General features: G+C 36.0%; 97 protein-coding genes, 1 rRNA gene and 1 pseudogene. 28 read left to right on the top strand and 71 right to left on the bottom strand.

Going from position 1 to position 88,627, the window contains the following annotated elements; genetic code table 11:
• Nucleotides 1–296: 296 nt before the first annotated feature.
• The 4 genes from H9D55_RS04035 to rlmD (H9D55_RS04025) form a co-directional block, all read right to left on the bottom strand.
• Nucleotides 297–677, bottom strand: a complete 381-nt coding sequence (locus H9D55_RS04035; RefSeq protein ID WP_186077084.1) for a hypothetical protein — start codon at nucleotides 675–677, stop codon at nucleotides 297–299.
• A 210-nt stretch (nucleotides 678–887) separates the two neighbouring features.
• Nucleotides 888–1,385, bottom strand: coding sequence for an HNH endonuclease (locus H9D55_RS08120; protein ID WP_208454725.1), 498 nt, complete (start codon nucleotides 1,383–1,385; stop codon nucleotides 888–890).
• A 69-nt stretch (nucleotides 1,386–1,454) separates the two neighbouring features.
• Nucleotides 1,455–1,757, bottom strand: coding sequence for a hypothetical protein (locus tag H9D55_RS08115; RefSeq protein WP_208454724.1), 303 nt, complete (start codon nucleotides 1,755–1,757; stop codon nucleotides 1,455–1,457).
• A 408-nt stretch (nucleotides 1,758–2,165) separates the two neighbouring features.
• The gene (gene rlmD, locus H9D55_RS04025) at nucleotides 2,166–3,560 is read right to left on the bottom strand and encodes a 23S rRNA (uracil(1939)-C(5))-methyltransferase RlmD (RefSeq protein WP_186077082.1); all 1,395 of its coding nucleotides are present in this window, start codon (nucleotides 3,558–3,560) and stop codon (nucleotides 2,166–2,168) included.
• Between the two features lie 133 nt (nucleotides 3,561–3,693).
• On the opposite strand from rlmD (H9D55_RS04025), the gene H9D55_RS04020 reads away from it, so the two are divergent.
• On the top strand, nucleotides 3,694–4,635 hold the full coding sequence (locus H9D55_RS04020) for a threonine ammonia-lyase (RefSeq protein ID WP_186077080.1): 942 nt from the start codon (nucleotides 3,694–3,696) through the stop codon (nucleotides 4,633–4,635).
• A gap of 54 nt (nucleotides 4,636–4,689) precedes the next feature.
• On the opposite strand, the gene H9D55_RS04015 is transcribed toward H9D55_RS04020, so the two are convergent.
• Together H9D55_RS04015 and rlmD (H9D55_RS04010) are read right to left on the bottom strand one after the other, a co-directional pair.
• On the bottom strand, nucleotides 4,690–5,640 hold the full coding sequence (locus tag H9D55_RS04015) for an LLM class oxidoreductase (RefSeq protein ID WP_186077078.1): 951 nt from the start codon (nucleotides 5,638–5,640) through the stop codon (nucleotides 4,690–4,692).
• On the bottom strand, nucleotides 5,637–6,974 hold the full coding sequence (gene rlmD, locus H9D55_RS04010; protein WP_186077076.1) for a 23S rRNA (uracil(1939)-C(5))-methyltransferase RlmD: 1,338 nt from the start codon (nucleotides 6,972–6,974) through the stop codon (nucleotides 5,637–5,639). Before rlmD (H9D55_RS04010) ends, H9D55_RS04015 begins: the two co-directional genes overlap by 4 nt.
• Before the next feature lie 84 nt (nucleotides 6,975–7,058).
• On the opposite strand from rlmD (H9D55_RS04010), the gene H9D55_RS04005 reads away from it, so the two are divergent.
• Entirely contained in the window at nucleotides 7,059–7,295 is a 237-nt protein-coding gene (locus tag H9D55_RS04005; RefSeq protein WP_186077074.1) for a hypothetical protein, read from the top strand.
• Here H9D55_RS04005 and H9D55_RS04000 read toward each other — a convergent pair.
• Together H9D55_RS04000 and H9D55_RS03995 are read right to left on the bottom strand one after the other, a co-directional pair.
• A complete protein-coding gene (locus H9D55_RS04000) occupies nucleotides 7,292–8,185 on the bottom strand; it encodes a diacylglycerol kinase (RefSeq protein ID WP_186077072.1) in 894 nt (297 codons plus the stop codon). The genes H9D55_RS04005 and H9D55_RS04000 overlap by 4 nt on opposite strands.
• Nucleotides 8,182–8,691 (bottom strand): GrpB family protein, encoded by a 510-nt coding sequence (locus H9D55_RS03995; protein WP_186077070.1) that lies wholly within the window; start codon nucleotides 8,689–8,691, stop codon nucleotides 8,182–8,184. The genes H9D55_RS04000 and H9D55_RS03995 overlap by 4 nt, the downstream gene beginning before the upstream one ends.
• A 102-nt stretch (nucleotides 8,692–8,793) precedes the next feature.
• On the opposite strand from H9D55_RS03995, the gene H9D55_RS03990 reads away from it, so the two are divergent.
• Nucleotides 8,794–9,519, top strand: coding sequence for a hypothetical protein (locus H9D55_RS03990; protein ID WP_186077068.1), 726 nt, complete (start codon nucleotides 8,794–8,796; stop codon nucleotides 9,517–9,519).
• 95 nt (nucleotides 9,520–9,614) lie between these two features.
• Here H9D55_RS03990 and gatB read toward each other — a convergent pair whose 3' ends face one another.
• From gatB to H9D55_RS03930, 12 genes are all read right to left on the bottom strand, one after another.
• Nucleotides 9,615–11,045, bottom strand: coding sequence for an Asp-tRNA(Asn)/Glu-tRNA(Gln) amidotransferase subunit GatB (gatB, locus tag H9D55_RS03985; protein ID WP_186077066.1), 1,431 nt, complete (start codon nucleotides 11,043–11,045; stop codon nucleotides 9,615–9,617).
• Nucleotides 11,046–12,524, bottom strand: a complete 1,479-nt coding sequence (gene gatA / locus H9D55_RS03980; protein ID WP_186077098.1) for an Asp-tRNA(Asn)/Glu-tRNA(Gln) amidotransferase subunit GatA — start codon at nucleotides 12,522–12,524, stop codon at nucleotides 11,046–11,048.
• A 20-nt stretch (nucleotides 12,525–12,544) separates the two neighbouring features.
• The gene (gatC, locus tag H9D55_RS03975; protein ID WP_186077064.1) at nucleotides 12,545–12,838 is read right to left on the bottom strand and encodes an Asp-tRNA(Asn)/Glu-tRNA(Gln) amidotransferase subunit GatC; all 294 of its coding nucleotides are present in this window, start codon (nucleotides 12,836–12,838) and stop codon (nucleotides 12,545–12,547) included.
• Between the two features lie 55 nt (nucleotides 12,839–12,893).
• Nucleotides 12,894–14,093 (bottom strand): CamS family sex pheromone protein, encoded by a 1,200-nt coding sequence (locus tag H9D55_RS03970; protein ID WP_186077063.1) that lies wholly within the window; start codon nucleotides 14,091–14,093, stop codon nucleotides 12,894–12,896.
• A 1-nt stretch (nucleotide 14,094) separates the two neighbouring features.
• On the bottom strand, nucleotides 14,095–16,065 hold the full coding sequence (gene ligA / locus H9D55_RS03965; RefSeq protein WP_186077061.1) for an NAD-dependent DNA ligase LigA: 1,971 nt from the start codon (nucleotides 16,063–16,065) through the stop codon (nucleotides 14,095–14,097).
• Between the two features lie 8 nt (nucleotides 16,066–16,073).
• The gene (gene pcrA / locus H9D55_RS03960) at nucleotides 16,074–18,224 is read right to left on the bottom strand and encodes a DNA helicase PcrA (protein WP_186077059.1); all 2,151 of its coding nucleotides are present in this window, start codon (nucleotides 18,222–18,224) and stop codon (nucleotides 16,074–16,076) included.
• Nucleotides 18,224–18,898: a heptaprenylglyceryl phosphate synthase gene (gene pcrB, locus H9D55_RS03955; protein WP_186077057.1), complete on the bottom strand. Its 675-nt coding sequence runs from the start codon at nucleotides 18,896–18,898 to the stop codon at nucleotides 18,224–18,226. Before pcrB ends, pcrA begins: the two co-directional genes overlap by 1 nt.
• Nucleotides 18,899–19,042: 144 nt before the next feature.
• A complete protein-coding gene (gene purB / locus H9D55_RS03950) occupies nucleotides 19,043–20,338 on the bottom strand; it encodes an adenylosuccinate lyase (protein WP_186077055.1) in 1,296 nt (431 codons plus the stop codon).
• 18 nt (nucleotides 20,339–20,356) lie between these two features.
• Entirely contained in the window at nucleotides 20,357–20,554 is a 198-nt protein-coding gene (locus H9D55_RS03945; RefSeq protein WP_186077053.1) for an NETI motif-containing protein, read from the bottom strand.
• The gene (locus tag H9D55_RS03940; RefSeq protein ID WP_186077051.1) at nucleotides 20,544–21,164 is read right to left on the bottom strand and encodes a DUF2179 domain-containing protein; all 621 of its coding nucleotides are present in this window, start codon (nucleotides 21,162–21,164) and stop codon (nucleotides 20,544–20,546) included. The genes H9D55_RS03945 and H9D55_RS03940 overlap by 11 nt, the downstream gene beginning before the upstream one ends.
• 4 nt (nucleotides 21,165–21,168) lie before the next feature.
• Nucleotides 21,169–22,002 carry an ammonia-dependent NAD(+) synthetase gene (gene nadE, locus H9D55_RS03935; RefSeq protein WP_186077049.1) on the bottom strand — a complete coding sequence of 278 codons (834 nt, stop codon included), beginning with the start codon at nucleotides 22,000–22,002 and terminating at the stop codon, nucleotides 21,169–21,171.
• Nucleotides 22,002–23,447, bottom strand: coding sequence for a nicotinate phosphoribosyltransferase (locus H9D55_RS03930; RefSeq protein WP_186077048.1), 1,446 nt, complete (start codon nucleotides 23,445–23,447; stop codon nucleotides 22,002–22,004). Before H9D55_RS03930 ends, nadE begins: the two co-directional genes overlap by 1 nt.
• Before the next feature lie 75 nt (nucleotides 23,448–23,522).
• On the opposite strand from H9D55_RS03930, the gene H9D55_RS03925 reads away from it, so the two are divergent.
• Nucleotides 23,523–24,707 (top strand): MFS transporter, encoded by a 1,185-nt coding sequence (locus H9D55_RS03925; RefSeq protein WP_186077046.1) that lies wholly within the window; start codon nucleotides 23,523–23,525, stop codon nucleotides 24,705–24,707.
• Nucleotides 24,708–24,753: 46 nt separating this feature from the next.
• A complete protein-coding gene (locus H9D55_RS03920; RefSeq protein WP_186077044.1) occupies nucleotides 24,754–25,686 on the top strand; it encodes a manganese-dependent inorganic pyrophosphatase in 933 nt (310 codons plus the stop codon).
• 42 nt (nucleotides 25,687–25,728) lie between these two features.
• Here the strand turns inward: H9D55_RS03920 and H9D55_RS03915 are convergent, their stop codons facing one another.
• On the bottom strand, nucleotides 25,729–26,013 hold the full coding sequence (locus H9D55_RS03915) for an alpha-amylase (RefSeq protein ID WP_186077042.1): 285 nt from the start codon (nucleotides 26,011–26,013) through the stop codon (nucleotides 25,729–25,731).
• A 100-nt stretch (nucleotides 26,014–26,113) separates the two neighbouring features.
• On the opposite strand from H9D55_RS03915, the gene H9D55_RS03910 reads away from it, so the two are divergent.
• The gene (locus tag H9D55_RS03910) at nucleotides 26,114–26,491 is read left to right on the top strand and encodes a YolD-like family protein (protein ID WP_186077040.1); all 378 of its coding nucleotides are present in this window, start codon (nucleotides 26,114–26,116) and stop codon (nucleotides 26,489–26,491) included.
• On the opposite strand, the gene H9D55_RS03905 is transcribed toward H9D55_RS03910, so the two are convergent.
• Together H9D55_RS03905 and rpmG are read right to left on the bottom strand one after the other, a co-directional pair.
• The gene (locus tag H9D55_RS03905; RefSeq protein ID WP_186077038.1) at nucleotides 26,492–27,370 is read right to left on the bottom strand and encodes a bifunctional 5,10-methylenetetrahydrofolate dehydrogenase/5,10-methenyltetrahydrofolate cyclohydrolase; all 879 of its coding nucleotides are present in this window, start codon (nucleotides 27,368–27,370) and stop codon (nucleotides 26,492–26,494) included.
• A gap of 117 nt (nucleotides 27,371–27,487) precedes the next feature.
• Complete coding sequence (gene rpmG / locus H9D55_RS03900; RefSeq protein WP_186077036.1) at nucleotides 27,488–27,637, bottom strand: 50S ribosomal protein L33; 150 nt, start codon at nucleotides 27,635–27,637, stop codon at nucleotides 27,488–27,490.
• A gap of 209 nt (nucleotides 27,638–27,846) precedes the next feature.
• On the opposite strand from rpmG, the gene H9D55_RS03895 reads away from it, so the two are divergent.
• Entirely contained in the window at nucleotides 27,847–28,806 is a 960-nt protein-coding gene (locus H9D55_RS03895) for a metal ABC transporter solute-binding protein, Zn/Mn family (RefSeq protein WP_186077034.1), read from the top strand.
• Nucleotides 28,807–28,988: 182 nt separating this feature from the next.
• On the opposite strand, the gene H9D55_RS03890 is transcribed toward H9D55_RS03895, so the two are convergent.
• From H9D55_RS03890 to H9D55_RS03875, 4 genes are read right to left on the bottom strand one after another with little or no spacing between them, the layout of a single operon-like run.
• On the bottom strand, nucleotides 28,989–29,162 hold the full coding sequence (locus tag H9D55_RS03890) for a hypothetical protein (RefSeq protein WP_186077032.1): 174 nt from the start codon (nucleotides 29,160–29,162) through the stop codon (nucleotides 28,989–28,991).
• A complete protein-coding gene (locus H9D55_RS03885) occupies nucleotides 29,149–29,556 on the bottom strand; it encodes a (deoxy)nucleoside triphosphate pyrophosphohydrolase (protein WP_186077030.1) in 408 nt (135 codons plus the stop codon). The genes H9D55_RS03890 and H9D55_RS03885 overlap by 14 nt, the downstream gene beginning before the upstream one ends.
• A gap of 3 nt (nucleotides 29,557–29,559) precedes the next feature.
• Entirely contained in the window at nucleotides 29,560–30,663 is a 1,104-nt protein-coding gene (locus tag H9D55_RS03880; RefSeq protein ID WP_186077028.1) for an iron-containing alcohol dehydrogenase, read from the bottom strand.
• A gap of 10 nt (nucleotides 30,664–30,673) precedes the next feature.
• Nucleotides 30,674–31,018 carry a TIGR04104 family putative zinc finger protein gene (locus tag H9D55_RS03875; RefSeq protein ID WP_235963103.1) on the bottom strand — a complete coding sequence of 115 codons (345 nt, stop codon included), beginning with the start codon at nucleotides 31,016–31,018 and terminating at the stop codon, nucleotides 30,674–30,676.
• A gap of 57 nt (nucleotides 31,019–31,075) precedes the next feature.
• Here H9D55_RS03875 and H9D55_RS03870 point away from each other — a divergent pair, with 57 nt between their 5' ends.
• A complete protein-coding gene (locus tag H9D55_RS03870; RefSeq protein WP_186077026.1) occupies nucleotides 31,076–31,255 on the top strand; it encodes a hypothetical protein in 180 nt (59 codons plus the stop codon).
• Here the strand turns inward: H9D55_RS03870 and H9D55_RS03865 are convergent, their stop codons facing one another.
• From H9D55_RS03865 to H9D55_RS03850, 4 genes are all read right to left on the bottom strand, one after another.
• Nucleotides 31,256–32,323: a CapA family protein gene (locus H9D55_RS03865; protein WP_186077024.1), complete on the bottom strand. Its 1,068-nt coding sequence runs from the start codon at nucleotides 32,321–32,323 to the stop codon at nucleotides 31,256–31,258.
• A 23-nt stretch (nucleotides 32,324–32,346) separates the two neighbouring features.
• On the bottom strand, nucleotides 32,347–33,207 hold the full coding sequence (locus H9D55_RS03860; RefSeq protein WP_186077022.1) for a M23 family metallopeptidase: 861 nt from the start codon (nucleotides 33,205–33,207) through the stop codon (nucleotides 32,347–32,349).
• 67 nt (nucleotides 33,208–33,274) lie between these two features.
• Entirely contained in the window at nucleotides 33,275–34,192 is a 918-nt protein-coding gene (locus H9D55_RS03855) for an ABC transporter substrate-binding protein (protein ID WP_186077020.1), read from the bottom strand.
• Nucleotides 34,189–34,743 (bottom strand): VanZ family protein, encoded by a 555-nt coding sequence (locus H9D55_RS03850; protein WP_186077018.1) that lies wholly within the window; start codon nucleotides 34,741–34,743, stop codon nucleotides 34,189–34,191. Before H9D55_RS03850 ends, H9D55_RS03855 begins: the two co-directional genes overlap by 4 nt.
• Nucleotides 34,744–34,828: 85 nt before the next feature.
• Here H9D55_RS03850 and H9D55_RS03845 point away from each other — a divergent pair, with 85 nt between their 5' ends.
• Together H9D55_RS03845 and H9D55_RS03840 are read left to right on the top strand one after the other, a co-directional pair.
• The gene (locus H9D55_RS03845; RefSeq protein WP_186077016.1) at nucleotides 34,829–35,722 is read left to right on the top strand and encodes an ABC transporter ATP-binding protein; all 894 of its coding nucleotides are present in this window, start codon (nucleotides 34,829–34,831) and stop codon (nucleotides 35,720–35,722) included.
• Nucleotides 35,722–36,915: an ABC transporter permease gene (locus tag H9D55_RS03840; protein ID WP_186077014.1), complete on the top strand. Its 1,194-nt coding sequence runs from the start codon at nucleotides 35,722–35,724 to the stop codon at nucleotides 36,913–36,915. Before H9D55_RS03845 ends, H9D55_RS03840 begins: the two co-directional genes overlap by 1 nt.
• Before the next feature lie 163 nt (nucleotides 36,916–37,078).
• Here H9D55_RS03840 and H9D55_RS03835 read toward each other — a convergent pair whose 3' ends face one another.
• From H9D55_RS03835 to H9D55_RS03795, 9 genes are all read right to left on the bottom strand, one after another.
• Nucleotides 37,079–38,818 carry an ABC transporter ATP-binding protein gene (locus H9D55_RS03835; protein ID WP_186077012.1) on the bottom strand — a complete coding sequence of 580 codons (1,740 nt, stop codon included), beginning with the start codon at nucleotides 38,816–38,818 and terminating at the stop codon, nucleotides 37,079–37,081.
• Nucleotides 38,805–40,547: an ABC transporter ATP-binding protein gene (locus tag H9D55_RS03830; RefSeq protein ID WP_186077010.1), complete on the bottom strand. Its 1,743-nt coding sequence runs from the start codon at nucleotides 40,545–40,547 to the stop codon at nucleotides 38,805–38,807. The genes H9D55_RS03835 and H9D55_RS03830 overlap by 14 nt, the downstream gene beginning before the upstream one ends.
• A gap of 347 nt (nucleotides 40,548–40,894) precedes the next feature.
• On the bottom strand, nucleotides 40,895–41,623 hold the full coding sequence (gene nagB, locus H9D55_RS03825; RefSeq protein WP_186077008.1) for a glucosamine-6-phosphate deaminase: 729 nt from the start codon (nucleotides 41,621–41,623) through the stop codon (nucleotides 40,895–40,897).
• Nucleotides 41,624–41,642: 19 nt separating this feature from the next.
• On the bottom strand, nucleotides 41,643–42,242 hold the full coding sequence (locus tag H9D55_RS03820) for a pyroglutamyl-peptidase I family protein (protein WP_245202405.1): 600 nt from the start codon (nucleotides 42,240–42,242) through the stop codon (nucleotides 41,643–41,645).
• Nucleotides 42,243–42,313: 71 nt separating this feature from the next.
• Nucleotides 42,314–43,528: an NRAMP family divalent metal transporter gene (locus H9D55_RS03815; protein WP_186077006.1), complete on the bottom strand. Its 1,215-nt coding sequence runs from the start codon at nucleotides 43,526–43,528 to the stop codon at nucleotides 42,314–42,316.
• Nucleotide 43,529: 1 nt separating this feature from the next.
• A complete protein-coding gene (locus H9D55_RS03810) occupies nucleotides 43,530–44,291 on the bottom strand; it encodes a 5-oxoprolinase subunit PxpA (RefSeq protein WP_186077004.1) in 762 nt (253 codons plus the stop codon).
• 49 nt (nucleotides 44,292–44,340) lie between these two features.
• Nucleotides 44,341–45,252, bottom strand: a complete 912-nt coding sequence (locus tag H9D55_RS03805) for a 5-oxoprolinase subunit C family protein (RefSeq protein WP_186077002.1) — start codon at nucleotides 45,250–45,252, stop codon at nucleotides 44,341–44,343.
• Nucleotides 45,236–45,904, bottom strand: coding sequence for a 5-oxoprolinase subunit B family protein (locus tag H9D55_RS03800; RefSeq protein ID WP_208454722.1), 669 nt, complete (start codon nucleotides 45,902–45,904; stop codon nucleotides 45,236–45,238). Before H9D55_RS03800 ends, H9D55_RS03805 begins: the two co-directional genes overlap by 17 nt.
• A 57-nt stretch (nucleotides 45,905–45,961) precedes the next feature.
• Nucleotides 45,962–46,789: a YitT family protein gene (locus H9D55_RS03795; RefSeq protein ID WP_235963104.1), complete on the bottom strand. Its 828-nt coding sequence runs from the start codon at nucleotides 46,787–46,789 to the stop codon at nucleotides 45,962–45,964.
• Nucleotides 46,790–46,977: 188 nt separating this feature from the next.
• On the opposite strand from H9D55_RS03795, the gene H9D55_RS03790 reads away from it, so the two are divergent.
• On the top strand, nucleotides 46,978–47,370 hold the full coding sequence (locus H9D55_RS03790; protein ID WP_186076998.1) for a VOC family protein: 393 nt from the start codon (nucleotides 46,978–46,980) through the stop codon (nucleotides 47,368–47,370).
• A gap of 75 nt (nucleotides 47,371–47,445) precedes the next feature.
• On the opposite strand, the gene H9D55_RS08205 is transcribed toward H9D55_RS03790, so the two are convergent.
• Nucleotides 47,446–47,580: a hypothetical protein gene (locus tag H9D55_RS08205; RefSeq protein ID WP_268884000.1), complete on the bottom strand. Its 135-nt coding sequence runs from the start codon at nucleotides 47,578–47,580 to the stop codon at nucleotides 47,446–47,448.
• A 385-nt stretch (nucleotides 47,581–47,965) separates the two neighbouring features.
• Nucleotides 47,966–48,757 (bottom strand): class I SAM-dependent methyltransferase, encoded by a 792-nt coding sequence (locus H9D55_RS03785; RefSeq protein WP_186076996.1) that lies wholly within the window; start codon nucleotides 48,755–48,757, stop codon nucleotides 47,966–47,968.
• Nucleotides 48,758–48,869: 112 nt separating this feature from the next.
• Between H9D55_RS03785 and H9D55_RS03780 the strand changes: the two genes are divergently transcribed.
• On the top strand, nucleotides 48,870–49,046 hold the full coding sequence (locus H9D55_RS03780) for a hypothetical protein (protein WP_186076994.1): 177 nt from the start codon (nucleotides 48,870–48,872) through the stop codon (nucleotides 49,044–49,046).
• Between the two features lie 51 nt (nucleotides 49,047–49,097).
• Nucleotides 49,098–50,579 carry an MDR family MFS transporter gene (locus H9D55_RS03775; protein ID WP_186076992.1) on the top strand — a complete coding sequence of 494 codons (1,482 nt, stop codon included), beginning with the start codon at nucleotides 49,098–49,100 and terminating at the stop codon, nucleotides 50,577–50,579.
• Nucleotides 50,580–50,730: 151 nt separating this feature from the next.
• On the opposite strand, the gene pepT is transcribed toward H9D55_RS03775, so the two are convergent.
• Both pepT and H9D55_RS03765 read right to left on the bottom strand, forming a co-directional pair.
• Nucleotides 50,731–51,957 (bottom strand): peptidase T, encoded by a 1,227-nt coding sequence (gene pepT, locus H9D55_RS03770; protein WP_186076990.1) that lies wholly within the window; start codon nucleotides 51,955–51,957, stop codon nucleotides 50,731–50,733.
• 96 nt (nucleotides 51,958–52,053) lie between these two features.
• The gene (locus H9D55_RS03765) at nucleotides 52,054–53,115 is read right to left on the bottom strand and encodes a D-alanine--D-alanine ligase family protein (protein WP_186076988.1); all 1,062 of its coding nucleotides are present in this window, start codon (nucleotides 53,113–53,115) and stop codon (nucleotides 52,054–52,056) included.
• 119 nt (nucleotides 53,116–53,234) lie between these two features.
• Here H9D55_RS03765 and H9D55_RS03760 point away from each other — a divergent pair, with 119 nt between their 5' ends.
• The 3 genes from H9D55_RS03760 to H9D55_RS03750 all read left to right on the top strand — a co-directional run bounded on the left by H9D55_RS03760 (nucleotide 53,235) and on the right by H9D55_RS03750 (nucleotide 56,083).
• Nucleotides 53,235–54,968 carry an ABC transporter ATP-binding protein gene (locus H9D55_RS03760; RefSeq protein WP_235963102.1) on the top strand — a complete coding sequence of 578 codons (1,734 nt, stop codon included), beginning with the start codon at nucleotides 53,235–53,237 and terminating at the stop codon, nucleotides 54,966–54,968.
• A gap of 13 nt (nucleotides 54,969–54,981) precedes the next feature.
• Nucleotides 54,982–55,812 (top strand): prephenate dehydratase, encoded by an 831-nt coding sequence (locus tag H9D55_RS03755; protein ID WP_186076984.1) that lies wholly within the window; start codon nucleotides 54,982–54,984, stop codon nucleotides 55,810–55,812.
• Nucleotides 55,813–55,891: 79 nt separating this feature from the next.
• Nucleotides 55,892–56,083: a hypothetical protein gene (locus H9D55_RS03750; RefSeq protein WP_186076983.1), complete on the top strand. Its 192-nt coding sequence runs from the start codon at nucleotides 55,892–55,894 to the stop codon at nucleotides 56,081–56,083.
• Between the two features lie 62 nt (nucleotides 56,084–56,145).
• Here the strand turns inward: H9D55_RS03750 and H9D55_RS03745 are convergent, their stop codons facing one another.
• Together H9D55_RS03745 and H9D55_RS03740 are read right to left on the bottom strand one after the other, a co-directional pair.
• A complete protein-coding gene (locus tag H9D55_RS03745; protein ID WP_186076981.1) occupies nucleotides 56,146–56,316 on the bottom strand; it encodes a hypothetical protein in 171 nt (56 codons plus the stop codon).
• Entirely contained in the window at nucleotides 56,307–56,882 is a 576-nt protein-coding gene (locus H9D55_RS03740) for a nitroreductase family protein (RefSeq protein WP_186076979.1), read from the bottom strand. The genes H9D55_RS03745 and H9D55_RS03740 overlap by 10 nt, the downstream gene beginning before the upstream one ends.
• Before the next feature lie 73 nt (nucleotides 56,883–56,955).
• Between H9D55_RS03740 and H9D55_RS03735 the strand changes: the two genes are divergently transcribed.
• The 3 genes from H9D55_RS03735 to H9D55_RS03725 all read left to right on the top strand — a co-directional run bounded on the left by H9D55_RS03735 (nucleotide 56,956) and on the right by H9D55_RS03725 (nucleotide 59,479).
• Complete coding sequence (locus H9D55_RS03735) at nucleotides 56,956–57,231, top strand: hypothetical protein (RefSeq protein WP_186076978.1); 276 nt, start codon at nucleotides 56,956–56,958, stop codon at nucleotides 57,229–57,231.
• Nucleotides 57,232–57,554: 323 nt separating this feature from the next.
• A complete protein-coding gene (locus H9D55_RS03730) occupies nucleotides 57,555–58,136 on the top strand; it encodes a xanthine phosphoribosyltransferase (RefSeq protein ID WP_186076977.1) in 582 nt (193 codons plus the stop codon).
• Complete coding sequence (locus H9D55_RS03725; RefSeq protein ID WP_186076976.1) at nucleotides 58,133–59,479, top strand: nucleobase:cation symporter-2 family protein; 1,347 nt, start codon at nucleotides 58,133–58,135, stop codon at nucleotides 59,477–59,479. The genes H9D55_RS03730 and H9D55_RS03725 overlap by 4 nt, the downstream gene beginning before the upstream one ends.
• A 43-nt stretch (nucleotides 59,480–59,522) precedes the next feature.
• Here H9D55_RS03725 and H9D55_RS03720 read toward each other — a convergent pair whose 3' ends face one another.
• Together H9D55_RS03720 and H9D55_RS03715 are read right to left on the bottom strand one after the other, a co-directional pair.
• Complete coding sequence (locus tag H9D55_RS03720; RefSeq protein ID WP_186076975.1) at nucleotides 59,523–59,999, bottom strand: nucleoside deaminase; 477 nt, start codon at nucleotides 59,997–59,999, stop codon at nucleotides 59,523–59,525.
• 18 nt (nucleotides 60,000–60,017) lie between these two features.
• Complete coding sequence (locus H9D55_RS03715) at nucleotides 60,018–60,974, bottom strand: ABC transporter ATP-binding protein (protein ID WP_186076974.1); 957 nt, start codon at nucleotides 60,972–60,974, stop codon at nucleotides 60,018–60,020.
• A 96-nt stretch (nucleotides 60,975–61,070) separates the two neighbouring features.
• Between H9D55_RS03715 and H9D55_RS03710 the strand changes: the two genes are divergently transcribed.
• From H9D55_RS03710 to H9D55_RS03695, 4 genes are all read left to right on the top strand, one after another.
• On the top strand, nucleotides 61,071–61,538 hold the full coding sequence (locus tag H9D55_RS03710) for an S-ribosylhomocysteine lyase (RefSeq protein WP_186076973.1): 468 nt from the start codon (nucleotides 61,071–61,073) through the stop codon (nucleotides 61,536–61,538).
• 125 nt (nucleotides 61,539–61,663) lie between these two features.
• Nucleotides 61,664–62,548 (top strand): fructose bisphosphate aldolase, encoded by an 885-nt coding sequence (locus tag H9D55_RS03705; RefSeq protein WP_186076972.1) that lies wholly within the window; start codon nucleotides 61,664–61,666, stop codon nucleotides 62,546–62,548.
• A 61-nt stretch (nucleotides 62,549–62,609) separates the two neighbouring features.
• Nucleotides 62,610–63,302, top strand: coding sequence for an RluA family pseudouridine synthase (locus tag H9D55_RS03700; RefSeq protein WP_186076971.1), 693 nt, complete (start codon nucleotides 62,610–62,612; stop codon nucleotides 63,300–63,302).
• On the top strand, nucleotides 63,289–64,053 hold the full coding sequence (locus H9D55_RS03695; RefSeq protein ID WP_186076970.1) for an NRDE family protein: 765 nt from the start codon (nucleotides 63,289–63,291) through the stop codon (nucleotides 64,051–64,053). The genes H9D55_RS03700 and H9D55_RS03695 overlap by 14 nt, the downstream gene beginning before the upstream one ends.
• A 47-nt stretch (nucleotides 64,054–64,100) precedes the next feature.
• On the opposite strand, the gene H9D55_RS03690 is transcribed toward H9D55_RS03695, so the two are convergent.
• The 3 genes from H9D55_RS03690 to H9D55_RS03680 form a co-directional block, all read right to left on the bottom strand.
• Nucleotides 64,101–64,772, bottom strand: coding sequence for an ABC transporter ATP-binding protein (locus H9D55_RS03690; protein ID WP_186076968.1), 672 nt, complete (start codon nucleotides 64,770–64,772; stop codon nucleotides 64,101–64,103).
• Nucleotides 64,773–64,775: 3 nt separating this feature from the next.
• Complete coding sequence (locus tag H9D55_RS03685) at nucleotides 64,776–65,843, bottom strand: ABC transporter permease (protein WP_186076966.1); 1,068 nt, start codon at nucleotides 65,841–65,843, stop codon at nucleotides 64,776–64,778.
• A gap of 131 nt (nucleotides 65,844–65,974) precedes the next feature.
• Complete coding sequence (locus H9D55_RS03680; protein WP_186076965.1) at nucleotides 65,975–66,907, bottom strand: NADP-dependent oxidoreductase; 933 nt, start codon at nucleotides 66,905–66,907, stop codon at nucleotides 65,975–65,977.
• 323 nt (nucleotides 66,908–67,230) lie between these two features.
• On the opposite strand from H9D55_RS03680, the gene H9D55_RS03675 reads away from it, so the two are divergent.
• Nucleotides 67,231–67,461: a DUF378 domain-containing protein gene (locus H9D55_RS03675; protein ID WP_186076963.1), complete on the top strand. Its 231-nt coding sequence runs from the start codon at nucleotides 67,231–67,233 to the stop codon at nucleotides 67,459–67,461.
• A 408-nt stretch (nucleotides 67,462–67,869) separates the two neighbouring features.
• The gene (locus tag H9D55_RS03670) at nucleotides 67,870–68,070 is read left to right on the top strand and encodes a hypothetical protein (RefSeq protein WP_186076961.1); all 201 of its coding nucleotides are present in this window, start codon (nucleotides 67,870–67,872) and stop codon (nucleotides 68,068–68,070) included.
• A gap of 49 nt (nucleotides 68,071–68,119) precedes the next feature.
• Here H9D55_RS03670 and H9D55_RS03665 read toward each other — a convergent pair whose 3' ends face one another.
• From H9D55_RS03665 to groES, 3 genes are all read right to left on the bottom strand, one after another.
• The gene (locus H9D55_RS03665; RefSeq protein ID WP_186076960.1) at nucleotides 68,120–68,497 is read right to left on the bottom strand and encodes a TIGR02328 family protein; all 378 of its coding nucleotides are present in this window, start codon (nucleotides 68,495–68,497) and stop codon (nucleotides 68,120–68,122) included.
• A gap of 99 nt (nucleotides 68,498–68,596) precedes the next feature.
• Nucleotides 68,597–70,219 carry a chaperonin GroEL gene (gene groL, locus H9D55_RS03660; RefSeq protein WP_186076959.1) on the bottom strand — a complete coding sequence of 541 codons (1,623 nt, stop codon included), beginning with the start codon at nucleotides 70,217–70,219 and terminating at the stop codon, nucleotides 68,597–68,599.
• A gap of 17 nt (nucleotides 70,220–70,236) precedes the next feature.
• Nucleotides 70,237–70,521 (bottom strand): co-chaperone GroES, encoded by a 285-nt coding sequence (gene groES, locus H9D55_RS03655; RefSeq protein WP_186076958.1) that lies wholly within the window; start codon nucleotides 70,519–70,521, stop codon nucleotides 70,237–70,239.
• Between the two features lie 160 nt (nucleotides 70,522–70,681).
• On the opposite strand from groES, the gene H9D55_RS03650 reads away from it, so the two are divergent.
• A complete protein-coding gene (locus H9D55_RS03650; protein ID WP_186076957.1) occupies nucleotides 70,682–71,437 on the top strand; it encodes a CPBP family intramembrane glutamic endopeptidase in 756 nt (251 codons plus the stop codon).
• Between the two features lie 190 nt (nucleotides 71,438–71,627).
• On the opposite strand, the gene H9D55_RS03645 is transcribed toward H9D55_RS03650, so the two are convergent.
• The 6 genes and pseudogenes from H9D55_RS03645 to H9D55_RS03620 form a co-directional block, all read right to left on the bottom strand.
• The gene (locus tag H9D55_RS03645; RefSeq protein ID WP_186076956.1) at nucleotides 71,628–72,212 is read right to left on the bottom strand and encodes a DUF7010 family protein; all 585 of its coding nucleotides are present in this window, start codon (nucleotides 72,210–72,212) and stop codon (nucleotides 71,628–71,630) included.
• A gap of 355 nt (nucleotides 72,213–72,567) precedes the next feature.
• On the bottom strand, nucleotides 72,568–73,101 hold the full coding sequence (locus H9D55_RS03640) for an RDD family protein (protein ID WP_186076955.1): 534 nt from the start codon (nucleotides 73,099–73,101) through the stop codon (nucleotides 72,568–72,570).
• A gap of 153 nt (nucleotides 73,102–73,254) precedes the next feature.
• Nucleotides 73,255–74,001, bottom strand: a pseudogene (locus tag H9D55_RS03635) (IS1595 family transposase); the annotation flags it as partial.
• A gap of 61 nt (nucleotides 74,002–74,062) precedes the next feature.
• A complete protein-coding gene (locus H9D55_RS03630) occupies nucleotides 74,063–75,193 on the bottom strand; it encodes a globin domain-containing protein (RefSeq protein WP_186076954.1) in 1,131 nt (376 codons plus the stop codon).
• Between the two features lie 126 nt (nucleotides 75,194–75,319).
• Nucleotides 75,320–76,129: a TPM domain-containing protein gene (locus tag H9D55_RS08200; protein WP_186076953.1), complete on the bottom strand. Its 810-nt coding sequence runs from the start codon at nucleotides 76,127–76,129 to the stop codon at nucleotides 75,320–75,322.
• Nucleotides 76,129–76,725 carry a LemA family protein gene (locus H9D55_RS03620; protein WP_186076952.1) on the bottom strand — a complete coding sequence of 199 codons (597 nt, stop codon included), beginning with the start codon at nucleotides 76,723–76,725 and terminating at the stop codon, nucleotides 76,129–76,131. The genes H9D55_RS08200 and H9D55_RS03620 overlap by 1 nt, the downstream gene beginning before the upstream one ends.
• Nucleotides 76,726–76,852: 127 nt before the next feature.
• Between H9D55_RS03620 and H9D55_RS03615 the strand changes: the two genes are divergently transcribed.
• Nucleotides 76,853–78,553, top strand: coding sequence for a M3 family oligoendopeptidase (locus tag H9D55_RS03615; RefSeq protein WP_186076951.1), 1,701 nt, complete (start codon nucleotides 76,853–76,855; stop codon nucleotides 78,551–78,553).
• Between the two features lie 58 nt (nucleotides 78,554–78,611).
• Here the strand turns inward: H9D55_RS03615 and H9D55_RS03610 are convergent, their stop codons facing one another.
• From H9D55_RS03610 to H9D55_RS03585, 6 genes are all read right to left on the bottom strand, one after another.
• Nucleotides 78,612–79,388: a prolipoprotein diacylglyceryl transferase gene (locus tag H9D55_RS03610; protein WP_186076949.1), complete on the bottom strand. Its 777-nt coding sequence runs from the start codon at nucleotides 79,386–79,388 to the stop codon at nucleotides 78,612–78,614.
• Between the two features lie 116 nt (nucleotides 79,389–79,504).
• Nucleotides 79,505–80,335 carry a MurR/RpiR family transcriptional regulator gene (locus H9D55_RS03605; RefSeq protein WP_186076947.1) on the bottom strand — a complete coding sequence of 277 codons (831 nt, stop codon included), beginning with the start codon at nucleotides 80,333–80,335 and terminating at the stop codon, nucleotides 79,505–79,507.
• A gap of 45 nt (nucleotides 80,336–80,380) precedes the next feature.
• The gene (locus H9D55_RS03600) at nucleotides 80,381–81,865 is read right to left on the bottom strand and encodes a glycoside hydrolase family 32 protein (RefSeq protein WP_186076945.1); all 1,485 of its coding nucleotides are present in this window, start codon (nucleotides 81,863–81,865) and stop codon (nucleotides 80,381–80,383) included.
• On the bottom strand, nucleotides 81,865–82,623 hold the full coding sequence (tatC, locus tag H9D55_RS03595) for a twin-arginine translocase subunit TatC (protein ID WP_186076943.1): 759 nt from the start codon (nucleotides 82,621–82,623) through the stop codon (nucleotides 81,865–81,867). Before tatC ends, H9D55_RS03600 begins: the two co-directional genes overlap by 1 nt.
• A 53-nt stretch (nucleotides 82,624–82,676) precedes the next feature.
• Nucleotides 82,677–82,916, bottom strand: coding sequence for a twin-arginine translocase TatA/TatE family subunit (gene tatA, locus H9D55_RS03590; protein WP_235963101.1), 240 nt, complete (start codon nucleotides 82,914–82,916; stop codon nucleotides 82,677–82,679).
• A gap of 15 nt (nucleotides 82,917–82,931) precedes the next feature.
• Nucleotides 82,932–83,564: a redox-sensing transcriptional repressor Rex gene (locus H9D55_RS03585; protein WP_186076941.1), complete on the bottom strand. Its 633-nt coding sequence runs from the start codon at nucleotides 83,562–83,564 to the stop codon at nucleotides 82,932–82,934.
• Nucleotides 83,565–83,690: 126 nt separating this feature from the next.
• Between H9D55_RS03585 and H9D55_RS03580 the strand changes: the two genes are divergently transcribed.
• Nucleotides 83,691–85,619, top strand: coding sequence for an ABC-F family ATP-binding cassette domain-containing protein (locus H9D55_RS03580; RefSeq protein ID WP_186077090.1), 1,929 nt, complete (start codon nucleotides 83,691–83,693; stop codon nucleotides 85,617–85,619).
• A gap of 311 nt (nucleotides 85,620–85,930) precedes the next feature.
• On the opposite strand, the gene tsaD is transcribed toward H9D55_RS03580, so the two are convergent.
• The 5 genes from tsaD to rrf form a co-directional block, all read right to left on the bottom strand.
• Entirely contained in the window at nucleotides 85,931–86,950 is a 1,020-nt protein-coding gene (gene tsaD / locus H9D55_RS03575) for a tRNA (adenosine(37)-N6)-threonylcarbamoyltransferase complex transferase subunit TsaD (protein WP_186076940.1), read from the bottom strand.
• Complete coding sequence (rimI, locus tag H9D55_RS03570) at nucleotides 86,937–87,392, bottom strand: ribosomal protein S18-alanine N-acetyltransferase (protein WP_235963099.1); 456 nt, start codon at nucleotides 87,390–87,392, stop codon at nucleotides 86,937–86,939. The genes tsaD and rimI overlap by 14 nt, the downstream gene beginning before the upstream one ends.
• A complete protein-coding gene (tsaB, locus tag H9D55_RS03565) occupies nucleotides 87,365–88,009 on the bottom strand; it encodes a tRNA (adenosine(37)-N6)-threonylcarbamoyltransferase complex dimerization subunit type 1 TsaB (protein WP_186076939.1) in 645 nt (214 codons plus the stop codon). The genes rimI and tsaB overlap by 28 nt, the downstream gene beginning before the upstream one ends.
• Nucleotides 87,990–88,436, bottom strand: a complete 447-nt coding sequence (tsaE, locus tag H9D55_RS03560) for a tRNA (adenosine(37)-N6)-threonylcarbamoyltransferase complex ATPase subunit type 1 TsaE (protein ID WP_186077088.1) — start codon at nucleotides 88,434–88,436, stop codon at nucleotides 87,990–87,992. Before tsaE ends, tsaB begins: the two co-directional genes overlap by 20 nt.
• A 94-nt stretch (nucleotides 88,437–88,530) precedes the next feature.
• Nucleotides 88,531–88,627: ribosomal RNA gene (gene rrf / locus H9D55_RS03555) — 5S ribosomal RNA — on the bottom strand; the annotation flags it as partial.

The following is an 88,627-nucleotide window of genomic DNA, read 5'->3' as shown; positions in this document are numbered from 1 at the left end:
TTTTTAAGTTGCATCTTACCCCCCCTTTTATTGAATATTTTATAGTATGTTCAATCAGTATAAAAAAACTGGAATATAAATTATTAGATATTAAAAAGATAACCCTTTCATTATTTGAGTGGGGTTTTTTTACGAAGAAAATTTAATGTTAAATGATTAAGTTAATATCTAGACACTCCCTGTTTTGTTTTCTAAAATTTCATTTTTAAAAAATCATGAAATGGAGATTTTTTGTTTTTTTCTGAATTTACAGGAGAGATCTGTTTATGCCGAGAAAAAGGAATTTGGAATAAAAGCTATAGCGAAGCTGAAAAATTAACTAATAAACGAAGTAGTTCTTTTTGATTTTCTCCTACTCCGTTAAACATAGTATTAATTCTACAAGACAATACTAAATAAACTTTAGCTATTGGGTTTTTTAAGATATTCCACCATTTACGCTTGTTTTTTTTTTGTTTTCTTTTTGTTCTTTTAGTTGTTTTTTCTTCAATAATATCATCTAATTCTTCTACTAATAATAAGTATGTATCGTGATTATATTGTAATGGCTCTGTCGTATATTCTCTTGTATCTTCATTGATTGCTTTTATTTCCAGTTCATCAATTTTCTTTTTAAGTTTATTTCTTGAATATCCTAGTTTTTCACTTAACGCTTTCATGCTATAAATTTGTGCCATTTTTATAACACATTTACTGATATCTTTGTAGCTCTTTGACGCTTTATTAAAGTTATTTTCTTCAAAAAATCAGAAAACTCCTCTTTTTTTATATTGTACTTTGAATATAAGATTATGTGTCAATAAGTATGAAAAATGTAACAAACATTTAACTTGTTACATCAACTATAATTTAGTCATTGAAAATTAAAAATCGGATAAAATCTTCTGTTATAAGATTTTATCCGCTTTTTTTCTATTACATTTCCAACAAAGCGTTTGTAAATTTTCTTTTTCCGAAAGCCCACCTTTAGAAATAGGAATAATATGGTCAATTTCTAATAAAATTAATGGGTGGTCATCCGTTGATGCACTACACATTTGACAAGTATAAGCATCTCTTTCTTTGATGAACATTCTTAACTTATTAGTCATTAATGACCTTTGTCTTTTTGCACTCTTATTATATTTTATTTTTTCCGCAATATATGCAGCAGTAACTTCAACAGTTTCTCCGTTAAAATCAATAATTGTACGTTGAGAACTATGACCTCCTGCACTTACATATTCAAAGATGTATTGGCTGTATGAAATATCAATTTCAGGAATATCCATTCCAATTTTTTCCATCAATTCATCATAGTAATATTTCAAAATAAACTTAGGTGGATTAAAATCTTCTGTTATTTGTTGTTGTCTTAATTCTAAGTTCTTAATCGTATTTTCCATTCTAGAAATATTTTCGCCGATCTCTTCTAATTGCTTTAGATTTTCTTCCGTAGGTTTGATATTAAAGTACTAACACATGTATTTTATAGGTTCTTCTGAGGCTCTTCTAACAACCTGTAAAGAAGCTTGATGAACATTCTCAGTTTTTAAAGTTTTTTCATTCTTATCTCTCTGATAATTATAGTTACTTGTATTTTCAAATTTTGCTAAGTGAGAATGTTCTCCCGCTATTTCTGTCGGAACAAAAATATTATTGTTTGGAATGCTATTAACATAATTTGAAATCTCATTATATTCTTTTATTGTCGATTCAATTTCTTTTTTATGATTTAAAAATTCTTCACTTTTAAAATATCTGTATTTCCTAATCATTAAGGAAAGCTAACAAATAAAAATGGGTAAAATAATTGCTAATCCAATAACTGTACCAATCAATACAAAAGAGGGAAAAATAAAACCTAAAAATATAACGATACCTGCAATGGATAGTAATCAATCTAAATTATTTCCATTTTTTTCACTTACTTTCAATTTGGAAAGCACCTCTCATTTTTTATTTTATTCAAAAGTGAAACGTTCAAAAAATATCAATAATTATCCCAAATTCCTTTTGATGTAAGCCTTACGGTATGAACTTTTTAACTATTTCTAAACTGTGCAATGAGATCATTTAGATTTTTATCATCAGTTTCAATTCTGTTCATAAAATAAAAGGTTTTCCAACTTGGACATTCTCCAAAGTCACTGAAAAACCTTATTCTATCAATATTTAAACCCTTCTTATTCTTCCATCCTAGACATCAATGCTACCAACTCCACATGCACTGTATGTGGAAATAAGTCGACGGGTTGTACGCGTTTTAATTCATATCCAAATTCTCTCAGCCATACGATGTCTTCGGCAAATGTTTCTGGGTTACACGATACGTACACTACTTTGTCTGTTTGCAATCTACCGATTCTTCGCATCACTTTGCCCCCTGCTCCGCTTCTTGGTGGGTCTAGTAAAACCAAGTCTGGTGTACCCCATTCTTCTAGCACCTTATCCATACCGCGTCTCGCATCTTGTGCTAAGAAATACGTATTATCAATATCATTATCCCTCGCATTTCTCTTTGCTGATTCTATAGAGGATTCTACAATCTCTATCCCTGCTAATTCTTTCACACGATTTGCAAATGGTAATGAGAATGTTCCTACGCCACAGAATAAATCGATCATTTTCATCTCTTTATTTGCTTCTGCCATCTCTATTGCAAGCTCAACTAGTTTCTGTGCTTGAACCGGATTTGTTTGAAAGAACGTATCAAACCACACGCGATATTTATAGCCACTCATCTCATCATAGATAAAATCTCTGCCATATAATATCGTCGTATCTTCTGATTGTGTACGATCGGCAATATCTGTATTTTTCATCCACATAATACTTTCAATTTGCGGAAGTTGTTCTGTTAATTTCTCAACCAACTCATTTAATATATTACTATGATTCTCTGGATTATCCGTCGTAAATAATGCAACCATCATCTCTCCAGTTATCTGAGATTCACGAATCATTAAATGTCTCATTAAGCCTACTTTTGTATCTTTATTATATCCTGGTAATTCGTGTTTTTTAGCCCAGTCAGATACGATAAGCATTGCAGCCGTCATATTTTTCCCAGCAATTAAACATGTGTCTAAATCAATCACATTCCTAAAATTTCCAAGCTCATGTAGACCGAGTTCTCCATTCTTACCGAATGTAAACTCCATCTTATTTCTATAGTGCCACGGATCTTCATTCATACCGATTACGGGCTGCACAACACTTGGGTCAAAATCTTTATCTTTTAAAAAGTTTACGATATTTTTGTGTTTTTCTTTTAATTGACCTTCATAACTCCAATGTTGCCATACACACCCTCCACATAATTCGAAGTGTGGACATTCTGGTCCGACTCTTTCTGGATGTCGTTTAAGTATTTCATCTGGCAATATATTTGCACGTCTACGACCTAATGCATTTGGGACAGTGACTCTAACTTCTTCACCTACTAAAGTCTCAGGTACGCTCACTTTTAAATTCTTATTTCTACCTGTAATCTCTTCACGACGAATCGTTGCAGTACCTGATCCTTTTTTGTCGAGACCTTTTATTGTAACATCGTATGTACGTGTAACCTCTGTCATACTATTCCTCCATTCAAATACGTCCTATTAATGATATATAGATTTCAGTTTAAGTTCAAGATATTTTGTACTTGGTCTAGAGGTAATTGTTGTATCATATAATCAATGAATATATTAAAAAGGGAGTGGCTGTATGACACTAACATTAAAAGATTTTCAAGACGCAAAAGAACGCATCAAAAAACACGTTATTCAAACACCAATGTTGCGTCTTCATGCATTAGATGACATTTTAGGGACGAACGTGTTTGTTAAGTTAGAAAATCTTCAAGTTACGAATTCATTTAAGATGAGAGGTGCTATGAATAAGATTCTCAGTTTATCTGAAGCAGAACTGAAGAGAGGTATCATTTGTTCTTCTAGTGGAAACCATGGTCAAGCCGTTGCTTATGCTGCGAAACAACTCGGCATTCCTGCAGTTGTCGTGACACCACGTACTGGCTCTAAATTTAAGCGTGATAAAATTGAAGAGAATGGTGCAGAGATTGTTCTTTGTGATGTAGACGATCGTTTCAAAATCACAAAAGAGCTATCTGAAAGACGTGGAATGACAATTGTCTCTCCATTTGATGATGAAATGATTATGGCAGGTCAAGGAACGATAGCTTTAGAAATATTAGACACTGGCGTTGACCTAGACTATCTACTTATCCCAACTAGCGGTGGAGGTATGCTTGGGGGAATCGCTACTGCGATTAGTGAATCAGATAGTGAGATTAAAATATACGGCGCAGAACCATCAAACCTCCCACGACAATCTAAGAGTTTAAAAGAAGGAAAACGTATTAAGGTTGAATCGAAACCAACAATTGCAGACGCACTTGTTGTAAATCAACCTGGAGAGATCACTTTTCCATACATTCAAAAGTATGTTGAAGACGTTCTTACTGTTTCAGACGAAAAAATGATTGAAGCACAAAAATTACTCCTTGAAAAAGGGAAAATATTAGCAGAAGTCTCATCATGTATTGGCATTGGTGCAATTCTTGAAGGTAAATTCAAGCCTAATAAAGATGAAGCGGTTTGCTTTTTAATATCAGGTGGTAATTTAAGTTTAGATCAACTAAATTTATAAACAAAGCGCTTCGATTTCAAGTTGAAATCGAAGCGCTTTGTTTATTATAAGACTCTATTCTTCAATTGTTTTAAAATGTGGAAGAACGAATTCAGCTATTTCTTCCAACATTGCGTCTATTGGACGATCCCCTAATTTTAAGCTTAAATATACATGATTCACACCAGATTCTTTCAAGATGTTTAGTTGTTCGATGAGTGCATTACGACCTGTTTTAATGCCCATCATAATTGGTTCACTAGGTGCATCAGGGTCATTTAATAATTTAATATTCAAGATTTGTGCATATGGCTTAAATCTACCTGCACGTTTACGATATTCATCTGTAAATCTTTTTTGTTGTTCAGGAGAATGTGAATATCCAAACCATCCATCACTATGTTCTGCTATCCATTCTAGCGTCTGTCCAGAAAAACTTGTTACTAAGATTGGAATATCGTTTACTGAAGGCTTTGGTAACAGATCTGTTGAACCAGTCATATTCACTCTTTCTGTTTTAATTGTTGGAAATTCCTTCTTCCAAATTTCTTTCATTACATAAAAAGCTTCACGGTAATACTCAGACCGGTTATTTTCATCCACTTGAAACGCTTCAAACTCAACATCACGATCTCCAGTCGCTAATCCAAAAACTAGACGTCCCTCTGAAATCTTATCCAGAGATGCTGCAGATTTTGCCAGATTTAGTGGATGTTGAAACGAAGTAATCACACTTGCCGTAACGAGTGCGATATTCTTTGTATGTGCTGCAAGAAATCCGAGATATACCCATGGATCATACATTTGACCTACATCTCTAAAAGATGGATCATGTAAGGGTATATCACGTACCATAAGTGCAGCAAAATTTAAATCATCCGCAAGTTTAGCAAGCCTTATTTGTTCTTCCATATCCATGACTGGAACAACGCTTTCGTATGTCTCAAGTGGAATAGATAACCCGATTGTTAAATGATCTTCTTTAAACATTCGAGTGAACCCTGCATGATTTTTGAATCTATTCATAGATCTCTCTTCCTCATTGAACATACTACTTCTACATGATATGTCTTTCCAAACATATTAAAAGGCGTGACATCTTCTATTTCATACTGTTCATTTAATATGCTTAGATCTCTTCCAAGTGTTGCTGGGTTACATGATATATACACAATACGGTCTGGGCCTACTTCAAGTACCGCATCTAAGAATGCTTTGTCAGTTCCTACTCTTGGTGGGTCGATAAACACTACATCTGGTTGTACATTGTTCTTAACTAATTGTTTGATAATATCTTCTGCTTTGCCCACATGGTATTCCGCGTTAGTGACCTCATTTAAGAGTGCATTCTCTTCGGCATCTCTAATGGCTTCCTCTACTACCTCGATACCAATGACTTTTCTAACATGCGGACTTGCGATTTGTCCAATCGTCCCTACTCCACAATATGCATCAATGACAATGTCGTCTTCGGTGAGTTTCGCCTGGTCAATTGCTTCTTTATATAGAAGTTGTGTTACTTCGTGATTCACTTGATAAAAGGACTGGTGGCGTAGTTTGAAAGTTTTGCCTAGCATGTCATCTGCAATACACTCATTACCATAAATCAATCTCGATACACTTCCAGTAACAAGGTTCGTACGTCTCGTATTAATGTTTTGAATCACACTCGTAATGTTTTGATGTGCCTGTACAAGATCCTCTACAAACATTTTGTTCAGTTCAGAATCTGAGTTCGTCACGAATACAACTTGAACTTCACTGTTGTCACTATTTGATCTGACAATCACATTTCTCAAGTAACCTCGTCCTGTGCGCTCATTATATGCTGAAACCTTATATGTCTCTACGAGATTTCTAACCGTGTTAACAATTTCATTAGAAATCGGCTTCTGAATCATGCAATATTTAACATCTACGATGTCTCTCGACTTCTCTTTATAGAAACCAATATGCACCTCACCTGCAATTTCTCTTACGTGGAATACAGATTTATTACGATAGTCATACAAATTATGAGATACACAATTATTCACTTTAATATCTTTGATATGTCTGCTTAACGTATTTCGAACACTCTCTGTTTTAAATTCGAGTTCAAGTACATCATCCATATGCTGAGTCTGACAGCCACCACACTTTGAATAATATGGGCATGGTGCCACTACTCTATTCTCATTCTCTTTTAGAATTCGAACGAGTTCACCTTCTGCGAAACGTTTCTTCTCATTCGTAATTTTGAATTCAATTTGCTCTTCTGGTAAGCTATTTTGAATAAAAACAGGATAATGCCCAACCTTTACGACACCTTTACTTTCATGTGTTAAATTTAGAACTTTACCTTCTAGAATGTCATTCATTGGACATCTCTCCTTTAATTACTTTAAAAATTCTCTTTTTTTCTTTATAATAATAATATTGAACATATAAAGGTGGTGCGATTAATGAAGTCATCAAAATTATTACTCTGGATTATGTTTGCTTATTGTTTTATTACTATCTTTGAAATTGGATTGCCAGCAGTAATCATTTCCGGAATCGCGTTGTTCATGGTTTTAAATTATACATTAGTGCGACAAACCCACTTGGAAGAATTCAATGAATCTCAAAACAACGAAGCACTTTCTGATGGAGTTCATAATGATACAGAAACATTACATAAAGAAGAGGCCGATTTTTAATCAGCCTCTTTTTTCATACGAATTTCTAGTGCTTGCTTTAAGTTTTTAAATTGAGCAGGAAGCCTACCACCATACTCACCATCTAAGTTCAGTTGGACCGTTTCATAACTAGATACATTTACGCTACTCGCACTAATAAACTTTACTTTACTGTGTTTTAAGTGTTCGCCACGCATCGCGAGTGTGAGTACATGAGCTAACTCAGCCAGATTAACCTCTTCTAATATTAAAATCGAAAACTTTCCATCATCAAGCTTAGCATCCGGTACTAGCTTTTCGAAACCGCCGATAGAATTGGTTAAACCAATTAAAAACAACATCACTTTACCTGTATATACTTCATCATCATATTCAATTCTAATCGGAAATGCTGAAATTTGTGGTATTAGCTCTATTCCTTTTACGTAATATGCAAGAGAGCCGATTACTGTTTTTAGACGGCTTGGTGCTTCATAGCTTACCTCCGTAATTTTTCCTGCCCCAGCAATATTCATAAAGTACTTTCCATTCATATGACCGATGTCGATATTTCCATTCTCACCATTTATAATGACATCTAAAGCTTCAAATATATTACTCGGGATTCCTAATGCACGGGTAAAATCATTTACTGTCCCCATAGGAATGACTCCAAGTGTAGGTCTTTGTTCAAATTGAAATAGTCCATTAATCACTTCATTTACTGTTCCATCCCCACCAACAGCAATAACTAAATCAAACTTAAGTTTGCAAGCTTGTTTAGCCGCGACAGTGGCATCTCCTTTTTCGGTAGTACGATGGGCACTTGTTATGTAACCCGCATCTTCTAGACGTGACAAAATTTCTGGTAACTCCGCTTGAAATGTTTCTTTACCAGCCGTAGGATTGTAAATAATTCTCGCAGTTTTCATATAACAGTACCTTTCAGCATAATGTCCTTGACATCGCTATAGAATTTAAATTTTCGATCAATGTAATCTGATGCACATTCAAGTTTTAAACGCTTTAGTTCATCTTGAAGTACTTTAGATTTTTTCATGACATTGGATAAATCCAAGATTTCTTTAACACGCACATCATTCTCGCTAATAAAAATAAACTGTGTTAAAATTTGATCAATTTCTTTAGATAAGATCAATACATTACGAAAAAATGGCGATTTATCTTTACTTGGAGTATAGCCATCTGCAATCAATATTTCTTGATAATCATAGATGTCTGCATTTTTTTTGCATATAAATAAAATATCAAGTGTATTAAAATCATCGCTAAATGCAGAAGATCCGATATGATGGACTTCTACAACAACTTTCCTCAATGTGTTTAGTAGTGGATATGTAGCTTTTAAATATATCCCTTCAATTTGTTCCATTATATTCATTTTTATCATTTCTATCATTCCATCTTCATACTTCATAATGATTAAATCAATAGAAAGTGTTATTATTTATATGTGATAAGTATAACATATAGAGGCGAAATATAGGATTTTTAAACCACGTGAGAAGGAGTCATTTACATGAAAAAAATTATCGTCGGTATTCTTGCTATTATATTTCTCGGGTTGCTGTTTTTAAACTTTGGGCTTGAAAATAAGAGTAGGATTTCGAATGATGCGCACCCCATACCTGAAGAAGAAACTGAATTAAATAAAGGCGAAGATATAAGTGCCCATCTAACTTCAGAAAAACAAGACGCTTACATATTAAGTGATGAAGATCTAAATGCGACATATCAAGAATTAAAAGAACTAAACGAGCCGCTTATAGTTTCAGTATTACTTCCAGGCTACTATAGCGATGATTTTATTAAACGCTTAGAAGAGACTTTTAATACAGATACAATCACCTTTAAACGTGTTGATATTGAGGGTAATACAACGAACTTAGACACACTTTCTTACTTTGATAACTCTGATGTCGTTATTATTAGCGCATTACAAATCCAAGATTATAATGACGAGGTATTGCCACAGCACAACTTAAATACAGTACTCAAGTACTATATGGACTTTTACAACAAAGGCATGACAGCAATTATTTTATCTGAACCTAACGCACATAATCACAATAATTTAGAAAACGTCCTTCTTACTGATCAAGACTACATGACAAATAATGACTTTTACTTTATAAGCAACGTGGATGTGGAATCAGAAATGATGTTTGGTGAAGACGAAATAACTCTTTCAGAACAAGTAGAAAGACAAATCCAAGAAAATATTAAAAAGTTTTTAGTCAAATAATTAAAAACCTCGAAATCTATAAGTGATTTCGAGGTTTTTTGTATAAATTTATATAGAAACTTTATCATCTTTCTTTGGTGAGTAGTGTCTTGGGTCTATCTCTTATTAATTTCTTCAAGTAGGATTTTGTTCACCATTTGCGGATTAGCTTGTCCTCTTGATTTCTTCATAATCTGTCCTACTAAGAATCCGATTGCACGGTCTTTTCCTTCTTTATAGTCTGTGATTGATTGTTCATTTTCATCTAATACTTCTGTTACCATCTTAGTCAGTGTTTCTGGGTCTGATATTTGTTCCATACCAAGGTCTTTTGCTGTTTGTTTCGCACTTCCACCTTTAGTAATGAGTTCAGTAAATAAGCGCTTCGCTTGTTTACCAGAAATCGTACCGTCTTCAATCAGTTTAATCATTTCAGATAAGTTCTCTGGAGTGATTTTTGTATCTTTAAGCTCTACTTGGTTCTTGTTCAAATACTCTGTCACACTTGTCATAATCCAGTTTGACGCAAGTTTTGGATCTGTTCCAAATTCTTCTACCATTTTATTGAAGAAATCAGATGTCTCAACTGCTAATGTTAAGATGTTTGCATCATATTCGGGTAATTTATATTCCTCAATATAACGTTTCTTCAGTGTGTCAGGTAATTCTGGGATACTTGCTCTTACACGTTCTTTCCACTCTTCAGAAATAGTTACAGGACCAAGGTCTGGTTCTGGGAAGTAACGATAGTCATCTGCATGTTCTTTAACACGCATTAGAATTGTCTCACCTGTTTTTTCATCAAAACGACGTGTTTCTTGTCTAATTTCTCCACCAGCAAGTAGTTCTGCTGCTTGACGTTTTTCTTCATACTCTAGTCCACGGCGTACATAGTTAAATGAGTTTAAGTTCTTTAACTCTGTTTTTGTACCAAATTCATCTTGACCATAAGGACGAATTGAAATATTTGCATCCGCTCTTAATGAACCTTCTTCCATCTTTACGTCAGACACACCAGTGTACTGGATAATAGAACGTAATTTTTCAAGATAAAGGTAAGCTTCCTCAGGTGTTCTAAGATCTGGCTCAGAAACAATTTCCACTAACGCAGATCCATGTCTGTTTAAGTCAACAAGTGAGTGACCTTCTTTATGAATAGATTTACCCGCGTCTGCTTCTAGGTGAAGACGCGTAATACCAATACGTTTCTTTTCGCCATTTACTTCGATTTCAATCCAACCATTTTGCCCGATTGGTTCTTTATCTTGGGTAATTTGGTAAGCACTTGGGTTATCTGGGTAGAAGTAATGCTTTCTGTCAAACCGTGTGACTTCTGGAACTTCCATGTTTAATGCAAGTGCTGCTTTCATAGCATACTCGATAGCGCCTTTGTTTATAACCGGTAGTGCGCCAGGATAACCGAGTTCAAGTACAGATAGATTTGTATTTGGCTCTGCTCCAAAGTGTGATGGTGCACCAGAGAATGCTTTAGATTTTGTGTTAAGTTCTACGTGAACTTCAAGTCCTATGACTGTTTCAAAGTGCATTTATTTAACCTCCATTTTGAGATTATTTAATTCATCATGAAGATTATATCTCTCTTCAAATTTGTAAGCTGCGTTATAGATTACCGCCTCGTTATAATGGTCCGAAAGGATTTGTAACCCTATTGGAAGTCCGTCTTCAGACATACCACATGGAATGCTGATTGCTGGAATTCCTGTCATATTTGCCGGGATTGTTAAAACGTCGTTTAATAATGCCTCAACATCATCGACTTCATTGTGCTGTGCTCCGCCTTTAAGTTTTGGAGCAACGCCTGTAGTCGTTGGTCCAATAATAAGATCATACGTCTCAAATAACTTTTTGAAGTCCTCAATAAATGCACGGCGCATTCTTTGTGCTTGTACAAAGTATTTGTCGTAATGCCCAGAGCCAAGTACGTATGTACCGAGTAAAATTCTACGTTTTACCTCTTCACCAAAACCTTCACTTCTTGTTTTCATATATAACTCATCAAGATTTTTAGGATTTTCTGCACGATAACCATAACGAATACCGTCAAAACGCGCGAGGTTAGAGCTTGCTTCACTTGATGCTAGTAAGTAGTATGCACTTACACCATATTTGATATTTGGTAAGCTAACTTCCTCTACAGTGGCACCTAATGATTCAAACACTTTAACTGCTTCTTTTACTGCTTTTTTAACGTCTTCACCGGTACGTTCATCTAAAAATTCTTTAGGTAATGCAATTTTCTTACCAGATAGATTTTGGTCAATCGAACTTAAGAAATTTGCTTCTTTGTCAGCACTCGTTGAGTCTCTCTCATCAAGTCCTGCCATTTGTTCTAAAACAAGCGCGTTATCTTTTACCGTTTTAGTAATTGGTCCGATTGTATCGAATGAAGAACCAAATGCAACTACACCAAATCGTGATACACGGCCATATGTAGGCTTCATACCTACTACACCACAATAGCTTGCTGGTTGTCGGATTGAACCACCAGTATCTGTTCCAAGAGCAAATGGGACAAAGCCTGCTGCGACAGCTGCTGCTGATCCACCTGAAGATCCTCCAGGTACGTGATTTAAATTCCATGGGTTTGTCGTTACTTTATAGTATGAGCTCTCAGTTGTAGAACCCATCGCAAATTCGTCCATATTTAACTTACCTAAAGATAAGGCGTTTGCATCTTCTAAATTTTTAACAGAAGTTGCTGTATACACTGGGTAGAAGTTTTCTAGCATTTGGCTTGCACAAGTTGTTAAGACATCCCTAGTGTTAAAGTTGTCTTTAATACCAAACGGAATACCAAACAATGCACCGTCCATCTTGTTCTCAGCTTGAAGCGCATCTAGATCTTTAGCTCGTTCCAATGCTTCATCTTTTGTAATCGTGATGAATGCATTAACTGCTTCTTCATCTTTTTCAATTTTTTCATAATAGGCGTTAACAACTTCAGAGGGTTTTAACGCTTTATCTTTAATTTTGTTAACAAGTTCCTCAACTGTTAATTCGTGTATGTTAGTCACATTAAATCCTCCTAAGATAGCATATTTGGGACTTTAAATTGTCCTTCTTCTATTGACTGTGAGTTTTTGAGAGCGTCTTCCTGTGAAACTGCACCGTCAACTACGTCTTCACGTGTCACATCAAATAGTTCGATTGGATGAGTCAGTGGTTCAAAATGAGACAGATCAAGTGCTGCAAGGTCTCTAGAGTGAACAATCACTTCTTCAACTTTTTCAGCAAGAATGTCTAATTCTTTTTCATCTTTAATTTCTATACGTGCTAGGTTTGCAATATGTTGCAATCCATCTTTGTCAATTTCAGGCATTGTAATCCTCCATTTCACTGCTTCGTAATTATAAATTTTATCAAAAAACGTGCTTTTATTCCATAATGTACATAGATGTTTTGTCGTCTTTGTCCGATGTGATGATCGAGTAGACGTTGTTTTTATCTTGTACTTTTACTTCAACCTTAGTGTTTTTAAAGTATTTGTCCACGAGTGATTGCGCATATTGAGATAAACCAATCATCTCTCCGCGTGATTCGTACTCGATGGGAATTTCAATTTCCAAACGATCGAGCTTGCCATCTTTAATGTGGCCACGACCGACTGACGTAGTATAGGACTTGAAGTAACTGCTTAAATCTCTATTGAATGCATTGTAGTTCGAACGTAACTCTTCTGGTATTTCCTCATTGTTTGATGGAAGCAAAATGTTTTGCTCATCAATATCAATGAATTTAGAAATCTCGTTCTCTCCTGGCTTCACAATAGCGTATGAAAGGAATTGCCCGGGTACGATATCCGTACTCTTAGACTGTGAGTATATTGCGAACACAACTGCTTTGTCGACATACTCCTTATTGGCACGAAGCCTATCTAATAGTTCTCTTGCCATCTCTTCCCCTTCTATTTTAGCATCCTCAACATTAATTGATTCACGGTATGTTGTACCGTACTGTTCTTTTTGGTAGAGATGTTCACTATTCATAGCAAGGCCAAATGTAATACCTTCAAATTTAGTATTACCTTCCTCATCTACTGTCAGATAGTTTTGTTCTAAGATATGAGACAGATATAATGGCGTATTCTTTGCGATCACTTCGGGGTCTTCTTCACCTTGTTTTGAAGGGTTTAAGCCTAAGTTACTAAACGCCCCACTCTTCACAAGCTCTTCCTCATTCATTGCGTCAATTTCTTCCTTGGTAAATTGACGTCTAAGATATGCCCGCGTCATATCTTCCGATAATATTTGACCCTCTTGGAAGATATAATCTTCTGGTGAGTACACTTCTTTAGAGATTTCAAAGAGTCCTTCCTCGAAATCCTCCATGTTGTATGAAGATACCATGTTAGTACTTGTCAGTCCTCTAGATTTTGAAAGCTTATAAGGGATGACGGAGCGGTAAAATTCATCTCCACCAACGTCTGTAACTGTATCAGCGACGTTTTCTTGTCTCTGTTTTGAGATGTTTTGATCAGCATTCTTTTTACCTGCGTTCTCAACATCTACGGATGTATTTGAACAAGCTGTTAAAAACAAGGCACTGGCAATGAGTAGACCTGTCATTTTTTTCATTTTACTCACCTAGCCTTTCTAGGAGTTTTTGTTCACTCCATACCTCTATTCCTAATTCAATAGCTCTTTCTAGCTTAGAACCCGCATCACTACCTGCTACAACAACTGTTGTACTCTTCGAAACACTTCCTGTGACTTTTCCACCGTTGTCTTCGATTCGTGACTTCGCTACATTGCGCGTGAGTGTTTCGAGCTTACCTGTTAATACAAATGTCATGTCGTTAAACGCTGTACTTTCTTGCACAAATGCTTCTTGCTTCATTTCTAAGCCATTTTGTTTTAATTTCTCGATTAAGTACACGAAGTCCTCATTGTTCGTATAAGTGACAACTGATTGTGCGATGACTTCCCCAATTTCTGGTATATCAACAAGCCGATCTACTGTTGCTTCCATGACTTTATCAATGGATAAGAACTCTTCTGCAAGAAGTCTCGATGCTTTTTGGCCGAGGAAGCGAATGCCTAGGCCAAAAAGTACTTTCTCAAGTGGTTGTTTTTTTGAAACTTCAATTGCATTTAAAAGGTTTGTTGCTTTTTTATCTCCAACACGATCGAGCTCAATTAAGTCCTCATATTTCAATGTGTAAAGATCTGCGACGTCGTGAATTAACTCCGCTTCATAAAGCTGTAGTACAAATTTTTCACCTAGTCCATCAATATTCATAGCACCACGTGACACGAAATGAATAATATCTTCAACGATTTGTGCAGGACATGTTGGGTTAATACATCTAATCGCTACTTCGTCTTCTAGTTTCACCGTTTCATGAGCACATGATGGGCATTTTGTCGGTGCTTCGTAGACCTCTTGGTCGGTGCGCTTCTCCATCACAACACGTACAACTTCCGGAATGATGTCCCCTGCTTTATGAATAATCACAATATCATTAATACGAATATCTCTTGCTTCGATGAGCTCATGGTTGTGAAGACTCGCTCTTGAAACTGTCGTCCCTGCCACTCTTACTGGTTCTAGAATTGCTGTAGGTGTGATTACACCTGTACGACCAACAGTCAGTTCAATATCAAGGATTTTTGTTTCAACCTCTTCTGCCGGGAATTTATATGCGATTGCCCACTTTGGTGAACGGACCGTATATCCAATTTCTTCTTGAGCTGATAAATTGTTGACTTTGATTACAATCCCATCAATTTCATAAGGTAAATCCATCCGTTTCTCTTGCCAATATTCAATGTATTTAATAACCTCATCAATATTTTTAGCTACCTTACGTTCTTTATTCGTCTTAAATCCGAGCTCGTCTAACATTTCTAAAGATTTGCTCTGAGTGTCGATATCAAACATCTCTTGATGCGTTAATCCGTATAAGAAAATAGATAAATTACGCTTAGCAGTTAATGATGTGTCCAACTGACGTAAACTACCCGCTGCGGCGTTTCTCGGATTTTGAAATACTTGTTGACCGTTTGCTTCTCGCGCTGCATTCAACTTTTCAAATGATGATTTTGGCATGTATGCTTCACCACGAACTTCAAAGTTGCTTGTCGCATCAATGCGAAGTGGAATCGCACGTATCGTCTTCAAGTTTTCAGTGATGTTTTCTCCAACTGTCCCATCTCCTCGAGTAGCTCCAACAGTAAATCTACCATTGTCATAGGACAAACTCACTGCTAGACCGTCAATCTTGAGTTCACACATGTATTCGACTTCATTAACTACTTTACGAATTCGATTATCAAACGCACGTAGGTCCTCTGTGTTAAATGCATTCCCTAAAGAAAGCATCGGAGTCGAGTGTTCAACTTTTTCGAACTTATCTAAGATCTGTCCACCTACACGCACTGTTGGGGAATCCTCTGTTTTATATTCAGGATATTCTTTCTCAAGATCAAATAATTCTCGCAAAAGCCGATCATATACAGCATCTGGAACTGTTGGCGTATCAAGCACATGATACTCATAGTTATACTGTGTTAATTCCTCTTGTAACATTCTGATTTTTTCTTTCATTCAATCATTCAGTCCTTCTTTTTGATTGGAGCAAAATTCGCGAGTAATCGCTTGGGTCCAACAGCTTGGAATATGATATCTAGTTCCTCACTGTCGCCTGAACCTTTCACTTGAGTGATGAGTCCATCACCAAATTTTGGGTGCGTTACTTTGTCACCGACCTTGAATGACACACCTTCATTGTTTGTGTACGTACGAGTCGCACGTCGTTTTGACCCAGACTTCATTTCACGCTTAAATGGTGAATTGTATTCAAGAAGCTCTTCTGGAATCTCTTTTAGGAATGTGCTTTCTTGTGTATAGTTTGTTCGTCCATATATCGTTCTCAATTTTGCACGTGATAAAATCAACCTATCTTCTGCACGTGTCAACGCAACATACATCAGACGTCTCTCTTCTTCCATCTCTTCGTCAGTATCCATAGAACGACTCGATGGAAATAATCCATCTTCAAGACCTACTAAGAAAACAACCTTGAATTCGAGTCCTTTTGACGCATGAATTGTCATAAGTGTCACACGGTCTTCGCTATCGATATTGTCTTGATCTGAAACTAGTGCCATGTCACTTAAGAAATCAAAGAGCAAGTCATCAGAAATCTCATTCGCTTCGTCAAACTCTTTCGTCACTGTCTTGAATTCTTCAAGGTTTTCAATGCGTGACGTACTCTCTAGTGTATTTTCTCTAATAAGCATTTCTAGGTATCCCGTATCATGTAGAATTTCGTCTACAAGTTCAGTCACAGACATGTATTTTGCTTTATCTTTTAACTTATCGATTGTAGATAAAAGAACGGCTAACTTATTAGCAGTCCCTTTTGGAATTCCGATGAAGTCTGCTTCTTTCATTGCGTCATAAATACTTGTGCCAAGTGTAACCGCATGATTCTCTAGGGTTTCAATGGTTTTAACACCTATACCTCGTTTGGGTGTGTTTATAATTCGTACCATTGCGATGTCATCAAATGGATTTAAAACAACTTTCATGTAACTCATGAGATCTTTAATTTCAGCACGCTGATAGAACTTCATGCCACCTACCATGTTGTAAGGCATGCTCGATTTTACGAGAGCATCCTCAATTGCACGTGACTGAGAGTTTGCACGATATAACACTGCCATATCACGATATTTGAAGCCTTCCTGGTTTAGCTTCTGCATCTGACTGACGATTTCTGTACCCTCTTCACGTTCGTTGTCTGCGTTAATCATCATGATCTTTTCACCACGACCACGGCTTGTTCTTAAGATTTTAGGCTTACGTTCTGTATTATTCTCAATCACTTTATTTGCTGCATCTAAAATAATTTCTCTAGAACGATAGTTTTCTTCAAGCATCACAACTTTTGCATCCTTATAGTCCTCTTCAAAGTTTAAGATGTTAGAAATATCTGCGCCCCGAAATTTATAAATTGACTGGTCACTATCTCCTACAACACAGATGTTTCTAAACTGCTCTGCTAGCATCTTTACGAGCTTATATTGCGCATGGTTCGTATCTTGGTACTCATCCACGTGAATATATTGGAACTTATTTTGATAGTAAGACAATACATCTTTATGTTTTTCAAATAACTCAATAGTTAGCATGATAAGGTCATCAAAATCGAGCGCACTATTTTTGAACAACATTTCTTGGTAATCGTGATAGACATTCGCCATGAGTTCATCGATGTACGTAGTCGTGAGATCACGCGCCTCTTTCACTGTAATCAATTCGTTCTTGTTATTGGAGATGTAGTTTAAGAACTGGCGTGGTGGATAACGTTTGACGTCAATGTTTCTCTTTTTTAGTACGTCACGAACAACACTGAGCTGGTCTGTTGTATCTAAAATTGAAAAGCTTCTGTCATATCCAATCTTATCGATATCGCGACGCAAGATTCTTACACACATTGCGTGGAATGTTGAAATCCACATGTGAGACGTATCTTCTTTAATGAGCATGTCTACACGTTCACGCATTTCTTTTGCTGCTTTGTTTGTAAAAGTGATTGCAAGTATATTGTAAGAAGGAATATCTTTTTCTTCTAATAGATAAGCGATACGGTGCGTTAACACACGCGTCTTACCACTTCCCGCACCTGCCATGACAATTAAAGGACCTTCAGTTGTCACGATCGCTTCTTTTTGTTCTTTATTCATCATAGATAAATCCATTATTTAGACCTCGCTACTGTTTTTAATGCTTGTTTTAAATCGTCATAAATGGCATTACCTACTACAACGATATCTGCAACTTCGCTGTACTCTCCTGCTTCTTCCGCATTACGAATACCACCGCCATAGATCATTTTTGAATTCTCTAATGTGTTACTAATCTCTTTGACCTTATCAATGCTCCCTAGTTTCCCGCTATATTCAATGTAAATGTATGGAAATTTGTAGAGCTTATCCATCATATGAAGGATGGATGTCAGTCTTTTTTCATCCGGAAGATATGCGTTACTCTTTTTAAATGCTTTTGAATCTTCATTTAAAATAATATATGGGAATAAACTAATTTCCTCAAAATCAATAACAGGAAAATGACTTTCCAGTGCCTGAGCGAGTATTCCGTCACGATAATTTATATCATCCGTATTGAATACACTTGGCACAAAGTAATGATCAAAACCTGCCGTTACTGAATCTACATTCGTCACTTCTAGTGCAAGTGGTACACTATATCTACGCACACGTGCGAGTAAATCGAGCACATTATCTTCAGTGACTCCATCTGTGCCACCTACCAAGATTAAATCTGTGCCACTCTCACACACCCTTTGTAAGTTTTCATCAGAAATTTCTTTATTTGGATCTAGTTTAAATATGTGTTTTACGTTACTCAGCATGACAATCCTCCGTACAAAATCAATAGTCTAATTATATCATCTTTCAGGTGCGAACACTAAACCCGCCATGAGAGTTTTCCGTTATTCTAAGAACTTTTTAATTTAAAAAAACCGAAAGCACAAAAGCTTTCGGTTGATAATATATTATTCAAGTCCAGTACGTTTGAAGATTGCATCTACACGCTGCAAATGATAGGTGTCGTCAAATGTTGCCTCTATCTCTTCATCAGTAAGTACTCCAGCGATTTTTCCTTCTTTTTTAATAAGGTCTTTTAAAGGCTTTTGGTCTTCCCAAGCTTCCATTGCATTTGGTTGAACCGTATCGTATGCCTCTTCTCTTGACCATCCTTTATTTATTAATGCAAGCATCACGCGTTGTGAGTTTACTAAACCAAATGAACGGTCGATGTTTTTCTTCATATTTTCTTCAAATACTACTAAGTTATTAATTAAGTTTGAGAAACGATTTAACATGTAATCTAATGCAATCGTCACATCTGGTAGCATGATTCTCTCAGCACTCGAGTGCGAGATGTCACGCTCATGCCAAAGTGTCACGTTTTCGTAGGCAGTCGTGATGTATCCGCGAATTACACGAGCGATTCCTGACACGTTTTCAGAACCAATTGGATTTCTCTTGTGTGGCATTGCACTAGATCCTTTTTGTCCTTTTCTGAATGCTTCCTCAACTTCACGCACCTCTGTTCGTTGCAAGTGCCTCACTTCAACTGCAAACTTCTCTATCGAAGTAGCAATTAATGCTAGAACCGCGATATAGTGAGCATGACGGTCACGTTGCAATGTTTGAGTAGAAACTCTCGCATAATCGAGACCTAAGTTTTTACATACATACTCTTCTACTTCTGGTGGAATGTTTGAGAAGGTACCAACAGCACCACTCATCTTGCCAACTTCAACTTCTTGTCTTACTTGTTCAAAGCGTACTAAGTTACGCTTCATTTCTTCATACCAAAGTGCCATCTTAATACCGAATGATGTTGGCTCTGCGTGAATTCCATGCGTACGCCCCATCATTAATGTATGTTTATGTTCAATTGCTTTCTCTTTTAAAACTTCAATAAAGTGCTCTAAGTCTTTTTGAATGACATCGTTCGCTTGTTTAATTAAGTAACCTTGCGCAGTATCTACAACGTCTGTTGAGGTCAGACCGTAGTGTACCCATTTCTTCTCCTCACCAAGTGTTTCAGAAATCTGTCTTGTGAACGCAACAACATCGTGACGCGTCTCCTGCTCGATCTCCTTAATGCGTTCCACATCAATGCGCGCATTTGGACGAATATTTTTAACTTCATCCATCGGGATTTCTCCAAGTTCTGCCCAAGCTTCAGCTGCTAAAATCTCAACTTCTAACCACGCTTTAAACCTGTTTTCTTCTGTCCAAATTTGTGCCATTTCTTCTCTTGTATAACGAGAAATCATTCTGATACACTCCTAATTTTATTCTTCTATTAATTTGCCTTCAAAAATAATTTCTTGATGGCTCACTTCAATCTTTTTGCTACGTTCAATAAAGACAGGCTTCTCAAATCTTGCGACTGGCGTATAGCCCTCTACTCTCATTGTCTCTAACACATCGCTTATCGTTTGACCTTCTTCAACTCTAAACTTCTTTTTCTTCGCTTTTTTATTTGACATTTGAGGTACCTTCAGCTGAAATTTCATCTAACACTTCTTCAACATGATCCACGTCATACTGTTCAACTTTTCGGCTTCGTACGCCTCTCGTCCAGAATCCTCCATGAATCGTACGTGGTTCGTAACTAATAATAAATGCTTTTGGATCGAGTTCTTTGATTGTTGCGATGAGTTTTTTCTCATAACGACGTGGCGTTAATATTTGCATTGTTGTACGCTCACCATCTCGTCCATATTGTTGACCGTGCGTCACGCCATAACCAAGATCACGTAACATCATTGGCATGTCTTTATCCTTTTCAGCTGTAATAACATTTACAACTAGATAACCGAGGGCAAGTTTCTCCTCGATCTTAATTCCGAGTAAGATACCGATACCAAATCCAAATGCATATGCAGCAATATTTTGTGGCTTATCTAAGTTATCCAGTACGAGTCCTAGACCCATAATATAGATGAATGTCTCACATACACTCAATGATGCTGCAACGTAGCGATATCCTTTTAATGTTGAAATTGTACGCATCGTAAGGAACGATACATACGCGATATTAATAACAAATATCGTAAGTAGCATGAGCCACTGGTTTTCTGAGATTGCTTGTAGCATTTACTCAGTCCTCCAATTCTTTTGGTAATAAATATCTATTGTATGGTAACACACGCTTATGTGCAGAACGCTTGTAATGATTGACTATCGTGTCATATTCATTTTTAGAAACTTCTTTTCCTTCTAGAAAATCATCAATCGCTTCATACGACACATTGAGTGCGTCTTCGTCTGATTGCAATGGCTTATCGGATTCGAGATCTGCAGTTGGCACTTTTAAATATAAATGCTCAGGCGCTTCTAAATATTCTAGAATCTGTCTGCCTTGACGTTTGTTCAGCCCAGTGAGCGGCGTGATATCGGCTGCACCATCTCCGAACTTTGTGAAAAATCCAGTGAGCGATTCAGCAGCGTGATCTGATCCTAGTACAATCCCACTTGTATGAGCAGCGATTGAATACTGAACTTTCATACGTTCACGTGCTTTCTCATTTCCTTTTACGAAATCATTGATTGGTACTCCTGCTTCATACAGTCCTTGAACACTTGCATCTACAGCTTTTTTAACGTTGACTTCCACTGTGCGACTCGGCTTGATGAACTCTACTGCATCCAATACATCTTTTCGGTCGAGTTGTTCGCCATAGGGTAATAAGACACCAATAAATTCATAAGATGCGTTTTCTTCACTATTTAACTCATCAACCGCCATTTGCGCTAACTTCCCTAGAAGTGTGGAATCTTGTCCACCACTAATACCGAGTACAAGTGTTTTGATAAATGAGAATGCTCTTGTATATGATTTTATAAAGTCTATAATTTCGCGGGTATCGACTGCGGGCTCAAAGTGGCTCTTTACGTGCAGTGATTCAATGATATGTTGTTGCTCTAGTTTCATTAGATTTCCCTTTCTGAGAGATCCTCGATAAGTTTCTGACGGTCTGTCCATAGCTTAAGTGATAAGTCGACAGGATAAATTTGTGGTTTGACTAAACGTCTGTTTTCTTCCCAAAGCTCTTCTAAACGGTCGATTCTCACTTGTTTTATTTCTGCAATTGTACGCTTTCTGTAAACGAGTTCACCATCAACAAAAATATCATTTAACTTTTTCACTGGTGTAAAATTTTTAACGTACTTTCTCTTAACTGTGTGCACTGGATCAAACATAAAGAGTTCTTTAGACGTATCGATTTCTTCACCAAATCGTGTAATATAGTCCCCTTCAGATTTACCAGTTTCGTTGTTAATGATTCTGTATACTTCTTTTTTACCTGGTGTTGTCAGTTTCTCTACGTTACCTGAAATTTTCATACGATCTACAAGCTCACCATCCACTTCTATTGCAGAGAGTTTATATACAGCACCAAGAGCGGGTTGATCATATGCAGTAATTAACTTTGTACCTATACCCCAACCATCGACTTTTGCACCTTGTGATTTTAGAGATAGGATTGTCATTTCATCTAAATCATTCGATACAATAACTTTAGCATTAGGATATCCTGCTTCGTCTAACATCTTACGCGCAACTTTCGATAGATACGCAATATCTCCTGAGTCTAAACGAATACCGATAAAGTTGATTTTATCTCCCATTTCGTCTGCCACTTTAATTGCGTTAGGAATACCCGATTTGATGGTATCAAACGTATCGACTAAAAACACACATTCTTTATGTGTTTCAGCGTATGCTTTAAACGCTCTGTAATCATCGCCAAACGCTTGTACCATCGCATGTGCATGTGTTCCTGAAGGTGTTATTCCGAATTTTTTCGCAGCGCGAACATTTGATGTTCCATCGAATCCACCGATGATAGCAGCACGCGCACCCCAAATGGCCGCATCAAATTCATGTGCACGTCTTGTACCGAATTCCATGAGCTGGTCATTTGGTACAAGTTCTCTAAGTCTACTCGCTTTTGTTGCTATTAGAGTTTGATAGTTAATAATATTAAGTATTGCTGTTTCCATTAATTGTGCTTCTGCTAATGTTGTATCTACTTGAACGAGCGGTTCGTTGTTAAATACCACTTCGCCTTCGTGCATCGCACGAATCGTTCCTGTGAATTTAAAGCCTTTTAGATAAGAAAGAAACGCTTCTTCATATCCTAATGTTTTTAAATACTCAAGATCTGATTCTGTGAATCGTAAATCTTTTACATAATCGATAATACGTTCGAGTCCAGCAAAAATTGCGTAGCCGTTCGTAAATGGCATATTTCTGAAGTACGCTTCAAACACTGCACGTGTGTTATGCATATTTTTCATATAATATGTTTTAATCATATTGATTTGATATAAATCTGTGTGTAACATAAAACTGTTGTCTTCAAACTTTTTCATATGGCACCCCTATTTAATGTGTTTTCGTACATATCTTATTACCTAAAATTATATATGATTTGGAGGGACAAATAAATGCAATTAGGGAGTTTCAAAGCAAGATTCATTATTTTATCGATTATTGTTTGCATTAGTGGGTTTTCACAAGGTCTACTGTTACCATTGATTTCATTCATTTTTGAAGACCGTGGGATCAGTGCGTCACTCAGCGGTTTACATACGACTGGCCTATATATCGGCGTGTTTTTATCATCATTAATTATTGAAGGCCCGATGCGTAAATATGGATATCGTTTTTTAATCATTGTGGGTGGCATTACAGTAAGCTTGGCAATTTTGACGTTTCCAATTCTAGATACTGTATTAATCTGGTTCATTTTACGACTTATTATTGGTATTGCAGATAACGTGCTTCATATCTCTACTCAAACATGGCTGACACAAACCACTCCTATTGAAAAGATTGGTCGTGTTATTGCGGTTTATGGTCTCTTCTTCTCATTCGGCTTTATGGTTGGACCCAAGGTGAGTGAGCTTGTCGTTATCTGGGAGCCTTTACCTTTCGTCGTATCAGGTGTACTTACGATGTTGGCTTGGCCGTTAATTCTCTTGATCAAGGATGCTAAAGATGCGAAGCCAGATCCAACAGACGCTCCGATGACGTTTTTTACTACTCTAAAAAACTTTAAAGCAGTGTTCATCACCTCATGGGCAACATTTATGTTCCCCATGTTGTATGGCTTTTTCGAAGCATCTATTAACTCGAACTTTCCAGTATTCGCTTTAAGAAACGGACTAGAAATTTCAGCGGTCACATGGATTTTGCCTATGTTTAACCTTGGGGGAATCTTATTACAATTACCGATTGGTGCACTTGGTGATCGAATTGGTCGAGATAAATTACTAACCGGCTTGCTAGTATTTGGTATCATCTCCTTTACATTGATGGAGGTCTTTAATCAATCATTTATCGGATTGATATTACTCTTTACAGTTTCCGGTATGGCAACAGGATCTGTATTCTCGCTTGGACTCGGATACATGGCTGACGTTACTCCAAGAGAAAACTTGCCTGCTGGGAACGTGATGGCTAATATTATGTTCTCTATCGGAAGTATCGTTGGACCAATCATTGGTGGTTTTGTAATTTCAGTCACTGATGGTGCCTTTTACTTCACATTCTTTGTTTTTATCATGACGATTATTTTGGTCTTAAACCTCGTTTATATGTCTAAAAGAAGAAATAGAATGACGCAGTAAAACATGTTAAACTATATCTACTAACACTTTTTGAGGAGAGTTTTTTATGTCAATCAAAATTTTTGGGCATCAAAACCCAGATACTGATTCAATCACATCAGCAATTGTCCTTGCTGAACTTGAATCTAAACTCGGAAATGATGCAACAGCGTATCGTTTAGGAGAAATCAATCCGGAGACGGCCTACGCTTTAAACTACTTTAATATCGATGCTCCTGAATTATTAGATTCTGTCATCGAAGAAGATACAGTGATGCTCGTTGACCATAACGAGTTTCAACAATCTGCGCCTGGTATTGAAAGTGCTACAATTTTAGCAGTTATCGATCACCATAGAGTTGCAAACTTTGAAACCAACGTACCACTCTACTTTAGAGCTGAACCTGTTGGATGTACAGCAACTGTTCTTTATAAAATTTTTAGTGAAAATAATATTGAAGTTTCAAGGGAATGTGCTGGCTTAATGATGTCAGCAATAATTTCAGATACTTTATTATTAAAATCCCCTACAACTACAGAGCAAGATGAAAAAACACTATATTTATTAAGTGAAATTGCTGATGTTAATCTCGAAGTATACGGGCTAGAAATGCTAAAAGCAGGTGCATCTACCAAAGATAAAACTGCAGAAGCACTTATTAACGGAGATGCTAAAACGTTTGAAATGGACAACCGTAGTGTACGTATCGCACAAGTAAACGTTGTAGACGTTGATGAACTGTTTGAAAGAAAAGACGAACTAATCGAAGCAATCAATAAAGAAATCGATGCGAATGAATATGACCTATTTACTCTTGTAGTAACAAACATTTTAGAATCAGATTCTAAAGTACTTGCACTCGGAGAACATCATGGCGTAATCGAAAAAGCTTTCGACGTATCCTTAGAAGATAACATGGCTTTACTAGAAGGCGTTGTATCACGTAAAAAACAAGTTGTACCAAATATTGAAAAAGCTTTCGCTTCACTATACGAATAAAAAATAAAGCATACGATTTGAAAAATCAGATCGCATGCTTTTTTATTTAAGTACCCTTTTGATGATACTCGTTTTTTTATTGCTTAACAGTTCTTGTGAGCAGGTATTTGTCACTTTATAATTGTATTTATCTTTTGCGAGTTTATAGGATACTTCGTCAATCCAATTCGTCTTTTCTGCCTGTTCAAAGCAATCTGGGTGAATAATCTCACTGGTTGAATGGTCGACAACAACTCTCGTACCACTACTCGTTTCATCTACAATCGGTAAAAATAATAATCCAATTATAATCACGATTAAAACACTCATATATATCCACTTATTCATATTCGTTCCTCCATCATTAATATAACACATTTTTTAAATTCTACATATTGAAAAATAGAACATATGTTCGTATAATTAGAGTTAAGAAAGCGGGGATATTATGGATTATAGACAAATGAAAAAAGAAGAACTCAATTCAAATATCCCCATGGGAAGAGGGATGATTAAGTGGGCTCCTTTCGCTACAATGCCTGAACAATTTGAGAGCGTGCAAAATATTATACATTCGCAAGATAAAATTAAACGCCCAATTTTAACCGACGACCGTGTCGATTTAATGAGTCGCAAGATGAGCTACGCACTACATCACAAGCTCCCCGTCAAAATCGAGTATTACTATGATGGTTTTCGCTACTCAGTCGACGTAGAGATAATAAAAATCGACCAATGGAGCGAAGTGCTCATTGGCCGATATATAGATTCATTAGACTCTTTTTTTATCCCATTTATAGATATATTAGAAATTTCTTTATTATAATTAATGTTTATCGGGTACAAATAATACAGCTTCTTTTTGGTACTCAACAGCTTTCATTAAGTGCTGAGCAAGTACAGTTGTCGTGATTGCTCCAATTCCACCCGGTACTGGAGTAATCATGCCTGCTTTCTTTACCACGTTCTCAAAGTCAACGTCCCCTACAAGCTTACCTTCATCGTTGAAATTAATACCAACGTCAACAACAATCGCACCTGGTTTAACGTGCTCCTCTTGAATTAAGTTAATTGCTCCTGCACAACTCACAATAACATCAGCATTTTTACAGCGTTCTACGAGATCTTTCGTATGCAAGTTACAAGTTGTAACAGTCGCATTCTTGTTCAACATAAGCAGTGAAAGTGGTTTACCTACTACAGCACTTGCACCGACTACTGTAACGTTTTTCCCTTCAAGATCAACACCGTAATAATCAAGCATTTCCATAACAGCCGCCGGCGTACAAGGCTCTAAACGATCTGTTGCATTCGTGAGCACCTTACCTAAATTCATAACTGTTAACCCATCGATGTCTTTATGTGAACGCATCACGCGTGATGCTTTTGTGATATCAATATGTTTCGGAAGTGGCTGAAGTAGAAGAATACCATGCACAGAAACGTCCCAGTTCACTTCTTTAAACTTATCCAAGAACTCATTTTCAGAGATATCTTCACCAAAATGAAGTTGCATTGTTTCAATACCGAGCTTTTCAAAACGCTTCATAGCCGCGTTCTCATATGAAATGGAGTCCTCTAAATCTCCCACGCGTACGAAACAAACCTTTGGTGAAATACCAATTTTTTTGGATTCTTGAACTGCTTCTTTAATCTGTTCCGAAAGATGCGCAGCTACTTTTTTTCCATCTAGTAATTCTGCCATTATACACACTCCTACAAGTAATATTCTTGATTCAAGTATATCACAGCGTAATTGCTTACTTATCCAAAAATAAAAAAATACCATATCAAATATGATATGGTACATGAAAACTTTTAATTATTTAGTTTCACGGTGTAAAGTAACTTTGTTTAATCTTGGGCTGTATTTTTTAAATTCGATACGCTCAGGATTATTACGTTTGTTCTTTGTAGTAATGTAGTTACGGTCACCTGTTTCAGTGCACTCTAAAATAACGTTTACGCGCATGGTTTTCCCTCCTAATAACATGTCTCGTGATTATGCTTTTCAACTGGCCAGTTGATCATCAAAGGATGAACTGTGTGCCATAGGCACATTAAATCACTTTGTCTATAATACAGGTTTTTACTAATTTTTTCAAGTTTTTATAAAAAATAATTGCTTAATCGTAATCATTACGATATAATTTAAAACCGTAAGTACAAGGAGGACAACTTATGAAATTTAAAACATTTTTACTTTTATCTTTTACTTTAATTCTCGCAGCATGTGGATCTGTGGATAAAGACAACTCAAAATCAGATGAAGACACGTTACATATATACACTACAGTGTTTCCACTCTATAGCATAACGAAAGAAATCGGCGGAGATACAGTAGAAGTAAAATCTGTTTACCCTAAAAATGTGAACATTCACTCATACGAACCGTCACAAAAAGATATACTAAGCTATGCTGAGGGAGATTTATTCATCTTTACAAATGAAGAACTTGACCCCCTCGCTAAAAAAATTAACAACACGATCGGTTCACATACAAAATCACTTGCCACTTTTTCCTCTGAAGATAAAATGATTGAAGAAAATCATGAACACGAAGGTGAAGCTGAAAAAGACCACATAGAGCATGAAGAAGATGACCACGAAGCACATGCTCATGGCTCACACGACCCTCACGTATGGTTAGACCCTAACTTTGCATTAGAAATGGCTGAATCAATAGCAAAAACATTATCAGAAATGCAACCACAATATAAAGGTTTATACGAAGAAAACTTTGAATCCCTAAAAGAAGACCTTATGCAGATGGATGCCGAATTAAAGACAGCAACAAATAATGCTGAGGGTAAAACAGTGTACATCTCACACGAATCTATTGGCTATCTTGCTGAGAGATACCATTTTAAGCAAATTGGTATCAGTGGTTTAAATAATGAAGAACCGTCGCAAAAAGCACTTACTGAAATTGTCACGCACATAAAAAAAGAAAAAATTCCATACATTCTTTACGAGCAAAACGTTTCATCACGCGTGACAGATATGATTGGGAGAGAAACTAGTACCGAATTCCTACCCTTCCATAACCTAGAAACAATGACAGATAAAGACCCCAAAAACGCAACTTATCAGAGCATGATGAACAAAAACATTGAAAGTTTAAGTAAAGTGTTGAAGTAATATAAATACTTTATTCTACATTGCTAATTCTTGTTCTTGATATGTATATAGAAGCTAGAATATTATACTCTTGAAGTCAATACTTTAGAATTGTCAATGCTAAGTACTCTTATAAATATTTATATTAAAAACTCGCAACATTCTTCTAACTAGAATGTTGCGAGTTTTAGTTTGTAAGGATTTTAAACTCCTTGCTCTGTTTCCATTTCTTCACGGATACGTGCTGTAAATTCTTGAATTTCGCGAATATCTTTTTTAACCACGAAATAAACAATTGCTCCAACTGCTGCACCTATTAGTGACAGCACAAACAATACTTTAAATACGAGTCCGAATACACTTTTAATGAATTCCATATTTTTTCTCCTCCATGATGCGTTCAATTGCAGGTATATCTGCAGGTGCAAATTCTAAATTCCCTAATTCCCGAACTTTTAACCATTTTTTATCAATATGTTCTAATAATTTTATGTTACCATCGATAATTTTTGAATAAAACGTTGTAAGCTCTACTGTCCCGAAGTCATATTGGTATTCAGTAGTAGTAATTTTATCTAGAACTTCAATCTCACAATCCATTTCTTCCAATAATTCTCTTTTTAATGCAATACGTGGATCTTCCCCACACTCAACTTTCCCACCTGGAAATTCCCACATCAAAGGCAAAGTCTTATCCTCTGGTCGCTGTGCACATAAAATCTCACCATTTTCATTGACGATTACTGCACCAACTACAACAATTTTCTTCATAAGTTACTTCCTATTCAATAATTCGATCAGTTCTGATTCGTTAAGTTGAACAATATTATTCTTCATGTTTGCTTGTAACATCGCGTCCTCAGCAATTGCATCTAAATATTTCTTGTCGATACCAAGTTCACCAAGCGTTGTTCTTAAACCAATCGCTTTTTTCAGTTCATTAAATGTATGGAGCATTTCATCGACAGATGAAAACCCAAGAGATGTTGTGATTGTTTCTAGTCTCGAATCTTCTTCGCTATTTATTTTAAACCATAAATCGACTGTTAAAGCGCAAGCCTCACCATGTGGCACACCAAATTCAGAAGTCAAATAATAACTCACTGCGTGAGATCCACTTGTGCCCGTTTGACTGAATGCCTGACCAACGAGCATCGTGGCGACGGATAAAGCATGACGCCCCTCTCTAGTTTCTTCACCATCATACACAGGTTTAAGATGCCTGAATGCAAGACGTAAAGCCTCTATTGCAAGTGCATCAGAATAAGGATTGTGATTCACGTTTCCAATCGCATCAAACGCGTGACACATGATATCTATACCTGAGATTGCCGTGACAGACTTTGGACATGTGTATGTGAGTTCAGGATCGATGATTGCGAGATCCGCAAATAGTTCTGGTCCATTCGTAGGAAGTTTTTTACCTAAGCTATGGTCACTGATTACAGCTGAATTCGTCACTTCACTACTTGAACCACTTGTCGTTGGAATTAAGATAAGTGGTATGCGCGTTCTATTCTTCTGGACCAAAACGTCACTTGCATCTAAGCCCATTGCAGCACCTATGGATGCCACCTTAGTTGCGTCCATAACGGACCCTCCACCAATACCAATGAGCGCATCAGCCTTTGTGTCACTTACTAAATCAATGATGCTATCCACATTTTCAATAGTAGGATTCTCTTCAATACCCACAATCATTCCACTCACACGTCCCTCAAGTTGAGACTCAATCACACTGAGAATTCCATTATTCTTCGCAGAATTACCAGCAACAATCACAAAATTCGTAGCTTCATAACGCTCTAATAATGTCTCCAGATCACCAATCAGACCCTCACCGAATTTAATATTTACTGGATGAAATAATTTAAACAAGAAGTATCACTCATTTCTTTTTCACATTATAAACTTGTTTCTCGAACCTCACACTGAATGGTATGAAGATAAAGATTAATGGTAATAACAGTGCTGCACTCAAAAGCACCTTCGTCCAGTGTAGCCACGGTGCTTGTGGGATTATAAATATCACAAATATCAACACGAGAGTGATTGCCAGATATTCGTATACCATCGTCATAGTTGACGGTTCTAGATATTCTCCACACTTTGGACATTTCGTTCTAGATCTTGGCTTAATTACATAACCAAGCAAACGCTCTTTATATGTCCATTCATGCTTACAATATGGACACACGCCAATCTTATTTTTATTGCGAGTCGTGTTGGTCATAATGACTTCCTTTCAATCTATGCTAAAATATATTTAAAAGACAAAACAGGTGATCCTATGAAAATAGAACTACAAAAATCATTTAACGTCCTACTCATTATCATCGCACTCGGTGCAATATATTATTTTCTAGCGCCACATTTTGCCGGTCTATTAAAAGTTGTTATTATATTACTATTTATTCTCATCGGACTATACTCTCTTTCAACTATTTTCAAAAGAGAATACGATGAGTAGCTATTTTAAATAAGGTACTACTTCTATTTTATCAGTATAAGACTTCATATGTGATTCTACGTCTTTATATACGTCTGGCATATCTACATCTTTTAAAGGCATGAGGTAGAAATTTGTGTACTCATTACTCCTTACATAAGTAGGCATGAACCTTACTTTTGGTACCATTAATGTGGTGCCAATTTTTTTGACTTCAAATTCAAAAATTCCACCGATTTTGGTATTCAAACTTTGTTGTGCACTAAAGAAATTTGACATTGAATAGGCAATCGGCACTTCTCTACCATCTGATGTCGTGTAAATATCAACCGGTTGTAATGTATGTGGATGTGATGCAATAATTAAATCAATACCCGCTTCAGCAATCTGCTCATACATACTGCGGTCTATTTCTTCAGGGAAATCTGCATACTCCACACCTCTATGCATACTGATAATTTGTACATCAGAAACTTCTTTCAGCTTTTCAATATCTTCTAAAATTAAATCAAAATAATCATAATTCACCAGATAACCTTGTCCAGGAGGCGTTTCAATGCCGTTCGTACCATATGTATAACCGTTCATCCCAACTTTAATACCATTCACGTTAAACACACGTTGACGATTCCTATCTCCTTCTGAGATATTTGCTCCGATATAATCAATACCACGTTCCTGTAGTCGTTCTATGGTCTTTAAAACACCTTCAGTACTTCTATCCAAAATATGATTATTAGCTAGGTTTACAACATCCGCCTGTAAATATTCCAGAAGATCGGCCACTTCAGTGGGTGCGTTAAACGTTGGATATCCACTTAACCCGAGCTCTTCCCCACCTATTGGTGTTTCTTGGTTTATATACACAAAATCAGCATCTTTAAGATATGGCTCTATCGACTCAACTCTGGATTTAAATTCATAGCTACCATCTTCTTGCTGCACATCTTCATATAAATAATCGTGTACTAAAATGTCTCCTGTCGCTCTAAAATTAAATGATTTTATCGGAGACCAATCAATTAAGTTATTTGCACCAATGCTTGATAATCCTGTGCTTGCAGCTGTAATCGTACTGACGAAAAGCACAGACAAAATAGATTTTAATATGGTTATACACCCCTAACAGTTTCTGCTTGAACGGGGTCTTCTTTGTAATCCTCAAATCTAATTCGTAATGATTTTGATTCAATTAAATCTCTACCATCTGTAACTTGGAAGTGGAGATGAGGTTCATTTGATGCACCACTATTCCCGGCTTGTCCGAGTAAGTCACCTTGTTCAACTATGTCCCCTACCCTAACTATAATGCTGCCTGCTTGTAAGTGTGCAACCATGCTGTACTCATCATGTTCATGTTTAATGACAACTGCATTCCCCATCGGTTGATCCATATTCGGTATCCCAATAAAATTATCTGGCTGGTGTAAATACACGTCTACGACTTCACCTTTTAACGGTGCAACTACGTCTTTACCGTAAGTAAAATAGCTTGATATCTTCGTCTCAAGACCGTTGTGCGCATGTCCAGAGATCGACTGAATTAAATCATATGCGTAGCGTTGATTTTTAAACGGGTAATGATAGTTTAAAAATGCATTCGTTCCACCCCATAATACGAACCAGTCGTCATTGATTGGAAACTTAAATTTATTTTTAGTATAGTCATTATCCGTTTCAAACTGTTCATGTAAATCAAATTGAATGCCACCAATTTCACCATTTTGATTAAACACAGCAGTAATCATATGATGGCCTTTATCATCTATAAAACAATATCTGTCTATCTTATAGTGAATTGAGTTATGAAATTTCAGCTCAAAATCCCCACTATTATTCTTAAAATCATTCGCATAAGTAACGAACTCTTCTTCACTCATGAGTGCCTTGTAATCACTTGTTAATGCTAGATATAATATATTAAAATTTCTTTTATTAAAAAGCTTTGCAAAATCTTCTGGTAATACTTTCATTGTTTCACCTCATTTACTAAAGTGTACAAAAAAAAGACTTTAAAATCACGTTTTAAAGTCTTTTGAGTTATTTAATTATTTCAATTATATCTTTTGTTTGACCTTCTATAGAAATTAAATCGTTTGTTCTATAATCATCAAGATTCAATATTATAATATGTGATTCATCAATTCCTGTTTCATTCTTCACTTGTTCACTTAACTGGGTTTGATCTTTGTTAGAACTTAGAAACACATAGTCCGTTTCAAAATCTTTTAAAGAATCTAATGAATCAATCGTTGTCGCATTGTTTTCCATGAGACGCTTCGCTTCTTTATTTAGATTAAACTCAAGCACATCATAGACTGCTTCAGTACCGAAACTACCAAACTTCGGAACAATCTGGTATCCACCATCTATCTCAGTTAATACAACCGCGTCAAATTCTTTCGCGTCAAATGGTAATTCACGTTTTAACTCAGACATTTTCATGAACCAATCATCAATTTTCTCTTTCGCTTCTTCCTCTTTATTTAACATAACACCCAGATGATAGAAGTGCGTCAAATAAACGCGCTTTTTATATGGACTTAAGAAGCTCGAGTTGTAAATCATTTCAATCGTTGGTGCGATATCCACATAATCTTTTGAATAATCGTCTGGTGCATAAGTGATGATTAAGTCTGGATCTATCGTTTCTATTTTTTCTATATCACCTGGTTTAATGAATTCCACATCACTCAGATTATCTTGTATATATTTATTATTTATTAGAATTTCATTGATACCCGCAGGCTCTACACCAAGCAAGTGTGCGTTCAGTGGATCTGTTGCGCGAAATAACAGCGCGCGTTCAACATCTAGCGGTATTTCTAGTTCTCCTGCCTGTTCTACTGTTATTGTTCTTTTATTTTCTTCTTCATTAACACTCACTTCTTGATATGTGCTACATGCACTAAGTCCCAGCGTTACCGTGAGCATACTCATCATAATTAATTTTTTCATTCGCTCTTCCTACCAAAATATAAGTCATATATTTGTTCTATTTTTAAAAATATTACTCCTATGATTATACCAATAATCGTACCGATTACATTTAAAATAACATCATCTATGTTAGATGTGCGCCCAATAGGAAAAATAAACTGCAAAGTTTCTACTAGAACTGACAAACTCATACCAATTAAGGATACAAGTAATTCTCTCCTTAATGCCAAATACATGAAGAAACCAAATGGCATGAACAAAACAATGTTCATGATAATGTTGTTAAATATCGCTTCTCTAGTCGCAAAGTTTAATAAATCTTGTATGGTTGAGAATGGTTTTAAGTTCAAGGAATTATTCTCTATTGATGTTGGCATCATTGTTACTAAGAATATCCCAACAATCGTCATGATAAGACCAAAATACGTGACGAACAACAAGATGCGTTTAAAATTATTGAGTCTATAGCCTATTTTGTAGTTGATGAACATTAAAACAAACAAAAATACCATCAAGGTAATGATAAATATTGGGATAATTGGTTTAAATGCTTCTAACAATATTTGCACGTTTTTTCTCCAATCTATATTTCTAAAACTATATCATATATTTTTATATTATGATATTCTCAAAATAACTTAAAGGAGTGAACACATGGGACTTTCTATTAAAAACCTCACGATGAGATTTAATGAGCACACTGCTGTTGATGATCTCTCTCTACATGTTGAACAAGGTGAAATGTACGGATTTCTAGGTGGTAACGGCGCTGGGAAAACAACAACTTTTCGAATGATATTAAACTTACTTAAACCGACATCTGGCTCAATTACTTGGAATGACAAACATATTAACTATGACGTAACAGATATGATTGGTTATCTGCCTGAAGACCGTGGATTGCATCCAAAACTTACGGTAGAAGAGCAAGTCACTTATCTCGGTCGTCTTAAAGGTATGAGTCAAAAAGACTCTAAAGACGCATTAAAATACTGGTTAAAAAGATTTGATGTTTCTGAGAACTTTTCAAAGAAGATCGGGAGTTTATCTAAAGGAAATCAACAAAAAATTCAATTGATTGCTTCAATTATCCATAATCCGAAACTTATCATATTAGACGAACCTTTTTCGGGGCTCGATCCTGTAAACGTAGAATTACTTAAAGAAGCTGTAAAAGAACTGAATAAAAATGGAGCGACAATTATCTTTAGCTCCCATAGAATGGAACATGTAGAAGAACTATGCGAATCTATTTGTATTTTAAACAAAGGCAAACAAGTGCTGAGTGGAAAAATTTCAGATATTAAACGATCCTATAAAGAAAAGCGTATGACGATTGTAGGAAACTATGATCTCGCATTTTTAGAAAATGCACCAGGTGTACTTGAATACACTAAAATGAATGAAACAGTCATTTTAAAAATTGCTGAAGAATCGTATGCAAAAGATATTTACGAGACAATCTCTTCGCTCGGATATTTCAAAAAAATTAGCGTGGAAGATCCTACACTTAACGAAATATTCATAGAGAAAGTTGGTAAAAATTAATGAATAAATTTTTAATGATTTTAGTAAGCGCATACATGCAGAAAGTAAAAGCAAAAGCATATATTTTCACTACCTTAATCTCAGTCGCACTTATCTTTTTAGGATTTAACTTTAATATCATTATTGATATGTTTAATAAATCCGAAGAAATTAATACGATTACGGTTCAAGCTGAACCGAAATTAAAGGTAGGTTTCGAAACCTTATTACCTAATAACTCAGAGACAATCAAAATAACAGAAGATTCATCCAATACACTAATCATTGAGCGGGATCAACACACACTACACTCTGAAGTCAACACAGAGGCTGAATTGTCTAGTGACGATAAAAACGCGATTCAAAACACCCTTGATCAACTTCATCAGACGTTAGTGATGCAGGAAAATAATATCACTCCTGAAGCAATTGCAGAATTGAACACTAAAACCGATTTAATTGTTAAAACTACGAGTGAAGAAGCATCTCAGGATGGACTCGGTGATATTAATCCAGCAAACATGGTGATCATGTATGTCACTCTCATGCTTATGTTTTTTATTATTATCGGATACGCTGGTCAAGTTGCAAATGATATTGCACAAGAAAAATCATCACGCGTTATTGAAATGATTGTATCTAGCGTGTCTCCAACAACTCACCTTGTTGCGAAAGTCTCTGCAATAATTTTAAGTGCATTGACGCAAATTTTAATATTTTTAATCAGCGGATATATTGCATTTAAGACAAGTAATATTAATGAAGCGGTTAAGGCGTTTGACCTAAAGTTTAGTAGTGACACAATTCCGATAATTATAATTTGTATCATTTATCTTCTTCTTGGACTTCTACTGTATTTATCACTCGCTGCAATGCTTGGTAGCTTTGTTTCTAGAATGGAAGATTTACAACAAAGTATTATGCCACTGAGTTTCTTAAGTATTGGCGGATTCTACATCGCAATGTTCAGCATTGCGACACCAGGCACACTACTGGTAAAATCGGCGAGCTATTTCCCATTCTTTACACCTTACGTGATGCCACTTAGAATGATTGACCCAGATACAACGATGTCTGAACAATATATTGGCATTGTCATAATGACTATTTCAATCGTTTTGATTATCTGGCTCACAACATATATTTATAAGCGTAGCATCTTGCTCACTGAAGGTAGCATGGTAAAATCAATTAAAAAAATATTTAATAAATAAAGACAAAGACAGTCATACATCTATATGACTGTCTTTTTTTACGCTATTCATTAATTATAATAACCAAATCCAAGTACACCAAACTATGATACAAGAGACTGCGTAACAGCCAGTTCGATCAGGTCTTTTGTGCCAATTTTAAGATTCTCATGAAAGGTAATATTCACTGTGTCTTCTCTTTAGTCACTTGCTTTAAGTACATTGAAGCATATTTTTTATTTTCTTGCATGAGAGAGATGTGATTACCCTCTTCTATAATTCGACCTTTTTCAAGTACGATGATATGATCTGCTTTCTGAATTGTAGATAATCGGTGTGCAATAATAAATGTCGTCCGATTTTTTGCAACAACTGCCATTGCATTTTGAATCATCATCTCTGTCTCACTATCAATGTTTGATGTGGCTTCATCTAATATTAAAACCGTCGGGTTGAACGCGAGTGCTCTCGCAAATGAGATCAACTGTCTTTCACCTAATGATAACGTTGCACCACGCTCAGAGAGTTCTGAATGAATGCCGTTATCAAGTTTATCAAGAATGTTTGCTCCCCCAACTTTAATGAGGGCATCTATCGCTTCATGTTCAGTGATTTCCATATTATTCATACGAATATTGTACAGAAGTGATCCTGAATAAATAAATGGATCTTGAAGTACGATGGACATGTGTTGACGCATGGATTGCTTATTCAGAGTAAGTATGTTTTTATCGTCGAATAAAATACGACCCGATGTCGGATCATAGAATCTCATTAAAAGGTTAATAATTGAACTTTTTCCAGACCCCGTGTGACCCACAAGCCCCAGTGTTTCGTTTGGATTCACTTTAAATGATATGTTGTTTAACACGTTTGTCTTACCATCGTAACTAAAGTTTACGTTATCGAATTCAATCGTTCCAGCGAATGTATTCAGCACACCGTCTTGGTTATCTTCAACTTGCTTATCAAGTAATTCATACACTTTATTCGTCGATACACGTGCTTGTTCAATGATGTCGAGCATCCCTACAATATTGTATAGTGGATCCATAAATTTCGTTGAATAGTCAATTATTAAATACATTGAGCCGACCGTCAGTGCAGTTCCTGTATCTAAGAAAATACTCGAAAATACAACCACTAATATCATAAGTAGAATACTTCTCAAAGTCTCAATTAAGTTATGGTTTGTCAATGCGTTGATTTTCGCTATCTTCATTGAGCTGTCGTAGAATTCTTCATTTATTTTTCTGAAATCATCGAGCACAGTGTCTTCTCTGTTGAACGCTTGAATGATTTGCATACCATTAATTGATTCGTTGATCATCGCGTTGATATCACTGTTTCTTTCACGTTTGATGTTATTGTGCTTCGTCGATGCTTTTCTGTATAAGTAAACCCAGATTATGATAATAGGTATTATTACAACCATTGCGAGACCTGCGTAGAAGCTGACAAAGAAACTCGCTCCGATGATACCAACAATTGTAAATCCACTGATGAGGATGACTGGTACTGCTGAGGTGAATAGCGCTAAAATCGCTTCTGTATCATTCGTGATTCTCGCCACGACCTTCCCTGCAGGCAAGTTATCGAAATATCGTATAGGTAAATTTTGTACGTGATCAAATACTTTTAGTCTCAATTTTTGAATTACACGACTCGACGATGTCTGAATGACCACTTGAGAGAAGTATGAGACAACTGAGTTAACGATTTGAATTCCGAGGTAAATTAGTACAAGAGTTACAATACCTTTTGCAACCACATTACCTTCTTGCATATAATTATCAATGATGAATTTCAAAATTAACGGACCAAGAAGAGTGAGTATTACTCCAACCGCACTTAAGAAAATACCGAATATTAGTGTTTTTCTCTCACCTATCGTGTAACTATATAATCGTTTAAAATTCTTCATCGTCATCACCCCCAGATAGATAATACTCATGTTGTTTCTGGTACCATCCACCACTATTTGATAATTCTTTGTGCGTACCACGCTCTACAATTTCTCCCTTGTCTAAAACAAGAATTTGATCTGCATGTTGCACGGCAGAAAGTCTATGAGTGATGATGATTGTCGTCTTACCCTGACGTGTTGCTTTAATATTTTCAATAATGCGCGACTCTGTCATCGCGTCTACTGCAGATAATGCATCATCTAAAATGAGAATATCCGGATTTTTAATAAAGCTTCTCGCGATCGATACACGTTGCTTTTGTCCACCCGAAAGGGCAATCCCCTTCTCACCAACAAGAGTATCGAGCCCGTTCGGCATATTTTCGATGTCTTGGTCAAGTGCACTCATTTTAATTGCCTCTATAAGCGCTTCATCTGACGCATTTTTTTTACCGAATAATATATTTTCTCTTACTGTTTTTGAGAACAGTATATTTTCTTGTGATACATAACCGATTTTTTCTCTAAAGTCCGCACGACTGATGTCAGAAATCGGTATGCCATCAATGATGAGTTTCCCTTCACCATATGGATAATACATAAGTAATTGCTTGATAAGTGTTGTCTTGCCAGAGCCGGTACGTCCTACAATACCAAGTGTGTGTCCACTCTTTAAATCTATTGTAATATCTTTTAAATTAACGTGATTACTACTTGGATACGTAAATCTATAAGATTCAAATCCAATATCCGTCTTGTGGTCACGATTCATCCCAAAAATAACGTCGTCTTCCGCATTAAATACATGGTTAATTCTAGTGTAGGAAGCATTCCCACGCTGCATTAGGTCAATTGTGATACCTGTCGCAAACATCGGCCAAATCATCATATTCAAGTAAATATTGAATGTAATGAACTCACCTAAAGTTATATCTCCTTGGTTAATGAAGCAAGCTCCAAAACCAAAAGAGAGTATAAATGTTATAGACACAACAATTGTTGTGAGTGGATTGAATAAACTGTCAAGTTTAACTACTTTCATAAATTTTTGTAGATAGCTTTCTGTCATATCGTAGAATCTCGCGTATTCTTCTTTTTCTTGTAAATAACTGCGCGTTAATCTCACACCTTCAACAACCTCTAACACTGAGTTGTTCATATCACCAAATGCTTTCTGTGCCCTCTCATGTGCCAGATGAATTTTTTTACCAATGAACACTTCTACAAAAATGAGTATCGGCAAAGGAATGATTGCTAATAATGTAAGCTTCCAAGAAACAGTAACCATCATCGTAATGAGTATCGTCAGCATGTATGCGCTTGAGTCTAATAGTGTAAAAATTCCGATACCTACGCCATTTGCGACACTCTTTAAATCGTTCGTGACCTTCGCCATGAGATCTCCTGTTTTATTCTTTTCAAAGAAAGAAGGACTCATCGCAAGAAACTTTCTCATAAGACGATGTCTCACGATTGTCTCAACCTTGTATGCACCGCCCCAAATGAGATATGAGTAGCAAAAACTCAGTACATAACTCATCACTATAATGATTGAGAATATCAATACAATGTTCATTAATAACTCTTGTGTCATCGACCCCTCTGTAATAAAGTCGATTGACTTACCAATTATGTACGGTGGAAAGACATCCATAATATTTAATAAAATTACTGTAATTAAAAGTAAAATATATGTTTTCTTATGTGTGGCAAAGAACCACTTGAGCTGCTTTAAAAAGTTTATCATATGCGTTCCTTTCATCTTCCATGTCCTAATTTGTACAAAAAATGCGCACTGATCCCAGTGCGCATAAAAAAATACACATAGAATTAGAGTTATCCTCCATTCTAAGTGCTCTTAAATATAACTATCCTATTTTACATCTAATACGGAGGAATGGCTTAAGTTTTTAAATATGTTTAAATCAAGTCTGTTGTTCATGTTACTTTCCTCCATTTCTTCAATAGTTGCCTCAATTATATTTCGAATTCTGAAACAATGCAACAATTTTTAATAATGTTCAAAATATTTGTTAATTGAGTATGTATTTTATAAAAAAAATACACTCCCTTTAGGAAGTGTATTATTTAAAATTATTCTCCACGTGCTTCCGAATCTGTTAACAGAATCACATTTGGATGATTGTGTAAGATTGAGACTGGTAAATCTTCTGATACTTCCCCACTTACAAATAAATTTCTTGCTTCTTGTTTGTTAGATCCTGAAATTAGTAAAATAATTTTTTTAGCTTTCATGATTGTTGCGAGCCCCATAGATAATGCTTCTGTTGGTACATCTTCTTTCTTTTCGAAGAAGCGCGCGTTGTCTTCAATTGTTTCATCTGTTAATTTTACGCGTTGTGTTAATGACTCGAATGAAGTTCCTGGTTCGTTGAACGCGATGTGTCCATTACGACCAATACCAAGTACTTGAATATCAATACCTTTTTCATCGATTAAAGCCTCGTATTCTTTAACTTCTTCATCAATGTCATCTGCAACACCATTTAAGATATGAATGTTTTCTTTAGGTACATCAATTTTTGAGAATAAGTTTTTCTCCATGAAGTAGTGGTAACTTTGATCATTATCTTCATCAAGACCAACATACTCGTCTAGATTAAACGTAGTGACTTCACTTAAATCTAAATCCACATCGTTAATCATATTTGATAATGCATCGTACATACCTTCTGGTGTTGAACCAGTTGCAAGACCTAGTACCGTATCTTTTTTTGATTTTAGATCGTTGAAGATAATTTTTGCAGCTTCTCTGCTCATTTCCTCGTAAGTGCTTGCTTTAATTTCTGTAAACTTTGTCATTAAAATTCCTCCAGTGAATTTATAAATTCTCTATTATTTTTGTAACGGCAACGTTAATGTAATTTTGAGGCCAGCCTGGAATTTTATTCGCTATCGAAATTTCCATATTGGCTGGCACATGGACGAAACCGCTCGGTATATTTAAATTTTTTTCTTTTAAATAATACAACGAACAATACATCAGGTTGTTACATAAATACGTTCCTGCCGAGTTTGAAATAGTCACTGGTATATTATTCTCTAAAAGTACTTTTTCTAAACGTTTTAATGGGAGTGATGAAAATATAGCATCCGGTCCATCTTCACTGATTTTTTCACCATTTGGATGAAAACCTTCGTTATCTGGACGACCATCAATGCAGTTGATTGCGATACGTTCTAGATGTACGCTATGAATGTTTCCAGCAAGTCCGAGATGTACAATCGCATCTGGCTTTACTTCATCAATATCTTTCTTTATTAAACACGCGATGCTTTTAAACGACACAGGATAAACCCTAGATACGATTTTGTATTCACCAATTGAAGTGCCATTTAAGCTTTTTACTGCACTTTCAGTCGGGTTCGTTTCAAACTTTAAAAACGGCTCGTAGCCGGTTAGTAATAATGTTTTCAACATGTTCACTCCTAAAGTATTGATTAAGTATAATACAGCGTCGTCTCGATGTAAATTAATTTCTAATCTAACTTTTAAAATAATACACGTAGTTCATAAATCATATAGAACGCTGAAATGAATGTGAATATTAAGGCAACGACCCCAAATGCTGACATCCATAATGGATGCTTGTAATTGCCTACTATATCTTTACGCCTTGTTGCGTGCAAAATTCCACCTAAAATTACTGGAATTAAAATTCCATTTAATGCGAATGAGAACAATACTAAAATTGTCGGCTCTGCTACTATTAAATTAATGAGCCAAGCCGTTAGAATGTACATAACAAGCACGATATTTAGGTGTTTTTTAAGCGCGATATTATAGCTCTTGATCATTGTTCCAGCTGTATAAGTCGTTGCTGAAATGGATGTGATTGCCGCAATAATATATAGAATTCCAAGTGCTAAATTTCCAAAACTCCCGTAGATCTCCATGAATGAGTTCTCTAACACACTATCCGTGAACAAAATCGTATTCGATGCAATTAAACCAATTACAATTAAAAAGATAAACACACGCACTAAACTCGTTAGTATCACACTTAAGTTCGATGCACTCGTGACCACATGACGATACTTCGCACCAGTAATCTTACCGTCAATAAGTCGGTGTGCACCTGAGAGTGAGATGTACCCACCAATCGTTCCTGCCAAAACCATTGCTATAGGAACGATTGTTGAGCCTAAGTCTGCTGGCATAATTGTGCGTACAAATATCTCATCATATGGCACCTTATTAAATACAAAAAAATATGTAAATGCAGTAATAAAAATAATTACAACACCTAGTATTGGAGCTATTAAGTCAAGGTTATCACGCCCTGCTTTAAATATGAATATCAAAATAGCAAGTAACACACCAATCGTTGCTCCAAGTTTAACGTCTAAACCAAACGCTAAATTAAACCCAACACCCATACCGATGATCGCAATGATATTAAACGCTAAACCTCCAAGAATTACCAAAAATGAAATAACCTGTCCAAGCCGAGGGACGATAGTGTTTATTAAATAATGGATTGGTTTTCCACTCACTGAAACGACCCGCCACAAGTTCATCTGGAACCCAAGTTCAATGATTAGCGTCACAAGGATTACAAACGCAAATGTTGTTTTTAATTCATTTGTTAAGTCAGCTGTAGTAATTAAAAATGCAGGTGTAATCGATGCAGTCATCATAATGAAAATTGCACCAATAAGCTTTCTCTTCTGTTTACTATCTAGTAAATTAAACTCTTTAAACATCTCAACTCACCGCACTTTGAAATTGATAATTTTTATTCTTTAACTCATTAAATATATCCTTTAAAAATTGAACTGCACCATCTGTGTCTCCGTGAACGCAAATGCTGTCGACTTGAATCGGGATTTTCTTACCAGTGATTGTTTTGACAACTCCTGCTTCAATCATCTCTATAATACGCTCCGATGCAACCATAGGGTCCGTGATCATCGCACCTTCGATACTTCTAGAGACTAACGTTCTATTATCGTTGTACGCACGGTCTAAGAATACTTCATTGATGACCTGTAAGCCTTTTTCAGCTGCACAACCCACGAGTTTCCCCATCGACATACCCATGACGTAAAGAGACGCGTTATAGTCGTATATACTATCTATAATCGCTCGTCTCGTTTCTTCACAGACTTCTGATTTATTATACAGTGCGCCGTGTGGCTTCACGTACTTCATCTTTACACCTACGCTTTTAGATAGTCCATCTACAGCTGCGAGTTGGTATTTTACGAGTGAATACACCTCTTTATAGGATAAAGACATGTCACGCCTACCAAAGCCTTCTAAATCTCTATACCCTGGATGTGCACCTAGTGCTACATTATTCTGTTTTACTAAGTCAATTGTATGTATCAAAGTTTCAGGATCAGAGGCATGAAATCCACACGCGACATTCGCGCTTGTGACGAGCGGTAATAACTTCTCGTCATTGCCTATAGTGTAGGCACCAAAACTTTCACCTAAATCTGCATTAATATCAATAGTTTTCATACTATTTCCTCCACTTAAACATAGTTATAGCTTATCAAAACTAGGGCCCCTACGGTAAATAATACGACCCCTCAATACGCTCCATCTCTTCCATAAAGAGACTTCTTGCTTCTTCAATTGTGACTTCCTCGAAATAAACATTACCCTCTAGTCGCTGGTCAACGAGTACGGGTAAATCAATTTTTGCGACAGTCCCTAATCTTAAATAACCACCAGTTGTTTGACGATCATTCATGAGTATCATTGGGTTACCATCTTTTGTTACTTGTATGAGTCCAAGTCTCGTAGCGTCGCTAACAATATCGTAGTTATCCGCTTGAATACTTTTGCCCATCAGTTTTATTGCCATACGATTGGAATCTGATTTTATTGTATACGGCTCTTTAAAAAATACATTTAGATTGTGTATATGATCTGTATCTTCACCTAGTATCACTCGTATCACTGGCTTTCCTTTATAGGTTTTAACAGTTGGATACTTAGACATTTTCTTTTTTGCTAAGCGTGGTTCATTGACTATGTCCACTTCAATAATGTCTCCGGCCTTCAAAGCTTTAATACTACTTAACTGACTATGTGTCGACTGACTACCAAATGCTTCATCTGATATTATCTTCCCGCGAAAAGCCATATACCCTCTCGCATCGAGCAACCTTCCAACTTTCACATGATCTCCTTTAGAAAGTTTGATATAAGACTTTGTCGTAATAACCGAACCATTTAGTGTTATTTTCTCTGTCCCAAACACCGCGATAGTAATATTATCAAGTACTTCAAATTCTGGTCCTACAACTGTCATTTCAATCACAGGATTGTTCAGAGGGTTATCAAGCATCTTATTCGATAGCATCATTGCACGATAATTCATTGCTCCAGATTCGCTCTGCCCGTATCTCTCTGTACCACTCCGACCCGAATCTTGAATAGATGAATACATTCCCGGCTTAATTATCCTTATCATTATATAGCCTCCAATACTCATCTTTTGAAATAGAGTAAAATTTCACATAATCTCCAGGATTTACGATAGGAATACCCTCTTTTACCATTTCTAATGGTGTCTTACCTATGATATTCCACCCACCTGGTGCGATTTGCGGATAGACACCTGTCTGTCCACCGGCAATGCCAACGCTCCCCTTATCAATTTTTTTACGTGGAATCACAAGTCTTTTCATATGCAATTTTTCATCTAGACCACCGAGATACATGAAGCCTGGTAGGAAACCAATCATATACACACGATATTCTGGTTCCGTATGACGATTAATGAGTTCTTCTAATGAGACGGCAAATTTATCTTGATCAATTCCAAATTCCGGATCATAACAGACGGGTATTTCAATGATATTTTTCTTCGTAACTTTAATGTCTAGGTCCTCTAAGCTTTCGCATATAGTAAGAAGATTTTTCTTTACCGTTTCAACATCTACCTTAAAGATATCCCATTGTACCGTCACGCTGTTATAAGAAACGTTTACATTCAATAATGGTAGTTTGCTATCCTCAATTTTATACATCAAAGATATCAGCACTTCATGTTGTCTATCAGTATATGTGTGTTTATCTTGAAAAATCACTAGTCTATCTTCTGAAATTTCTTTTATAATCATACCTACTTCGTCCTTTATGTAAAAAAAGATGAGATTTAATAATCTCATCTTTAGTAGTTATATTAAGAAGTTACCTAAGACATCGTTCACGTCGTGGACAATTACAAACGCTTCTTCGTCATTGTTCTTAATCAGTCGTTTTAAACGAGATAGTTGGTTCTTATTGATCACAACATAAAGCACTTCTTTATTTTCTTGTGTGTAATATCCTTTACCCTTTAATATCGTCACACCGCGTTCAATATCAACGGTTATCAGCTTCGCTAGTACTTCTGGGCGTTTTGATATGATTGTGACCGCCTTCTTCGGATTCATGCCCTCAATAATGAAGTCCATCACTTTAGTCGCGATGTATAAAGCAATTACTGTTAATAGAATTCGTTCTAAATCCATTACAGTTAAACCGATTGTAATAACGATCAGATCAAAGAATAACAATGCGTATGAAACGTTTACGTCTAAGTATTTGTTCGCAATACGGGCTAAGATAGTTGTTCCTGCTGTTGTTGACCCTACTCTAAAGATTAAACCAATACCTAGCCCAATTAACAGACCACCGAATACCATATTGATGATGATTTGATCTGTCTTAAATATCCACGTTTCAGTGAGCCAGATCATGAGAGAGTTCATTGGAACTGTGAACAGTGTATAAATCATTGCTCGCTTCGATAAGAACTTAAATCCGACAGCGAGCAATAACATGTTAATAAGGAAGTTCGTAAGTGCTGGAGAGTAACCAAATGCATAATACATGATGATTGATAGACCAATAACCCCACCTTCAGCAAGGCCTCCACCAATCATGAATGTATTTACGCCGATGGCAAACAGAAATGACCCGATAGTGATTACAACTAAGTTTATGAGAGTCTGCACCGTCATCTTGCGTGAAATAGGAAGTTTCTTCTTTTCAAACTCCCTAAATTTCTTTTTCTTCTTTTCGTCCATCTCTCTCTCTCCTTTCGCACAATAATTTAATTTTATAAGAAATGTTGCGATTATTCAATATTCAAGATTTGTTTAAGCGTCTGATATACTAGGACTACATAATTAATATGGAGGTTAAATTTATGAAATCAATCACACCCTTTCTCATGTTCGAAGGACGTGCTGAGGAAGCAATTATGTTCTATCAGTCTGTATTCGATGATGTAGAAGTTATTTTCTTAAATAAATTTGGTCCAGAATCGAAGGGTTGGGAAGGTAAGATCATGCAAGGCTTAATCAGAATCGGAGAACAAAATATCATGATATCTGATTCTTCTATCTCTCACAACTTTTCATTCACACCATCTACAAGTCTCTTTGTTGAATGTGAATCGACAGATGATCTAACTAGATACTATAACAAGATTAAATCTAAAGGTGCCATTTTGATGCCACTAGATGATTATGGTTTTAGTAAACAGTTTGCATGGGTTAGCGATCCTTTTGGATTCTCATGGCAGCTCAATTTAAATTAAAAAAAGACGCCCTTCCTACTTTAAGGAATGGACGTCTTTATCTTTTTCACACTTAAAAACTCATAAAAATACGGATTAGCCGACTAATTTAGAGATGAATGAACGATTCTTACGACTATCTTTGTTCTCTTTTAGTCTAGTGTTGTTCATCGCTACCTCTTTGAATTCTTTGATGCGTTGTTCTACTGGAATAATTGATGTAGTATACAACTTTTTTCCCCCTATAAATAAATTTTTATTTCATTATTCGTATATACCCATGCGGCTCTTAACACTTATTATAATACCTTATATATCAACGTTTTTCAATGTTTTTGATTGCTTTTTCTCAAAGTTCATCTCTTTAAAAAATTCAGTTATTTTAATAATATATAAAAATTAATAAAATATAATTACGAAAATATTTTAAACAATCCTTTACATGCATAAAAGTGTATAATAATTCTTAAGATAACGTTTTCTTTGAGTTTTTATGATTTTTCTGATAAGAATTAGAACCTTACGTGTAAAAATACTATGAAATTTCACCTTAAATGTAATCGTTATCTTAAAAGTTGCATAAAAAAATAAGCGCAAATGTCTTTGCGCTTACGTGTTATTTTTCTTTATTTTTGTTCTTTAGAATCATTGTAGAAAGTACATGTGGCACTTTGTGTTTTTTGTCTTTATCAATGTCTTTAAGCATTTCTGTAAGATGCTCAACTACCTCTTGTTTGCGTTTATCACTATGTCGTGACAACCAAGATGATGTTTCGATACGCTTTGTCCATGCTTCGTCTGTAAACTTAAGTCTGTAATCTTTCTTAAACAACTCTCTTAAGTCGAATTTCTCAAACTTAAGTTCGCTGAACCACTCTACGGGGAAACCATTGATCATTTGAATAGAATACTTTTTTGAACCAGCTGGATCTAATTTTTCACCTTTAGCTGATTCCTTAATAATTTTCATTGTTTCTTTCATCATCTTATTGTTTACTCTAAATCCGATGTCAGAAATAACGAGAAAACCATTTGGTTTTAATAGACGTACAACTTCTTTTATCGCTTTTCCGCTATCGAAGTATTGCCATGCTCGAAGTGCGATCACTATATCATACTTCTTTTCTTTTAAAGGAATTGTTTCTGCAACACCTTGAATGAACGTTACATTTTTACCTTCTGTATATTCTTCTCCCAGTTTAATAAATGTTTCTGAAGGTTCGACTGCATCGACAATTGCCCCTTCGTCAGCCATCATTGCACTTAAAAATCCCGGTCCTGCACCTAAATCAAGAACCTTCTTGCCTTTTAAATCAACGCCTCTAATCTTTAACTCCTCTAAAAACTCGTCCGGTATATCATTTCTGTTTTCATAGAATTCATATTCAAATTTATGTAAATTATCCATAGTAACCCTCTTTCATAATTATATTTCGGTTATCGAACTTATTTATTGTTTTCTACCCTTAATACGGTGTATCATACTATATGTTGTTAATTTGAGTAAAGGGGGAGACAGAATGACAAAATTGCTTACTGTATTTATATCAATCGCTGTAATGATTTTAATTTCACATTTTATACTTGATTTAGTTATTCCATCACTCGGTTCAAGAAATATTTCGCTTGCTATTGTGATTGGAGCTGTTGCCGGCTTTTATATCTATACCCTAATTGACAATAAATATTTAGATTAACTGTTCATATTAATGTTCAATATATTATCATTTTGAATTGGAGGCGTCTTTTTGTCAAAAACTACAACTAACAAACCAGATTATCGATTGATAGCGATATTAATCACTGGTGCTTTTATTGCTTTTCTTTCTAATACTTTCTTAAATGTCGCGTTGCCTGCCATTAAAAATGAATTTGGTGTATCTACTGGTACTGTGCAATGGGTATCTACATCATACATGCTTGTGGCTGGAATTGTAATCCCAACGACAGCATATCTAATGAATAAATTTAGCGCTAGGCAAATATTCTTATCTGCAATGAGCTTATTCTTATTAGGTGCTACAATTGCAGGTTTTTCACTTAATTTCCCTATGCTGATTATCGGTCGTATGACACAAGCAGCTGGGTCAAGTATACTTATGCCACTACTTATGAATACAATGATACGTAGCTTCCCACCTGAGAAACGTGGTACAGCAATGGGGCTGTTCAGTCTAGTGATGTTCTTCGCGCCAGCAATTGGTCCAACACTTTCAGGTTTCATTGTTCAATCATATTCATGGCATATGCTATTTATAATGATGTTACCAATCATATCTATCATTCTTGTCGTTGGATATAAATTACTACCTGAGATAAAACACACGCGCAACGCGGTACTGGATATTCAATCCGTGATTCTTTCGACACTCGGATTCGGATTGTTACTATACGGATTAGTTTCTGCAGGTGATCATAAATTACTTTCAGTAGTTACACTTGCACCAATCATTATTGGTCTAATCTTAGTTTACCTATATATAATGAGACAAATGAAGCTACAAATGCCGATGTTGAACTTCCGAGTGTATAAACACAAGATGTATACACTTGGTGCGATTATCAGTTCTGCTTCAAACATGGGACTATTTGCTGGTATGATTCTCGTACCAGTATTCTTACAGGAGATTCAAGGTAGAAGTCCGCTTGAGACTGGACTATTATTGTTACCAGGTGCTTTAATCATGGGATTCCTATCTCCAGTATCTGGTAAATTATTCGACAAGATAGGACCTAAATGGCTTGCGATCAGTGGGTTGCTCCTTGCAACTGTCACAACGTATATGTTCAGTAGACTGACATTTGACACAAGTTTTAGTTACCTACTCACGCTGTATATGATTCGTGCACTTGGGATGACGATGGTGAACACACCAGTCATGACAAACGGTATGAATGACTTACCAAGAGAATTGACGCCAGATGGATCATCTTTAAATAGTATGATGAACCAAGTATCAGGAGCAGTTGGTATTGCAGTTTTAATCTCAGTAATGCAAGGCTATATGAACTTTAGACTAAGAGGAGTTGCGAACCCTACAATATTAGAAACAAATCAAGCGATGCTTGACGGTATTAACTTAAGTTTCTTTATAGGATCCATATTTATGGCAATTGGACTAATCACATCACTCTTTTTAAAACCAGCATACTCGTCTGAGAAGATGGATGAGGGGCTTACAGCCGTTAGACCTATCGGTGAATCACATAAAATTAAACGAAAAGAATAATATTTATAAAGAGATGTAGCAACCAGTTGCATGTTTTCTGTTAGAATGAATTGAGAAGAAAATAAATTTTATTTAAAACTTAAAAAACACGCTATTCCTCTATGAATAGCGTGTTTTTTTATGGGTTATACTTTATAGTCACTCTATATATTTAGCTATCTTCACCTACTCGTTTTATGATTTCGATAATTGTTTTCACTGATTTTTCCATGTCGTCTATTGATGCGAATTCGTATTTACCATGGAAGTTTTCTCCTCCTGTAAATATGTTTGGCGTCGGAAGTCCCATATATGAAAGTTGTGATCCGTCTGTACCTCCTCTAATTGGCTCAATGATCGGAGCAATATCTAATGACTCCATTGCTTTTTTAGCATATTCAATGATTTCCATATGTGGTTCGATCTTGTCTTTCATGTTGTAGTACTGGTCTTCCATTTCGAGCTCAATTTTAGCTTTCGTGTGTTTATCTTGTAATGCTTTAACAGCATCCACCATCTGTTGCTTACGTACTTTAAATTTTTCTTTGTCATGGTCTCTGATAATGTATTCTAAAACTGTCTTTTCTGTCGTACCGTTGATTTCTAATAAGTGGAAGAACCCTTCATATCCTTTCGTATGCTCAGGTGTGTCTTTCTCATCAAACTGTAAGATAAACTCAGCAGCAATACGTCCTGAATTCACCATAACGTCTTTTGCAGTACCTGGGTGAACGTTCGTTCCATGAACAGTGACTTTTACCCCTGCAGCGTTAAAGCTTTCATATTGAAGCTCTCCGACTGGGCCCCCGTCTACAGTATATGCAAAGTCTGCTCCAAATTTTTCAACATCAAAATTATGCGGTCCACGCCCAATTTCTTCGTCTGGTGTGAAAGCAATTCTTACGTCTCCTATATTGTCAGCTGGATTATTCTTTAAGTGTTCAACAGCTGTGATAATTTCTGCGATACCTGCTTTGTTGTCCGCACCAAGAAGAGTGGTACCGTCTGTTGTCATAAGAGTATGTCCAACGTAATTTTTTAAAGCTGGGAATTGTGATTCTGTAATAGAGACACCTAGTGCTTTATTTAAAAGAATATCTCCACCTCGGTATTCAACAACTTGTGGTTTTACATTTGTACCTGTGAAGTCAGTAGCTGTGTCAACGTGTGCTAGGAATCCAACTGTTTTCGCATCTTTATTTTGACCTCTTAAAGTTGCGAACAGGTAACCATTGTCGTCTAAAATAATGTCTTCTAAACCAATCTTTTGGAGCTCTTCTTTTAAAACATTTAGAAGATCAAACTGTTTCTGTGTTGAAGGTACAGACGTACTAGATGCATCAGATTGAGTATCAATCGTTGTATATCTTGTGAGTCTTTCAATAAGTTTTTCTTTCATAACTTAACTATCCCCTTTTTTATAATTAACTTTATTTTACCATAAGAAAAACACCTGTATATTGAAGTGTGTATTTTCAATGTACAGGTGTGATTGTTAAAATAATGGATTGTTTGTCATAAGTGCAACTTCTTTTTCATGACGATTTAAAGCGAGGTGGATTAGTTCATCTAATAGTTCACGATATGAGATTCCAGAAACTTCGATAAGTTTAGGATACATAGAAATTGAAGTGAATCCCGGTAATGTATTAATTTCGTTTACAAGTACTTGACCCGTTTCTGTTAAGAATACGTCAACACGTGAGAACCCTTCGCAGTCGAGTGTCTTAAACGTGCGGTATGCAACGTCTTGAATTTTTATCTTTTCATCCTCAGTAATTTCTGCTGGAATCATAAGTGTCGCACCATCGTCTGTTAGATATTTTGATTCATAGTCATAAAAATCAACGTTAGATACGATTTCTCCAGGAACAGAAATAAATAACTCTTCATTTCCTAAAACAGATACTTCGATTTCACGACCTACGATTGCTTCTTCAATTAAGACTTTAGTATCGAATTTGAATGCTTCGCTTAAGGCATGATTGTATTCTTTTTCATCGACTACTTTAAATACACCAACAGAAGATCCTTGGTTTGCTGGCTTAATGAACATTGGTGTACCTAATTTTTCACTCGCATCTGTAAATGAGCATGTATCACACTCATAATCATTTAATACAATGCCTCTTGCAACATCAATCCCTGCGAGTGTGAGTAATCGCTTAGTGATATCTTTATCCATCGCAATTGCACTTGAACGCGTATTACAACCAACAAATGCAACTCCTGCGCTGTTAAATGCACCTTGAACGTTTCCATCTTCACCATAAGTTCCGTGTAACACAGGTAGCATCACGTCAATTGAAACAGGACCCTTATCAGTTTTAAATTGGTTCCCAGGAACGATGTAAAGTGTTTCAGCATCTGAATTTTCTAAGTCAATTTCACTTAATTCAGTCGTTGTTCTCCAAGTACCGTCTTTAAGTACGTGAATTAAACGAATGTTGTATTTGTCTTTATCGATCTCATCTAATACGCTTTTCGCACTGCGTAAAGATACCTCGTATTCAGTGGATTTTCCACCATATATTAAACCTACTGTTATTTTACTCATTTATATTTCCCTCATTAATTATAAAGTTAGTTATATATTATCACATCGATATCACTGTTATCCATCGTTCGTATGAATATAACCTCTTAGTACTGTGGTATAATTTTACATAACTTTATTTGAAGGGATGGTTACTTTTGAAACAGTTTTTCTCTTATTATCGTCCATATAAACTGCTATTCACGATTGACTTTGCATCAGCAGTATTTGTTGGATTATTAGAGCTTCTATTCCCCGTAATCGTCAGTTATTTTATTGATGGTTTACTCCCTACAGGAAATTGGAAATGGATCATTCTGGCAAGTCTAGGCTTACTTTTTGTATATATATTAAATACATTTATGCAGTTTGTTGTGACTTATTGGGGGCACATGCTTGGTACAAATATTGAAAGAGATATTAGAAATGATCTCTTTAGTCATATACAGAAACTATCTTATAGTTACTTTGACAACACTAAGACAGGTAAACTCCTAACACGGCTTACAAACGACCTTATGAATATCGGTGAAATGGCCCACCACGGACCAGAAGATTTATTCATTGCTATTATGACGCTCTTAGGTGCATTCGGAATCATGTTCTGGATCAATCCACAGCTTGCAATTATTTCATTCATAATCGTTCCACTTATCTTAGTTATTGCAATTTATTTCAACAAGAAGATGACCGTAACTTTTAGAGAGTTATTCAGTCGCGTATCTGACTTTAATCATTTAATCGAAGATAAAATAGGTGGAATTCGATTAGTACAAGCATTCGCGAATGAAGACAAAGAAATTGATGCTTTTAAAAAGCTAAACGATGCGTTTAGACGTACGAAATTAAAAGCATATAAAATCATGTCTTTCAACGTTTCAAGTACATACATGCTCATGAGATTCGTTACTGTGTTTATCCTAATTGCTGGTGCCTACTTCGTTATGAACGGTAAAATCACATACGGTGAGTTTGCCGCATTCATTTTAATGTCGAACATTCTTTTTAAACCTTTAGAAAAAATCAACGCAGTAATAGAGCTTTACCCGAATGGTATTGCTGGTTTTAACCACTTTAGAGAAATCATGAAAATCGAACCAGATATTCAGGAAAAAGAAAACCCCATTGTTTTAGAAAATATCAAAGGTGAGATTGAATACAGAAATGTTTCATTCGGATACGACCGTTCTATAGTGCTAAACAATATTTCATTAAAGATAAAACCAGGTGAAACAGTTGCATTCGTTGGACCATCAGGTGCAGGTAAAACAACACTATCTGCCCTACTTCCTAGATTTTATGATGTTCAAAAAGGGCAGATTACAATTGACGGGATTGACATTCGTGATTTACAACTTAAATCATTAAGAGAGCATATCGGAACTGTTCAACAAGATGTATTCTTATTTACAGGTACTTTGAGAGATAATGTTGCTTACGGTAAGCTCGATGCTACGGATGAAGAAATCTATGATGCATTAGAAAAAGCACAACTTAAAGAACTCGTAGACACTTATCCAGATGGGCTCGACACGGTGGTCGGTGAACGTGGAGTAAAACTCTCTGGTGGACAAAAACAACGTATTTCTATTGCTCGTATGTTCTTAAAGAACCCACCAATACTTATTTTAGATGAAGCGACGAGTGCTCTAGACTCTGAAACAGAACTTCATATTCAAAATGCATTAAACAGATTATCTGTAGGACGTACTACATTAATAATAGCGCACAGACTAGCTACGATTAAAAATGCGGACAAAATTATGGTTGTTACTAAAAACGGAATCGCAGAAACAGGTACACATGAAGCATTACTTAAAAACTCAGAAGGTATATACCGTGCACTACATGATGCACAATTCAATACATTGTAAAGAAGGTCGTTTAATGAAAATAGGTTATCAAGGGGTGCCAGGGAGCTATAGTTCTCTGGCATCTGCAAAATTCTTTGGAGAAAAATCATTCGAATCATTTGGCTACACAACGTTCAAAGAACTCGTTGAAGCATTAATGATTGAAGATGTAGACTACATTGCTTTACCCGTTGAAAACTCAACTTCTGGCCCTATCACAAGAACAATCGATCTTATGAAATATCTAGAAGTTAGTGTTGTAAGTGAAATCTATGTGAAAATTGATCATGCATTAATCACAAAAAAAGAAACAAACTTTGAAGATATTCAAGTTGTATATTCTCATCCCGAAGCTCTTGAACAGTGCATCACATATCTTAATGAAATTGAGAAACTTAAAATCAAAGAATATCATGATACTGCTGGTGCAGTTGAGATGGTGAAAAATAGCAATCTTACATATATCGCAGCAGTAGCTGGTACACATGCCGCAGAACTTTATGACATGAAAGTTCAAAAAGAGAATATCAGTGATAACCCTTTAAACACGACGCGCTTCTTAATCTTTAAAAAAGGACATGAGCCAAACGTATCTCATAAAGAGAAGACAAGTATATATTTAGAAACTGAACACTCGACGGGATCGTTAAACGAGATCCTAAACATCTTTAGTAAGCATCACATCAACCTACTCTACTTGACGTCTAGACCAATTCAGAAAAAAGCATTTTCTTATGGATTCTTCATTGATGTGGAACGCAGTGAAAAAGGTAATTTAACTGCAAGTTTAAATGAGATTAAAGAGAAATCTATGTACTTAAATATCCTTGGAACTTACGCACCAGGTGAACTCGTGACGTCTTAAAAACAAGAAATACGAAAAGTCACCTTGATATTAAATTCATGTATAATTAATCTATCTAACTTATGGGGGATCTTAGTGAATGTTTAAAAAACTATATTATGTATCTGTAGTAATCTTGCTAATTGCCTTGGCAATAAACGTTGCAAGTCTTTTCACAACAGCGGTGCATCCGCTCCTTGGCGTAGGTTCAGCGTTTTTATCAGTAATATTTTTCTACTACACTAGACATAGAGCAAGAGAAGAAATAGAAGAAGAAAATAAGCATATGTAAATTAAAACACCCAACGCATTAAAAAATGTGTTGGGTATCTTTATTTATAAGAAGGCTTTTGACTATAGTTCACTCCTCAAGCTAGTAACGATCGCACCTAATTCAATTACGTTAACGCCTAGATATGCTAAGAAGTTATACTCTTTGGGAATGACAACAATAGATAAAAACTGACGAACATCGTAAGTGTGTATAGCAGGAGTGTCGGTATCTTCATATTCGCTTAAATCCAAATAGTCTTGTCTTCAGCATCCGTACGAATTCTCTTAGGTATCTTACCAAGTGCTGCTTTACCAAGGAAGATTACACCGATAACTTCTTCATCTCCTTCCAGTTTAAAAACCTCTCTCACAGGCGCGCTATTATATACCCCACCTGTTTTCCAGATCGACTGAATATCTTTTGCTGTTGCTTCGAGTAACATATTTTGAATCGCTGCACCAATTGAAAGTATGTCTTCTTTATAATCGCCACGTGGATTCTCTTTATTCTCAGAATAAATTACCGCAATTGCAGTTGGTGCAAACAGTGCTTTAGAGATCATTTTTTCTCGTCTCTTTTCGATCTCATCAGAAGCTACATTTTTATATTTGTCTTCCACAAATGAAAGACACGCGTTGTAGAAAGGCATTCTAGAATCGCCTTCCATGACAATAAATCGCCATGCTTCTGTAAAATGATGTGTGGGTGCATGTGTTGCCGCTTCAATAATGTCTTCTACATCTGTATGACTAATTGGTTCGATATCCTTAAATAGTTTCGTGCTGCGACGTAATCTAATCGCTTCTTGTACGTTCATTCAAATCAACCATCCTTTAATTATTAATTTAATGATACTATAAGTATAAGAATATTTTAACTTTGGAGGTAAAATGGAAAAGTTCCTTAAATTTACATCGTCATTTTTACTTGGTGCCTTGGGTGGCTTCGGATTATTGTGGCTCATGCTTAAAATCGATCTGAACGAACAAACGATACTGGGAAGTATCATTCTAATAGTTGCTGGTACATTATTCTTTGGACTTGCACAACTCTTTATAAAAAAAGTAATCATATCAAAAAATGATCCTTATCCAGGAGTCTATTATGCGATATTTGTTACACCATTCTTTTTAATATTTTTCGGCTCGTTATTTCTATATTTTTAATGTTTAAGTACGGTTCTATTTTGGCTTTATCGGTTTTTAAAACGATTTAACGAAAGTCCAATTCCTGCCTATTTAGAAAGTTTTTAACTCAGATTGAAGGATTATTTTCGTTTAGATTACTATCCATAATAGACTTTATTTATATCATGGCTATAATCGGAGTACATCCAGTCGCAAATATTGGCTTGTTATCTATTCTAGTCGGAATGTTCATATAATACTTTGTATAAAAATATAAATCTATATATATAGTCCAACGAATCATTGTTGCAAACATTTTAATCTGGTATTATTGTTAAATAAATATACGATTGGAGATTATTATGAAACTTTTAAAAGACCGTATTATAAATGATGGCAACGCATTAAGTGAGAATGTTCTCAAAGTAGATTCGTTCTTAAATCACCAAATTGACCCTGTCTTAATGAAAGCAGTCGGCGAAGCATTTATCGAACGATTTAAAGACACTGAAATCACAAAAGTACTTACACTTGAATCTTCAGGTATTGCACCCTCTGTTATGGTTGGATTGAAGTTAGATATACCTGTCGTATTCGGAAGAAAGAGACAATCATTGACACTTAATGACGATCTCTACACTTCGCAAGTATTTTCATATACTAAACAAGAAACAAACACGATTGCAGTTGCACGTCAATTTTTATCTCCAGAAGATAAAGTACTAATCATAGATGACTTTTTAGCAAACGGCGAGGCTGCAAATGCACTTATGGATGTTGTGAACCAGTCTGGTGCTGAAATTGTCGGATTCGGTATTGTCATTGAAAAAGCTTTCCAAAGCGGTGGTAAGATATTACGAGACAAGGGATATAGAGTGGAATCCCTGGCTAAAATTGAATCGATGTATGAAGGTAATATTAAATTTGTGGGTGACACTGAATGAGAGAAGCAAACATGTTTAAAGACATGTCACTCGGACTTCAGCACGTACTAGCGATGTACGCTGGTGCTGTAGTCGTTCCTCTGATTGTCGGTTTTTCTATTGGTCTGACTACTGCACAATTGACATATTTGATTTCCATTGACATCATGATGTGTGGCGTCGCAACAATTTTACAAGTATGGAAAAATAAATTTATGGGTATCGGCCTTCCAGTTGTCTTAGGGTGTACGTTCACTGCTGTTGGACCAATTATCAACATTGCAAATACATATAGTATTGGTTCAGTGTATGGAGCGATACTTGTCGCTGGTTTATTCGTTGTTCTAATTGCAAAATATTTTAGTAAACTCATCAAGTTTTTCCCACCTGTAGTTACAGGTTCTGTAGTTACAATCATTGGTGTGACACTCATCCCTGTGGCGCTAAATAACTTTGCTGGTGGACAGGGTGCAGATGATTTTGCATCGCTAGAAAATATTGGGCTTGGATTTTTAACACTTTTGATTATCCTACTTGTGTTGAAATTTGCTAAAGGTTTTTTTGCATCGATCGCTATTTTAATTGGTATAGTTGTAGGAACGATTATCGCAGCATTCTTTGGCCTGGTAGACTTATCAGCCGTTAAAGAAGCGTCATGGTTGCATTTACCTGTAGTATTCTATTTTGGTACACCAGAGTTTCATCTTGTACCAATTTTAACGATGATACTAGTCGCTATGGTAAGCCTTGTTGAATCCACTGGTGTTTATTTTGCTCTAGGAGATATCACTAATAAAGATATACGTGAAGCGGATTTAAAGCGTGGATATCGTGCGGAGGGTGTGGCAATATTATTCGGTGGTCTGTTTAACTCATTACCTTATACGACATTTAGCCAAAATGTTGGCTTGATTCAATTGTCCGGTGTACGTCGCCTTCGCATCATCTACATTGCTGGTGTCATGCTGATTTTACTTGGTTTAATGCCAAAAATTGGTGCGGCGACACTCGCAATACCGGAGTCTGTGCTCGGCGGTGCGATGATTGCGATGTTCGGTATGGTTATTTCTTATGGCATTAAGATGCTATCTACGGTTGATTTTGAAAACCAAAACAACTTAATGGTCGTCGCAATTTCAATTGCATTTGGACTCGGTGTTACTGCAGTTCCTGACGTTTTCAAATCACTGCCTTCAAGTATTTCTGTCATTACTGAAAGTGGAATTGTGATGGGAAGTCTCACTGCGATTATTTTAAACTTAGTTTTAAACTTTAATTTAGAACCAAATGATGATGTTAAAGATCAGTTGTTTGAAGTCATGCCTGATGAGGACACTGAATCTCTCACTGAAGATTATAAATAAAAAACAGCCGTCTGAGCCGATAACGACTCAGACGGCTGTTTTTTTATTTACTATAATACTGTCTCTGAAGCTCTTTTACTCTATCTTCAAATTCTTTAACTGGACCTACTACCTCAATACCTGCGACGATATCTTCTATAGATAATGATTTAATATTACCTTTATCCACACCAAATTCGTCTTGCCAAGATCTGAACTGATCACTGCTTGTTGCATAGACAATCTTTCCTAGACCATTGATGCCGTGTGCAGTTGCACACATTGGACAGTGCTCACCTGATGTGTACACTACTGATTTTTTTCTTTCTTCAGCGGTCATATTTTGACTCGCCCATCTCGCAATTTCAAACTCTGGGTGCCTTGTATTATCTCCGGTAGAAATATGGTTATTGTCTTTAAATAAAATTTCTCCTTTGTCACTTACGAGTACGGAACCGAATGGTTGATTGCCTTCCTTCAACGCTTGTTCCGCTTGCTGTACTGCAATCTCTAAGTACCCTAGCTCTTTTTCTGTAAGCATCGTTACCACTCCATCTTTTTAAAATATCGCAATCTTGGATTCCTCTAAAATGATATGAATTGTTTGACCTACTTCTAGGTCCATCCGCGTAGTCAAGAGTATAAAAGGATGTGCATCGTATTCAAAATGTATCCAGTTTTCTTTCCCTAAATAATCGATGGACTTTATTACTACTGGTTCGCCACTATCTATGTCAGATATTTTTATGTGTTGTGGACGAACTCCAAACAGTTTCCCTGTTTCATCTTTGAAGAGATTCATCTTAGGTGTCCCAAAAAATCTCCCAACAAATGGTGTTTTTGGTTCTAAATAGATCTCACGTGGCGTACCAATTTGTTCGATAATCCCATTATTGATTATCATTATACGATCAGCAATAGTCATCGCCTCGGTTTGATCATGGGTCACAAAAATAAGTGTTGTATTGTTTTCTTTATGAAACTCTTTTAACTCCTCATGTAGTTTAAAACGAAGATCTGTGTCTAAACTCGACAATGGTTCATCCATTAAAATAATTTCTGCTTCAGTAGCCAGTGCACGTGCTAGTGCAACGCGTTGTTTTTGTCCGCCTGACAACTCGTTCGGATATCGGTTTGACAATTTCTCAATTTGTAACTTATGCGAGATAGATTCCACACGTGCTCTAATATCCGTTTTATTCATTCGTTTTGACTTTAATGCAAATGCGATATTATTATACACCGTCATGTGGGGATATAGAGCAAAATCCTGAAAGACAAACGACACATTTCGATTTTTTGAATTCTCATGTGTAATCTCTCTCCCACCCATAAAAACCTCACCAAAGTCTGGTTTTACCAACCCAGCAATTAAATTTAAGATAGTGCTCTTACCTGATCCCGATGGCCCAACTATAACGAACGCTTCACCTGACTTAACACTAAAATTAATATCATTCAGTATTTGATTGTCTAGATATGATTTAAATATACCTTTTAATTCGATTTTCTTCATAATTTCATTATACCAATTTAACGTGCGAAATTCTTGAGCATGCGTGGTTTGTTCGTTAGTATTAAGATAGGAACCATTAAAGTGAGGAGTAGTTTTATGAAAAAGTATAATGTAGAGAGTTTTAATTTAGATCATACAAAAGTAGAGGCTCCATTTATTCGATTAGCGGGTACAGTTGATGGTGCGATTGGTGATACAGTTCATAAATATGACTTAAGATTTAAACAACCTAATAAAGCTTTCTTAAAAATGCCAGTAATGCATACACTCGAGCATTTAATGGCAGAAAATATGAGAAACCATTATCCAAATGTGATTGACTTAAGCCCTATGGGATGTCAGACAGGTTTCTATCTCACGGTATTTAATGATAAAAACCCAGAAAACATTGCCGAAGCACTCGAAAAAGCGTTGCTGGACTGCCTAGCTGCAACAGAAATACCGGCCCAAAATGAGGTGCAATGCGGATTCGCAAAGAGTCACGATTTAGAAGGAGCTAAAAACGCTGTAAAAGAGATGCTAGATGGCAAAAATACTTGGCACAAAGTATTTGCTGATGAATAAGTTTTCTAAAAAAGTTAACAACATTGATATGACTTTTGTCAATAAAATAATTGCACTTTAGTGAAAAGTTTAGCATACTATAGTTGAAACGTTTTTATAAAATTATAGGGAGTGTCGATTTTAATATGTCACAGCTAGAAAAAGTTAAAAATGGCAAAGGGTTTATCGCTGCATTAGACCAAAGTGGTGGTTCAACACCAAAAGCACTTAAATTATATGGTGTAAATGAAGACCAGTATAATAATGAAGATGAGATGTTTGATCTTGTTCACGAGATGAGAACACGTATCGTTACTGCTCCATACTTTACAGGTGAACACATTTTAGGGGCTATTTTATTCGAACAAACGATGGACCGAGAGGTTGACGGTAAATACACTGCTGACTATTTAATCGAAAAAGATGTTGTTCCATTCTTAAAAGTAGACAAAGGTCTTGCTGATGAAGAAAACGGGGTTCAACTCATGAAGGATATGCCTGAACTCGATGCACTACTTGATCGTGCAAATGAAAGAAACATTTTTGGAACTAAGATGCGTTCTGTAATCAATAGCTTCAATGAAGCAGGCATCAAAGCAGTTGTTGACCAACAGTTTGAATTTGGTAAAAAAATCTTAGCAAAAGGTTTAGTGCCAATCATTGAACCTGAAGTGAATATTAATTCAACTGATAAAGAAGAAATTGAAACATTCTTAAACAAAGAAATGTTATCTCATTTAGATGCACTTTCTGAAGGCGAAGATGTGATGCTTAAATTAACAATCCCAACTGAAGCAAATCTTTACGAAGATCTTGTAAATCATCCACGAGTGATTCGTGTTGTTGCTTTATCAGGGGGTTACACGAGAGACGAAGCAAATGCATTACTTAAGAAAAACAACGGTATTTTAGCAAGCTTCTCACGTGCACTAACTGAAGGTTTATCTGCAAATCAATCAGATGATGAGTTCAATGCCGATTTAAAGAAATCAATTGAATCTATCTACGATGCATCGGTAAATAAAAATTAAGATTTAGAATTAATTCGAACGTAGTGCTACAATATAAGCACTACGTTTTTTTGAGGTTATTATGAAATTAAATATACTATATGAAGACAATCATACGATTGTTGTTGAAAAACCAGTCAATATCCCCGTTCAAGAAGATTCATCTCAGGACAAGGATTTACTCAATTTAGTTAAAGAATACATCAAAAATAAATACAATAAACCAGGCAACGTGTATTTAGGACTCGTTCATAGACTGGACCGCCCTACTGGTGGTCTCGTGGTATTTGCAAAAACATCTAAAGCAGCAAGCCGGTTATCAAACGCGCTACGTCTGAAACAAATAGAACGAGGATACTTAGCAGTTGTTCACGGAAATCTAAAAAATAATGGTACTCTAACAGACTACTTATTTAAAGACCAAAATACAAATACATCTTCTGTGGTACATAGAAATAAAACAGGTGCAAAAAAAGCCGTCTTACATTATCAGGTAATAAAGAACGCAGACGATTTTTCTCTTGTATCAGTTAAACTAGAAACAGGACGCTCCCATCAAATACGCGTACAATTCGCACATCTCGGTCACCCTCTTTATGGTGATCAACGCTATGGGCAAGGTGTGAATAAGGTTGGAGATCAGCTAGCACTTTTTGCGAATGAACTCAATTATAAACACCCAACGCAAGATAGAATCATCCATAACTCTGCAAATCCCCCAAAGATTCATCCTTGGAATTTATTTAATATGGAGATTAAAAATGTGCGTCATTAATTTTAAAATAAATAACGATCCAAATTATATATTAGCTATCGCAGCGAACAGAGATGAGTCTTATAACAGACCAGCATATCCTGCAAGAATACATGGCAATATTCTTCATGGTACGGATGCACATCGTGGGGGGACTTGGCTTGGAATAACTAAAACGGGGCGCATCGCTATGATCACAAACATTAGAAATGTTGAGGAAATGACGAAGAAATCTCCCTTATCCCGTGGGGATATCGTTCTTGATTTTTTACGCTCTGAAAGTGATGCTAAATCGTTTTTAGCACAGTTAAGAACAGAAAGTTCTAAATATGGAGGTTTTAATGTCATTCTTGGTGATTTAGACAGCCTCTACTATATGAATAATTACGACAATCAGATTGAAATATTATCTGAAAATACGCACGGTGTATCTAATGCTTTCCTAAATACACCATGGGCGAAAGTACAGCATGGTAAACATACGCTTGATCGCCTTTCAGGAGACATAGAAGAAGACAAAGCCACATTACTTCGTCTATTATCATCAAGTAAAAAGACACATAGCCATCGTCAAAATACAGGTATAGATAAAGCGCTAGAATATGCTTTATCCAGTCAATTTATAGAGCTTCAAGATATGGAATATGGAACACGATGTAGCACTGTCATATTGATTACGCACGACGGTTTCGCTCACTTCTTAGAGCGTACATATACACGTGGTACTTTTGATTTTGATACAGAATTTAAATTTAAAATAGGTGAAGCATAAAAAAAGAGTACACGTTTACAATGTGTACTCTTTTTTAATACTTCTTTTTATGACTCTAGTCGTAATTCTCCATCATTCATCTTAAAAACACGATCGCAATATCCGATTAGTCTTGTGTCATGTGTTACAACGATTGTCGTTGTATTTTTATTTTTCGTTTCATTTCTCAGGAGTGCCATTACTTCAAATGCGCGATCTGAATCAAGAGATGCGGTTGGTTCATCTGCGAGTATGAGCGAAGGATTACTATAAAGCGCTTTTGCTATCGCAACTCTTTGTTTTTCTCCCCCTGACAGGTCACTCGGGTATTTATTTTTTAAATCCTCAATACCTAAGTCTTCATAGAGCACCTTCAATTCTTCCGGTGTCATATTATTTTTCTTAACTTTATCAAGTAATTTAAATTGCTTTTCGACAGTGAGGAAAGGTATTAAATTAGATGCTTGTAAAACAAATCCGATTTCATTTAAACGTACTTTAGAGCGTTTTTTCTCACTTAAGTCAGTAAGTGATGAGCCGTTTATGATGACGTTCCCTTCACTTGGAGACAGTAGTCCGCCTACGATAGTCAAAAAGGTACTTTTACCAGAACCAGAAGGCCCAATAATTGCAATGACTTCTCCCTTTTCAGCTGTAAAACTTGTGCTTTTTAAAGCTTCTACTTTTTTGTGACCTTTACCGAACGTTTTATTAACATTTTTTAACTCTAGAACAGACATCAATTATCCCCCTATCGCTTTCAATGGATCAATCTTAAATATTGTAAGGACTGAGAATACAGCCCCGAGAATTGCAACAACAATTAGAACGATACCATATAAAAGCATCGTAACAATATCAAATGACACAGGCACTGCTGCGGGTAAAAATTGGCCAGTTAATAGTGTTAAGATAAATCCAACAGCTACACCTAAGAATGCCAAAATAAATGTCTGAGCAATCACAGATTTTGCAAGATACAAGTTAGATATCCCTTGTGCTTTCATGAGACCAAACATGCTAATTTTTTGTACCGTTAACACGTATAGGAAAATCGCCACAATTACTGACGAGATAATAAACAAGAAATAGATCATAAACGTTAACGTCAAGTTCTGTTCAGTGTATCCGGGTAGATTTTCTATAAATGTTTCAATTTCAATGACTTCTAGATCCTTATCAGAAACACTATTTTTAATGTTACCACGTACAACGATTGCATTAATTTGTTCTTCCATGTTTGAATTTTGTCCCTTACCAAACTTAATTTCTTGGAACGTTTCTAAATTCGCATACAAAACAGGCGCCGCATTAAAACGAGCATTGTTTGTAAACCCAACAATCTTAAGCTTTTCTTCAGATGAAGATAACTCAAGCGTATCGCCCAGCTTAAACCCTTCTTCTTTTAGAGCGTCACTTGCTACGACTTCTTTCTCTTTACTAAACGCTTTTCCCTCAACCACATTTGGCATTAAAAATTCATTTTTACGAATACCAAAAAGTGCGATGTTTGCTTTCTTATCGCCTTCCCTAGCGATTGCACTGATTTGTCCAAGAACAGCACTTTCATCTGCATTTACTTCCTTCACTTGATCTAGATTCATTGAAGACTGTAGGAGGCTCTTATCTGACTCCTCAGTTAGGATGATTCCATCCGCTTGCCACTTATCAACAGATTCTCTATTTAAATCCTTTAAACCTGTTGCAAGACCAGATAAAAAGAATACGAGATAAGAAACAAGCATTAACACTCCAATAATTAAAATGAATCGGAGTTTGTTTTTCTTAATTTCATTCCATGCTAAAAACATAGATCGACTACCTTTCTTATAATATCTTATCTATTAATATATATCATAGATAAGATAAAATATATGGGTTCATGCAAAGTAAACACCTTATTCCTAAAGAGAATAAATACAGTTAACCCTCATATATTTAATTATTTTACTTTAATTACAATTTTTCCTTTAGCATGGTGCGTGGCACTTAATGCATGTGCCTCTCTCAGTCCTTCTTCAGTTAATGAGAATGTATGACCGATATGTGTTTTAACCTCACCTGATTCCAATAGCGCACCGAGTTCAGCTAGTTGTTTACCATTAGGCTTTAGCCATAGAGACTCTGCAGTAATTCCGTTCGCTCTTGCTGCTTCTTGATTAGGCTGACCAGCAATAGATACAAGCTTTCCACCTTTTTTAACAACGCTAAGACTTTTCTCTAGAATTTCTCCACCCATAGTATCCACTACTAAATCAACATCTTTAGCAACATCTGTAAAATCTGTCGTTTCATAATTAATGAACGTATCTACGCCAAGTGATTTTAAAAATGCTTCATTTTTGCCACTAGCAGTAGACAGCACATGTGCACCTAAACTTTTTGCAATCTGAATACCAAGGCTACCCACACCTCCAGAACCTGCGTGAATTAAAACTGTATCTCCTTCTTTTACTGAACCGAAATCCACTAGGCATTGCCATGCAGTGAGTCCTGCTAAAGGTACTGAAGCGGCTTCTTCAAAGCTAATATTTGTTGGCTTTAAAGCAACTAAGTTTTCATCCACTGCGACATACTCTGCATACGTGCCATTCTCAGTTGCTGGACGTGCAAATACCTCATCTCCAACTTTAAAATTAGTTACCTTTGTACCTACTTCTACAACAACTCCCGCTGCATCCCATCCTAATATAAGTGGGAATTCGACCGGCATATAGTCTTTCATATAACCGGCACGAATTTTCCAATCAATTGGGTTGATTGAAGTGGCATGCATTTCTATTAATACTTGGTTTTCTTTTATTACTGGTTCAGGAAACTCTTTTTCAATAAGCTGATCTACATCACCATATTGTTCTATAACGATAGCTTTCATAAACTAACACTCCTAAAATTTGTCCTTCCTTAATAATATAATGGATTTTTAAGGCTATTTCACAAAACGTGATTGTAAAGAACATTTCAACAATAACCTTAATATCTTTACAATCAAAATTACAATCAAAATTTCTTAGCACACTTTTAATTTTGGTAAAACTTCTAATGTTTGTGTATTTTTAACATCTGCAATTGAATTATGGTTTGCATGTTTTGATTGAGTACCACCTTTACCATTCTCGCGTTTATTCATTAATGTTTGAGTATTGAGGTATTGGGGAATTAAGTAATAACAAATAAATTAGTCTTAGGAGATATATTATGAAAATTTTAGATAGTACTGCATTAATACTTTTAGTAGTTGGTGGCTTAAATTGGCTACTCGTAGGTTTATTCGAATTTGATCTTGTCGCAACAATTTTCGGTGGTCAAGATTCTATCCTTGCTAAAATCGTTTATGTTTTAGTAGGTGTATCAGCTCTCTATTGCCTCAAACTTTTTGGTTATATTGGTAATCGCCCACACGTAAACAATACAAAAAGAGATTTATAATTGAAATAACGGTTTTTATTCCAAAGTTCCTTTTGGTGTGAACCAACTGCAACCCTAAAAACCCTAACGCAGCCGATAGACAGATACCGTGAGGTATATGCTTACCGGCTGCGTTTCTGTTTACAGACTTTATATATACTAAGAATATTGATGGAGACCAAGGACTTCAAAAGGAAAGCTAATCGAGAATTCGTATAAATTCTACAAAGGTGCTAGGACTAGCTAAGTGAGGTGTTTTCACAATGATTAGGATATAACTGAAAATGGCTTAGGTAAAAATAAAGACACATAATGTTTTGCTTAAGCATAAATAGGGTATTTTGTTATTGAATAGACTATACCTTCTACTAAAGATGTTCTGAGTATTCGTTCCGTTATTAGATATCCAATGAATTCGGAGGGATTTCTATGGATAAAAATAAAAAGCAAGCGTTTGTGATTGATAAAACAAATGAACCTAGAAAAGATGCTATTTCAAACATGATTGATGAAGGTGGCTTGGGTGCTGAGAAGTACTATGTAATTAAGAAGAATCATAAAAGCCGCAATGACCATGCTTCTAATATTCTTTCTAACAAAGATCCAAATATAGAAACAGAACATCTATAAACACCTAACAAAAACACCCACTCCGTCATGCAAACGGGGTGGGTGTTTTTTAAGACTCATTCACATTAATAATAATTTGTTTCTCTTTAAGATTATCTAAACACTCTTTTAAATATGCAGTGTTATGTTCTTTATAAATGGGATTATCCGTCTCTACTACTTCAAGCGAATCATAAGGTGCCATTTGCTTACCTCGATAATTCTTATCCCACCATTCTTCAGAAACATTATAGCCTCTTACTTTCATTTCATTCATTACTAAATAGTGATACTGATATAGTAGATAAGGAGAGTACTCAAATACATAGTTCACAGTTGCATGTGGTTTTTTCCAACCTTTACCACGTAGCGCACAGCACTCTCTATGCTGACCAAGCAACTGATTTCTTGGAAGTAATGGAATTAACTCTTCGTGCCATAGTCTCAATATACGCCCTCCTTAATGGATATATAAATTACCTATATAGTATCACTAAATATTTAAAACCTTACACCATACTTATGGTGTAAGGTTTTATTTATGATTTTACATCATTCCTGGCATGCCGCCCATACCCATATCCATATTGCTTTCTGGTTCTGGAATATCTGCAACTACCGCTTCAGTTGTCAGGAACATCGATGCAACGGATCCTGCGTTTTGTAATGCGGATCTTGTTACTTTTGTAGGATCAACAATTCCCGCTTCAATCATATCTACCCACTCATTTGTTGCTGCATTAAAACCAAATCCTGATTCTTGTTCTTTAAGTTTCGCAACAACTACTGATCCTTCTAGTCCAGCGTTTTCAGCAATTTGACGAATTGGTGCTTCTAATGCTTTAAGTACAATATTGACACCTGTTTGCTCGTCACCTTCTGCATCTATTTGTGACACTGTGTTATACACTTGAACGAGTGCTGTACCGCCACCTGCAACAATGCCTTCTTCGACTGCTGCACGTGTTGAGTTTAATGCGTCCTCAATACGGAGTTTACGTTCTTTCATTTCTGTTTCTGTTGCTGCTCCGACTTTAATGACAGCTACCCCACCTGCTAATTTTGCTAAGCGTTCTTCTAATTTTTCTCTGTCGAAATTTGAATCTGTTTGTTCAAGTTGTGACTTAATTTGAGTAATACGTCCTTCTAGTGCTGTTTCATCACCGGCACCTTCAACGATTGTCGTATCTTCTTTAGTTACTTGTACGCGTGATGCACGTCCAAGCATATCTAAAGTTGTATCTTTTAATTCTAATCCAAGTTCTTCCGTGATGACTTGTCCACCTGTTAAAATTGCGATATCTTGAAGCATTTCTTTACGACGGTCTCCGAATCCTGGTGCTTTTACTGCAATCGCAGTGAATGTGCCTCTCAATTTATTGAGTACAAGGTTTGCAAGTGCATCTCCTTCTACATCATCAGCAATAATTAAGATTGGTCTACCTTGCTGTACAATCTGCTCTAAGATAGGAAGTAAGTCTTGTTGGAAGTTTGAAATCTTTTTATCCGTAATTAAGATATACGGATTATCTAAGTCCGCAACCATTTTTTCTGAGTCAGTGACCATATAAGGTGATGAGTACCCACGGTCAAACTGCATACCTTCTACGACTTCAAGCTCTGTTTTTAAACCACGTGATTCTTCAATCGTGATTACACCGTCTTTTCCAACTTTTTCCATTGCTTCAGAAATAAATATGCCCACTTCTTCGTCGTTTGCAGAAATAGCACCTACTTGTGCAATAGATTCTTTGTCTTGAACTGATCTAGAAATTTCTTTTAATTCTTCTACAGCAACTTCCACTGCTTTTTGAATGCCTCGGCGAATTCCGACTGGGTTCGCTCCTGCTGTAACGTTTTTAAGTCCTTCTTCAATCATGGAATGAGCAAGTACTGTTGCAGTTGTCGTACCGTCTCCTGCTATTTCATTTGTTTTTGTAGCAACTTCAGCAACAAGTTTTGCTCCCATATTTTCAAAACGATCTTCTAATTCAATTTCTTTTGCAATTGTTACACCATCATTTGTGATAAGTGGTGTTGTATATGATTTATCTAAAACGACGTTACGTCCTTTTGGTCCAAGTGTTACACGAACAGCTTTCGCAAGCTTTTCTACTCCATTTAACATGGATTGACGTGCGTCTTCTGAAAATTTAAGTTCTTTAGCCATTATTTAAACTCCTCCAATTATTCAATTACTGCTAGAATTTCATTATCTGTTAAAATTAAATAATCTTTTCCATCATGCTCAACTTCTACTCCTGCATATTTAGAGTAAATGACAGTTTCTCCTACTTCAACATCAAGTGGTGTAACTGTTCCATTTTCAAATACGTTACCTGGTCCAACAGCAACAACTCTACCTTGAACAGGCTTTTCCTTTGATGCATCCGTTAGGATGATTCCACTTTTAGTTGTTTCTTCTTTTTCACTAATATCTACAATAACTCTATTACCTAAAGGTCTTAGCATATGTTGTCCCTCCAAAATAATGTCTTAGCACTCTAAACAATGTATTGCTAACATTATTTATAATACATCAAAATTGGTCAAGAATCAATCGAAAAGATTTATCTTTAGTGTGACTATAATTTAATGTAAACTAACATTATGACTTCACTAGGAGGACGTTATGAGAAAAGCATTTAGTTTATTTATAATATTGACATTCATCATTGTACAATTGGCTGTTATACCCGTAGGAGTGGTCCTTGGTTTCATCTACCAAGATCTTACACAAGCTGAGTTAATTGAAAAAATAATGCCTTATCAGTTTGGTGCATTTGTGTTCGGTGCGATTGCAGTAATTATATTAGGTAATACACATAAAGATAAAAATATTTTCGAACGTAGTGAAAATAAATCGCCTTTATATGTAACCGTTCTTTGGATAATCGGCGGTACATTTCTTGCGTACACTTCTCAAATCGTAGCGGGTCTCATAAACGTCTATTTACTTGGGAATCCAATCGAGAGTGAAAATACAGAAAGTATTATAGATATGGTTTTAGGCGCACCTTATATGGTTATACTTGTTGTTGTACTCGGTCCGATTATAGAGGAATATGTATTTAGAAGAGCAATTTTTGCAGAGCTATATGAAGTTCTGGCACGTATAAATAAAGGTGTAGCATTCTTACTTGCAGGACTAATCAGCGGAATAATTTTTGCTTTAGCGCATTGGGACTTTACACACATACTCATCTATCTTGCGATGAGTTATACGTTTAGTTTTGTATATTTGATGACAAAACGATTAATTGTGCCTATCATGGTACATATGATCATGAACGGTATCGTTGTACTGTTACAAGTCGCTCTAAAAGATCAAATCGACGCATTAGAAAAATTACAATCTGCAACTCAATTTATCATTCAACTATTTTAAGTTTAATATAGGCTCTGTTAAATAATATTGTTGATAAAAGACTAATAAAGAAAAAAGGACCTATTATGGTCCTTTTATTAGCTAATATTCTTCTAATATCCACTTTTAATGATGAGTATTACTCAACAATCGCACCCGATTGCGAAACAACCTACTTAGCATAATATAGTTTGATTTTCACTAAATATCCTTATTCTTTGATGGAAAAATCATATCCTGTTAAGGGTTTTTGGGTAGAAGAATGGATAATTACTCCTGTTACCAAAGAAATAAATCCCCAGATTAATGCCAGAAAATGGACTTGTGGTTCCGGTATAGTATTAATGAAAAGAAATCCAAGTGATACACCTAGCATAACAAGTATGAAATATAGGTAATCTAAATGAACCCAGCAAAGAATAACCAAATGAGCCGCATTTATGATGCACAAAACAGCTAGCAACATATATGGATCTAATTCTTTAACAAGTAATAAAACTGGAATACAAACAGCGGTGATAGAAGAAGCAAATCCTACTAATGATGAATACTGATTAGGTTCTGCCGACATCCGCATAACTTTAAAAAGTAGCCAACCAAACAATGGAATGAGCAATCCACCCCACAGATAAAATTCCCCGATTACCGTGTCAGGCAATACATAAGTTAAGATAAATGCCATTAACCAAAATGCTGACCCTGCCATTAGCATAAATCCTCCGCCTCGATATTCTTTGATAAAGTCATAACGATCTTGATTGATTTCAATGTCTTTAGGTACAAAAGGTATTCTCATAGTTAACTCCCTTTCATTCTTCTTCCGTTAAATTATCCTGTTTGTTGAATATCACATTAGTTACACATTACCATAATACATCAACGCAACAACTAATCATTCATAGGGAGTAAGGGAGTAAGAAACCAAAGGCAACTTGCCTTGCTTTAGATGGATTTAAAGGGAAGTTATTTGTTTAGAGCCATATTTAAGCAAATAGTTCCCTGCATTTTACCCTGCCGAAGTGGATTTTTGACTAAATAAAAGGAAATAAAGAGACAAGGAAAAGGAGCTAAATTTTGAGGGATTTAGCTCCTTTTTAGTTAATACAACTTTTTCCACAATCGCACCCAATAGTGGAAGTGCCACTATTTTATTAAAGGCTACTCGACTTATGCCAATGAACCACTTCCGTACCTGCAACCCAATCATAAACATTTTTCTTTTTTTTATTTGTGAAGGGAATTATTAGATATGTTAATATTGCAAGATTGACAACGTTTAGGATTATATAAACGGTAATTTCAGAAAGGCTAGAAGGAAGCATTAATCGCCATACACCAAAGTGAGCAATCTCCCAAGGCAGAAACTTGACCGCAGTTCGCAAAGCTGAACGGCCAATACTAATACGGTAGCCGAAATCGTCAACAACGCGGATGCCCATTTTCCTCTTTCCTAATGTCCCTTGCCATTCAGAACATTCACAGAAAATGAAGTAGAGCGAAACAGGCAATGTTATCATAAAAAAACCTGTAAGTTCAGCTGTTACTGGCGAACTAGAAAATAGTGGTTCAATATATGGACGGAATACAAACGAAATGGTACCTACAACAAATATTCCATATACAGCGATAACAAGATAATCTAAAAGGAACGCATATATACGTTTTTTAAATGGCGCATAAGACACAGAAATTGCCTCCTCTATCACTAACTTTTAATTAAATAATCTGGCCCGTTTGTTGAACATTGAGCCTAAACTAACTTGACCAATAGTATATCAGAATTATTAGAAAAGTGCGTTCGAATATTAGATTTCCTTCTTACTAAATGACTCGAAAAGCTAATACTCATACGTTCTTAATGACTGATAGGTTTCGTTAATTGGAAATAAACAGCTTTCCACTATCATTTTACTTATCGAACCACTATCGCTTCTGTGCTTTACAATATCTAAGAATTGAAACCAGCTCAAATAATGGTCGAGGTATTTTGTCGCCACGCCATTAAATCGTTGTATCCAGCCTTTTAACCGACTGTGATAGTTATTCACATTTTGGATATGGTAAATGCCCCTAACTCGCTCAACTCCGTCTGATTTGAAACGATAATGCTCTTCGATACCTTTACTTTTAGCGTAGGTTGAAAAAGCTCTCCAAGCATCGGTACATAGCTTGTTATCTGGCGATATCTTTGAACCTATCGCTTCTTCTAACTGAGACTTAACTGGACGACCACGTCCTAGTACACCTGAAAAGGTCGATTTTTGTCGGTCTCTTGCAATCAGGACACATATCTGCTCACGACTAATCCCACGAAAACGTGAAGAACCACCACGCTTTCGTGGTTTACGGTCTTTGATATTTCGTTTACCTTTTTCGGAGTAAAGGAAGTAAGTTTCATCCATTTCTACGATGCCTGAAAATTTATCAAAGTCCATTTGGTTTAGAGCAGCTAATATTTTATGTCTCCAATAGAACAAAGTGACATAATGAATTCCTCCAATGAGTTCTGCCGATTTACGAAGGGAATAACCTTCCAACATACACTTAATGAACTCTATCCATTTATCAGGCTTATGGGTACGATAAAAAAAAATGGCTTGAAAATCTTAGCAATCAGATTTTCAAGCCAATTGATTATAAAAATAATTAGATGGATATACTCATTTTAGGACCAAATGGTTCGTAGTTGATTTGATCCATTTCGAATCCTTCATCTTGTAAGAAGTGGATCATTGATTGCATGAAATCCATAGAACCACAGAGATATACTGAATGTTCAATATAATCTCTGAAGTCTTTACCTGATAAACGACCTTGCTCATGTGTTAAACGAACTTCTACATCGATTTTTTCTTTTAATGCCTCTAACTCTTCTTTAAATGGAAGTTCAGATTCATTTCTAACGCTATAAATTAATTTTATAGATTTATTATTGCCAAGAGCCTCTTCAATCATAGACATAATTGGAGTGATACCAACTCCACCTGCGATAAACAGTAAGTGGTCGTCTGATGGATCAAGTAGGAAGTCTCCTGCTGGTGCTGAAATTTCTACAGTGTCACCGATGTTTAATTCGTTAAACATGTGATGTGAAACAACACCTTTCTCATCGCCTTTACCTTCGCGTCTTACAGCAAACTGTAATCCATTTGAAGTATCTATACTTGAGATTGAGTAGTGTCTTAATGCATCATATTCTGAATTCTCAGGTTTTACTTTAACAGTAATGTATTGACCTGCTCGTACAGCAAAATTAAGCACATCATTTTTAACAGTAAATCTAACAATATCGTCTGAAAGAAGTTCTTTATTTATAACTTCAAAAGGTTGGAAACCATCCCAGTCTGCTTCTTTATACATATTTTTTTCAACATCAATAAATACTTGTGCAATTTGACCATAATATTTTTCCCAAGCGATAAGAATATCTTCTGTTGCATTTGGACCAAGTACATGTTTAATTGCCTCCAACAGATATTTACCGACAATTGGGTAGTGTTCAGGCTTTACGTTTAACGCACGGTGCTTGTGACCAATTCCAATTACTACTGGAAGGATCGCTTCAAGGTTGTCGATATGACGCGCTGCTGCAAGTACAGTCTTAGCTAGAGCTTCTGGCTGATCTCCCACCTTTTGATTTGTTTGGTTAAACATATTTAATAGTTCTGGATGAGCTTCAAACATTTTTCTATAGAAAGTTTTCGTAATTCCTGTACCATACTCTTCTAAAACAGGTACAGTGCCTTTAATTATATCTTTCTCCTGTTCTGTTAACACAGTAACACTCCTTTAATGTTATTACTTATGACAGTATATATGAAAAATCTTTTATATAAATTGACTCACATCATTTTTTAAACGTTTTCATAAAAAAGACAGTACATGATTCATGTACTGTCTATATTAGAATCCACGACCTGCGCCGCCACCGCCACCAGAACCGCCACCGAAGCCGCCACCGCCAAAGCCGCCACTACCAAAGCCGCCACCAAAGTGACCACCTGAGTTACCGCTCGTAAATATTGGTGGATAAAGACCACGTCTTCTGCGACCACCTGAAGGTGGACCCCCTTTACCACTTTTGTAGAGTAGCCATATCAAAATCATTATAAAAATAATCGAGATGATAACTTCAGCGAATGAAGGTACTTCCTCATTTTTAGGCCGATCATTCGTAAATTGTTGTGATTCAGGATCCCAACCATAAGCGTCTAGACTTTCGTCATAGAGTGCTTTGTATAAGTTTTTCAAACCTGCGGAAAAGTCTCCGCGTCTTAAATCATCAAGTGCTACCGTATCAATAATACGACCAATTTTTGCATCGTTTAAATATCCTTCAATTTCATAACCAACTTGTACATCAATTCCACGGTTATTAAACTCATTGCCATTATCAAGATTTAGGAAAATAACTATTCCATTATCTCGGTCTTTTTTACCTACACCATAGTCTCTAAGCGCTCTAAGCGCAAAGTCCTGACGGTGTTCTTGTCCGACACTCTCCATTGTGAGCAGAAGCAGCTCGACTCCTGTCCCTTTTTCAAGGTGTTCACCGAGCGTGTTAATCTCAGCAATTTCCGCTTCGGATAATACATGCGCATTATCTTGTACATATAAATGTGATGTATTTAGTTCAGGTAAGTCCACGCGTGCACTAGCGCTAGAACTTATGAATAAAGAGAAAATCGCAATGAGTGCAATGATGCGTTTCATTAGTCTTCACCAGAGTTATCCTCTTGGTTAGTATTAAAATCAACTTCCGGTGTATTTTTTACGTTTGCATCTGCTTCGAAATATGGTTTTTTATCGAAGTTGAAAATTGTTGCAATAATGTTATTAGGAAAAGTTCTTGTTTGTCTATTGAACTCCTGTACTGCAGTGTTATAATCATTTCTCGCTACTGCGATACGATTTTCTGTACCTGCTAATTCATCTCTTAAGCCAGTGAACTGTTCACTCGCTTTAAGTTCAGGATAGTTTTCAGCAATTGCAAGTAAACGAGATAATGCAGATGTCATTTCATCGTTTGCTGCACTCATCTCTTCTACTCCACTTGCTCCAGCAAGTTTTGCGCGTGCATCTGCAATGTCAGTAAATATTTCTTTTTCGTGAGATGCATATCCTTTGACCGTATTAACTAAGTTAGGAATCAGTTCTCCACGTCTTTGTAACTGCGTCTCAATCTGTGCTTCTTTTTGATTTACTTCTTCGTCTAATTGAACAAAGCTATTGTACTTTGGCATGAGGATCATTGCTGCGATTATAATAATCCCAACGATCACTAATATTGGTAATAAAAATTTTTTCATAGTATGTACTCCTTAATATAGTCTATTAGTACATTATATCCTTTTAAACTATTTTATAAACCATGACTATCCATTTTTTATGTGAGTAGTGTAAAATAGGAATTAACTAATAAAAAGGAGTGACACAATGGTTACTAAGTTTAAGGATTACGAATATAAACGTCCGGATCTTGATGTATTAACCGAAGCGGTGAACAAAGTTTTGAAAGCGTTTGACAAATCAGAAAGTGTTGAAGATGAAAAACAAGCAATCTTTGATTACAACGCTTTAATGAATAAATTTTACAATATGAGCACACTCGCGTCTATCAGAGCATCAATTGATACAAATGATAAATTTTACGATGAAGAGCGTAATTTTTATGATGAGTTTAGTCCAAATGTGTCTGAACTTGACAACAAGTTCAAGAAAAGACTTGCGGGCAGCAAATTCCGTGACCAATTAGAAAAAGAATTCGGTTCACAATTATTTGCATTAACAGATAATGCACTTAAGGAATTCGACCCTTCAATTATGGAATTAATGAAAGAAGAAAACAGACTCACTACTGAGTATTCTAAATTACTTGCAAGTGCGCAAATTGATTTTGACGGCAAAACGTTATCTCTTACAGAGTTTGGTAAATACATGATTGACAGTGATCGTGAAGTGCGTAAGAATGCAACCTTAGCTGTTCAAGGATTCATGGGTGAAAACTTAGATAAAATCGATACGATTTACGATAACCTTGTTAAAGTTCGTGATAAAATGGCAAAAACACTTGGTCTTAAAGACTTTGTTGAGCTTGGTTATATTCGCATGAACCGTATCGGCTATGACAGAGATATGGTTGAAAATTTCCGTAAACAAATTGAAGCGCACGTTGTGCCAATTGTAAGTGACTTAAAACGTCGTCAGAAAGAGCGTATAGGTGTAGATTCATTAAAATCATATGACTCAGCATTTGAATTTAACAATGGTAATCCTATTCCTAAAGGTTCTACAAAAGAAATTATGGAAAAAGGTGCAAAGATGTACAAAGAACTTTCACCTGAAACAGATGAGTTCTATACGTACATGATAGAGCGTGATTTATTCGATGTTGAAGCAAAAAAAGGTAAAGAAGGCGGCGGATATTGTACGTATATTAACGACTACAAATCACCATTCATCTTTTCAAACTTCAATGGTACTCAAGGCGATGTTGAAGTACTGACGCACGAAGCAGGACACGCATTCCAAGTGTATTCATCTAGAGACGTTGTTGTCCCAGAATATATCTGGCCTACAATGGAAGCTGCTGAGATTCACTCAATGAGCATGGAGTTTTTCACATATCCATGGATGGAGTTATTCTTTGAAGAAGATACTGATAAATTCAAGTTTTCTCACGTATCAGGAGCTTTAGAATTCCTACCATACGGTGTGGCTATCGACGAGTTCCAGCACGTTGTATATGAGAACCCAGAACTCACACCAGAAGAACGTCGTAATGAATGGAAAAAAATTGAAGAGAAATATCTTCCTGAGACAGACTATGATGGTATTGAACCTTTAATTCACGGTTCATTATGGCATCGTCAAGGACACGTATTCGCTGCACCATTCTATTATATTGACTACACGCTTGCTCAAGTAGTTGCGTTACAGTTCTGGAAACGTGCGAATGAGGACTTTGAAGGTGCATGGAAAGATTACCTTACAATTTGTAAATTAGGTGGCTCATTACCTTTTGGAGAGATCGTTAAGAGCGCGAACCTTTTATCACCGTTTGAAGATGGTACATTAGAATCTACTATAGCTCACGTTAAAGACTTCTTAAACACCATTGACGATAAAAATTTATAATTTTTCTAAAAAAAGAGACCTCTGAAGTCCATCATGGATTTCAGAGGTCTCTTTTAGTTTACTTTCTATGACGTGATTTTTTTATCGGTCTAAATGACAACATGAGTAATGCAAAACCAAGAATTATTATCTCAAAGATGTAGATCAATTCAATGTCTTCTGCAATCCCTGTCTCTGGTAAACGATCGATATTATACTTCGTTACTTTTTTTTCTTCGTTTTTTACAGTAGCTCTTGACTCCATAACTACTTGTTCTTCTACTGTTGTATCCTCTTCAGGCATTTCAATAGGTTTTAAAGCATCTTGAAGTTTATCATCCAAATCTTTGATATCTGCAGGAGGGGTTGGAGTGTTTTCACTCTCTTCTCCTGGAGCACTGTCTCCATTCTTATCGTCAAAAGGTTCTTCAGGAGTAATACCCTCGTTTTCGTCATCGAGTTCGTCAGAACCGTCTTCTGGCTTTTCTACAGGTATTTCAGGAGTCGTCTCAGTTGGATCTTCAGTGACAGGCTCTTCTTCTGTCGCTTCATTAGACGAAATACCCACTTCACTTGAATCATCTTCCGTGTCCACAGGTTCTTTATATTCAACAATTGTATCTAAATCAGTTTCGTCAGGTGCAAGATCATCATTTACAAATTCAGGACTTGTTACCGGATCGCTTGCTTTGTTTAGGACTTCATTTAATTTATCTTTTGAATCGCGTGCATCTGTTACAGGTTCTGAGAGAACATCTGTTGGTATCTCTTCTGCATGACTTATAGAATGTGTAGATGTACAAATTAATAATATGCCTAACATCAAGCTGCTCATTAATTTAATTGTTTTTTGCATAATATCACGCGTCCATTCGTCCCTTTTTTACAATTATAATAGACGTAAGCCATCTATTCCATTAAAAAATCCCATTGTTACACATATGTAATAACAATGAGATATAACATTAACCTTCATTTCTGGATAATGTTTAATTTCTTGAAGCTCGGATTGTCTTTAACCAGCTTACATATGTAGAAGAATAAAACATCTATCACCATGAGTTGCGATATCCTGTTAGTCATGTTGATATCCACTACATTTGCCTCTTCTGAACTGACCTCTATACTAATATCAGCATATCTCGTTAGATGATTCATGTTTTGTTGAGACAATACAATTACAGTAAGACTTTGCTCTTTCGCAAATCTCAAAATATCGATAACTTCTTTTGAATGACCTTTAGCTGAGATTACAAATAATAGCTCCTTTTCATTCGCTGTTTTAAGCCGTTCTAACATCAATGTGCGGTCTGATGTACAATATGCATTGAAGTTCAAACGCTGCAATTTTTGTTCTATATCTCTCGCTGTATTACCTGAATCTGACACACCAAAAACAAGTGTTCTACTTGCTTTTGAAATCATTCTGGCCGCTACAGTGAGGGCTTGGTAATCGATGATTTTTTCGGTGTTATATAGAGAACGCAAAGTGTTATGAAAGACTTTTTGAAAGATTGTTTCATCGCCATCATTATTTAAGTTAATGATTCGAGAAAGACCTGTATCAGGCTCTTCTGTCAGTTCTTTCACTAGCTCAATCTTTAATTCCTTGATTCCGCTTAAACCAATGCGCTTTGCGAATCTAACAACAGCCGCATCACTTGTTTTACTCGCTTCAGCAATTTTTTTAACTGCCATTCGAGTGACTTCTTCAGGTTGATTCAAGATGAATTTTGCGATCCGTTTTTCTACGGGTGTCATTGTCGGATACATTTTTTTAATCTGCTCAAGAACAGAATACAAAGGCATCACCTCAAATAATTAGTATTACGTTAATTATGTATAGCGTTAAGTTTTGTCTCTACTTGTGATTATCGGTGATTCATGAGTGCTCGATAATTTATAATACGTCATTTCAACTAAACAATTGCCGCTCTCAGTCATAAGCTCTACACCTACAGCATCTTCACTTGGGAAAATACGTGCAGTCATCGTGTGTTCACCATCATTTAAGAATACTTCTATACTTGTCTTATCCATAAAAATTCTTAAGTTTTCGAGTGGTCTTAATAATTGAACAGTACGTGTTGTGCCATCAACCTCATTGATTTCTTCACCACTAAATGTACGGTCCAAAATGACTGTTTGTTTTTCCGCATTATATTGTATGATTGTTTCTTCTCTGCGACTCTTTCTTAATAAAAATGATAATTTGTCTGTGGCGACTTCCTTTAATTTAATATTCAATTCGTACTGATCACCATAGAAATCTGCGATTTTTTTGGGGTATTGATCAAAATAGCCCAAAGCTGTAATTGGTTCGCTTCTTAATTTCTCTAAGTTAGGATGTGGTGTTTGAATGATGCGATCTTCTTTAATAGTCAATACGCGTGGAATTGTCAGAGCGTTTTTAACTCCATCTTTTTCTGTTGGGTATACTGACTCATGCGCTGACATCGAGGCAATCATGATTCGCTTGTTGTTTTCATCAAGCGTTGTAATTGGTCTATAGAAATCAAATCCATTATCAAATTCGTGAAAATCATCATGATCGACGAAAAGTGAGTTGTACTCAAAATCGTTAACCATGTATCCAGACTGATAGATGTTCCAAAAATTATTCTTGAATTTATCTAGTCCTCTTGGGTTTATTATCATAACTGCCACATCATCAATCGGGAAAATTTCTGGGGATTCCCAAAAATAACCAAACATGTCATAACCTGTGTTTAATTCTCCGAGTAACTCTAGCGTTTCAATTGAATCGCCACGGTACATCACTGCACGACCAAACTCAGAATCATTCATAGTACCTAGCATTAAGTTCACTTCACTACCTTCAGTAAAGACAAACGGATTTCTAAAATACGTATTGTATTTTGAATGAATACCACGAATGATTGGCGCTGGTATTTTCTGAACTCTAAAGCCCGTATCTACAACACCAGCAAGTTGATGTGTGATGTATTCGCCACTTTTCTCTTGTATACCTGTGTAGAATAACGTTAAAACATTATCTACAACTGCCAGACTTCCACCGTAAATATTATAGCTATCGTACAGATCATTTGGACGCACCTTTACACCTTCGTTTTGAAACTCCACTAAGTCTTTAGAGGTGACATGGTAAAGATACGTTACACTTGTATTCTCCGTCGTCGGTTGCCATTCATAAAAAAGATGGTATAACCCGTTGATGTAACAGAATCCACACGGTGCGCCCATCGTACCAATAACGGGTTGAACGTGATAGTTTAGACGATAAGGAGAATGCATCGCTTCTTTGACTTTTTTATCTAAAATATCACTATCTATGTGCTCAAGTCTTTGCATTACTCATCCTCCTCTAATGATTGTAATAGTGCTTTTTCTTCTGATTTTAAGTATCGCTTGTAGCCTGTTTTCGAAACAATAATACTAATTTCATATAATAGAATCATTGGAATTGTAAGTAAGACGTGTGTCATTAAATCTGGCGGCGCGATTATTGCTGCGATCACAAACAGTACAAAGTAAGCATATTTACGATATTTCTTTAACTTCATTGGTGTGATAATCCCAAGCTGAGTTAAAAATAGTACGAGTATGGGCATTTGAAATACAGCGCCAAATGGTAGCACTGTTCTCATCAAGAATCCGAAATATTCATTGATACCAATTGTTGAAATGATACCCATATCTATTGAAAGTTGGAATGTAAATTCCATAATATATGGAACTAATACGAAATAACTAAACACGATTCCGATGAGCATGAGTATGAATGCAACAGGAATATATAGAAGCGTCACTCTTCGCTCATTCTCATAAAGTCCAGGTGAAACGAATGCCCATAATTGATATAAAATTATCGGTGAAACAATTATAAATGCAATCACGACAATAACAGTTAAGTATATTTTTAATGGATCGGTGACGTTAAATGCATGCATTTCAATTGCGTCAGTCCAAGGTGCTGATTGTAAAAATTTCACGGTTGGTTTTGCGAAGAAAAAACCAACAAAAATGGCTGCTACAAAGAAGTACGTTGTAAATAATACGCGTTTTCGCAACTCATCTAAGTGCTCCATTATTTCTTTTTCTTCATGCATTTAATTCTCACCTCATTGAAAAAAAAGGTGGCCATGGCCACCTCAGATAATCATTATTTTGTTACTTTATCTTCTGATTTAACTGTGCTAACTTCTTCAAGTTTTTTAGGCTCTTCTTCTTCTTCATCATTTAACCCATTGAAGCCAGCCTTAAATTCTTTAAACGTTGTACCTACTGAACGACCAAGTTGTGGCAATTTTGTTGGTCCGAAAATTAATAATGCAATCGCAGCAATTATAATCAAGCTAATTGGTGCTGGAACCATAAGCGTTGCTGGTAATAGAATGCTCATAATCATCCTCCTCTGTTATTTATGCTTCATATAGAATAATAAAGCTTGCATCTCAACACCTAAATCGATGTTGTGAACCGTTACCTTTTTTGAAACTTCTAACTTTTCTGGAGTGAAGTTTAGAATCCCTTTAATGCCTGCAGCCTCAAGGCGTTCAGCAATTTTAACTCCCGCTTCACCTGGAACAGTAAGAATCGCAACTTCTGCGTGATGATCTTTGATTACTTCTTCTAATTTATCTGTGTGTAAGACTTCTACCTCGTTGATTACATTTCCGATGATAGAATCCTTATTATCAAATGCTGCTATGATACTCATTTTATCATGAATATTTGTAAATTTGTAGTTTAAAAGTGCACTTCCAAGGTTTCCTGTACCGACTAAAATAACATGTTTTAATCCTGTACCCTGCACCTGTTCTGAAAAGAACTTTACTAGTGCACGAACATTATAACCATAACCTTTACGTCCCAGTTCTCCAAAATATGAAAAATCTCGACGAATTGTAGCCGAATCGATATCAAGTGCCTCACTAATCTCTCTAGAGGATACTCTGTCTACACCATTGCTTTCACTTTGTTTAAAATACTTAAAGTAAAGCGGTAATCGATTCAATGTAGCATTAGGAATTTTGCGTTTTTTTGACAACCGGTATCACCTCATACATCTTGTTCTCCAATTATACCATAAACCGCAGACCATTTATGTGAATTTTTATATGTCGAAAACTTATCTGAAATGATGTAATATTATTCTAAAGTGAGGTTAAAAATGATGATCGTTATGCAACTCCAAAATGTGAGCAAACATTTTAGTGGTACAGATATCATACATGGTATTAATTTAGAGATAAAATCAGGCACTACAACAGGTATTGTCGGTAAGAATGGTGCAGGTAAAACGACGCTCATGCGCATGATGGCAGGTGACCTTTCATATGAAGGAATTATCTCAACACCTAGAGGCATGACAGTTGGGTATTTATCTCAACAGATGACTTTAGACAGTGATGCTACTGTTCGGAGTGAGATGGAGTCTGCTTTCAGTGACGTATTAAAAGTAAAAGAAAAGATGGATGCAGTTACTGAATGGCTTGCAGAGCATGAATACACAGATCCTGATTACGATAATAAGATAAAAGAATTTGAATCATTGCAGTCATACTTTGAAACACACCATGGTTATATCATCGATGTGGAAATTAAAACAGTATTAACTGGGCTCAATTTTGAATTGTCTGATTTAGATAGAAACATCAATGAATTCTCTGGTGGTCAAAAAACACGTCTCGCATTAGGTAAATTGCTCTTAGAACGACCTGATGTGCTACTTTTAGACGAGCCTACTAACCACTTAGACTTAGAGACAGTCGAATGGTTAGAAGCATACTTAAGGAGATATACAGGTGCGATTGTAATTATTTCCCACGACCGTTATTTCTTAGATCAGATCGTTGATTCTATATACGAGATTGAGTACGGTAAAGGAACTGTCTATCACGGTAATTATTCGAATTACATGAAAGCTAAAGATGAGATTTACAAGAAGCAAATGAAGCTCTATGAAGCTCAGCAAAAAGAAATCAAAAGACTCGAAACTTTTGTTGAGAAAAACATTGCGAGAGCATCAACGAGTGGTATGGCTAAAAGTAGGCGTAAAATGCTGGAACACATGCATGTCATGGATCGTCCAGATTATGATTATAGAAAAGCAAGCTTCCATTTTGATATAGAGAGAGAAAGTGGAAATGACGTTCTCCGAGTGAATGATCTTACAATTGGTTACAATAATCTCATATTAACTGAGCATTTAAATTTTCATGTTGAGAAAAATGATCGACTTGCGATCCTTGGACCAAATGGTATTGGTAAATCAACACTTATAAAGACAATTGCAAAATTAATTCCGGTCATTAGCGGAGATATACTTTACGGTACTAACGTTTCGATAGGATACTATGACCAGAAGCAGGCTGAGTTTTCATCAAACAATACAGTTTTAGAAGAATTATGGGAAGAATATCCGCACATGTCAGAAAAAGATGTACGCAGCGTTCTTGGTCAATTCTTATTCTCTCAAGATGACGCTATGAAGCGTGTGAATAACTTGAGCGGTGGAGAAAAAGCGAGAATTCAAATTTCAAAACTGATGCTAGAGAAGAACAACTTGTTAATTCTCGATGAGCCTACAAACCATTTGGATATTAGCAGTAAAGAAGTATTAGAACAAGCGCTTCTCGATTATCCTGGTACACTAATCGTCGTCTCACACGACCGTTACTTTATCAGTAAAATAGCGAACAGAGTGATGGAAATTGATCAAGACAAAGTATTTCTTGTCAATGGAGACTATGACTACTATCTCCATAAGAAAGAAGAGCGAATCGCTGAAGAAAATGCCGAAATGATAGTTGAAGTTGAAGAGAAAAATAAAGTGAATATAGATTACGAAGAGCAAAAACGTCGTCGTTCTGAAATTCAAAAAATTCAACGTGAACGAGATGCTGAAGAAAATAAAATTCATGATTTAGAAGCTGAGATTGAAAAGATTGAAATCAAGATGACTGATCCTGAGGTTTTTAACGATTATGAAAAACTAGATTCGCTTAATGAACACCTAACTACACTTACTGATAACCTAGAATATGCAATGCACGCATGGGAATCAGCAGTCGAACGCTTAGCCGAACTTGAACTTGATTAACATCAAGTTCTTTTTTTTAGACAATATGTTCGCTTTTAAGTTATACACATGGTAAATGTTGATTTTAACGCTTTTCAACTAGTTTATCCACAAAAAGCAGAGTTATCCACACAGTTATCCCCATTTAATTATAGATTACCCACATAGTTATTAACAAGTTATCCACATCTGTGGATAAAACGTATGTTCTGTCTTGACATGAAAAGAGCGTAAAGGATCTTTAAAGAATGAAACGTATGTTCTACATTCTATATTTTCAACAAAATACCTTCCAAAGTTAAACGAATTAACCAAGGAAGGTATCTATAATATTAGAAGCTAAACTCTTCAATATCTATATAATTTTGTCCATTTAGATCGAGATCTGCAAAGTGTTTTTTTTGATATAATTCATAGGCAACTGCACCTATCATTGCCGCGTTGTCTGTGCAGTATTTAAGAGCAGGAATGTATAAATTAAAATCATGTTCTTTACTTAAATTTTCAAAGCGTGTTCTTAATCCACTATTCGCTGCTACCCCACCTGCAACAATTAACTCTTTAACGCCTTCAGTTTTAATTGCATCGATTGTCTTCTCAGTGAGTACATCTATAACACTCTCTTGGAAGCTTCGAGCAACATTCGCTTCGTTAATCGGATTGTTCTTCTGACGTTCGTTGTGGAGTGTGTTGATGACCGCTGATTTTAGTCCGCTAAAACTAAAGTCGAAGCTATCTTTATTTAGGAACGCACGTGGGAAGTTGAACGTGTCCTCACCTTCTTTAGCAAGTCGATCAATTTCAGGTCCTCCTGGATATGATAGACCTAATACACGTGCAACTTTGTCATAAGCCTCTCCTACTGCATCATCTCTCGTCTCTCCAAGAACTGTAAAGTCTAGGTGTTGCTCCATCTTAATGAGCTCTGTATGTCCACCTGAGACAATCAGTGCGACAAGCGGGAATTGCAATTCATGCTCTAATTGATTTGCATAGATGTGTCCTGCAATATGGTGAACAGGAATTAGTGGCAAATCATATGCAAATGCAAATGCTTTCGCCGCATTTAAACCGATAAGCAAAGCACCAATTAGTCCTGGTCCATAAGTCACAGCAACTGCATCTAGATCACTTGGAGCTAGATTTGCTTCTTTCATCGCTTCTTCAATAACGACTGTAATAGATTCTACGTGATGTCTGCTCGCTACCTCAGGAACAACTCCACCAAAGCGTTTATGACTCTCTATCTGGCTTACAACGATGTTTGAAAGTACTTCGTTACCATTTTGAATCACACTCGCTGCAGTCTCATCACAGCTCGTCTCAATCGATAAGATTTTAATGTCTTTCATCTAAGTTCACCCACATTACATGTGCATCCATACCTGGACCATAATAATCTTTTCTGATTCCACCGTAGAGAAATCCGAGTGATTCGTACAGATTGATTGCACTCTTATTTTTAACGTTCACTTCAAGCGACACCCTTTTCACTGGTGGTTGCATATAGTCCATCGCAAAGTTCAATAACTGCTTTGCATACCCTTTACCCTGCTGCTCTCTCTTCACAGCTATTGTCGTAATCTGTCCATCGTCAATAACCATCCACATACCAATGTAGCCGATAATTTCTTTATCTTTTTCAAGAACAAAGTAATGCGCAAAGTTATTAAGCGTCACTTCATGGATATATGTCTCTTTCTTCCATGTCGTTAATGGAAATGCTTCTTCTTCTATTTTATGAACATCATCAATATCGTCTAACATCATTTTTCGGATGTTGATTCTATCCAATTGCGTTCAGCCTCCGATATCCTAAGGTAATCTGGCACCACACTATGAGCATCCACTTCATTAAGAGCGTCCATATAGTTCACGACATTCCCAATACGACTCATCACATGCGTCATATTACCTTCAAAGTTTTGTTTTAAGGAAGTATTCGCAATAACTGTCGCACCCATTTCCATTACTGACTTATTAAACTCTTCAAAAGATAAATACACCGGCTCTTTTAATGTAACAAAAGAATCTCCATCTAATTCATAGACCGCACCATAGATGTTGCCTCTACGGGCATCAATTACTGGCGCAACTACACCACGAAAGCTAGCAGCCATAACAAAAAGACTCGATACAGTAAAGATAGGAATGTTTAAAGCAACAGCAAGCGTTTTCGCTACTGTGACTCCAATTCTAACTCCTGTATAAGATCCAGGACCATTAGAAACGACTATACACTCTAATTCACTTTTCTTCAAATTCGTCATCTTTAAAAGCTGACTGATATAAGGCATTAAAGTCTCTGAATGTGTTCTTTTAATATTTATATTAATTTCAGCTAATATAATATCATCAGTAATAGCTATAGATAATACCTGATCAGATGTATCAATTAACAGTGTTTTCATTTAGTTCACCAACTAACTCAATATACTTATCACCAACAGGAGTTAACACAATCTCACGTGTTGATTCATCAACATAACCAATCGAGACATGAAGAAACTCCTTAGGTAAATAATCCTCAATAAAAGTATACCACTCCACAAGAGCAATATCTTCATCATTGAAATACTCATCAAATCCTAGATCCTCGTCGCTACCTTCAAGACGATAACAATCCATATGATGAATTTTATACTTACCTTTATAAGTCTTAATGATATTAAATGTAGGACTAGTCATATGACGCTTAACATCAAGACCCTTACCTATACTTTGTGACAGTGTCGTTTTGCCTGCACCTAAATCACCTTCAAGTAAAATAACCATACCAGGTAATAGTCGTTTACCTAAACGGATACCAAAAGACAATGTATCTGATAAAGAATTCATTATAAGTTTCAAGATAACACCTCATTTTATATAAAAAAAAGAGACCTTTCGGTCTCAATGCGGCTCATCGCATCCATAATATTTATTATGTATTGCCTAGCAGCGTCCTACTCTCGCAGGGAAACCCCAACTACCATCGGCGCTGGAGAGCTTAACTTCTGTGTTCGGCATGGGAACAGGTGTGGCCTCTC

The sequence above is a fragment of the Phocicoccus pinnipedialis genome (assembly GCF_903994035.1).
Classification (GTDB): domain Bacteria; phylum Bacillota; class Bacilli; order Staphylococcales; family Salinicoccaceae; genus Phocicoccus; species Phocicoccus pinnipedialis.
Note: the sequence above shows the minus strand (reverse complement) of the source record. Positions and strands in the feature narration are given on the sequence as shown.

What these genes read in the sequence shown, in the direction of transcription:
- H9D55_RS04035 (WP_186077084.1), bottom strand. Translation starts at nt 677, where the DNA reads ATGGCACAAATTTATAGCATGAAAGCGTTAAGTGAAAAACTAGGATAT.
- H9D55_RS08120 (WP_208454725.1), bottom strand. Translation starts at nt 1,385, where the DNA reads ATGGAAAATACGATTAAGAACTTAGAATTAAGACAACAACAAATAACA.
- H9D55_RS08115 (WP_208454724.1), bottom strand. Translation starts at nt 1,757, where the DNA reads ATGATTAGGAAATACAGATATTTTAAAAGTGAAGAATTTTTAAATCAT.
- rlmD (WP_186077082.1), bottom strand. Translation starts at nt 3,560, where the DNA reads ATGACAGAGGTTACACGTACATACGATGTTACAATAAAAGGTCTCGAC.
- H9D55_RS04020 (WP_186077080.1), top strand. Translation starts at nt 3,694, where the DNA reads ATGACACTAACATTAAAAGATTTTCAAGACGCAAAAGAACGCATCAAA.
- H9D55_RS04015 (WP_186077078.1), bottom strand. Translation starts at nt 5,640, where the DNA reads ATGAATAGATTCAAAAATCATGCAGGGTTCACTCGAATGTTTAAAGAA.
- rlmD (WP_186077076.1), bottom strand. Translation starts at nt 6,974, where the DNA reads ATGAATGACATTCTAGAAGGTAAAGTTCTAAATTTAACACATGAAAGT.
- H9D55_RS04005 (WP_186077074.1), top strand. Translation starts at nt 7,059, where the DNA reads ATGAAGTCATCAAAATTATTACTCTGGATTATGTTTGCTTATTGTTTT.
- H9D55_RS04000 (WP_186077072.1), bottom strand. Translation starts at nt 8,185, where the DNA reads ATGAAAACTGCGAGAATTATTTACAATCCTACGGCTGGTAAAGAAACA.
- H9D55_RS03995 (WP_186077070.1), bottom strand. Translation starts at nt 8,691, where the DNA reads ATGAAGTATGAAGATGGAATGATAGAAATGATAAAAATGAATATAATG.
- H9D55_RS03990 (WP_186077068.1), top strand. Translation starts at nt 8,794, where the DNA reads ATGAAAAAAATTATCGTCGGTATTCTTGCTATTATATTTCTCGGGTTG.
- gatB (WP_186077066.1), bottom strand. Translation starts at nt 11,045, where the DNA reads ATGCACTTTGAAACAGTCATAGGACTTGAAGTTCACGTAGAACTTAAC.
- gatC (WP_186077064.1), bottom strand. Translation starts at nt 12,838, where the DNA reads ATGCCTGAAATTGACAAAGATGGATTGCAACATATTGCAAACCTAGCA.
- H9D55_RS03970 (WP_186077063.1), bottom strand. Translation starts at nt 14,093, where the DNA reads ATGAAAAAAATGACAGGTCTACTCATTGCCAGTGCCTTGTTTTTAACA.
- ligA (WP_186077061.1), bottom strand. Translation starts at nt 16,065, where the DNA reads ATGAAAGAAAAAATCAGAATGTTACAAGAGGAATTAACACAGTATAAC.
- pcrA (WP_186077059.1), bottom strand. Translation starts at nt 18,224, where the DNA reads ATGGATTTATCTATGATGAATAAAGAACAAAAAGAAGCGATCGTGACA.
- pcrB (WP_186077057.1), bottom strand. Translation starts at nt 18,898, where the DNA reads ATGCTGAGTAACGTAAAACACATATTTAAACTAGATCCAAATAAAGAA.
- purB (WP_186077055.1), bottom strand. Translation starts at nt 20,338, where the DNA reads ATGATTTCTCGTTATACAAGAGAAGAAATGGCACAAATTTGGACAGAA.
- H9D55_RS03945 (WP_186077053.1), bottom strand. Translation starts at nt 20,554, where the DNA reads ATGTCAAATAAAAAAGCGAAGAAAAAGAAGTTTAGAGTTGAAGAAGGT.
- H9D55_RS03940 (WP_186077051.1), bottom strand. Translation starts at nt 21,164, where the DNA reads ATGCTACAAGCAATCTCAGAAAACCAGTGGCTCATGCTACTTACGATA.
- nadE (WP_186077049.1), bottom strand. Translation starts at nt 22,002, where the DNA reads ATGAAACTAGAGCAACAACATATCATTGAATCACTGCACGTAAAGAGC.
- H9D55_RS03930 (WP_186077048.1), bottom strand. Translation starts at nt 23,447, where the DNA reads ATGAAAAAGTTTGAAGACAACAGTTTTATGTTACACACAGATTTATAT.
- H9D55_RS03925 (WP_186077046.1), top strand. Translation starts at nt 23,523, where the DNA reads ATGCAATTAGGGAGTTTCAAAGCAAGATTCATTATTTTATCGATTATT.
- H9D55_RS03920 (WP_186077044.1), top strand. Translation starts at nt 24,754, where the DNA reads ATGTCAATCAAAATTTTTGGGCATCAAAACCCAGATACTGATTCAATC.
- H9D55_RS03915 (WP_186077042.1), bottom strand. Translation starts at nt 26,013, where the DNA reads ATGAATAAGTGGATATATATGAGTGTTTTAATCGTGATTATAATTGGA.
- H9D55_RS03910 (WP_186077040.1), top strand. Translation starts at nt 26,114, where the DNA reads ATGGATTATAGACAAATGAAAAAAGAAGAACTCAATTCAAATATCCCC.
- H9D55_RS03905 (WP_186077038.1), bottom strand. Translation starts at nt 27,370, where the DNA reads ATGGCAGAATTACTAGATGGAAAAAAAGTAGCTGCGCATCTTTCGGAA.
- rpmG (WP_186077036.1), bottom strand. Translation starts at nt 27,637, where the DNA reads ATGCGCGTAAACGTTATTTTAGAGTGCACTGAAACAGGTGACCGTAAC.
- H9D55_RS03895 (WP_186077034.1), top strand. Translation starts at nt 27,847, where the DNA reads ATGAAATTTAAAACATTTTTACTTTTATCTTTTACTTTAATTCTCGCA.
- H9D55_RS03890 (WP_186077032.1), bottom strand. Translation starts at nt 29,162, where the DNA reads ATGGAATTCATTAAAAGTGTATTCGGACTCGTATTTAAAGTATTGTTT.
- H9D55_RS03885 (WP_186077030.1), bottom strand. Translation starts at nt 29,556, where the DNA reads ATGAAGAAAATTGTTGTAGTTGGTGCAGTAATCGTCAATGAAAATGGT.
- H9D55_RS03875 (WP_235963103.1), bottom strand. Translation starts at nt 31,018, where the DNA reads ATGACCAACACGACTCGCAATAAAAATAAGATTGGCGTGTGTCCATAT.
- H9D55_RS03870 (WP_186077026.1), top strand. Translation starts at nt 31,076, where the DNA reads ATGAAAATAGAACTACAAAAATCATTTAACGTCCTACTCATTATCATC.
- H9D55_RS03860 (WP_186077022.1), bottom strand. Translation starts at nt 33,207, where the DNA reads ATGAAAGTATTACCAGAAGATTTTGCAAAGCTTTTTAATAAAAGAAAT.
- H9D55_RS03855 (WP_186077020.1), bottom strand. Translation starts at nt 34,192, where the DNA reads ATGAAAAAATTAATTATGATGAGTATGCTCACGGTAACGCTGGGACTT.
- H9D55_RS03845 (WP_186077016.1), top strand. Translation starts at nt 34,829, where the DNA reads ATGGGACTTTCTATTAAAAACCTCACGATGAGATTTAATGAGCACACT.
- H9D55_RS03840 (WP_186077014.1), top strand. Translation starts at nt 35,722, where the DNA reads ATGAATAAATTTTTAATGATTTTAGTAAGCGCATACATGCAGAAAGTA.
- H9D55_RS03835 (WP_186077012.1), bottom strand. Translation starts at nt 38,818, where the DNA reads ATGAAGAATTTTAAACGATTATATAGTTACACGATAGGTGAGAGAAAA.
- H9D55_RS03830 (WP_186077010.1), bottom strand. Translation starts at nt 40,547, where the DNA reads ATGATAAACTTTTTAAAGCAGCTCAAGTGGTTCTTTGCCACACATAAG.
- nagB (WP_186077008.1), bottom strand. Translation starts at nt 41,623, where the DNA reads ATGACAAAGTTTACAGAAATTAAAGCAAGCACTTACGAGGAAATGAGC.
- H9D55_RS03820 (WP_245202405.1), bottom strand. Translation starts at nt 42,242, where the DNA reads ATGTTGAAAACATTATTACTAACCGGCTACGAGCCGTTTTTAAAGTTT.
- H9D55_RS03815 (WP_186077006.1), bottom strand. Translation starts at nt 43,528, where the DNA reads ATGTTTAAAGAGTTTAATTTACTAGATAGTAAACAGAAGAGAAAGCTT.
- H9D55_RS03810 (WP_186077004.1), bottom strand. Translation starts at nt 44,291, where the DNA reads ATGAAAACTATTGATATTAATGCAGATTTAGGTGAAAGTTTTGGTGCC.
- H9D55_RS03805 (WP_186077002.1), bottom strand. Translation starts at nt 45,252, where the DNA reads ATGATAAGGATAATTAAGCCGGGAATGTATTCATCTATTCAAGATTCG.
- H9D55_RS03800 (WP_208454722.1), bottom strand. Translation starts at nt 45,904, where the DNA reads ATGATTATAAAAGAAATTTCAGAAGATAGACTAGTGATTTTTCAAGAT.
- H9D55_RS03795 (WP_235963104.1), bottom strand. Translation starts at nt 46,789, where the DNA reads ATGACGGTGCAGACTCTCATAAACTTAGTTGTAATCACTATCGGGTCA.
- H9D55_RS03790 (WP_186076998.1), top strand. Translation starts at nt 46,978, where the DNA reads ATGAAATCAATCACACCCTTTCTCATGTTCGAAGGACGTGCTGAGGAA.
- H9D55_RS03785 (WP_186076996.1), bottom strand. Translation starts at nt 48,757, where the DNA reads ATGGATAATTTACATAAATTTGAATATGAATTCTATGAAAACAGAAAT.
- H9D55_RS03780 (WP_186076994.1), top strand. Translation starts at nt 48,870, where the DNA reads ATGACAAAATTGCTTACTGTATTTATATCAATCGCTGTAATGATTTTA.
- pepT (WP_186076990.1), bottom strand. Translation starts at nt 51,957, where the DNA reads ATGAAAGAAAAACTTATTGAAAGACTCACAAGATATACAACGATTGAT.
- H9D55_RS03765 (WP_186076988.1), bottom strand. Translation starts at nt 53,115, where the DNA reads ATGAGTAAAATAACAGTAGGTTTAATATATGGTGGAAAATCCACTGAA.
- H9D55_RS03755 (WP_186076984.1), top strand. Translation starts at nt 54,982, where the DNA reads ATGAAAATAGGTTATCAAGGGGTGCCAGGGAGCTATAGTTCTCTGGCA.
- H9D55_RS03750 (WP_186076983.1), top strand. Translation starts at nt 55,892, where the DNA reads ATGTTTAAAAAACTATATTATGTATCTGTAGTAATCTTGCTAATTGCC.
- H9D55_RS03740 (WP_186076979.1), bottom strand. Translation starts at nt 56,882, where the DNA reads ATGAACGTACAAGAAGCGATTAGATTACGTCGCAGCACGAAACTATTT.
- H9D55_RS03735 (WP_186076978.1), top strand. Translation starts at nt 56,956, where the DNA reads ATGGAAAAGTTCCTTAAATTTACATCGTCATTTTTACTTGGTGCCTTG.
- H9D55_RS03730 (WP_186076977.1), top strand. Translation starts at nt 57,555, where the DNA reads ATGAAACTTTTAAAAGACCGTATTATAAATGATGGCAACGCATTAAGT.
- H9D55_RS03725 (WP_186076976.1), top strand. Translation starts at nt 58,133, where the DNA reads ATGAGAGAAGCAAACATGTTTAAAGACATGTCACTCGGACTTCAGCAC.
- H9D55_RS03720 (WP_186076975.1), bottom strand. Translation starts at nt 59,999, where the DNA reads ATGCTTACAGAAAAAGAGCTAGGGTACTTAGAGATTGCAGTACAGCAA.
- H9D55_RS03715 (WP_186076974.1), bottom strand. Translation starts at nt 60,974, where the DNA reads ATGAAGAAAATCGAATTAAAAGGTATATTTAAATCATATCTAGACAAT.
- H9D55_RS03710 (WP_186076973.1), top strand. Translation starts at nt 61,071, where the DNA reads ATGAAAAAGTATAATGTAGAGAGTTTTAATTTAGATCATACAAAAGTA.
- H9D55_RS03705 (WP_186076972.1), top strand. Translation starts at nt 61,664, where the DNA reads ATGTCACAGCTAGAAAAAGTTAAAAATGGCAAAGGGTTTATCGCTGCA.
- H9D55_RS03700 (WP_186076971.1), top strand. Translation starts at nt 62,610, where the DNA reads ATGAAATTAAATATACTATATGAAGACAATCATACGATTGTTGTTGAA.
- H9D55_RS03695 (WP_186076970.1), top strand. Translation starts at nt 63,289, where the DNA reads ATGTGCGTCATTAATTTTAAAATAAATAACGATCCAAATTATATATTA.
- H9D55_RS03690 (WP_186076968.1), bottom strand. Translation starts at nt 64,772, where the DNA reads ATGTCTGTTCTAGAGTTAAAAAATGTTAATAAAACGTTCGGTAAAGGT.
- H9D55_RS03685 (WP_186076966.1), bottom strand. Translation starts at nt 65,843, where the DNA reads ATGTTTTTAGCATGGAATGAAATTAAGAAAAACAAACTCCGATTCATT.
- H9D55_RS03680 (WP_186076965.1), bottom strand. Translation starts at nt 66,907, where the DNA reads ATGAAAGCTATCGTTATAGAACAATATGGTGATGTAGATCAGCTTATT.
- H9D55_RS03675 (WP_186076963.1), top strand. Translation starts at nt 67,231, where the DNA reads ATGAAAATTTTAGATAGTACTGCATTAATACTTTTAGTAGTTGGTGGC.
- H9D55_RS03670 (WP_186076961.1), top strand. Translation starts at nt 67,870, where the DNA reads ATGGATAAAAATAAAAAGCAAGCGTTTGTGATTGATAAAACAAATGAA.
- groL (WP_186076959.1), bottom strand. Translation starts at nt 70,219, where the DNA reads ATGGCTAAAGAACTTAAATTTTCAGAAGACGCACGTCAATCCATGTTA.
- groES (WP_186076958.1), bottom strand. Translation starts at nt 70,521, where the DNA reads ATGCTAAGACCTTTAGGTAATAGAGTTATTGTAGATATTAGTGAAAAA.
- H9D55_RS03650 (WP_186076957.1), top strand. Translation starts at nt 70,682, where the DNA reads ATGAGAAAAGCATTTAGTTTATTTATAATATTGACATTCATCATTGTA.
- H9D55_RS03645 (WP_186076956.1), bottom strand. Translation starts at nt 72,212, where the DNA reads ATGAGAATACCTTTTGTACCTAAAGACATTGAAATCAATCAAGATCGT.
- H9D55_RS08200 (WP_186076953.1), bottom strand. Translation starts at nt 76,129, where the DNA reads ATGAAACGCATCATTGCACTCATTGCGATTTTCTCTTTATTCATAAGT.
- H9D55_RS03620 (WP_186076952.1), bottom strand. Translation starts at nt 76,725, where the DNA reads ATGAAAAAATTTTTATTACCAATATTAGTGATCGTTGGGATTATTATA.
- H9D55_RS03615 (WP_186076951.1), top strand. Translation starts at nt 76,853, where the DNA reads ATGGTTACTAAGTTTAAGGATTACGAATATAAACGTCCGGATCTTGAT.
- H9D55_RS03610 (WP_186076949.1), bottom strand. Translation starts at nt 79,388, where the DNA reads ATGCAAAAAACAATTAAATTAATGAGCAGCTTGATGTTAGGCATATTA.
- H9D55_RS03600 (WP_186076945.1), bottom strand. Translation starts at nt 81,865, where the DNA reads ATGCAAAGACTTGAGCACATAGATAGTGATATTTTAGATAAAAAAGTC.
- tatC (WP_186076943.1), bottom strand. Translation starts at nt 82,623, where the DNA reads ATGCATGAAGAAAAAGAAATAATGGAGCACTTAGATGAGTTGCGAAAA.
- tatA (WP_235963101.1), bottom strand. Translation starts at nt 82,916, where the DNA reads ATGAGCATTCTATTACCAGCAACGCTTATGGTTCCAGCACCAATTAGC.
- H9D55_RS03580 (WP_186077090.1), top strand. Translation starts at nt 83,691, where the DNA reads ATGATCGTTATGCAACTCCAAAATGTGAGCAAACATTTTAGTGGTACA.
- tsaD (WP_186076940.1), bottom strand. Translation starts at nt 86,950, where the DNA reads ATGAAAGACATTAAAATCTTATCGATTGAGACGAGCTGTGATGAGACT.
- tsaB (WP_186076939.1), bottom strand. Translation starts at nt 88,009, where the DNA reads ATGAAAACACTGTTAATTGATACATCTGATCAGGTATTATCTATAGCT.
- tsaE (WP_186077088.1), bottom strand. Translation starts at nt 88,436, where the DNA reads ATGAATTCTTTATCAGATACATTGTCTTTTGGTATCCGTTTAGGTAAA.